This is a genomic window from Streptomyces sp. 3214.6, assembly GCF_900129855.1.
Taxonomy (GTDB): Bacteria; Actinomycetota; Actinomycetes; order Streptomycetales; family Streptomycetaceae; genus Streptomyces; species Streptomyces soliscabiei.
On record NZ_LT670819.1, the window covers coordinates 2,744,485 to 2,859,827 of the forward strand.

The 115,343-nt window shown below is 71.4% G+C and carries 101 protein-coding genes and 1 pseudogene (2 of these 102 only partly in view); 23 read left to right on the forward strand and 79 right to left on the reverse strand.

Annotated elements, in window-relative coordinates; translation table 11 throughout:
- The 11 genes from B5557_RS12185 to eccB form a co-directional block, all read right to left on the reverse strand.
- Positions 1-476, reverse strand: the beginning of a protein-coding gene (locus B5557_RS12185) for a WXG100 family type VII secretion target (protein WP_079659142.1). Its footprint begins 814 nt before the window's first position; the window shows 476 of its 1,290 coding nt (coding positions 1-476); its start codon is at positions 474-476; its stop codon lies off the left edge, out of view.
- A complete protein-coding gene (locus B5557_RS12190) occupies positions 476-778 on the reverse strand; it encodes a DUF6317 family protein (protein ID WP_079659143.1) in 303 nt (100 codons plus the stop codon). Before B5557_RS12190 ends, B5557_RS12185 begins: the two co-directional genes overlap by 1 nt.
- Positions 778-1,113, reverse strand: coding sequence for an SAV_915 family protein (locus tag B5557_RS12195; RefSeq protein ID WP_099935831.1), 336 nt, complete (start codon positions 1,111-1,113; stop codon positions 778-780). The genes B5557_RS12190 and B5557_RS12195 overlap by 1 nt, the downstream gene beginning before the upstream one ends.
- A 394-nt stretch (positions 1,114-1,507) precedes the next feature.
- Positions 1,508-2,203, reverse strand: a complete 696-nt coding sequence (locus B5557_RS12200) for a contact-dependent growth inhibition system immunity protein (protein ID WP_079659144.1) — start codon at positions 2,201-2,203, stop codon at positions 1,508-1,510.
- 23 nt (positions 2,204-2,226) lie between these two features.
- Positions 2,227-2,529 (reverse strand): RNase A-like domain-containing protein, encoded by a 303-nt coding sequence (locus B5557_RS12205; RefSeq protein WP_079659145.1) that lies wholly within the window; start codon positions 2,527-2,529, stop codon positions 2,227-2,229.
- Between the two features lie 58 nt (positions 2,530-2,587).
- The gene (locus B5557_RS12210) at positions 2,588-3,151 is read right to left on the reverse strand and encodes a hypothetical protein (RefSeq protein ID WP_143688171.1); all 564 of its coding nucleotides are present in this window, start codon (positions 3,149-3,151) and stop codon (positions 2,588-2,590) included.
- 17 nt (positions 3,152-3,168) lie between these two features.
- Positions 3,169-4,926 carry an RNase A-like domain-containing protein gene (locus B5557_RS12215; protein ID WP_143688172.1) on the reverse strand — a complete coding sequence of 586 codons (1,758 nt, stop codon included), beginning with the start codon at positions 4,924-4,926 and terminating at the stop codon, positions 3,169-3,171.
- On the reverse strand, positions 4,926-5,243 hold the full coding sequence (locus B5557_RS12220; protein ID WP_079659148.1) for a WXG100 family type VII secretion target: 318 nt from the start codon (positions 5,241-5,243) through the stop codon (positions 4,926-4,928). Before B5557_RS12220 ends, B5557_RS12215 begins: the two co-directional genes overlap by 1 nt.
- A gap of 54 nt (positions 5,244-5,297) precedes the next feature.
- Positions 5,298-5,666, reverse strand: a complete 369-nt coding sequence (locus tag B5557_RS12225; RefSeq protein WP_079659149.1) for a WXG100 family type VII secretion target — start codon at positions 5,664-5,666, stop codon at positions 5,298-5,300.
- Between the two features lie 174 nt (positions 5,667-5,840).
- Entirely contained in the window at positions 5,841-7,193 is a 1,353-nt protein-coding gene (gene mycP / locus B5557_RS12230) for a type VII secretion-associated serine protease mycosin (protein WP_173877671.1), read from the reverse strand.
- Positions 7,194-7,207: 14 nt separating this feature from the next.
- Positions 7,208-8,734 carry a type VII secretion protein EccB gene (gene eccB, locus B5557_RS12235; RefSeq protein ID WP_079659150.1) on the reverse strand — a complete coding sequence of 509 codons (1,527 nt, stop codon included), beginning with the start codon at positions 8,732-8,734 and terminating at the stop codon, positions 7,208-7,210.
- A gap of 208 nt (positions 8,735-8,942) precedes the next feature.
- Here eccB and eccE point away from each other — a divergent pair, with 208 nt between their 5' ends.
- The 3 genes from eccE (at position 8,943) to B5557_RS12250 (ending at position 14,722) form a co-directional block, all read left to right on the forward strand.
- Complete coding sequence (eccE, locus tag B5557_RS12240) at positions 8,943-10,283, forward strand: type VII secretion protein EccE (RefSeq protein ID WP_231976340.1); 1,341 nt, start codon at positions 8,943-8,945, stop codon at positions 10,281-10,283.
- Entirely contained in the window at positions 10,280-11,092 is an 813-nt protein-coding gene (locus B5557_RS12245) for a hypothetical protein (RefSeq protein ID WP_079659152.1), read from the forward strand. Before eccE ends, B5557_RS12245 begins: the two co-directional genes overlap by 4 nt.
- 363 nt (positions 11,093-11,455) lie before the next feature.
- Entirely contained in the window at positions 11,456-14,722 is a 3,267-nt protein-coding gene (locus B5557_RS12250) for an SCO5717 family growth-regulating ATPase (RefSeq protein ID WP_079659153.1), read from the forward strand.
- A gap of 67 nt (positions 14,723-14,789) precedes the next feature.
- Here B5557_RS12250 and B5557_RS12255 read toward each other — a convergent pair whose 3' ends face one another.
- The 9 genes from B5557_RS12255 to rimP form a co-directional block, all read right to left on the reverse strand.
- Complete coding sequence (locus B5557_RS12255) at positions 14,790-15,734, reverse strand: bifunctional riboflavin kinase/FAD synthetase (RefSeq protein WP_079659154.1); 945 nt, start codon at positions 15,732-15,734, stop codon at positions 14,790-14,792.
- A 198-nt stretch (positions 15,735-15,932) separates the two neighbouring features.
- Entirely contained in the window at positions 15,933-19,703 is a 3,771-nt protein-coding gene (locus B5557_RS42795) for a trypsin-like peptidase domain-containing protein (RefSeq protein ID WP_107472584.1), read from the reverse strand.
- Between the two features lie 261 nt (positions 19,704-19,964).
- Positions 19,965-20,870: a tRNA pseudouridine(55) synthase TruB gene (truB, locus tag B5557_RS12265; RefSeq protein ID WP_079659155.1), complete on the reverse strand. Its 906-nt coding sequence runs from the start codon at positions 20,868-20,870 to the stop codon at positions 19,965-19,967.
- Positions 20,870-21,319, reverse strand: a complete 450-nt coding sequence (gene rbfA, locus B5557_RS12270; RefSeq protein ID WP_079659156.1) for a 30S ribosome-binding factor RbfA — start codon at positions 21,317-21,319, stop codon at positions 20,870-20,872. Before rbfA ends, truB begins: the two co-directional genes overlap by 1 nt.
- Positions 21,320-21,363: 44 nt before the next feature.
- The gene (locus B5557_RS12275) at positions 21,364-21,657 is read right to left on the reverse strand and encodes a DUF503 domain-containing protein (protein ID WP_079659157.1); all 294 of its coding nucleotides are present in this window, start codon (positions 21,655-21,657) and stop codon (positions 21,364-21,366) included.
- A 191-nt stretch (positions 21,658-21,848) separates the two neighbouring features.
- The gene (infB, locus tag B5557_RS12280; protein ID WP_079659158.1) at positions 21,849-24,977 is read right to left on the reverse strand and encodes a translation initiation factor IF-2; all 3,129 of its coding nucleotides are present in this window, start codon (positions 24,975-24,977) and stop codon (positions 21,849-21,851) included.
- Positions 24,978-25,123: 146 nt separating this feature from the next.
- Entirely contained in the window at positions 25,124-25,420 is a 297-nt protein-coding gene (locus B5557_RS12285; protein WP_079659159.1) for a YlxR family protein, read from the reverse strand.
- 101 nt (positions 25,421-25,521) lie between these two features.
- Entirely contained in the window at positions 25,522-26,520 is a 999-nt protein-coding gene (nusA, locus tag B5557_RS12290; protein WP_079659160.1) for a transcription termination factor NusA, read from the reverse strand.
- Positions 26,521-26,522: 2 nt separating this feature from the next.
- Entirely contained in the window at positions 26,523-27,062 is a 540-nt protein-coding gene (gene rimP, locus B5557_RS12295) for a ribosome maturation factor RimP (protein WP_079659161.1), read from the reverse strand.
- Between the two features lie 227 nt (positions 27,063-27,289).
- On the opposite strand from rimP, the gene B5557_RS12305 reads away from it, so the two are divergent.
- From B5557_RS12305 to B5557_RS12315, 3 genes are read left to right on the forward strand one after another with little or no spacing between them, the layout of a single operon-like run.
- Positions 27,290-27,859 (forward strand): hypothetical protein, encoded by a 570-nt coding sequence (locus B5557_RS12305; RefSeq protein ID WP_079664744.1) that lies wholly within the window; start codon positions 27,290-27,292, stop codon positions 27,857-27,859.
- On the forward strand, positions 27,856-28,353 hold the full coding sequence (locus tag B5557_RS12310; protein WP_079659162.1) for a ferritin-like domain-containing protein: 498 nt from the start codon (positions 27,856-27,858) through the stop codon (positions 28,351-28,353). Before B5557_RS12305 ends, B5557_RS12310 begins: the two co-directional genes overlap by 4 nt.
- A 28-nt stretch (positions 28,354-28,381) precedes the next feature.
- Entirely contained in the window at positions 28,382-29,278 is an 897-nt protein-coding gene (locus B5557_RS12315) for an aminoglycoside phosphotransferase family protein (protein WP_079659163.1), read from the forward strand.
- A 59-nt stretch (positions 29,279-29,337) separates the two neighbouring features.
- On the opposite strand, the gene B5557_RS43660 is transcribed toward B5557_RS12315, so the two are convergent.
- From B5557_RS43660 to B5557_RS12360, 9 genes are all read right to left on the reverse strand, one after another.
- Positions 29,338-29,598 carry a hypothetical protein gene (locus B5557_RS43660; RefSeq protein ID WP_159424372.1) on the reverse strand — a complete coding sequence of 87 codons (261 nt, stop codon included), beginning with the start codon at positions 29,596-29,598 and terminating at the stop codon, positions 29,338-29,340.
- Positions 29,599-29,722: 124 nt separating this feature from the next.
- Positions 29,723-31,426: a proline--tRNA ligase gene (locus B5557_RS12325; RefSeq protein WP_079659164.1), complete on the reverse strand. Its 1,704-nt coding sequence runs from the start codon at positions 31,424-31,426 to the stop codon at positions 29,723-29,725.
- Positions 31,427-31,499: 73 nt separating this feature from the next.
- Positions 31,500-32,030, reverse strand: a complete 531-nt coding sequence (locus B5557_RS45920) for a GNAT family N-acetyltransferase (protein WP_079659165.1) — start codon at positions 32,028-32,030, stop codon at positions 31,500-31,502.
- Between the two features lie 21 nt (positions 32,031-32,051).
- Positions 32,052-32,900 carry a GNAT family N-acetyltransferase gene (locus B5557_RS12335; RefSeq protein WP_079659166.1) on the reverse strand — a complete coding sequence of 283 codons (849 nt, stop codon included), beginning with the start codon at positions 32,898-32,900 and terminating at the stop codon, positions 32,052-32,054.
- Between the two features lie 262 nt (positions 32,901-33,162).
- On the reverse strand, positions 33,163-34,320 hold the full coding sequence (gene ispG, locus B5557_RS12340; protein WP_079659167.1) for a flavodoxin-dependent (E)-4-hydroxy-3-methylbut-2-enyl-diphosphate synthase: 1,158 nt from the start codon (positions 34,318-34,320) through the stop codon (positions 33,163-33,165).
- A gap of 256 nt (positions 34,321-34,576) precedes the next feature.
- Positions 34,577-35,092 carry an RICIN domain-containing protein gene (locus tag B5557_RS12345; RefSeq protein WP_159424373.1) on the reverse strand — a complete coding sequence of 172 codons (516 nt, stop codon included), beginning with the start codon at positions 35,090-35,092 and terminating at the stop codon, positions 34,577-34,579.
- Between the two features lie 246 nt (positions 35,093-35,338).
- The gene (locus B5557_RS12350; RefSeq protein ID WP_079659169.1) at positions 35,339-36,643 is read right to left on the reverse strand and encodes a M50 family metallopeptidase; all 1,305 of its coding nucleotides are present in this window, start codon (positions 36,641-36,643) and stop codon (positions 35,339-35,341) included.
- Entirely contained in the window at positions 36,640-37,899 is a 1,260-nt protein-coding gene (gene dxr / locus B5557_RS12355; protein ID WP_079659170.1) for a 1-deoxy-D-xylulose-5-phosphate reductoisomerase, read from the reverse strand. Before dxr ends, B5557_RS12350 begins: the two co-directional genes overlap by 4 nt.
- A 109-nt stretch (positions 37,900-38,008) precedes the next feature.
- Positions 38,009-39,946 carry an acyl-CoA dehydrogenase family protein gene (locus B5557_RS12360; protein ID WP_079664747.1) on the reverse strand — a complete coding sequence of 646 codons (1,938 nt, stop codon included), beginning with the start codon at positions 39,944-39,946 and terminating at the stop codon, positions 38,009-38,011.
- A 436-nt stretch (positions 39,947-40,382) separates the two neighbouring features.
- Between B5557_RS12360 and B5557_RS12365 the strand changes: the two genes are divergently transcribed.
- Together B5557_RS12365 and B5557_RS12370 are read left to right on the forward strand one after the other, a co-directional pair.
- Positions 40,383-41,396 (forward strand): LacI family DNA-binding transcriptional regulator, encoded by a 1,014-nt coding sequence (locus tag B5557_RS12365; protein WP_079659171.1) that lies wholly within the window; start codon positions 40,383-40,385, stop codon positions 41,394-41,396.
- 102 nt (positions 41,397-41,498) lie between these two features.
- The gene (locus tag B5557_RS12370; protein WP_079659172.1) at positions 41,499-43,541 is read left to right on the forward strand and encodes a glycoside hydrolase family 31 protein; all 2,043 of its coding nucleotides are present in this window, start codon (positions 41,499-41,501) and stop codon (positions 43,539-43,541) included.
- Positions 43,542-43,610: 69 nt separating this feature from the next.
- On the opposite strand, the gene B5557_RS12375 is transcribed toward B5557_RS12370, so the two are convergent.
- From B5557_RS12375 to B5557_RS12405, 7 genes are all read right to left on the reverse strand, one after another.
- Complete coding sequence (locus tag B5557_RS12375; RefSeq protein WP_079659173.1) at positions 43,611-44,339, reverse strand: glycoside hydrolase family 12 protein; 729 nt, start codon at positions 44,337-44,339, stop codon at positions 43,611-43,613.
- A 27-nt stretch (positions 44,340-44,366) separates the two neighbouring features.
- Positions 44,367-46,634 carry a glycosyl hydrolase family 95 catalytic domain-containing protein gene (locus tag B5557_RS12380; RefSeq protein WP_079659174.1) on the reverse strand — a complete coding sequence of 756 codons (2,268 nt, stop codon included), beginning with the start codon at positions 46,632-46,634 and terminating at the stop codon, positions 44,367-44,369.
- Positions 46,631-48,613, reverse strand: a complete 1,983-nt coding sequence (locus B5557_RS12385; RefSeq protein ID WP_079659175.1) for a beta-galactosidase — start codon at positions 48,611-48,613, stop codon at positions 46,631-46,633. Before B5557_RS12385 ends, B5557_RS12380 begins: the two co-directional genes overlap by 4 nt.
- Positions 48,613-50,841, reverse strand: coding sequence for a WD40/YVTN/BNR-like repeat-containing protein (locus B5557_RS12390; RefSeq protein WP_079659176.1), 2,229 nt, complete (start codon positions 50,839-50,841; stop codon positions 48,613-48,615). The genes B5557_RS12385 and B5557_RS12390 overlap by 1 nt, the downstream gene beginning before the upstream one ends.
- A gap of 222 nt (positions 50,842-51,063) precedes the next feature.
- Positions 51,064-51,999 (reverse strand): carbohydrate ABC transporter permease, encoded by a 936-nt coding sequence (locus B5557_RS12395; RefSeq protein WP_079659177.1) that lies wholly within the window; start codon positions 51,997-51,999, stop codon positions 51,064-51,066.
- Positions 51,996-53,027 carry an ABC transporter permease gene (locus B5557_RS12400; protein WP_079659178.1) on the reverse strand — a complete coding sequence of 344 codons (1,032 nt, stop codon included), beginning with the start codon at positions 53,025-53,027 and terminating at the stop codon, positions 51,996-51,998. The genes B5557_RS12395 and B5557_RS12400 overlap by 4 nt, the downstream gene beginning before the upstream one ends.
- A gap of 27 nt (positions 53,028-53,054) precedes the next feature.
- Positions 53,055-54,746: an extracellular solute-binding protein gene (locus B5557_RS12405; protein WP_079659179.1), complete on the reverse strand. Its 1,692-nt coding sequence runs from the start codon at positions 54,744-54,746 to the stop codon at positions 53,055-53,057.
- 328 nt (positions 54,747-55,074) lie between these two features.
- Here B5557_RS12405 and B5557_RS12415 point away from each other — a divergent pair, with 328 nt between their 5' ends.
- Complete coding sequence (locus tag B5557_RS12415; RefSeq protein WP_079659180.1) at positions 55,075-57,924, forward strand: glycoside hydrolase family 3 C-terminal domain-containing protein; 2,850 nt, start codon at positions 55,075-55,077, stop codon at positions 57,922-57,924.
- A 149-nt stretch (positions 57,925-58,073) separates the two neighbouring features.
- Here B5557_RS12415 and B5557_RS12420 read toward each other — a convergent pair whose 3' ends face one another.
- From B5557_RS12420 to gabT, 3 genes are all read right to left on the reverse strand, one after another.
- Positions 58,074-59,519 (reverse strand): aldehyde dehydrogenase family protein, encoded by a 1,446-nt coding sequence (locus tag B5557_RS12420; RefSeq protein WP_107472585.1) that lies wholly within the window; start codon positions 59,517-59,519, stop codon positions 58,074-58,076.
- 40 nt (positions 59,520-59,559) lie between these two features.
- Positions 59,560-60,297 (reverse strand): phosphatase PAP2 family protein, encoded by a 738-nt coding sequence (locus B5557_RS12425; protein WP_079659182.1) that lies wholly within the window; start codon positions 60,295-60,297, stop codon positions 59,560-59,562.
- Between the two features lie 473 nt (positions 60,298-60,770).
- A complete protein-coding gene (gene gabT, locus B5557_RS12430; RefSeq protein ID WP_079659183.1) occupies positions 60,771-62,105 on the reverse strand; it encodes a 4-aminobutyrate--2-oxoglutarate transaminase in 1,335 nt (444 codons plus the stop codon).
- 280 nt (positions 62,106-62,385) lie between these two features.
- On the opposite strand from gabT, the gene B5557_RS12435 reads away from it, so the two are divergent.
- Both B5557_RS12435 and B5557_RS12440 read left to right on the forward strand, forming a co-directional pair.
- Complete coding sequence (locus B5557_RS12435) at positions 62,386-64,770, forward strand: ATP/GTP-binding protein (RefSeq protein WP_079659184.1); 2,385 nt, start codon at positions 62,386-62,388, stop codon at positions 64,768-64,770.
- A gap of 87 nt (positions 64,771-64,857) precedes the next feature.
- A complete protein-coding gene (locus B5557_RS12440) occupies positions 64,858-66,579 on the forward strand; it encodes a PucR family transcriptional regulator (RefSeq protein WP_079659185.1) in 1,722 nt (573 codons plus the stop codon).
- A 33-nt stretch (positions 66,580-66,612) separates the two neighbouring features.
- Here the strand turns inward: B5557_RS12440 and B5557_RS12445 are convergent.
- The 7 genes and pseudogenes from B5557_RS12445 to B5557_RS12475 form a co-directional block, all read right to left on the reverse strand.
- A pseudogene (locus B5557_RS12445) lies at positions 66,613-66,856 on the reverse strand (Dyp-type peroxidase); the annotation flags it as partial.
- A gap of 60 nt (positions 66,857-66,916) precedes the next feature.
- Positions 66,917-68,335: an NAD(P)/FAD-dependent oxidoreductase gene (locus tag B5557_RS12450; protein ID WP_079659186.1), complete on the reverse strand. Its 1,419-nt coding sequence runs from the start codon at positions 68,333-68,335 to the stop codon at positions 66,917-66,919.
- 22 nt (positions 68,336-68,357) lie between these two features.
- Positions 68,358-69,158 carry an ABC transporter permease gene (locus B5557_RS12455; protein WP_079659187.1) on the reverse strand — a complete coding sequence of 267 codons (801 nt, stop codon included), beginning with the start codon at positions 69,156-69,158 and terminating at the stop codon, positions 68,358-68,360.
- A complete protein-coding gene (locus B5557_RS12460) occupies positions 69,159-70,088 on the reverse strand; it encodes an ABC transporter permease (protein ID WP_079659188.1) in 930 nt (309 codons plus the stop codon).
- Between the two features lies 1 nt (position 70,089).
- Positions 70,090-71,250 (reverse strand): ABC transporter ATP-binding protein, encoded by a 1,161-nt coding sequence (locus B5557_RS12465; RefSeq protein ID WP_079659189.1) that lies wholly within the window; start codon positions 71,248-71,250, stop codon positions 70,090-70,092.
- Positions 71,247-72,494 carry an ABC transporter substrate-binding protein gene (locus tag B5557_RS12470; protein WP_079659190.1) on the reverse strand — a complete coding sequence of 416 codons (1,248 nt, stop codon included), beginning with the start codon at positions 72,492-72,494 and terminating at the stop codon, positions 71,247-71,249. The genes B5557_RS12465 and B5557_RS12470 overlap by 4 nt, the downstream gene beginning before the upstream one ends.
- Positions 72,495-72,563: 69 nt before the next feature.
- Positions 72,564-74,078, reverse strand: a complete 1,515-nt coding sequence (locus B5557_RS12475) for a gamma-aminobutyraldehyde dehydrogenase (RefSeq protein WP_079659191.1) — start codon at positions 74,076-74,078, stop codon at positions 72,564-72,566.
- A gap of 221 nt (positions 74,079-74,299) precedes the next feature.
- Between B5557_RS12475 and B5557_RS12480 the strand changes: the two genes are divergently transcribed.
- Positions 74,300-74,860 (forward strand): NADAR family protein, encoded by a 561-nt coding sequence (locus B5557_RS12480; RefSeq protein WP_079664748.1) that lies wholly within the window; start codon positions 74,300-74,302, stop codon positions 74,858-74,860.
- 194 nt (positions 74,861-75,054) lie between these two features.
- On the opposite strand, the gene B5557_RS12485 is transcribed toward B5557_RS12480, so the two are convergent.
- Together B5557_RS12485 and B5557_RS42805 are read right to left on the reverse strand one after the other, a co-directional pair.
- Complete coding sequence (locus B5557_RS12485) at positions 75,055-75,393, reverse strand: hypothetical protein (protein ID WP_079659192.1); 339 nt, start codon at positions 75,391-75,393, stop codon at positions 75,055-75,057.
- 185 nt (positions 75,394-75,578) lie between these two features.
- Positions 75,579-76,394 carry a DUF4190 domain-containing protein gene (locus tag B5557_RS42805; protein WP_107472587.1) on the reverse strand — a complete coding sequence of 272 codons (816 nt, stop codon included), beginning with the start codon at positions 76,392-76,394 and terminating at the stop codon, positions 75,579-75,581.
- Between the two features lie 224 nt (positions 76,395-76,618).
- Here B5557_RS42805 and B5557_RS12495 point away from each other — a divergent pair, with 224 nt between their 5' ends.
- Complete coding sequence (locus B5557_RS12495) at positions 76,619-77,746, forward strand: adenosine deaminase (RefSeq protein ID WP_231976341.1); 1,128 nt, start codon at positions 76,619-76,621, stop codon at positions 77,744-77,746.
- A gap of 15 nt (positions 77,747-77,761) precedes the next feature.
- Entirely contained in the window at positions 77,762-78,460 is a 699-nt protein-coding gene (locus B5557_RS12500) for a glycerophosphodiester phosphodiesterase (protein WP_079659193.1), read from the forward strand.
- A 16-nt stretch (positions 78,461-78,476) separates the two neighbouring features.
- Here the strand turns inward: B5557_RS12500 and B5557_RS12505 are convergent, their stop codons facing one another.
- Positions 78,477-80,180, reverse strand: coding sequence for an RNA polymerase sigma factor (locus tag B5557_RS12505; protein WP_079659194.1), 1,704 nt, complete (start codon positions 80,178-80,180; stop codon positions 78,477-78,479).
- Positions 80,181-80,404: 224 nt separating this feature from the next.
- On the opposite strand from B5557_RS12505, the gene B5557_RS43665 reads away from it, so the two are divergent.
- Positions 80,405-80,548: a hypothetical protein gene (locus tag B5557_RS43665; protein ID WP_159424374.1), complete on the forward strand. Its 144-nt coding sequence runs from the start codon at positions 80,405-80,407 to the stop codon at positions 80,546-80,548.
- A 39-nt stretch (positions 80,549-80,587) separates the two neighbouring features.
- Here B5557_RS43665 and B5557_RS12510 read toward each other — a convergent pair whose 3' ends face one another.
- The 6 genes from B5557_RS12510 to B5557_RS12535 all read right to left on the reverse strand — a co-directional run bounded on the left by B5557_RS12510 (position 80,588) and on the right by B5557_RS12535 (position 85,283).
- Positions 80,588-81,127: a hypothetical protein gene (locus tag B5557_RS12510; RefSeq protein ID WP_079659195.1), complete on the reverse strand. Its 540-nt coding sequence runs from the start codon at positions 81,125-81,127 to the stop codon at positions 80,588-80,590.
- Positions 81,111-81,608, reverse strand: coding sequence for an RNA polymerase sigma factor (locus B5557_RS12515; protein WP_079659196.1), 498 nt, complete (start codon positions 81,606-81,608; stop codon positions 81,111-81,113). Before B5557_RS12515 ends, B5557_RS12510 begins: the two co-directional genes overlap by 17 nt.
- Entirely contained in the window at positions 81,605-82,270 is a 666-nt protein-coding gene (locus tag B5557_RS12520; protein ID WP_079659197.1) for a class F sortase, read from the reverse strand. The genes B5557_RS12515 and B5557_RS12520 overlap by 4 nt, the downstream gene beginning before the upstream one ends.
- Positions 82,267-82,620, reverse strand: coding sequence for a hypothetical protein (locus tag B5557_RS12525; protein ID WP_079664751.1), 354 nt, complete (start codon positions 82,618-82,620; stop codon positions 82,267-82,269). The genes B5557_RS12520 and B5557_RS12525 overlap by 4 nt, the downstream gene beginning before the upstream one ends.
- A 171-nt stretch (positions 82,621-82,791) precedes the next feature.
- The gene (locus B5557_RS12530) at positions 82,792-83,607 is read right to left on the reverse strand and encodes a class I SAM-dependent methyltransferase (protein ID WP_079659198.1); all 816 of its coding nucleotides are present in this window, start codon (positions 83,605-83,607) and stop codon (positions 82,792-82,794) included.
- A 236-nt stretch (positions 83,608-83,843) separates the two neighbouring features.
- Positions 83,844-85,283 (reverse strand): gamma-aminobutyraldehyde dehydrogenase, encoded by a 1,440-nt coding sequence (locus B5557_RS12535; protein ID WP_079659199.1) that lies wholly within the window; start codon positions 85,281-85,283, stop codon positions 83,844-83,846.
- A gap of 179 nt (positions 85,284-85,462) precedes the next feature.
- On the opposite strand from B5557_RS12535, the gene B5557_RS12540 reads away from it, so the two are divergent.
- The 7 genes from B5557_RS12540 to B5557_RS12570 all read left to right on the forward strand — a co-directional run bounded on the left by B5557_RS12540 (position 85,463) and on the right by B5557_RS12570 (position 92,347).
- Entirely contained in the window at positions 85,463-85,981 is a 519-nt protein-coding gene (locus tag B5557_RS12540) for an Lrp/AsnC family transcriptional regulator (RefSeq protein WP_079659200.1), read from the forward strand.
- Positions 85,982-86,000: 19 nt separating this feature from the next.
- Complete coding sequence (locus B5557_RS12545; RefSeq protein ID WP_079659201.1) at positions 86,001-87,365, forward strand: aspartate aminotransferase family protein; 1,365 nt, start codon at positions 86,001-86,003, stop codon at positions 87,363-87,365.
- Between the two features lie 194 nt (positions 87,366-87,559).
- Complete coding sequence (locus tag B5557_RS12550; RefSeq protein ID WP_079659202.1) at positions 87,560-88,303, forward strand: ABC transporter ATP-binding protein; 744 nt, start codon at positions 87,560-87,562, stop codon at positions 88,301-88,303.
- Positions 88,285-89,700 (forward strand): hypothetical protein, encoded by a 1,416-nt coding sequence (locus B5557_RS12555; RefSeq protein ID WP_079659203.1) that lies wholly within the window; start codon positions 88,285-88,287, stop codon positions 89,698-89,700. The genes B5557_RS12550 and B5557_RS12555 overlap by 19 nt, the downstream gene beginning before the upstream one ends.
- Before the next feature lie 139 nt (positions 89,701-89,839).
- Entirely contained in the window at positions 89,840-90,259 is a 420-nt protein-coding gene (locus B5557_RS12560; protein WP_079659204.1) for a VOC family protein, read from the forward strand.
- 69 nt (positions 90,260-90,328) lie between these two features.
- Positions 90,329-91,456: an LOG family protein gene (locus tag B5557_RS12565; RefSeq protein WP_079659205.1), complete on the forward strand. Its 1,128-nt coding sequence runs from the start codon at positions 90,329-90,331 to the stop codon at positions 91,454-91,456.
- Positions 91,457-91,618: 162 nt separating this feature from the next.
- Complete coding sequence (locus B5557_RS12570; RefSeq protein WP_079659206.1) at positions 91,619-92,347, forward strand: LAETG motif-containing sortase-dependent surface protein; 729 nt, start codon at positions 91,619-91,621, stop codon at positions 92,345-92,347.
- Positions 92,348-92,441: 94 nt separating this feature from the next.
- On the opposite strand, the gene B5557_RS12575 is transcribed toward B5557_RS12570, so the two are convergent.
- From B5557_RS12575 to rpsB, 12 genes are all read right to left on the reverse strand, one after another.
- Positions 92,442-93,278, reverse strand: a complete 837-nt coding sequence (locus tag B5557_RS12575; RefSeq protein WP_079659207.1) for a maleylpyruvate isomerase family mycothiol-dependent enzyme — start codon at positions 93,276-93,278, stop codon at positions 92,442-92,444.
- 25 nt (positions 93,279-93,303) lie between these two features.
- On the reverse strand, positions 93,304-94,341 hold the full coding sequence (locus tag B5557_RS12580) for an ABC transporter ATP-binding protein (protein ID WP_079659208.1): 1,038 nt from the start codon (positions 94,339-94,341) through the stop codon (positions 93,304-93,306).
- Entirely contained in the window at positions 94,341-96,059 is a 1,719-nt protein-coding gene (locus B5557_RS12585) for an ABC transporter permease (protein ID WP_079659209.1), read from the reverse strand. The genes B5557_RS12580 and B5557_RS12585 overlap by 1 nt, the downstream gene beginning before the upstream one ends.
- Positions 96,035-97,111: a thiamine ABC transporter substrate-binding protein gene (locus tag B5557_RS12590; RefSeq protein ID WP_079659210.1), complete on the reverse strand. Its 1,077-nt coding sequence runs from the start codon at positions 97,109-97,111 to the stop codon at positions 96,035-96,037. The genes B5557_RS12585 and B5557_RS12590 overlap by 25 nt, the downstream gene beginning before the upstream one ends.
- Positions 97,112-97,327: 216 nt before the next feature.
- Positions 97,328-98,434 (reverse strand): 23S rRNA (adenine(2503)-C(2))-methyltransferase RlmN, encoded by a 1,107-nt coding sequence (gene rlmN, locus B5557_RS12595; RefSeq protein WP_079659211.1) that lies wholly within the window; start codon positions 98,432-98,434, stop codon positions 97,328-97,330.
- A 64-nt stretch (positions 98,435-98,498) separates the two neighbouring features.
- Positions 98,499-99,167, reverse strand: a complete 669-nt coding sequence (locus B5557_RS12600) for a hypothetical protein (RefSeq protein WP_143688173.1) — start codon at positions 99,165-99,167, stop codon at positions 98,499-98,501.
- Positions 99,168-99,232: 65 nt separating this feature from the next.
- The gene (locus tag B5557_RS12605) at positions 99,233-99,682 is read right to left on the reverse strand and encodes an SRPBCC family protein (RefSeq protein ID WP_079659213.1); all 450 of its coding nucleotides are present in this window, start codon (positions 99,680-99,682) and stop codon (positions 99,233-99,235) included.
- 172 nt (positions 99,683-99,854) lie between these two features.
- Positions 99,855-101,030 carry a phosphatidate cytidylyltransferase gene (locus B5557_RS12610; protein WP_079659214.1) on the reverse strand — a complete coding sequence of 392 codons (1,176 nt, stop codon included), beginning with the start codon at positions 101,028-101,030 and terminating at the stop codon, positions 99,855-99,857.
- Positions 101,030-101,587 carry a ribosome recycling factor gene (gene frr, locus B5557_RS12615; protein WP_053748032.1) on the reverse strand — a complete coding sequence of 186 codons (558 nt, stop codon included), beginning with the start codon at positions 101,585-101,587 and terminating at the stop codon, positions 101,030-101,032. Before frr ends, B5557_RS12610 begins: the two co-directional genes overlap by 1 nt.
- 206 nt (positions 101,588-101,793) lie before the next feature.
- Positions 101,794-102,552, reverse strand: coding sequence for a UMP kinase (gene pyrH / locus B5557_RS12620; RefSeq protein WP_079659215.1), 759 nt, complete (start codon positions 102,550-102,552; stop codon positions 101,794-101,796).
- Positions 102,553-102,741: 189 nt separating this feature from the next.
- Positions 102,742-103,578, reverse strand: a complete 837-nt coding sequence (gene tsf, locus B5557_RS12625; RefSeq protein ID WP_079659216.1) for a translation elongation factor Ts — start codon at positions 103,576-103,578, stop codon at positions 102,742-102,744.
- Positions 103,579-103,734: 156 nt separating this feature from the next.
- A complete protein-coding gene (rpsB, locus tag B5557_RS12630) occupies positions 103,735-104,688 on the reverse strand; it encodes a 30S ribosomal protein S2 (RefSeq protein ID WP_079659217.1) in 954 nt (317 codons plus the stop codon).
- A 280-nt stretch (positions 104,689-104,968) separates the two neighbouring features.
- On the opposite strand from rpsB, the gene B5557_RS12635 reads away from it, so the two are divergent.
- Complete coding sequence (locus tag B5557_RS12635; protein ID WP_231976342.1) at positions 104,969-105,547, forward strand: M23 family metallopeptidase; 579 nt, start codon at positions 104,969-104,971, stop codon at positions 105,545-105,547.
- Between the two features lies 1 nt (position 105,548).
- On the opposite strand, the gene B5557_RS12640 is transcribed toward B5557_RS12635, so the two are convergent.
- The 12 genes from B5557_RS12640 to rplS form a co-directional block, all read right to left on the reverse strand.
- On the reverse strand, positions 105,549-106,106 hold the full coding sequence (locus tag B5557_RS12640) for a TetR/AcrR family transcriptional regulator (protein ID WP_079659219.1): 558 nt from the start codon (positions 106,104-106,106) through the stop codon (positions 105,549-105,551).
- A gap of 74 nt (positions 106,107-106,180) precedes the next feature.
- Positions 106,181-107,023, reverse strand: a complete 843-nt coding sequence (gene whiG, locus B5557_RS12645) for an RNA polymerase sigma factor WhiG (RefSeq protein ID WP_079659220.1) — start codon at positions 107,021-107,023, stop codon at positions 106,181-106,183.
- A gap of 264 nt (positions 107,024-107,287) precedes the next feature.
- Positions 107,288-108,517 (reverse strand): DNA-processing protein DprA, encoded by a 1,230-nt coding sequence (dprA, locus tag B5557_RS12650; protein WP_443031348.1) that lies wholly within the window; start codon positions 108,515-108,517, stop codon positions 107,288-107,290.
- Positions 108,518-108,528: 11 nt separating this feature from the next.
- Positions 108,529-110,151, reverse strand: coding sequence for a YifB family Mg chelatase-like AAA ATPase (locus tag B5557_RS12655; protein ID WP_079659221.1), 1,623 nt, complete (start codon positions 110,149-110,151; stop codon positions 108,529-108,531).
- 1 nt (position 110,152) lies between these two features.
- Positions 110,153-110,530: a YraN family protein gene (locus tag B5557_RS12660; RefSeq protein ID WP_079659222.1), complete on the reverse strand. Its 378-nt coding sequence runs from the start codon at positions 110,528-110,530 to the stop codon at positions 110,153-110,155.
- Between the two features lie 117 nt (positions 110,531-110,647).
- Entirely contained in the window at positions 110,648-110,956 is a 309-nt protein-coding gene (locus tag B5557_RS12665; protein ID WP_008737534.1) for a DUF2469 domain-containing protein, read from the reverse strand.
- A 56-nt stretch (positions 110,957-111,012) separates the two neighbouring features.
- Positions 111,013-111,576, reverse strand: a complete 564-nt coding sequence (locus B5557_RS12670; protein ID WP_079659223.1) for an NUDIX hydrolase — start codon at positions 111,574-111,576, stop codon at positions 111,013-111,015.
- A complete protein-coding gene (gene lepB, locus B5557_RS12675; RefSeq protein ID WP_079659224.1) occupies positions 111,566-112,348 on the reverse strand; it encodes a signal peptidase I in 783 nt (260 codons plus the stop codon). The genes B5557_RS12670 and lepB (B5557_RS12675) overlap by 11 nt, the downstream gene beginning before the upstream one ends.
- A gap of 141 nt (positions 112,349-112,489) precedes the next feature.
- Positions 112,490-113,470: a signal peptidase I gene (gene lepB, locus B5557_RS12680; protein ID WP_079659225.1), complete on the reverse strand. Its 981-nt coding sequence runs from the start codon at positions 113,468-113,470 to the stop codon at positions 112,490-112,492.
- Positions 113,358-114,455 (reverse strand): signal peptidase I, encoded by a 1,098-nt coding sequence (gene lepB, locus B5557_RS12685; protein ID WP_079659226.1) that lies wholly within the window; start codon positions 114,453-114,455, stop codon positions 113,358-113,360. Before lepB (B5557_RS12685) ends, lepB (B5557_RS12680) begins: the two co-directional genes overlap by 113 nt.
- Positions 114,448-115,179, reverse strand: a complete 732-nt coding sequence (lepB, locus tag B5557_RS12690; protein ID WP_079659227.1) for a signal peptidase I — start codon at positions 115,177-115,179, stop codon at positions 114,448-114,450. Before lepB (B5557_RS12690) ends, lepB (B5557_RS12685) begins: the two co-directional genes overlap by 8 nt.
- A gap of 45 nt (positions 115,180-115,224) precedes the next feature.
- On the reverse strand, positions 115,225-115,343 hold the final stretch of the coding sequence (gene rplS / locus B5557_RS12695; protein ID WP_030943163.1) for a 50S ribosomal protein L19. It continues 232 nt past the right edge of the window; the window shows 119 of its 351 coding nt (coding positions 233-351); the start codon falls outside the window, past its right edge; it ends in the stop codon at positions 115,225-115,227.

A 115,343-nucleotide genomic window follows, 5' to 3' on the forward strand; every position in this document is an offset into this window, starting at 1 on the left:
AGCTTGTCCGCCGCGACCAGCCGGGCGTGCTGCGCTGTGTGCAGCACCTCCTGGCGCACCTTGTCGTACTCGCCCATCGCGGAGATCGTCTTCTGGTCCTCGGCGCTGGGCGGGTTCGCGGTGACGATCGCCTGGGGCGCTCCCATCGCGGCCATGGGGACGCCGTTGCGGGTCGCGACGTGTTCGGCGTTCTGCAGGGCGGTCTCACAGGTGGTGAGGGCGTCGGCGAGGTCGGAGAGGATGTCGCCCGCGTCGTGGACGAGGTTGGCGAAGGCGCCTGCCGTCAGCGCGTCCTCGCTCCAGGTGGAGCGGAAGGTCTCCGCCGCCTCGCCCTTCCAGGCCGCGTCGCCGACCAGCGCCTCGACGGCGCGGCTGATCGGGGTGATGACGTCGTCGAGTTTGTCCTTGGCGTTCTTGTACGTGTCGGCCATCGTGCGCAGTCCGCCGATGTCGCCGCCGACCCAGCTGTCGGCCATCAGCCGTCCCCTGCCATCAGGTCCTCGAACAGTCCGTGGACGTCGATGTCGTGCCGTTGGAAGGAGTCGCTGGCGTACGTCACCTTGTCGCCGTGGTCGTCGAGGCGGTCGGCGAAGCCGATGTGGAGGGCGACGATGAGGTCGGCGACCTCCTTGAGGGCGTGGTCGAGCCCGGCATCTCCGCCGCTGACGAGGGGCGGGGCTACGTCGGCGTGCAGCTTGCGGTAGTTGACGGCCTCGTCGTGGAAGGTCTTGGACATCGAGGTGAGGTCGCCGAGGACGGCCTTGAAGTCGGGCGGCATCAGCGCACCTCCCACGCGTAGGCGGCCAGGTCGTCCGGCTGCCAGTTGTGGTGGCCGGGGGCGACTCGCGGGTCGAGGAGCACCGTGACGTCGTGTTCGGCGACGGCCTCGGCGAGGGGGCCGATGGAGGTGGCGACCCAGGGCTGGGCCTCGCCGAGCGCGGCGACGAGCCGGTCGCGGGTGGTGAAGGCGAAGGCCACGGTCCCGGTCCCGGTTCCGGTTCCCGCTCCAGCCGCCTGGTGCTCAAAGAGTTCGTACGCGATGAAGGACACACGGGTCGGACGGCCGTGCGCGTCCGTGACGTCGGCGTACCGGGGATGGGCCGGGACGAACACGGGGGTGTGGTAGGCAGGGACGCCGGGTTGGGGGCCCGGGGGCCCGGGCTGGGCCGCTTCGGTCCCTGCGCACTCTGCGGCGTACTCGAGAAGGCGTGATCTGCGCGGCTCCGGCGTCGGCGGAGACGCCGGGACCGCCCCTGCGGACGGCTCAGCGGGCGGCTCTGCCTCGATGTAGTCGAGCAGGCGTGAACGGATTGGTGTGCCCACCGCCGTCTCCTGTTCCCCGTGGACCTGCGGATGATGTGGCGGGACTACCGTAGCCAGGGAAGTATCGGGCAAGTCCGGCTATTTCGGGGTGGCTGGGTGGGAGCATGCTGAACCCATACAGGTGTTTGGCCGTGGCCAGATCAGTACTTGACCGCGGGATGACCCGGGGATTCTCATCAGGCAGTCAGGGCGCGTCCGCTTGCGCGCCGGGGCCGTACTGGCCGCGCGGAGCACCCAGTCGGCCGGCGACGAGCGCCAGCCAGCCGCTGGGTGAGTACGGGGCCGGCGGGTCGACCTCCATGCCCAACTCGGCGACGGCCAAGGCGTAGTCGGACTCGTCCAGGTTCAGGGCGAGCAGTTCGTGCAGTTCGCCGACGAGGCGGGCCACGAGGTGCGGGTCGGTGGTGGTGCGGTAGTCGTCGACAGCCGCGTCGTGGTCGTCGAACTCGTCCGGCATGTCCTGGGAGAACCAGCCGCCCAGGAGCTGGGTCAGTTCCGGGAAGCGGGTCTGCCACTCCCAGTGCGTGTCGGGGGCGGCCATCGGCGGGACCTCGCCCTGTTCGATGCTGTGCTTGATGTGGTCGGCCAGGCAGTACAGCCACCGCTGGATCTCCGCCTCGGGCAGACCCACGTCCGGGATCGCGTAGAACTCGCCCAGCCGCAGGCGCAGTCGGCCCGGCGGGTTGTCGGCGTACTCGCGCAGTTGGCGCTCGGCGATGGCGAGCGCCCAGGGGCGGGTGTGCCAGGTCTGGCGGAGATAGGCGGTCAGGGCAGTGCTCGGCTTGTCGGGGGTGTCGTCCGCCGACCGGCCGGCGTAGGCACGGATCACCTGGTCCAACTCGCCGTAGCGGCGGTCGTGTTCGAGGGGTCTCAAGGGCACGGTGGGCAGCCTCTACAGGGTTTCTACAGGTAGACCGGGAAGGTGGCGTGGACGGTGAAGCCGTGCGCGGCGGACGGTTCTCGGCGCAGCACGACCCGGGCGGCGCGTACGTCGACGGCACCGCGGCCCGCCAGCATCATCGCCTGCAGCAGGACCCGTCCGACGGGCTCCTCCTCACGGGACGGCCACGACGCCTCGATCGTCAGCCGCTGCCGGGTGGACTGCGCCAGCCAGCGGTGGACGACCTGTTCGTTGCGGGTGACCACTTGCTGGGTCGCCCACTGGGCGGTCGCGCGGTCGGGGTAGGTGGCGGTACGGGTGCGCAAGGGGCTTCTCCATCGTGGGTGTACGGAGGATCGGGGCAGCACGGCGGATCGCATCACATCAGCGGAATGACCAGACCATCCCGACTTCCGCCTCCGAAACGAGCACCAAACCGAAGTCGAAGGTGCGCCCGGAAAAGGGGTACCAGCGAGAAATCCGCTGGTAGTAGTCGCGGGTATCGCTGCCGTGCCCGGTGTTCGCATAGAAGTGCGAGCCTTCAGGGAAGCGCGACAGGATGACGCGGGCCTTCGCTTCAAGGGCCTCCCTGCGTTCCTCGAAATCCGGTTCCTTTGTGACATCGATCCAGGGCGTGGAAAGGGCCACAAGGAACCGTTCTGCCTGAGAACGCCGGATCTCGTGAAGGTAGAGCTTCCAGGCGTCCGCCGTCGCGACGGCTTCCGGAGGCATGACGAAGGGATAGGACGGTTCGCCGAGCCTTTCGGGTTCGCCCTCCCATATATCCACCGTGCGCCAGCCGCGGGCGTCGCGGGTGGCGCCGCGCATCAGGGTGGACAGGTCGAGCACCCAGTTCTCGTGCTCCCTGCTCGTCGCCTTGGCGATGGTCGCCCGACGCTCGTACATGTCGATCGCGTCGGACCACGAACGCCCGTCGAGTTCGACCATCACCGTCTCCTCACTCATCATTGGGGCATGGACGTCAGGACCACGAACGGCGGGTCCAGGTTCGGTTCGTATTTGAGTACGGTCAGGACACCGTGAGCGTCCTGTGGCGGCGTCGCCTGATCGTTCACCACCGGTGCCGTACGCCCTGTCACCGCTGGTCTCCCCAGCGGCCCCGAGGGCACCGCATCCACGGAGAATTCCTGCTTTTCACCCGGCACCGGAGGCGGCGGGCCTGTAAGCCACTTGTCGATTTCCGTCGTATTGGTCCGGATATTGTGCTGAGTGTAATACTGCGCCGAGTCCAGGTCGGTGAAGGAGGAAGCCGCGGGAATATCGACCTTGCCCGCTCCGGTCGCCTCGTCCCGCAACCGCTGCATCAGCTGCGCATCCGTCAGCCCGACATGTTTGTCGATGCTGTGCCCGCCGTACAGTTCCTCCTCAGTGGCCAGATCGATGGAGTACTTGTAGGGAACCTGGCTCTCCGTGCGCTGCCAGATGTGTTCCTTCTTGAAGTCGTCCAGGGAGCGCGCGCCGTACGCCGCCGCGCGTGCCGCTTCCGCACGGAATGTGGGCACGCTGAGCAGCGCCTCGTCCAGTTCGATCTCCAACCTCTTCAGCTTGGTGGCGGCGTCGCTGAAAGCCTGGTGGTACTTTTCGACCGCCGCGTCGGCGGCCGCCTTGTCCATGTGCGAGCGGAACGTCAGCACGATCTCGCCGAACGCCAAGGTCGCCACGAGCCGGGTCAGCTCGAACAGGTCGAGGCCCGTGGTCAGGTCCTTGACCGTCGCCTTCGCGGCCTCCTTGCCGAGTCGGGTGGTCGTCTCCGCGGTGCTGATGCGGACCTCGGCCAACTCGTCGAGGGTCGCCTGCACGGTGGTCGCGGTCTGACGGAGGATCTCGATGATGGGCCGCTGCTTCGCAGGCACGACACTGCGGTTGGTCTTCCAACTGCGGCCCATGGAGGCACGGTTGCCCTGGGCGTCGTAGGTCCTGCCCCATTCGGTGGTGCCCCAGATGGTCTGGCAGAACGCCTTCATCGCACCCTGCCACTCGTCGTTGCCCTTGTTGTTGGTGATGAACTTGATGGCGCTGTTGAAGTTGTCCGACGCCGCCTTGGCGTCCTTCTCGACCGCGCGCCAGGCCGTGGCCATGCCCTTGAGGTCCCCGTCCCTGGCGCCCGGGGTGATCTCGTGCATCTTGCCGAGGTTGAGGCCGTGCTCGATCGCGGGCCGGATGACGTCGGCGAGGAAGTCGGGGACCTCGCCGAGGATTCCGGAGATGTCCCAGGAGTCCGCGTCCTCGCCGGTGCCGGACCACTTGATGTCGTTGACCGGGCCGTACTGGGGCGGCTTGTCGATGACAGCGGGCGGCGGTTTCTCGAAGGGCGGCGGACCATACATCTTGCGGGCGAACCAGTCGGCCTGGGTGTACTTGTTGGCCGTGTCCGTCAGGCCGACGGCGACGCCGCCCACGCTGACCACGCTCTTGGCCCAGAGCTCCAGGAACTTCTCGTTCACCGACTTGTACGCCGCCGCGAAGGAATCCGCGCCCCAGCCGGTTCCCGCCGACTGGCTGTACTCGTTCAGCGCGTCGACGAGCGCCGTGGCGCCCTTGTCATACTCGAACTGCCCGTCGCGCACCACGAGTGCGGTGTAGTGCACATGCTGCGGCTGCACGTCGAATCCGCCGTCGCTCCCGCTCTTCTTGGGTGACTGGGGTCGGGATGCCGATCGCTCCTGTGCGCGCTCCTCGTCCGTGGGCCGCCGCTCGGCCATCAGCCGGCCCCCCAACCCCGCAGCACCGCGAGATGCGCGGCCGCGTAGTTGGTACTGCCCGTGGTCACGTACTCGTGGAGCCACTTCTGGGCCGCTTGCAGGTCCTGGGCGGAGCGGTCCCACTCGTCGAGTTTGTCAACGAAGACCTCGCGGGTCTCGCCCTGCCACGACAGCACGACGGGCACGACCCGGTCGTAGAGGTCGTCCAGTTTGCCGTTGAGCCTCTTGAGGATGTCCTCCAGGTCGGCGGCCAGCTCGTGGAGGGTGGCGAAGGAAACGGATATGTGCTCGTCGTCGGGTGCGGCGCCGGTCGACATGACTCCCCCGTGTTCGTCTCGGCAACTGCGGTTGTGACGCGGTTCTGAAGGGTGCTAGAGGTCGTCGAGGCTGCTGCGCGGCGCCGACGCCGGTGCCTCGGTGTTCGGCGTCGACAGTCGGTTCACCTCGCTGGCGACGTCCACCTGGATCCGCCGCATCCGGGCGAGCACCTCGAGGTCGTCCCGGGAGAAGCCGTCGCGGCTCAGCCGTACCGCCTCCTCCAGCAGTTTCATCACTTCACGGATGCGTACGGCGTCCTCGGCCGCCGCCCGGTGGAAGTCGCGGTACGCCGATGCCGCCGGGCCGCGCCAGCCCGCCTCGATGCTGTCGACGATCGCGTCCATGCGCTGCACCTGCTTGTCCAGGTGGTCCTGCATGTCGTCGAGGTCGCCGGCGAGTTTGGTGAGGTCTTGCGCGGACACCCGCAGATCTGGGCGTCCACCCTGCCCCGGTCCCGTTCCGGGCGCACCCACGGTGTACCTCCGTCCCCCGTCGCATCGGCATCACAAGTCGCTTGCTCTTGCGATGATTCTACAAATCGATGGCAACCGCACGCTTCAACTCGTCGCGCTCCAGCGTGAGATGGCCGCCGTCTTCTACTCCGCCCCCGCCACCCTCCGCGCCCGCCGCCGCGCGTCCCGGATCGCGACCGCCGTGCCGCCGAGCCCCGCGACAAGGACGGCCGCCGCCACCGTCACGTACGTGGCGAGGCGGGCGTTGCGTTCGTCAGGGGTCTCGCCGATCTGAAACTTCGCGGGGGACGGGGCCTCGGCCTTGCTCAGGCCGTCCTTGGGGCTCGGGGACTCGAGGGGACGGTCGTCCTCGGTCACGGCGCGGACCGGGTCTACGACGCCCCAGCCGACCAGTCGGTCGTGGCCCGCGATGGTGCGTTCCGCGGTCTGTTCGATCTGGGCGACGATCTCGCGTGCGGTCCAGTCCGGGTGCCTCGCCTTGAGCAGCGCGGCCACGCCCGCGACGTACGGCGCCGAGAAACTCGTCCCGTTGTCGGAGCAGTGGCCGCCCTGGGGGACCGTGGAGATCATGTCGACGCCGGGGGCCGCCACGCCGACGAACTCGCCGGACTGGGAGAAGGAGGCGCGTTCGTTGTTGCGGTCGGAGGCGGCCACCGCGAGGACGCCGGCGTAGGAGGCGGGGTAGGTCTCCTTGACGTTGCCGCCGAGGCCGTCGTTGCCCGCCGACGCCACGACCACGATCTTCTTCGCCAGGGCCTCGTCGATCGCCCGCTCCAGGTCGGGGGACGGCTTCACCGCGTTCGACGTGTCCTGGGAGATGTTGATGACTCCGGCCCCGGCCCGGGCGGCGTAACGGATCGCCTCGGCCAGGGACTTGGTGTCGCCGTGGCCCTCGGCGTCGTTCTGCTGGATCGGGATGATCGTCGCCTCGGGGGCCAGGCCGACGAAGCCGGTGCCGTCGAGGGGGCGGGCCGCGATGATGCCGGCGACCTTGGTGCCGTGGCCGACGGTGTCCGTCGTGCCGTTCTCGTTGCCCCGCTCGACCGGGTCGCCGTTGTCGTCCTTGAGGTTCTTCGGAAGCAGGTTGCGGCCGGCCTTCGCGTCGACCGCTGCGGTGAGCTGTGGGTTCTTCACGTCCACGCCCGTGTCGATGACGGCCACCCGGACGCCCTTGCCCTTGGAGCGGCTCCACAGTTCGTCCAGGAGGACGCGCTGCAGCGACCAGGGGCGGCCCGGGTACTCGCCGTTGGGGAACGTGCACTGGTCCGAGTAGGGGAGTTTGCCCGTCGTCGGCGCGGCTTCCCCCGCGGCCTTCGCGGGGGGTGCGAGGAGCGTGGCGGTCGTGAGGAGGGTCGCGGCCGCCACCAGCGTCGTACGCAGTGCCGAGGTCGTACGCAGTGCCGGGGTCGTACGCAGTGCCAACGTCGTTCGCGGCGCCGGCGTCGTCCGCGGGGCCGCTGTCGTGGGCAGCGCCATCGCCGTCGTCCTCCTCACGAGCCCTGGGGCTGGCGGGCCGCCGCCGTCGACAGGCGGGGGCCCGTGGGCAGGAACTCCGACCAGGCGGCCGGGATGGGCGCCGGGTCGACGTCCTTGTAGCCCAGCAGGGTCTGGGCCTGCTTCGCCTCCTGCTGGAGCTGCTCGCGCTTCTCGGGGGTGGTGCCGATGCCCGCGTCGTCCGTCGCGCTGTCGCCGTTGGACTGCAGGACGTAGCGCAGGCCCGTGTCGGTGACCAGGAAGACCGGTCCGGCCTTGGTCTCCTCGCCCTGGAACTGGCGGTAGAGCTGGCCGGATCCCGGCGTGACGTAGGCGCTGGAGGAGCCGGTGGGCAGCGGGGCGGGGAACTCCGTGCCCGCCCAGGTGCTCAGGGTCGTAGCGCCCGAGGTGGCGTTCACGCCGCGCAGGACGCTGCAGATCGTGCTGCGGCTCCCGGCGGCCGGCGACGCCTCGTTGACCGGCTCGGGGTCACCGGTCGGCCAGCGGTGCTCGGTTCCGAAGGCCTGGCCCGGCACGATGGCGCCGGGGCTCATCTCCCGGGCGTGACCGGCCTGGCCGAGCGGGGCCAGCTCCTTGCTGAACAGCAGCAGTTGGGCGACGAACGCGGACACGGGAGCGACCCGGCCGTTCAACACCACGTAGTACTGCTCCTTGTTGTTGTCGAACGCCTTGAGCACCATGCCGACCTGGTCGGCGGACTCGTCCAGCTGGCCGGGCGCGCCGGCCGTGCTGCCCGGCTGCCCGGGGACCTCCGGGAAGGCGATCGGGTCACCTCGGTGCAGGGTCGCCAGCCACTCCGCGGACACCCGCTGGGGCTGCCGGCCGGAACCGACCACCGCGCGCAGCAGCAACTCGTCGCTCTTGTCGACGGGGTACGCCGTGCCGTCCGCGTCGACGACGTAGCGCTTGCCGTCCGGGTCCGCGACGTAGAGCAGTTGGCCGCCGTGGAGGCGCTCCGCGCCCTCGGTCGCCGACTTCTCCCGGGCGGCCAGGACCAGCGCGGCCTTCTGGACGGAGTCCCCGCCTCCCGCACTCGGCCGCTCGCAGACCGCCCAGCGCTTCGCGGTGCCCGCCTCGGAGGCCGAGGGCAGCCGGTCGGGAGCGTACGGGATGCCGACGGTGACACCGTGCGGGATCTTGCCGTTGTCGAGAACGGACTCCGAGACGGTCACCACGTCGCCCTGCCCCTCGTCGAGGAGCAGTTTCGCGGAGGCCATGTTGAGGACCGGGTGCAGCTGGACCTCTTTGCCGGTCTTCAGGACGACATAACGGGTGGTCGACTTGCTCGCGACGATCACCTTGGCGTTGGGCACGTCCCAGCCCTTGGGCGCGGTCGGCTTGAACATGCCCCAGGCACCGAAGACGGCCATGACGATCACTCCGACGACCACACCGGGCAGGATCGCGCGCAGCGGGCGCGGCGCCCCCTCCTCCGAGCCGTCGGGCGACGGCTGCAGAAAGGCCGCGAGCATCCGGCGCTTCGCGAAGGTGTAGGCGTTGAGCTGGTCCCGCCGAGATGCCATCTGTGCCCGTCACTCCCCGTTTTCCGGCCGATCCGCGTGCTCCGCGCCGCGGGTGGACCCGGTTCCCCGTCCGACGATGTCAGAGCGGCCACCTACTATGCCCGGTAACCGTGGGGACTTGGGGAGTGGGTAGGGTTCCTGGGCCGTCGAGTGCCCTGTGCGGTGCTGGAACACGGGCGAATCGTGAACGGAACGGGGGGATGGAGTGATGGCTTCGGGAACGGGCGTGCGCTCTGCCGGCCGGTCGCGGAACCGGGGCTCCTCGGCGGCCGGTCCGCAGCCGCCCGGGCGGTCCCGGTCCCGGCGGTCCGAGCAGCCGTCGGCGCCGGGTGCGCCCGCGCTCAGGGCACGCGCCGGGCAGGGCGGGGCATTCCGGTTGCAACGCCTTGTCCTGCTGGAGATCGCGGCGGCCGTGCTGCTGGTCGGCTGGGTGAGCGGGCCGATGGCGCTGGTGGCGACGGGCGTGGTCGCCGCCGTGCTGGTGGTCCTCGCCTTCGCACGTCGTCGCGGCCGCTCGCTGCCGGAATGGCTGGCCACGGCACGGGAGTTGAAGGCCCGCCGACGTCTGGCCGCCCGCCTGGAGATACCGCCCGGGACGGAACCGGGGTTCGGGCCGGCCGTGGAGTGCGATCCCGGGCTGCGGACGTACGCGTACGGCGGCCGTGACCGGCGGCCCGTCGGGCTTGTCGGGGACGGCACCTTCGTCACCGCCGTCCTTCAGGTGGAGGCGGACGCGACCGCGTTGCGCGCCGAGCGCGGCCGGCAGCCGCTGCCGCTCGCCCTGGTGCAGGGCGCCCTCGAGGTGGACGGCATCCGGCTGGAGTCCGCGCAGATCGTGCTGCACACACAGCCCGCGCCCGCCCTGCATCTGCCCCCGCAGTCCGTGGCCGTGGCCAACTACGCGCCGCTGCAGGAGCAGACGGGAGCGCCGGCGGTACGCATCACCTGGATCGCGTTGAAGCTGGACCCGGAGCTGTGTCCGGAGGCGGTGGCGGTCCGCGGAGGCGGGCTGATCGGGGCGCAGAAGTGCGTCGTGCGGGCGGCGGACCACCTCGCGAGCCGACTGACCGGCGCCGGGTTCCGGGCGACCGTCCTCGACGAGGAGGAGTTGACGGCCGCCATCGCCACGTCGGCCTGCGCCAACCCGCTGGTGACGGCGGAGGCCGGGCGGACCGGGACGACGGAGCGGCGGACCGAGGAGACCAGCCGGAGCTGGCGTTGCGACAACCGCCGCCACACCACGTACTGGCTGCGCCGGTGGCCCGCCCTGGGCGGGGGCGGGGCTCCGTCGCTGCCGCAGTTCGTCGCCCTGGTCACGGCCGTTCCGGCGCTGGCCACCACGTTCAGCGTCACCCTCGCGCGCGGTGACCGGCAGGAGGTGTCCCTGACCGGGCACATCCGGGTGACCGGCCGCAGCGACGACGAACTGGTGGCCGCCCGGCGCGCGCTGCAGGGCGCAGCCCGGCACACCGGCGCCGGGCTCGCCCGTCTCGACCGGGAGCAGGTGCCCGGCATGCTCGCGACACTGCCCCTCGGAGGTGCCCGGTGACGGCGACGACGTCAGGCGGAACCATCGCTTCGGGTGAACCGGAGCCGTCCACCGGCCCGTCCGGACAGGCCGGCCGGCCGGGGCGACTCGGGCGGGCCGGGCGCCGCTCGCCGCGCAGCGGTTTCGGCCTGCTCGGACCGCGGCACGGCCGGCACTCGGTGTCCGTGGACCAACTGGCGGGGCTCGCGCTGCCCATCGGGGACGACGGTGTCGTCATCGGGGTCGGCGGCGAGGGCCGGCCGGCCGTGTTGGGCATCAACCGGCCCACGCCGTACGACGTCGTCCTGATCGGCGGTCTGTGGACCGCGCAGGTCCTCGCGCTCCGGGCGGCGGCGACGGGGGCCCGGGTGGCCGTGGAGACGGGGCGGCCGCAGGCCTGGGTGCAGATGGTGCACGCGATGGGCGGCGGGCAGAACGGGCTGGCGGTGTACGAGGTCGGGCGGGTGCCCCCGCAGGGCGCCTCGGCCGGTACACCGGTGCTGGTGGTGCGGGACTGCGGTATGCGTCCGCCGCGCGGGAGGGTCGCTTCCGGGCCCTGGCAGTCCGTGTTGACGCTGCTGCCGTATCTCAGCCCGGTCGCCCCGCGACTGATCCGGCAGGCCCGACTCGTCGGCGTGCAGCGGATCTCGCCGGACGAGGCCGCGGAACTGGGCCGGACCCTGACTCTGCCCCGGCACGACGTGGAGGCCCTGCCCACTCTCGCCGACGGCTTCACCCTGTGGTGCGCCGACCGGGACAGGCAGTACGTGATGACACAGCCCACGGACGCGGAGATCGGGTTGCTCGGTACGCCGAGACGGATGGACTGAGGCCGCGACTGAGACCGCGACTGAGGCCGCTTCTCCCGTTGTTCATGCGGCACTTCAACTGCTATGGCCGTTTCGTCCGGCGGCTTGGCGTGCGCACGCGGCCCGTTCGGGGAGTGCGTGACGTGGTGGACTGGTGCTCAGGGGCGGGCGGGCCTGCCGGGGTGGGCCGTCCGATGATTAGGCTGGTACGGGGCGCGATGCCGGACACCAGCAGGTGGACGTCGGCGTCTCCGGGGGAGGGCCGCATCGGACGACGTCATCGGACGACGTCAGACGGCCTCGAACCACTTCGGACGACAAGCAGGACAAGCAAATGGTCGCTTCGGCACGGCATGAGGGTGCTCGACCACACCAGGAGGAATTGTGAGCAGCGATCGGGACGGGATCCGCGGGGGCTGGGCCACACCCGGCGATGATCAGCCCGACGCGGAGTCCTCCGTCGAGGCGACGGGCGAGTTCACCATCGACTACGCGCCGCCGGCTTGGTACACGCAGACCACGGGCGGCGCGGGCGGCGATGCGCAGGGGGCGGGAGCAGGCTCGGGGGGTGGCACCGGGGCCGGTGCCCCTGGCGCACCGGCCGCACCGCCTGCGCCCCCTGCACCGCCTGCGGTGCCTGCCGCACCGCCTGTGTCCACGGCACCGCCTGCGCCGCCCGCGCCGGGAGTTCCGGGGGTGCCGGTCACTCCGGCCGCGCCGCCCGTGCCGGATGCGGCGGGTGGGCAGGGCGAGCACTTCGCTCTGGCCGCGCCCCATGCGCCGGGTGAGCACTTCGCTCCGGCCGCACCGCCCGCTCCGGGTGTACCGGTCAGCCCTCCTGCTCCGACGCCTCCGGCGGCTTCGACTCCCTCGACTCCCCCGGCTGCTCAGGCTGCTCAGGCTGCTCCCGCGGTGCCGCCCGTGCCGCCCGCGGCGGTGCCCAACCTTCCGGCGGGCAGCGGATTCGAGCCGCAGCCACAGCCGCAGCAGTCCGAGGCGCAATGGGAGGCCACGGCCGCTTCCGCGGGTGCCGAGGAGAGCGGTTCCGGCAACGGGGATCTGGAGAGCGGCGCCACCATGCGCTTCTCCGCGGCCGCCCTCAAGCGGGAGATCGCTGAGCACGCCGCTGCCGCGCAGGCCGAGCCCGAGGCGCCCGTGGAGCCGCCCGCCGGGCCCGCCGAGGCCGTGGAACCCACGTCGGAGGCCCCCGTGCCGACCGAGGACCCGGCCGCATCGGACGGAGGCGAAGTCGTCGCGGAGGCCACGGACGTCATCGTCGACGACACGCTCGACGAAGGTGACGGTCCTGCCGAGCCCGAGCCCGAGCCCGAGCCCGAGGTAGGAGAGGCCGTCTCCGAGGTCGTAGCCAACGACGAGACGGCTGTTCAGGACGCTGAGGCCGAGGGGGCCTCTGACGCCGACGCCCCGGTCAGCGCGCCCCAGGACGCCGTTCCGGCCGCGCCGCCCGCTTGGACTCCCCTGCCGGCCCCGCAGGGCGAACTGCCTCCGCTGCCTCCTTCGTACCAGCCCGCGGCGCCCGCGCCGGCGGCCCAGTGGCCGGCACAGCCGCAGCCCGCCGAGGCCGCGGCGCCCGCCCCGCAGCCGCCTGTCCAGCCGCAGGCGTCTCCGCCCGGGGCGGACGGCTGGACCCCGCCCGCCCCTCCCGCACCGCAGCCCGGCTACGGCTTCCCGCAGCCCCCGGCCGCCGCCCCCGCCCCGGCAGCGCAGCAGCCGTCCGCCCCGCCGCCGGGCTACGGCTTCCCGCAGCAGAACGCCGGCCCGGCAACACCCCCTGCCGCCCCCAACCCCCAGCCCCCCGCCGACCCTCACGCACCAGGCGGCTACGGCTTCCCGCAGCAGAACGCCGGCCCGGGAGCGCCCCCGGCCGCACCCAACCCCCAGCCACACCAGGCGCCTTCGGCACCGCGGCCCCCCTCCGACGCCCAGGCCGCAGGCGGTTACGGCTTCCCTCAACCGCCCGCGCCCCACACTCCCGGCGGCTACGGCTTCCCCCAGCCCCCGGCACCGCAACACCAGCCCCAGGCTCAGCCGCACGCCCAGCCGCCCCAGGGCCAACAGGCTCCCCCGGCACCGCAAGCCCCGCAGGCCCCGCAGGCCCCGCAGGCCCCGCAAGCGCACCCCGGTTTCCCGCAGCCCGGGATTCCGCAGCAGGCGGACGGCCAGGCTCCCCCGGCCGCTCCTCAGGGTTTCCCGCCGGGAGCTCCTCAGGGTTTCCCCGGACCGTTCCCCCAGCCGGCCCCGCACGCCCCGCACACCCCGCAGGAACACGCCGCCGCGCCCGACGGGGCACACGTCCCGTCGGCACCGCAAGCGCCGCAGGTTCCGCAGCAGCCCGTTGATCCTCGGGCCGGGGCCGCCTGGCCGCAGCCGATTCAGCATGACCAGCGGCAGCCGGTCAACCCCGGTGCGGCGCCGTTGGGTTACACGGCCGCCGTGGAGCTGTCCTCCGACCGGCTCCTCAACAACAAGAAGCAGAAGGCGAAGAGCGGCCGACCGTCCGCCGGATCCTCGCGGTTCAAGCTCGGCGGGAAGAAGGAAGAGGCAGAGCGGCAGCGCAAGTTGGAGCTGATCCGTACGCCGGTGCTGTCCTGCTACCGGATCGCCGTCATCAGCCTGAAGGGCGGCGTGGGCAAGACCACGACCACCACCGCGCTCGGCTCCACCCTCGCCACCGAGCGTCAGGACAAGATCCTCGCGATCGACGCCAACCCGGACGCCGGTACGCTCGGTCGGCGGGTGCGCCGCGAGACCGGGGCGACGATCCGTGACCTCGTCCAGGCGATCCCGTACCTCAACTCGTACATGGACATCCGGCGGTTCACCTCCCAGGCGCCGTCCGGGCTGGAGATCATCGCCAACGACGTCGACCCGGCCGTGTCCACGACCTTCAACGACGAGGACTACCGGCGGGCCATCGACGTGCTGGGCAACCAGTACCCGATCATCCTCACGGACTCGGGCACCGGTCTGCTCTACAGCGCCATGCGCGGTGTGCTGGACCTCGCCGACCAGCTCATCATCATCTCCACGCCCTCCGTGGACGGTGCGAGCAGCGCCAGTACGACGCTGGACTGGCTGTCGGCGCACGGGTACGCCGAACTCGTCTCGCGGTCCATCACCGTCATCTCCGGGGTGCGCGAGACCGGCAAGATGATCAAGGTCGACGACATCGTGTCGCACTTCGAGACGCGCTGCCGCGGGGTCGTCGTCGTACCGTTCGACGAGCATCTGGCCGCCGGCGCCGAGGTCGACCTCGACATGATGCGGCCGAAGGTGCGCGAGGCGTACTTCAACCTCACGGCGATGGTCGCGGAGGACTTCATCCGTCACCAGCAGCGCCAGGGACTGTGGACCAGCGACGGCAACCCGCCCCCGGTGGCCGCCCCGCCGATGCCGGGCCAGCAGATGCCCGGTCAGCCGATGCCGGGGCAGCCGTACCCGCAGCAGCCGTACCCGCAGCAGCCCCAGGCGCCCCAGCCCGGCCAGCCGTACCCCCCGCAGGGACAGCAACCGCCGGCCCAGCCGTACCCGCCTCAGCAGCCGGGTCAGCCCTACCCGCAACAGCCCCAGCAGCCGCAACAGCCGCACCCCGGGTATCCCCCGGCCGGTTATGGCTACCCGCAGCAGTAGGAACCAGGCGTAAGAACGCCGAAGGGCGGCCGATGTCCTGGGACACCGGCCGCCCTTCGGTCGTTCGCTACTGCGCCGCCACCAGTTCCCGGCAGCGCTTCACATCCCGCGCCATCTGCTCCAGCAGCCCTTCCAGCGACTCGAACTTCGCCTGGCCGCGCACGAAGGCGAGGAAGTCGACGGCGACGTGCAGACCGTAGAGGTCGAGGCCGACGCGGTCGATGGCGTACGCCTCCACCGTGCGCTCGGTGCCGTCGAACTGCGGGTTCGTGCCGACGGAGATCGCGGCCGGCATCGCCTCGCCGTCGACATGCAGCCAGCCCGCGTAGACGCCGTCCGCCGGGATCGCGGTGTGCGGCAGCGTCTCGACATTGGCGGTCGGGAAGCCGAGTTCGCGTCCCCGCTGGGCCCCGCGCACCACGACCCCCTCCACCCGGTGCGGACGGCCGAGGATCTCCGCCGCGCCCTCGACGTCGCCCTCGGCGACCAGACGTCGCGTCAGCGTCGAGGAGAACGGCTGGCCGCCGCCCGCCTCGCCGCACAGCACCAGATCGACGACCTCGACCTCGAAGTCGTAGACCTTGCCCTGCTCGGCGAGGAACTCGACGTTGCCTGCCGCCTTGTGGCCGAAGCGGAAGTTGGGGCCCTCGACGACCGCCTTGGCGTGCAGCCGGTCGACCAGGACCTTGACCACGAAGTCCGCCGGGGACAGCTTCGAGAACTCCGTCGTGAAGGGGAGGATCAGCAGCGCGTCCACACCCAGCTCCGCCATCAGCTCGGCGCGGCGGTGGTGCGGAGCGAGCAGCGGCGGGTGGCTGCCGGGGCGGACGACCTCGCTGGGGTGCGGGTCGAAGGTGACGACGACCGAGGGAACGCCCAGTTCATGGGCGCGTTCCACGGCATGGCGGATGATCAGCTGGTGCCCGCGGTGGACCCCGTCGTAGGAACCGATGGTGACGACGCTGCGTCCCCAGTCCTCGGGGATGTCCTCCAAGCCACGCCAGCGCTGCACTGTGACCGCTCCTCGAACCCGTGTCCGTATCTAGCATTGCCTCTTACGCAGGTCTAAGGGTGCCATGCCGGGTGGCCCGTGCCCGCATCGGCATGGAGGCTGTGACCCGCCCCACGCGCGTCGGCCCATGCACGACGGCACACAGGGCATCACGCACGACCGCGCGCAGGGCGCCACGCAGAACCGCAGGCGCGTGTTTCAGGCGGGCACCCGCACCCCCGCCAGGTTCTCGATCATCCGGCGGGTGCTGGGGCCGACCACCGCGGCCCACTCCCCCGGCGCGTCGGTGAGCCAGTGCACCACCTGCGCGGCGAAGCCCGGCACGTGCCGTCCCAGGTCGACCAGAGCGCGGTCGAAGCAGGTCGCGCCGTCCGGGGTGCGGACGAGGAGGAGGCCGGTGCGGTGGACGAGGTCGCGCAGGTCCTCGCCGCTGCGCCCGGCGGCCCCGTGCAGCACGGCGTCCAGGACGGCGGGCGCGTGCTCGTGCGTGAGGAGACGCTCCAGGAGTTCGCGGCGGAGGGGACCGGAGTCCGAGGCGCCGGGCGCGGCCAGCACGCCGGCCAGCGCAGCCCGTACCTGCTCGGGACCGCTGTCCAGCAGGCCCGTGACCAGCGGGAGGAGGACGGCACGCGCGGCCGGGTCGTGGTCGAGCCGCCGGTCGACGTACGCGGCCACGTGCCCGGCGCTCTCCGGCCGCCGCTCCAGCACGTCCCGGACGAGGACGGCGACCCGGTGGGCCCGCTCGGGCGTGGTGACGTCGGCGAGCGCGGCCAGGGTGCTGCCCGCGTCCGCGGGGTCGGCGCCGCTCAGGCGGTTCCGGAAGGCGTCCAGGACCGGCTCGGGGTGGGTGCTCAGGGCGGCGAGCAGCGCGCCCGGCGGCAGCTGCGGATCGCCCGCCTCGAACCGCTCCAGTGCCTGCGGGAGGTGGGCGGACCGGGTCTCGGGATCCCGGACCAGGAGGGCGAGCGCGCCACCGTGCAGCGCGCGGTCGGCGGGGCGGGCCAGGAGGGCGAGGGCCGCGTAGCGCAGCAGCCGACGATCGGCGTCCGTCTTCGCGTGCGGGGCGGCGCGCAGTCCGTACGCCGCCGCCGCGACCCGGCGGGCCTGCCGCTCGTCGTGCGCCCACCGGTCGACGGCCCGGCACAGCGCGGACGGCTCGTCCTCGGCCAGCACGGCGAGCAGCTCGTCGGCGCGGTGGTGCGCGCAGTCGACGAGCACCTCCGTGAGGTCGTCCAGCGCCCGGCGCCGGTGGGTGTGCAGCAGCGCCTGCGCGGCCGTCGCCACGGTGGCGTGCGGGGTCGCGGGCAACGGCCGCTCGTCGTCGAACCAATGGGTGAGATACGGCTGGACGGCGGTGGGGTCGACGGCGAGGAGCCGGGCGACGACGTCGAGGTAGCGGGGCGCGTCCGCGTCGCGTGGGGCGCCGTCGGCGAGGACCAGACGGCGCAGCAGGTCGAGGCGCGCGTCGGGCGGCAGGGCGATCTCCGTCCAGAAGGAGGGACCGAAGTCCACGCCCCGGCCGCCCTCCGCCGCCCCGGCCCCCGCGCCGATCCGGTCCGCCAGGAGGCGCAGGACACCTGTGTACGGCGTCGCGTCGGGGACCTTGAGCAGGGTCTCGCAGAGCAGTCGGCCGGCCCACCACGAGTCCGGGTCGGCTTCCAGGGCGTGAACCAACTCCCCCAGTCGAGCGGCGAGTTGATGCGCACCCTGCTGGCGGGCGACGAGCAGCAGCGCCTGGACGACCGGGCCGATGCGGTGGTGCGGAACGGGCAGCGGGTGGCCGCCCTGCTCCGGGGCGCGGTGGTCGTGGACCAGGGCGCGCAGGGCCTCGTCCAGGTCGAGGTGGACGCCCTGGATCCAGTCGGCGAGTTCCTCGTGGGCGAAGCGGTAGCCGGTGCCCGCGGGCACGAGGAGGCCCTCGGCGAGGACGGCGGACGCCCAGCCGGTGACGCCGCCGAGGCGGGCGGGCGCGGGCCCCCAGGGGAACACCGCCTCGAACGACGCCCGGTCCAGCTCGCCCTGTCCCGGCCCGAGACTGCGCCGGGCGGCCTCGTGCACCTGACCGGCGACCTTCGCCGCGAGGCGTCGTACGGCCGTGCCGCGCAGCCCGTTCTCGGCGGCGAGGCGGACCGCGATGCGCAGACACATCAGGTCCAGGTGGGCGGCGAGGATGGCGTCCCGGTCGACGGGGCCGCCCTGATCCGGCGGCCCGGGGAGGGCGGCGCGGATCTCGGAGAGGAGGCGGAGGGTGAGGGGGTGCCGGGCGTCGGGAGCCGCGAGGACGGCCTCCGGCAGGCCGTAGCGGGCGCGGGCCTCGCGTGCCTCGTCGGGGGTGAGGTCGCCCAGGCGGACGCAGGGCGGGAGCGGGTCTCCGGCGGCCGCGACCCCGTACAGCATCCCCGGCGGGAACTCCGCGCCCGCCCGCTCCCAGTACTCCCCCCGGCACGCCACCACCAGCCGCGATCCCGTCTCCCGCAGCCAGTCCACGGTGCCCTCGGTCCACTCGGCGAGCCGGTGCGCGAGGACCGGGGGCATCTCCTCGGGACCGTCCAGGAGCAGGAGCAGGGGCCGCCCGACGGCCCGCGCGAGCCTGGCGATCCACTCGGGACTGACATCCCCGAGCCCCGAGGAACCGCAGGAGCCGGAAGGACCGCAGGAGCCGGAAGGACCGCAGGAGCCGGAAGGACCGCAGGAGCCGGAGGGACCGGAGCCGGCCGGTTCCGGCACCCACCGCCCGGACCCCGAAGCCGAAGCCGACGCCGACGCCGACGCCAAGTCCGAAGCCGTATCCGAGACCGCACCCACCCCCGCACCCACCCCCGCGCCCGCGACCGCACCCGGGGCCGTGTCCGCAGCCGCGACGATGCGGGCCGCCCGGATCAGGGTGCGGCGGGCCGCGTCGGCGAGTGAGTCGTCCTCGTCCCGCAGGTCGGCGCCGCGCAGCCACAGGGTGGGGGCCGGCTGTGCGCCCCGGTTGCGGCGGGCCGCGAGGGCCGCGAGCTCGGTGGTACGGCCGCTGCCCGGTGCGCCGACGAGGCCGAGGATGGCCGCCGGGCCCGTCGCGAACGCGGCGAACTCCCGTGCCGGGTGGGCGCGTTCGACCGGTTCCGATGCGGCGACGCGGGAGCCGGTCCCGGCGTGCCCCAGGGCGCCTGGCGGGCCGTCCGAGCCGACGGACGTGGCCGTCAGTTCCAGGATGCCCGCCAGGTTGAGGTCGGCCCCGTACGCGGGCACGGTCGCCGCGTTGCGGGCGAGCAACTCGGCGAGCGGACCGTCGGCCGGAGCCGGCACCGCCCACGGGGGCGGCTCCGACGCCGAGCCGTCGCCGTCCGGAATCCGGGTGCCCGGACGCAACGGCACCGCGAAGCCGACGTCGCGGTCCTCGGACCGCAGTGCGGTGCCGAGTACGGCGACGACCGCCCCGGTCCCGGCGTCGAGGACCGGGCCGCCGGCCGCGCCGCCGCCCAGCCGCAGCGCGTCCCGGCCCGCCGTGCCGATCGCCAGTTCCAGGGCCTCGTCCAGGACGTGCAGGCGGTCCATGGCGGTGTACGTCACCGGCGTCTCGGTCAGTACCCGCGCCTCGCGCCAGCAGCCGGCGGCCAGCCGGACGTACCGGCCGGGTTCCACTCCCTCTCGCACGGTCACCGGCAGCGGGTCCACGCCGAGTCCCTCAGTGCGGACGAGGGCCAGGTCGAGCTCCGGGAGGGGCGTCACCGCGTCGGCGGTCACCACGCAGCCGCGGTCGTCGGCGGCGTACAGGACGAGCCGGGGCAGACCGTCGACGGCCTCGTGGCTGGTGATCACCGTGCCGTGGTGGTCGGCGACGAAGCCGGTGCCGCGGGGGCGGCCGGCGAGGTCGCGGATGCGGACCAGGCCGGCGTCGGGAGAAGGAGCAGGGCCGGGAGCGACGCCCCTGGGTTCGGTGTGTGCGCGGTGGCCCTCGCCGGTCCGCGGGCCTCGTCCCGCCATCGTGATACCTCCCCGCCGTGCCCGCCTGCCCTCTGTTCGACGGTAGGGGCGGGATGATCAGCGGGACAGATCACGCAGCGAACGCGCCCCCCTGCACTCCCTCGGTTCACTCCGAGCGCCTGCCCGGACGGGTGACTGAACGGGGGACGTTGGATACACCCTAGGGGTGGGGGAACCGAGGGGGGACCGTGGAGCGGCGGCGCAGCACAACCCCGTGTTCGCCGCTCCACGGGCAACGACAGAAGGACTGTCCGGAGCCGGTCAGCCGAGCACGGCCAGGCTCTTCGCCTTCCCCTTCTGCTCCTCCACCAGGGCCAGGAAGCGGCCCTCGGGGTCGAAGACGGCCACGGCGCCCACGCACGCGTACTCGTCGGGCATCTCCAGGCGCACGCCGTTCAGGAGCAGCCGGGCCCGCTTGGCGTCCACGTTCCAGCGGGGGAACGCCGCGGCGGCCGCGTCGGCGATCGGCATCACGCTCAGCTCCTGCTGGAGCTGGTCGAGCGTCCTGGCCGCGTCCAGCTTGTAAGGGCCGACGCGGGTGCGGCGCAGGGCGGTGAGGTGGCCGCCGACGCCGAGGTCGGCGCCCAGGTCGCGGGCGAGGGCCCGGATGTAGGTGCCGGAGGAGCAGACGACGGACACGACCAGGTCCAGGACCGGGGTGCCGTCCTCGGCGACGGCGTCGCGGACGTCGTAGACCGAGAAGGAGGAGACGGTGACGGGGCGGGCCGGGATCTCGAAGTCCTCGCCGTCGCGGGCCCGCTTGTAGGAGCGGACGCCGTCGATCTTGATGGCGCTGACCTTGGACGGCACCTGCATGATGTCGCCGCTCAGCTTGGCGATGCCCGCGTCGATCGCGTCCCGGGTGACCTTCGAGGCGTCCGTGGACCCCGTGATCTCGCCCTCCGCGTCGTCCGTCAGCGTCGTCTGGCCGAGCCGGATCGTGCCCAGGTACTCCTTCTCGGTGAGCGCGAGGTGCCCCAGGAGCTTGGTCGCCTTCTCGATGCCGAGGACGAGGACGCCCGTCGCCATCGGGTCGAGCGTGCCGGCGTGGCCGACGCGGCGGGTCTTCGCGATCCCCCGCATCTTGGCCACGACGTCGTGCGAGGTGAAGCCCGACGGCTTGTCGACGATGACAAGGCCGTCGGGCGGGGTCGGCTTGCGGTTCATCAGGCGGAGTCGTCCGTCTCGTCCTCGTCACCGGGCTTCTTGTACGGGTCGGCCCCGCCCGCGTACCCGGCGCCCGCGGACGCCTCGCGGACCTTCTCGTCGGCGGCGCGCGCCTTGTCGAGGAGGTCGTCGATGGTGCGGGCGTTGTCCGGCAGGGCGTCGGCGACGAAGGCCAGCGTCGGCGTGAACTTCACGCCCGCCGCGCGGCCCACCTCGGAGCGCAGGATGCCCTTGGCGCTCTCCAGGCCGGCGGCCGCCGCCGCACGCTCCTCGTCGTCCCCGTACACGGTGTAGAAGACGGTCGCCTCCCTGAGGTCACCGGTGACCCGGGTGTCCGTGATGGTGACGTGGGAGCCGAGCCGCGGGTCCTTGATCCCGCGCTGCAGCTTCTGAGCCACCACCTGCTGGATGAGGTCCGCCAGCCTCTTGGCGCGCGCGTTGTCGGCCACTGGTCCGTCTCCCGTTCTTTCTTCTTCTTGCGTTTTTCGGTCGGTCAGTCGTCTTCGCCGTGGAAGCGGCGTCTGACCGAGAGCAGCTCCACCTCGGGGCGGCCGGCGACCAGCCGTTCACACCGGTCCAGCACATCGGTCAGGTGCTCCGCGTCACCGGAGACCACGGCGAGGCCGATCTTGGCCCGGCGATGGAGATCCTGGTTGTCCACCTCGGCCGCGCTCACCGCGTACTTGCGCTGGAGCTCGGCGACGATGGGACGGACGACGGAGCGCTTCTCCTTCAGCGAATGTACGTCGCCGAGGAGGAGGTCGAAGGACAGAGTCCCCACGTACATGTGTAACCGGTTCACCCGCCGGTACGGGATCGATGGCCCTGCCGTCCATGCGGCAGGGACATCGAGAACGGTACAACGATCCGTGCGACGGCTCGACGGGGTTTTACCCCCTGGGGCCGGGGGCCGCAGCCCCCGGGACGGCGCGCCGGCCGACGGGACCATGTCCCGCCGGCCGGCAGCGACCATCGGCCTTACACGCGGGGCTTCTCCCGCATCTCGTACGTCGCGATGACGTCGTCGATCTTGATGTCGTTGAAGTTGCCGAGGTTGATACCGCCCTCGAACCCTTCGCGGATCTCGGTGACGTCGTCCTTGAAGCGACGCAGGCCCTCGATGTTGAGGCTCTCTGCGATGACCTTGCCGTCGCGGATGAGTCGGGCCTTGGTGTTGCGCTTGACCTCGCCCGAGCGGATGAGGACACCGGCGATGTTGCCCAGCTTGGACGACTTGAAGATCTCGCGGATCTCCGCCGTGCCGAGCTCGACCTCCTCGTACTCCGGCTTCAGCATGCCCTTCAGGGCCGCCTCGATCTCCTCGATCGCCTGGTAGATGACCGAGTAGTACCGGACGTCCACACCCTCGCGTTCGGCCATCTGCGCGGCACGACCGGCCGCACGGACGTTGAAGCCGATCACGATGGCGTCCGAGCCCATCGCCAGGTCGATGTCGGACTCCGTGACCGCACCGACACCGCGGTGCAGGACGCGGATGTCGACCTCTTCGCCGACGTCCAGCTGGAGCAGGGAGGACTCGAGGGCCTCCACCGAACCGGAAGCGTCACCCTTGATGATCAGGTTCAGCTGCTGGACCTCGCCGGCCTTCAGGGCGGCGTCCAGGTTCTCCAGGGAGAACCTGCGCGTGCGCTTGGCGAAGGCGGCGTTGCGCTCGCGGGCCGCACGCTTCTCGGCGATCTGGCGGGCGGTGCGGTCCTCGTCGACGACGAGGAAGTTGTCGCCCGCACCCGGGACGTTGGTCAGGCCCAGGACCTGGACCGGCGTCGACGGGCCGGCCTCGGCGACGTTGTTGCCGTTGTCGTCGAGCATGGCGCGCACACGACCGTAGGCGTCGCCCACGACCATCGTGTCGCCGACCCGCAGCGTGCCTCGCTGGACGAGGACCGTCGCCACGGCGCCACGGCCGCGGTCGAGACGGGACTCGATCGAGATGCCCTGCGCGTCCTGGCTGGGGTTGGCCCGCAGGTCGAGCGAGGCGTCGGCCGTGAGGATCACGGCCTCCAGCAGCGAGTCGATGTTCAGACCCTGCTTGGCGGAGATGTCGACGAACATGGTGTCGCCGCCGTACTCCTCGGCCACCAGACCGAACTCGGTGAGCTGACCGCGCACCTTGGTCGGGTCGGCGCCCTCGACGTCGATCTTGTTGACCGCGACGACGATCGGGACGTCGGCCGCCTTGGCGTGGTTGAGCGCCTCGACCGTCTGCGGCATGACGCCGTCGTTGGCCGCGACGACCAGGATCGCGATGTCGGTCGACTTCGCACCACGGGCACGCATGGCGGTGAACGCCTCGTGACCCGGGGTGTCGATGAAGGTGATCTTGCGCTCTTCTTCGTTGACCTCGGTCGCGACCTGGTAGGCACCGATGTGCTGGGTGATGCCGCCGGCCTCGCCCGCGATGACGTTCGTCTTGCGGATGGCGTCGAGCAGTCGGGTCTTGCCGTGGTCGACGTGACCCATGACGGTGACGACCGGCGGACGGACCACCAGGTCCTCGTCGTCGCCCTCGTCCTCGCCGAACTCGATGTCGAAGGACTCGAGCAGCTCGCGGTCCTCCTCCTCGGGGCTGACGATCTGAACCTCGTAGTTCATCTCGCCCGCGAGGAGCTGCAGCGTCTCGTCGGAGACGGACTGCGTGGCCGTGACCATCTCGCCGAGGTTCATCATGACCGCGACGAGCGACGCCGGGTTGGCGTTGATCTTCTCGGCGAAGTCGGTGAGGGACGCACCGCGCGACAGGCGAATGGTCTCGCCGTTGCCGCGAGGCAGCATCACGCCGCCGACCGACGGGGCCTGCATGGCCTCGTACTCCTGGCGCCTCTGCCGCTTCGACTTGCGACCGCGACGCGCGGGACCGCCGGGACGACCGAAGGCGCCCTGCGTGCCACCACGGCCACCCGGACCGCCGGGACGACCGCCGAAGCCGGGACGGCCACCGCCGCCGCCGAAGCCGCCGCCACCGCCGCCGGGGCCACCGCCACCGGGACGACCGGCGAAGCCGCCGCCGCCACCGGGACGGGCGCCGCCGCCGGGACCGGCCGGACGACCGGCGAAGCCGCCGCCGCCACCGGGACGACCGCCGCCGGGACGACCGGCACCGCCGCCGCCCGGACCGCGGCCGCCGGGGCCGCCGCCGGGACGCGGGCCGGCAGCGGGACGCTGCGGCATCATGCCGGGGTTGGGACGCGGGCCGCCCGGACGCGGACCGCCGGGGCCCGCACCCTGCGGGCGAGGCATGCCGCCCGGGCTCGGACGGGCGCCGCCCGGAGCCTGCGGACGAGGACCGCCGCCCTGGCCACCGGGGCCCTGCGGACGGGGACCGGCGCCGGGAGCGCCACCGGGGCCGCCGGGACGCGGTGCGCCCTGCGGACGGGGCGCCTGCGGGCGCGCCATACCGGCGTTGCCGCCGGAGGTGAAGGGGTTGTTGCCCGGACGCGGACCCGAGGGACGGGCACCGCCCGGACGCGGGGCGCCGGCGCCACCGGGGCGCGGACCCTGCGCTGCGGCCGGACGCTGACCACGGTCACCGCGGTCGCCGCGGTCACCACGGTCCTGCTGACCGGGCGCGGGACGGCCACCGGGACGGGGCGCGCCGGGGCGCGGTCCCTGGGAGGCCGGGCGCGGACCGGACTGCGCCGGACCGGACTGCGCGGGAGCGGCCGGGGCGGCCGGCGGAGCGGTGAACTCCGGGGCGGCCGGGGCCGGACGCGGCGCGGGCTTGGGACCCGGCACCGGACGCGGGCCGGGAGCAGCCGGCGCGGGGGCCGACGAGGCGGCCGGAGCCGCCGGGGCAGCCGGAGCCGCGGGCGTCTGGGCCGCGGGAGGCTTGGGGGCGGCCGGCCGCGGAGCGGCCGGACCCGGACGGGCCGCCTGCGCCGGGGAAGGCGCCGCGGGCCTGGGGGCCGCCTTGCGCGGGGCGGGCTTGCCGCCGCCCTGGAAGGCGTCTGTCAGCTTGCGTACAACGGGCGCTTCGATGGTCGAAGACGCCGAACGGACGAATTCACCGAGTTCCTGGAGCTTGGCCATGACGACCTTGCTCTCCACCCCGAACTCCTTGGCGAGTTCGTATACCCGGACCTTAGCCACTTCGCTCCTTTTAGGTCCGGGTGTGTCCGGACCGTCGCTACTTCATGGGCGTACTCATCGCGTGCTCATCGAGTGCTCATCGCAATCTCGACCTACTTCCAACTCGCGGGGTACCAGAGCCGCACGGGGGTTCCGCGCGACGCTTCTTACGGTGTTGCCTGCTCGGCAACGGTCGTCTGCTCGACGTACTGGCGCAACACCTTTGTGTCGAGCGCTCCCGGGGCTCGCAACGCCCTCGTGAACGCCCTGCGGCGTACCGCCTGGTCGAGACAGACCGGGGCAGGGTGCAGATACGCACCCCGGCCGGGCAGCGTACCGCGAGGATCGGGGACGCATGCGTCCTTGATCGCCACGATGCGCAGCAGCTCCGTCTTGGCCGCTCGCTTCCGGCACCCCACACAGGTGCGTTCAGGGCATGCTCCGGCGTGCGTCCGGCCAGACACTGTTAAGTCTACCTCCCCGCGGCGACCTCACCCCTTTGGGCCAGGATTCGAACAGTTGCCGCGTTACATCTGTCGTGATCTGAGCCTCCACAGGCCGAGATCTATTCCCCGGGCTGCTCGGCGGGCTGTTCGGTGTCCGGACGGATGTCGATCCGCCAGCCGGTCAGCCGGGCGGCGAGCCGGGCGTTCTGCCCTTCCTTGCCGATCGCAAGCGACAGCTGGTAGTCCGGCACCGTCACGCGCGCGGAACGGGCCGCGAGGTCGACGACCTCGACCTTGGAGACCCGGGCCGGGGACAGCGCGTTCGCCACCATCTCGGCCGGATCGTCCGACCAGTCGACGATGTCGATCTTCTCGCCGTTCAGCTCGCCCATGACGTTGCGCACCCGGCCGCCCATGGGGCCGATGCAGGCGCCCTTGGCGTTCAGACCCGAACGGGTGGACCTGACGGCGATCTTCGTACGGTGACCGGCCTCGCGTGCGATCGCGGCGATCTCGACGGAACCGTCGGCGATCTCCGGCACCTCCAGCGCGAAGAGCTTCTTCACCAGATTGGGGTGCGTCCGCGAGAGCGTCACGGACGGGCCGCGCACGCCCTTCGCCACCCGGACGACGTACGACCGCAGGCGCAGGCCGTGCGCGTACGTCTCGCCGGGGACCTGTTCCTGCACCGGCAGGATGGCCTCCAGCTTGCCGATGTCCACCAGGACGTTCTTCGGGTCGCGGCCCTGCTGGACCACGCCCGTGACGATGTCGCCCTCACGGCCGGCGTACTCGCCGAGCGTCGCGTCGTCCTCGGCGTCGCGCAGGCGCTGCAGGATCACCTGCTTGGCCGTGGTGGCGGCGATACGGCCGAAGTCGGACGGAGTGTCGTCGAACGTGCGGGGCTCCTGCCCCTCCTCGAGGTCCTCGGGGTCCTCTTTCGCCCACACGGTCACATGCCCGGTCTCCCGGTTGAGCTCCACGCGCGCGTGACGGCGGCTTCCCTCGGTGCGGTGGTAGGCGATGAGGAGGGCCGACTCGATCGCCTCGACCAGCAGGTCGAAGGAGATCTCCTTCTCCCGAACCAAGCCCCGCAGGGCACTCATGTCGATGTCCACGGCTACGCCTCCTCTTCCTTCTCGTTCTCGTCGTTGTCGTCGTTGTCGTCGTGCTCGTCGTGCTTGTCCTTGCGGTTGAACTCGACCTGCACGCGCGCCTTGTCGATGTCACCGAAGGCGAGTCTGCGGGCGGTGGCCTTGCGGCCCTTCACGCCCAGCACCTCGACGTCGAGCCCCTCGTCGTCGACCTTCAGGATCCGGGCGACCAGCTCGCCGCCCTCGGTCAGCTGGAACCGCACCAGCCGGTCCGTGGCGCGCACATAGTGCCGGTGCTCGGTGAGGGCGCGTTCCGCGCCCGGGGTGCCGACCTCGAGGGTGTACTCGCCCTCGCCCATCGCGTCCGTCTCGTCGAGCTTCGCCGAGAGCGCGCGGCTCACATCGGCGATTCTGTCCAGGTCCGCTCCGGTGTCGGAGTCGACGACGACGCTCAGCACCCGCTTGCGTCCGACGGAGTCCACGGTGATCTCTTCGAGATCCAGTCCCTGGGAGGCGACGAGCGGTTCCAGGAGCTCTCGCAGCCTCTCGCTCTGGGTGGTGCTCATCCGGGTGACTCCTCGGCCGCGTGTGCTGTTGTGGGATGGGGCGCGTGTCTGGTCAAAGGGTATCCGGTCGCAGGGTGTGTTGCCGTCCACCCGTGCACGGAGGGTGGCCGGACATGCGGCGAAACGGTGCCGCTGAGTGATGGCGGACGGGTGCGCGGGTACGGTGATCACGGGCCTGCCGCCCTTCTTGGTGTTTCTTTCGTACGAGTTCCCCGAGGACGTCTGCCGTGCCGTTCCCCCCTCCCTCGCGCGCCCTGTCGGGGCCGCGCAGAAGATCCCTGCTCGCGTCGGCCGCGGGGGCCGCGCTGCTCGTGGGCTGCTCGTCCGGCGCCGGGGAGAGCGAGGGGGGCGAGGGGAGCGCGAGCGGCGGCCCGTCGGTCACCGAGCGGGCACGCGCGCGTGCGGCCCAGCAGAGCAACGGGCTGGTGGCGCGCTACGACGCCGTCCTCGCCGTCCATCCGACGCTGGCGGCACGGCTGGCGCCGCTACGGGCGGAGGTCGTACGGCATGTGGAGGCCTTCGGGGGCGCGCGGAAGGCGCCCGCGTCCCCCTCGCCCTCGTCGACCCCCTCGCCCTCCTCCCCCGTCTCCTCGGCTCCGGCGGCCTCGGCGGTGCCGTCCGCCGCGCCGGTGACCGAGCAGGACGCCCTCGCCGGGCTGGCCGCCGCCGAGCGGGCACTCGCCGACCGCCGGGCCACTGAACTGCTGGACGTCCCCGGCGAATTGGCCCGGCTGCTGGCCTCGGTGGCGGCGGCCGGCGCGGCGCACGCCTATCTGTTGACGGAGGGGGCCCGATGAGCGAGGAGACGAGCGCGGAGCTGACGGCGCTCCAGGCGGCGCTGGCCGCCGAACACGCCGCGGTGTACGGGTACGGCGTCGTCGGCGGGCGCATCGGAGCGGAGCGGCGCACGGAAGCGCGGGCGGCGTACGACGCGCACCGGGCGCGTCGGGACGCGCTGGTGCGCGTCGTGCGCGGCGTGGGCGCCGAGCCGGTCGCCGCGAGCGCCGGGTACGCGCTGCCGTTCGCGGTCGCGGACGCCGTCGCGGCGGTCCGGCTCGCCGCCGAGCTGGAGGACCGCGTGGCCGGGGTGTACTCCGACCTGGTGCGCGCGGCCACCGGGGCGCGGCGCCGGGACGCGGCGGCGGCGCTGCGGGAGGCGGCGGTCCGCGCCGTGCGCTGGCGCGGTGGGAGCGTAGCCTTCCCTGGTCTCGCGGAACGGTCCGGTACGACCGGTACGAATCCGGCCGCGGCAGGAGCCGGGGCAGGGGCTTCGGGGACACCGACCGCTTGACCGGGAGACGGAAGGGAACGACTCGCGCATGGCTTTCGAACCGCCGCAGCGTCTGGTGAGGGCGCTCGGTGAGACGGCACCGGACGGTGACGACTGGTTGGAGAAGCTGCCGGAGGCGGCCCGACAGGCCGTGGATCTACGCGAGTTGACCGTGGACCGGGTGCAGGTGCCGGGCGGCCGGAGCAGCCTGGTCGTGCTCGTGCGGCGTGCGGACGGGACCCCGGCCGTGCTGAAGCTGGCCCCGCCCCGGTTCCGGCCCGAGGCCGAGCGGGCCGCGCTGGCGCACTGGGACGGCCTGGGCGCCGTCCAGTTGCTGGAGGGCCCGGAGACGGCTGGGGTGCTGCTGCTCGAACGGCTGCATCCCGATGTGTCGGTGCGCTCGCTCGCGGAGGCGAAGGCGCTGCTGGAGGCGGCGGGGACGCTGCGGCGGCTGTGGGTGGAGCCGCCGGCCGGGCAGGTCTTCGAGACCGTGGCCGAGCGGACCGGCCGGCAGGCCGAGGCGATGCGGGGGACCGCCGTCGGCTCCGACGTGGGTGTGCTGGTGGACGCGGCGCTCTCCGCCCGTGAGGAGCTGGTGGGGACGGCGCCCGAGGTGCGGTTGCTGCACGGGACGTTTCGGCAGAGCAAGGTGCTGGCGGGCGAGCGGACGCCGTGGCTGGCGGTGGGGCCGGATCCGGTGGTCGGTGAGTGCGCGTTCGATCTGGCGCGGCTGGTGCGGGACCGGGTGGAGGATCTGATCGCCTCGCCGTCGGGGGCGTCGATCACGCGACGGCGGGTGCGGAAGCTGGCGGAGTCGTTGGAGCTGGATCCTGAGCGGGTGCGGGGGTGGACGCTTTTCCGGGCGGTGGAGTCGGGGGTTCGTGCCCTTCGGGTGGGCCGGGCTCGGGATGCCGAACTGCTGCTGGAGTTCGCCGGGTGGCTTTAGCGGTCGCGGTTCGGGGCCGGGTGCGTGGTGGCGAGCAGGGGGCATGACAGGAGCGCTCATTACGACGCTCCCGAGGTGGAGCCGCCGGAGGCGGCGGTGAGACCGCTGCCGGAGCTGCTGGACTTGGTGGAGCCGGTGGAGCTGCCCGAGGAGGACAGGGTGTTGCTCGCCGTTGTGCTCGCGTCCGCCTGCATCGTGCCGACCAGGGCGAACACCCCGGCTGCCGCGGCCGGCGTGACGGCCGCCGCGAGGGCCGCCGTCCGCCGTGCCCCTCTGCGGACGGCCGACGCGGCCCTCCGTTCCGCTTCCCTTGTCGCCATGGCCGTTCCCCTCCGTAGTGACGCTCTGTCACGCCCTACGGTCGGGGAACGGCCTGAGAGAAGTCTGTGAGGCGGCCGTACGCCGCCCCAGAACTCTCTGAAACGTACCTTTAGTTCACGTACTTCACGCGGTCAGACGGGCGATTGCCTCGTCCACCGTGAGCTCCTCGCGCTCGCCGGTCCTGCGGTCCTTCAGCTCCAGGACGCCCTCGGCGGAACGGCGGCCCGCCACCAGGATCTTCGGCACGCCCATCAGCTCGGAGTCGGTGAACTTCACGCCCGGGGAGACGCCGGCCCGGTCGTCGACCAGGACGCGCAGACCGGCCGCGTGCAGCTTCTCGGAGACGTCCAGCGCCAGCTCCGTCTGCAGGGCCTTGCCCGCGGCGACGACGTGGACGTCGGCCGGGGCGACCTCGGCGGGCCAGACCAGACCCTTGTCGTCGGCGGTCTGCTCGGCGAGGGCGGCGACCGCGCGGGTGACGCCGATGCCGTAGGAGCCCATGGTCACGCGGACCGGCTTGCCGTTCTGGCCGAGGACGTCGAGCTTGAGGGCGTCGGCGTACTTGCGGCCCAGCTGGAAGATGTGGCCGATCTCGATGGCGCGGTCCAGCTTCAGGCCGGTGCCGCAGTTCGGGCAGGGGTCGCCCTCCTGGACGACGACGACGTCGACGTACTCGGCGGCCTCGAAGTCACGGCCCGCGACGACGTTCTTCGCGTGCAGGCCCTCGTTGTTGGCGCCGGTGATCCAGGCCGTGCCGGGGGCCACACGCGGGTCCGCGATGTAGGTGACCTTCTCGCCCAGGCCCTGCGGGCCGACGTAGCCGCGGACCAGGTCCGGGCGGCCCACGAAGTCCTCGGCGGTGACCAGTTCGACGGTGGCCGGGGCGAAGTGCGCCTCGACCTTGCCCATGTCGACCTCACGGTCGCCGGGGACGCCCACGGCCACGATCTCGCCGTCCACCTTCACCAGAAGGTTCTTGAGCGTGGCCGAGGCGGGTACACCGAGGTGGGCGGCGAGGGTCTCGATGGTGGGGGTGTCGGGGGTCGGGATCTCCTCGAGCGCGGCGACGCCCTCGGCGTCCACCGGCTTCAACCCGTAGGTGATCGCCTCGGTGTTCGCCGCGAAGTCGCAGTTCGGGCAGTCCGCGAAGGTGTCCTCGCCCGCGCCGGCCGGGGCCAGGAACTCCTCCGACTTGGAGCCGCCCATCGCGCCCGCGGTCGCGGCGCAGATGCGGTAGTCGAGGCCGAGGCGCTCGAAGATCCGCTGGTAGGCCTGGCGGTGCAGGGCGTAGGAGTGGGCGAGGCCCTCGTCCTCGGTGTCGAAGGAGTAGGAGTCCTTCATCAGGAACTCGCGGCCGCGCAGGATGCCGGCCCGCGGGCGGGCCTCGTCACGGTACTTGTTCTGGATCTGGTAGAGGATGACCGGCAGGTCCTTGTAGGAGGACGCCTGGTCCTTCACGAGCAGCGTGAAGATCTCCTCGTGGGTGGGGCCGAGGAGGTAGTCGCCGCCCTTGCGGTCCTGGAGGCGGAACAGCTCCGGGCCGTACTCGTCCCAGCGGCCGGTGGCCTCGTAGGGCTCGCGCGGCAGCAGGGCGGGGAGCAGCACCTCCTGCGCGCCGATCGCGTCCATCTCCTCACGGACGATCCGCTCCACGTTGCGCAGGACCTTCATGCCGAGCGGCAGCCAGCTCCAGATGCCCGCCGCGGTACGGCGGACGTAGCCGGCGCGGACGAGGAGCTTGTGGCTCAGGACCTCGGCGTCGGCCGGGTCGTCGCGCAGCGTCTTCGCCATCAACTGGGACATGCGCTGGACCGGTGCGTTCGCCATGGTTCTCGTACTCCTGCCGGGTAAGGGTGATGGCTAGGAGGTTAGCCGGGAGCGTGGCGGGGCCGGAAATCCGTTACCGGCGCAGGAGGGGGAGCGGGGCGCCCATCACCGCGTACGGGCGGGGGGCGCTGGGGAAGAGGACGCTGCGGGCCAGGTCCCGGTAGCCCAGCGAGCGGTAGAGGGCGCGGGCGGGGCTCTCGGTGTCGATGGCGGAGAGGATCGAGCGGGGTTCGGCCGCGGTGTCGGTGATCGTGGTGATCAGGGCTCGGCCCGCGCCGCGGTTCTGGTGGGCGGGGTGGACATGGAGCTCCGTGATCACGAAGGAGTCGTCCAGCCAGTGCTCGTTGCCCTGGGCGCGGAGGTAGGGCTGGACGACCGTGGACCACCAGTGCGTACGGTCGTTGGGCATGCCGTAGACGAAGCCGACGAGTCTGTCCCCGACGGTCGCGCCGAAGGCTCTCGCGCCGGGGTTCGTCATGTGGCGCAGGACGATCTGACGGCGGACGGCGACCTCGTCCGGGCCCAGTCCGAAGGCGACCGCTTGGACGGCCAGTGCCTCGTCCACATGGGCGGGAAGGTCCAAGGGGCCGATGACGAGGTCCATGGCGGGGAGCCTACAGGGGCGTCAAAAAAGCACGCTCGTGAATGCGCCGACCTCCTGGAAGCCGACCCTGAAGTAGGTGCGCCTCGCCGGGGTGTTGAAGTCGTTGACGTAGAGGCTGACGACCGGGGCGACATCGGCCAGGGCGTAGCGCAGGATCGCTGCCATGCCGGGGGCCGCGAGGCCCTGGCCCCGGTATTCGGGGGCCACCCACACGCCCTGGATCTGGCAGGCCTGGGACGTCGCGGCGCCGATCTCCGCTTTGAAGGCGACCCGGCCGTTGTCGTCGAGACGGGCGAACGAGCGGCCGGAGCCCACGAGTTCGGCGACTCGGGCCTGGTAGAGCAGGCCGCCGTCGCCGGCCATCGGGGAGACGCCGACCTCCTCGGTGAACATCGCCACGCACGCCGGCATGATCGTGTCCATCTCGTCCTTGCGGATGCGGCGGACGTAGGGATCGGGGGCGATGTCGGCGGGCATGCGGTCGGTGACCATGAGGGGCTGGCGGGCACGGACCTCTCGGGCCGGGCCCCAGTGGGGTTCGAGGAGGCGCCAGAGCTGGGTGGTCGGCTCGGTGGGGCCGACGATCGAGGAGCAGCGGCGGCCTGCCCGGCGGGCGCGGTCGGCGAAGGCGCGGACCGCGCGCGGGGTGGCGCAGATCGGGACCAGGTTGGCGCCCGCGTAGCACAGGGACGTCAGCATGCCGTCCTCGTACCAGCCCCACATCTCGCCGCCGAGCCGCCACGGGTCGAGGCCCGCGACCTGTACCCGGGAGGTGACGAAGGCATTGGCGACCGGCTCGCGGTCGAGGACGGCGAGCGCGGCGTCCAGGTCGCTCGGTTCGAGGACCCTGGAGGTGGTCTGGGTCAACACGCGCGGGGCCTCACACTCAGGTCTGGCTGATCCCCGCACTGTACCTGCGGAAGCTTTGCGGTGCCGCCCCGTGGTTGGTGCCGCTTGATTGCCTGTGGCCGTGGGCTGTCGGGCCGTCCCCTGGGGGCTGCCGCCCCCAGACCCCCGCTTCGGCCCTGAAAGGGCCTCGTCCTCAAACGCCGGACGGGCTGAAAGGAACGACACTGCTCGGCCTTGAGCGCCGGAGGAGCCGGATTGCCCCGCCGGCGCTGCCGAAGGTGCGTCAGCCTGCGACCGATACCGACGGTTCGCCGGAGGGGGTGCCGGCTGCTTCCATCTGTTCGGCCAGCTTCATGGCCTCTTCGATGAGGGTCTCGACGATCTTTGACTCGGGGACGGTCTTGATGACCTCGCCCTTGACGAAGATCTGGCCCTTGCCGTTGCCGGAGGCGACGCCGAGGTCGGCCTCGCGGGCCTCGCCGGGGCCGTTGACCACGCAGCCCATGACGGCGACGCGCAGCGGGACCTCCATGCCCGTGAGGCCCGCGGTGACCTCTTCGGCCAGCTTGTACACGTCGACCTGGGCGCGGCCGCAGGACGGGCAGGAGACGATCTCCAGGCCGCGCTGCCTGAGGTTCAGCGACTCCAGGATCTGGTTGCCGACCTTGACCTCCTCGACCGGGGGGGCCGAGAGGGAGACGCGGATCGTGTCGCCGATGCCCTGGGAGAGGAGGGCGCCGAAGGCGACCGCCGACTTGATCGTGCCCTGGAAGGCGGGGCCCGCCTCGGTGACGCCGAGGTGGAGGGGGTAGTCGCACTGGGCGGCGAGCTGACGGTAGGCCTCGACCATGATCACCGGGTCGTTGTGCTTGACCGAGATCTTGATGTCGCGGAAGTCGTGCTCCTCGAAGAGGGACGCCTCCCAGAGCGCCGACTCGGCCAGCGCCTCCGGGGTGGCCTTGCCGTACTTCTGGAGCAGGCGGCGGTCCAGCGAGCCGGCGTTGACGCCGATGCGGATCGGGGTGCCGTGGTCCTTGGCGGCCTTGGCGATCTCCTTGACCTTGTCGTCGAACTGCTTGATGTTGCCGGGGTTCACGCGGACCGCCGCGCAGCCCGCCTCGATCGCGGCGAAGACGTACTTCGGCTGGAAGTGGATGTCGGCGATCACCGGGATCTGCGACTTGCGGGCGATCGTCGACAGGGCGTCGGCGTCGTCCTGCGTGGGGCAGGCGACGCGGACGATCTGGCAGCCGGAGGCGGTGAGCTCGGCGATCTGCTGGAGGGTGGCGCCGATGTCGGACGTGCGGGTCGTGGTCATCGACTGGACCGACACCGGCGCGTCTCCGCCCACCGCCACGGAGCCGACCTGGATCTGCCGGCTCTTGCGGCGCTCGGCGAGCTTGGTCGGAACGGACGGCATGCCGAGAGAAATCGCAGTCATCTGCTGTGCAACCCCAAGTCGTGGATCAAGGCCCAGGTCCCGCTCTTCAGGCGGGTTCCAGGCTTCGAGATTACGCCACGGACGCGAACGGGGAGGACACAGCGCCCGGCGGTCCGCCCGATCGTGCCCCCTGACGGCGAGCCGGGCATGACGACCGATCCGGCGGACATGATCTCCGCCTCGTCGCCGCGCCCGGCCCGCTCCGACCCGGGCCGGTCGGGTCCGACCCGGTCGGGTCCGACCAGCGCGGTCCGGTTCAGAGACCCAGTTTCCAGTGCTGGTAGTTGCCGCCGTTGCAACCCTGCACGTAGGCGCTGCCGCCGCGGTTGCTGTCCAGGCACCACCACGCTCTCTTGAGCTGGACGTTGTCCCAGCCCGAGCCGTCCGCCCCCCACAGCTGACCCGCGCCGGGCGTCTGTCCCGCCGGGACGCCCTCACAGGGGACGGTGGCGAGCACCAGGGCCGGGTTGTCGTTCGAGTACAGGCATCGCTGGGTCGCCTTGTTCACGATCTGGACCTCGTCAAAGGCGCTGTGGCCCTTGTAGACCACGGTCCAGGTCTGGTAGTCGTTGCCCTGGTCGCAGGGGTTTGTGTAGACCTGTCCCTCCCAGTTGCTGTCCAGGCAGCGCCCGGTCTCCCAGTTGCGCAGGATGTTCGTCTTTATGTAGATGGAGCCTGCGGCGGACGCGGGGTTCGCGTTCATGAACGCGAACCCCAGCGACAGGACCAGAGCGAGTGCCCCTGCCCACCAGCGGCGCGATGGTCTCTTCATGTGCGGCATGTTCGATGTCCCTGCTTTCTCTCGACGTCTACATGCCAGACCGCCATCCTGATCCGTCGGTTCCACTTGTCGGCCGCTTGCTGCCCCCAACGCTTTCCGACAACGCCCTTCCCAGCCGCGGAAGTTGGCCCCGTCCCGCCGTCCGTGCCGCTCAAACGATCCGCGCCCCTCGCTCACGTGGGTCACGCGGGCAAGGGGCGCGGTGTCATAGCCGCCCTCACGGAAAGCGGCCGATTTCTAACTGATCTTGACTGGATTGACTACGTCTGCGATCAGCACCAGGACCGTGAAGCAGATGAAGATGCCCGCCACCACATAGGCCACCGGCATCAGCTTCGCCACGTCGAACGGGCCCGGGTCGGGGCGGCGCAGCACCTTGGCCAGATTGCGGCGCAGCGACTCCCACAGGGCGCCCGCGATGTGCCCGCCGTCCAGGGGCAGCAGCGGGAGCATGTTGAAGAGGAACAGGGAGAGGTTGAAGCCCGCGACCAGCATCACGGCCATGGCGAGCTGCTGCGAGGCCGGGATGTCCAGGGTGAAGATCTCGCCGCCGACGCGGGCCGCGCCGACCACGCCCATGGGTGAGTCGGGCTCGCGGGGCGCGCCGTCGAAGGCGGCGTTCCACAGGGCCGGGATCTTGCCGGGCAGGGCGGCGATGGAGTCGACGGCCTCGCCGACCCGGTCGCCCATCCAGGACACGGAGTCGCCGAAGTCCTGCTTGACGACGCCGGTGGCCGCGCTGAAGCCGAGGAAGCCGGCCTTGATGTACTCGCCCTGGACGTAGCTGCCGTCGGAGTTCTTCTTGGCGACCTGGTTGGTGGCGATGGTCGTGTGCAGGGTCAGGTCCTGGCCGCCCCGGTCGACGACGATGTCGACCTTCTTGCCGGCGCTGACGCGGATCAGATCGGAGAGGGTGTTCCAGTCGTCCGTCTGCTTCCCGGCGAAGGAGACGATCTTGTCGCCGGGCTTCATGCCGGCGGCGGCCGCCGGGGAGGCCGGGTCGGTCGACTTGCACGTGTCGCGGTTCTGGCTCTGCGCGATGACGCAGGGGGAGACCGAGCTGACCGTGGTGGTCTGCTGCGAGATGCCGAAGCCCATGAGGACGGTGAGGAACAGCCCGATGGCGAGCACCAGGTTCATGAAGGGGCCCGCGAACATCACGATGACCCGTTTCCACGGCTTGCGCGTGTAGAACATGCGCGTCTCGTCGCCGGGCTGGAGCTCCTCGTAGGCGGCCGAGCGGGCGTCCTCGATCATGCCGCGCCAGGGCGAGGTGGAGCGGGCGGTGATCCGGCCGTCCTCGCCGGGCGGGAACATGCCGATCATGCGGATGTAGCCGCCGAGCGGGACGGCCTTGATGCCGTACTCGGTGTCGCCCTTCTTGCGTGAGAAGACGGTCGGGCCGAAGCCGACCATGTACTGCGGCACCCGGATGCCGAAGAGCTTGGCCGTGGACAGGTGTCCCAGCTCGTGCCAGGCGATCGAGAACAGCAGGCCGACCACGAAGACGACTATGCCGAGGATCATCATCAGGGCTGTCATGCACGCGCCTCCGCGGTAGCCGTCAGTTCCTGGACCCGGGCCCGTGCCCAGGTCTCCGCTTCGAGGACGTCCGACACGGTGAGTGAAGTTCCCGTCACCGGCGTGTCGTGTTCCTCCACGACCCGGGTGATGGTCTCCATGATCCCGTTGAACGGGAGCGCGCCCTTGCGGAACGCCTCCACGCACTCCTCGTTGGCGGCATTGAACACCGCCGGGGCCGTGCCCGCGAGCTCGCCCACGTGCCGGGCGAGGTTCACCGAGGGGAAGGCCTCGTTGTCGAGGGGGAAGAACTCCCACGTCGACGCCGTGCTCCAGTCGAAGGCGGGCGCCGCGTCGGGGACGCGCCCGGGCCAGCCGAGGCCGATGGCGATCGGCCCACGCATGTCGGGGGGCGTCGCCTGGGCCAGTGTCGATCCGTCCGTGAACTCAACCATCGAGTGGACATACGACTGGGGGTGTACGACCACCTCAATGCGCGCGAAGGGAATGTCGTAGAGGAGGTGCGCCTCGATGACCTCCAGGCCCTTGTTGACCAGGGTCGCGGAGTTGATCGTGATGACCGGGCCCATGGACCAGGTGGGGTGGGCGAGGGCGTCCTCGACGGTGACGTTCGCCAGTTCCGCCTTGGTGCGGCCGCGGAAGGGGCCGCCGGAGGCGGTGACGACCAGCTTGCGGACGTCGGCGCGGGTGCCGGCGGCCAGCGCCTGGAAGAGGGCGGCGTGCTCGGAGTCCACCGGGATTATCTGCCCGGGCTCGGCGAGCGCCTTGACCAGCGGGCCGCCGACGATGAGCGACTCCTTGTTGGCGAGCGCGAGGGTGCGGCCCGCCTCCAGGGCGGCGAGGGTGGGGGCGAGGCCGATGGAGCCCGTGATGCCGTTGAGCACGGTGTGGCAGTCGGAGGCGGCGAGCCGGGTGGCCGCGTCCGGGCCGGCGAGGATCTCGGGGAGGGGCTCGGCGGCCCCGTACTCGGCGGTGAGCGCCTCGCGCAGGGCGGGGACGACGTCCTCGCGGGCGACCGCCACGGTCCGCACCCGCAGCCGACGGGCCTGCTCGGCGAGCAGGGCGACCCGGCCGCCGTTGGCGGACAGGCCGGTGACGCGGAAGCGGTCCGGGTTGCGCAGCACGAGGTCGATGGCCTGGGTGCCGATCGAACCGGTGGAGCCGAGTATCACCACGTCCTTCGGGCCGTCGCCCGCGACCGGGTCGTAGACGAGGTGCGGATCGGCGAGGGCGCGGGGGGCTGGACTGTCGGTCATCCCCCCATTGTTGCCGAGGCGGGTGGGCGGCAGGGCAGGGTGCCCCCTCCTCGTCCCCCTCACGAGAGGCTCGGGACAGGGGGCACCCTTCGGACGGGCGTGCGGCGCCTCACCTGATCGGGCGGTGCATGTTCTCCTTCTCACTCGGTCCCGGTGTGGCGTCGGCAATCCAGGGGCCCTCCCCGGACGGGTCGACGATGCCCTGTTCCAGCCACTCGTAGGCGCCCGCCATGACGCCCTTGACGACCTTGCGGTCCAGGTCGTCGGTGTTGGTCCACAGACGGGCGAAGAGCTCGTCGACGCGGATGCGGGACTGGCGGCAGAACGCGTCGGCGAGCTGGTAGGCCTCGCGGCCGTTCTCGCCGCGCGAGCGCAGCAGCTCGGCGCGGACGCAGGCGGCGCTCATCGCGAAGAGTTCCGCGCCGATGTCCACGATCCGGCCGAGGAAGCCCTGCTTGGACTCCATCCGGCCCTGCCAGCGGGACATGGCGTAGAAGGTGGAGCGGGCGAGCTTGCGGGCGTGCCGCTCGACGTGCCGCAGATGCGGGGAGAGGTCCACGCCGGCGTGCTTGAACTCTCCGTACGAAGACGGAAGTTGGCCCGGTCCGGCGACGAGCTTCGGCAGCCACTTGGCGTAGAAGACGCCCGCACCCGCGCCCGCTTTCGCCTTGTCCTGGAGGGACTTGTCGGGGTCGATGAGGTCGCCGGCGACCGTGAGGTGGGTGTCGACGGCCTCGCGGGCGATGAGGAGGTGCATGATCTCCGTCGAGCCCTCGAAGATGCGGTTGATCCGCAGGTCGCGCAGGACCTGTTCGGCGGGGACCGCCTTCTCGCCCCGGGCGGCGAGCGACTCCGCCGTCTCGAAGCCGCGGCCGCCGCGGATCTGGACCAGCTCGTCGGCCATGCGCCAGCCCATCTCGGAGGCGATGAGCTTGGCGAGCGCGCCCTCGATGCGGATGTCGTTGCGGTCCTCGTCGGCCATCTGGCTCGACAGGTCCAGCACCGCCTCCAGGGCGAAGGTCGTCGCCGCGATGAAGCTGATCTTCGCGCCGACGGCCTCGTGGTGGGCGATCGGCTTGCCCCACTGCTCACGGGCCGCCGACCACTCGCGGGCGATCTTCAGACACCACTTGCCGGCGGCGACGCAGGACGCGGGCAGCGAGAGCCGGCCGGTGTTGAGCGTGGTCAGGGCGATCTTCAGGCCCGCACCCTCGGGGCCGACGCGGTTGGCGGCCGGGACCCGGACCTGGTGGAAGCGGGTGACGCCGTTCTCGATGCCGCGCAGGCCCATGAAGGCGTTGCGGTTCTCGACGGTGATGCCGGGCGAGTCCGTCTCCACGACGAAGGCGGTGATGCCGCCCTTGTGCCCCTCGCTCCTCGGGACCCGCGCCATGACCACCAGCAGGTCGGCGACCACTCCGTTGGTCGTCCACAGCTTCACTCCGTCGAGGACGTAGTCGTCGCCGTCCGGGACCGCGCTGGTGGCGAGGCGGGCCGGGTCGGAGCCGACGTCCGGCTCGGTGAGGAGGAAGGCGCTGATGGCGGTGGTCGCGCAGCGCGGCAGGAACCGCTGCTTCTGCTCGTCGGTGCCGAACAGCTTCAGCGGCTGCGGTACGCCGATCGACTGGTGCGCCGACAGCAGCACGCCGATCGCGGGGCTGGCCGAGCCCGCCAGGGCCAGCGCCTTGTTGTAGTACACCTGTGTGAGGCCGAGACCGCCGTACTTGGGGTCGATCTTCATGCCGAGGGCGCCGAGTTCCTTGAGCCCGCCCACGACCTCGTCGGGGATGCGGGCCTCGCGTTCGATGCGGGCCGCGTCCACCTTCGTCTCGCAGAAGTCGCGGAGTTTGGCCAGGAACTGCTCGCCGCGCCGGACGGCCTCGTCGGAGGGGAGCGGGTGGGGGTGGATGAGGTCGAGCCGGAAGCGGCCCAGGAACAGTTCCTTGGCGAAGCTCGGCTTGCGCCAGTCCTGCTCCCGGGCGGCCTCGGCGACCTGGCGGGCCTCACGCTCGGTGACGGTGGGTTTCTTGAGGGGTGGTGCGGACATGAGGCTCACCTCGCCGCGAATCGGGATCTCGGACCACATTGGTTACCGATGGGTGCTACCCGATCGTTGGTACCCGATCCGGGACGAGCCCGCCACCCCTCGCGGGGGGGTTCGGGCGTCCAGGACGGCCCGCTCCCCGGCCCGCTCCCCGGCCCGTCCCCCGGCCGGCGCCGGGGCCGGACCCGTTGCCGGGGGCGCGCTCCTCGCCACTCGGCGCCCTGCGCCGAACGAGTGCCCGAGCGAGTGTCCGGGCGGGGGTGAGGGTCTCGGCCGAGGGTTGCCGTACTCTTCTCCACCAATCCCCCACAACTCGCTGTCGAAGCGCTTCGACAACCTATGGACACCCACCCCCGCTAGAGCTACTGTCGAACCACCCTCACCCGCCCCTATTCGCAATGCGCACTGTCGAAGCGCTTCACAAAACTTGGAGAGCTGGATGGTCACCCTCGCCGAGGTCGCCCAGCACGCCGGAGTCTCGGCGAGCACGGTGAGCTATGTCCTCAGTGGCAAGCGGTCCATCTCCACGACCACCCGGCAGCGGGTCGAGCAGAGCATCCGGGAGCTCGGCTACCACCCGAACGCGGGCGCCCGCGCACTGGCCAGCAGCAAGTCGAACATCATCGCCCTGATGATCCCGCTGCGCACCGACATGTACGTGCCGGTGATGATGGAGATCGCCATCGCGGTGGCCACCACGGCACGCACGTACGGGTACGACGTCCTGCTGCTCACCGGCGAGGAGGGCCCCGACGCCGTGCGCCGTGTCACCGGGAGCGGGCTCGCCGACGCGATGATCCTGATGGACGTCGAGCTGGACGACGAGCGGCTGCCACTGCTGCGCTCCACCGATCAGCCGTCGGTGCTGATCGGGCTGCCCGCCGACACCTCCGGACTGACCTGCGTCGACCTGGACTTCGCGGCGACCGGCGCGCTGTGCGTGGAGCATCTGGCGACGCTGGGTCACCGGGACATCGCTGTCATCGGCGAGGCGCCCGCGGTCTACGAACGGCACACCGGATTCGCCGAGCGCACGCTCGACGGACTCCGGTACCGGGCCAGGGACCTGGGCCTCAGGCTGCTGCACCGCCCGTGCGAGGGCGGCTACGACGCGATGGCCGTGACCCTGGCCCGGGTCCTCGACGAGCGTCCGGGCACCACCGGCTTCGTCGTGCAGAACGAGTCGGCGGTCGAGCCGCTGCTCGCACTGCTGCGCCAGCAGGGCCGGGCGGTGCCGGAGGACGTGTCGGTGGTGGCGATCTGCCCCGACCAGGTCGCCGTGCAGGCCTCGGTCCGGCTGACGTCCGTCGCCATACCCGCCCAGGAGATGGGCCGCCACGCGGTGGAACGCCTCGTGGCCAAGCTGGAGGGGCGCGGCAGCGACGAAGTCGTGCTGATCTCCCCCGAGTTGACGGTCAGGGCGAGCACGGGACCGGCACCCGCCGCCTCCTGACCCACCCCCTCGCCGCCTGCCCCACCCCCGCTCCGCCCGCTGTCGTGCCCTGCCGGGGCACCGCCATGTCTGCACTCCTTACTCCTTCAAGGAGCACCCCACATGAACCAGCATGCCGAAAACCAGCCTCAGGTCTCACTCGCGCAGTCCTCGCCCACGGTCGGCACGTTCCGCGAACGCGGCGGCGCGCTGGAGTGGAGCGGCCGTCAGGAGACCCTGCGGATCGAGCCCTGGGGTCCGGACGCCGTCCGGGTGCGGGCCCGGCTCGGCGGGCCGATTCTCGAAGGGCTGCCGGGTGCGCTGCTCGACGAGCCGCCGGCCACCGAGAGCAGCGTCAAGGTCGGCGACGACGAAGGCCAGTTGACGGTCGGCGCGCTGACCGTCGAGGTGTCCGCCGAGGGCCTGATCCGCTTTCTGCGCACGGAGAGCCGTACGGAGATCCTGGCCGAGGAGCGCGCCCACTTCTGGTGGCCCGGCTCCCGGCTCTACACGGCCGTCGGCAACGGACACCACCGTCTGGAGCAGCGCTTCGCCGCGTACGACGACGAGAAGCTGTACGGGCTCGGGCAGCACCAGCACGGCCGGCTGGACCAGAAGGGGCTGGTCCTGGACCTGGTCCAGCGCAACGCCGAGGTGGGCATCCCGGTGCTCACCTCCAGCCGCGGCTACACGCTGCTGTGGAACAACCCGGCGATCGGCCGGGTGGAGCTGGCCGGGAACGGCACACGCTGGGTGGCGGACTCGGCCCGGCAGATCGACTACTGGATCAGTGCGGGCACGCCGGCCGAGGGCCAGCGCCGCTACAGCGCGGTGACGGGCCGCACCCCGATGCTGCCGGAGTGGGCGGCGGGCTTCTGGCAGTGCAAGCTGCGCTATCGCACGCAGGACGAACTCCTCGCCGTGGCACGGGAGTACAAGCGCCGGGGGCTGCCCCTGGACGCCATCGTCTGCGACTTCTTCCACTGGACGCACCTCGGCGAGTGGAAGTTCGACCTCGCGGAGTGGCCCGACCCGGCGGCGATGGTCCGTGAACTGGACGAGCTGGGCGTGAAGCTGGTGGTCAGCGTCTGGCCGTCGGTGTCGCCGCTGAGCGAGAACCACCCGGTGATGGAGCAGCGCGGCTACTTCATCGGCACCCAGTACGGCCCGCTGGCGCACGCCGACTGGCCGGACAAGGGGGTCGCCTCGACGGTCCAGGTGGCGTTCTACGACGCGACGAACCCCGACGCCCGTGAGTTCGTGTGGTCGAGGATCCGGGACAACTACCTTGCCCCGTACGGCATCACGGCGTTCTGGCTGGACGCCTGCGAGCCCGAGCTGAAGCCGGGCTTCCAGGAGAACCTGCGGTACTGGGCGGGTCCGGGTCTGGAGGTCGGCAACATCTACCCGGCGGACAACGCCCGCACCTTCTACGAGGGGCTGCGCGCGTCGGGCGAGGAAGAGATCATCAGCCTCAACCGGTCGGCGTGGGCGGGCAGTCAGCGCTACGGCGCCGCCCTGTGGTCCGGTGACATCGGCACCGACTTCGCGACCCTGCGCCGCCAGATCGCGGCAGGCCTCAACACGGCGCTGTCCGGCATCCCGTGGTGGAACACGGACATCGGCGGCTTCCACGGCGGCGATCCGGGCGACCCGGCGTACCAGGAGGTGATGGTCCGCTGGTTCCAGTTCGGCGCGCTGTCCCCGCTGATGCGGCTGCACGGCTTCCGCGACCCGGGCATGCCGCTGGGCCCGGACATGACCGGCGGCCCCAACGAGGTGTGGTCATACGGCGAGCAGGCCGGGGCGGTCATGGAGAAGTACCTGCGGCTGCGCGAGCGCATCAAGCCGTATGTCCTGAAGGTCATGCGGGAGGCACACGAGGAGGGGCTGCCGCCGATGCGGCCGCTGTTCCTGGAGTTCCCCGACGATGCCGCGACCTGGTCCGTCGACGACTCCTACCTCTTCGGCCGGGATGTGCTGGTCGCGCCGGTGCTGACGGCGGGCGCCACGGACCGCACGGTGTATCTCCCGGCGGGCGCGACCTGGACGGACGCGTGGACGGGTGAGATGTACGAGGGCGGTACGCCCGTGACGGTCGACGCCCCGCTGGACCGGCTCCCGCTGTTCCTGCGGGACGGGGCGCGGCTGCCGGTGGCCGAGTAGCCGGGTCGGGACGGCGACAGGCCGGCCGAGCCGGTCCCGCGCGCTGCGGGACCGGCCCGGCCGGACGGGTCAGCTGCTGCTGACGGTGATGTTGTTGGCCTGGAAGTCCAGGCCGCCGGAGGACGAGGTGATCTCGAAGCCGAACTGCACGTCGGTGATGGTCACGTTGCCCATCCACTGCTTCGTGTCCTTGATCCACTTCAGGATCGGCAGGATCTGCACGGTGCCGGAGGTCGAGTCCGACGTGCGCAGGAACGAGTAGACCTGCCAGGTCGAGCCGTCTGAGCGGGTGGCCGTGCCCTTGTAGACGTTCCAGCTGTGGCCGCCGAGCGTCGCGCTGCCCTGGAGGCTGCCGAGCGCCCCGACGCTGCCGTTGTAGTTGACCCACAGCATGATCTCGTGGTTGTTGCCGGTGTCCCAGACGTCGTACGAGGTGTTGTACGAGCCCGAGGACGGGACGGTGACGTTGTAGCTGCTGTTGAGCGACCCGAGGGAGGTGATCGACTTGTTGATCACCTTCTTGGAGTTGGGGTAGGACTTGATGCCGCCGGTGTTGGGGTGGTTGGCCCAGACACCCCAGTTGGTGCCGGAGTTGGCCCAGATGCACTGGCTGCCGGCGCCGGAGCCCCAGATGTTGTTGTAGAGGGTGTAGCCGTTCAGGCTGGTGTTGCCCCACTGGTCGCAGGAGTTCCAGACGGCGGCCGAGGCGGGCGCGGAGGCGAGGCCGATCGTGGCGCCGAGCGCGAGCGCGGGGGCGAGCAGGGCTTTGGCGACCCTGCCGAGGGTGCGTGTTGCCATGGGTGTCCCTTCCATGGGTGGGGGGAGTTACCACGCCCCTAGGGTGAGGACGTGGTCTACTCCGGCGACGAGGTCGAGCGGCTGTGCTTTGTCGTCGCCGTCGCCGTCGCCGGAGGAAGTCCGGAGTTCGATGCGGTGGCTGCGGTGCGGTTTCAGGACGGCCCGCGCGCCGTCGGGGCCCCATGTGAGGTCGAGTTCGGCGCCGAACCGGGTGCGTACTCCGCGGAGTTCGCCGGACGGGAGGGCCGGGTCGGGGGCGGGCAGCAGGACCAGCCGGTCGGGGGTCGACTGGACGAGCGTCTCGATCAGCACGGCGGGCAGGGTGTGCGCGGCGTCCGCGTTGTAGACGTCGCGGCGGGGGTAGTGGGCGCTCATCAGCGAGGCGTGGAAGAAGTCGCCGTCGAGGACCTGGGCGAGGGCGTGGGCGACACGCCGACCGTCCCTGAGCCGGGCGGCGATCAGCGCGTGGTGGAGGTGGCCGTGCGCGGAGTCGTTCTCGGCGCCGCGCAGTGCGAGGGCGCGGTGGGCGGCGGCCGCGAGGCGCGGGGTGTCGTAGGGGTTGATCTCGTCGAGGGGCCAGACGCCGTAGAGGTGGCTGAGGTGGCGGTGGTCGTAGGTGTCGCCGAGGCCGGGCCGGGCCCATTCGGCGAGGGCGCCGTCCGCGTTGATCCGGTGGGGCGGGAGGCGGTCGGCGAGGGCGCGCCAGCGGCCGGCGTCCGGGGTGCCGGGGTGGTAGTCGGCGGCCGTGAGCAGCGCGTGCCGGGCCGCCGAGAGGTCCATGGCCGCGTTGAGGGCGCCCCAGCTCGCGCCCGCGGGGCGGTTCTCGGGCGAGTAGGAGGGGACGACGACGAGGTGGCCGTCGGGGTCGTCCGGGTCGGTGCGGGTCAGGAAGTCCTCGTAGAACCGGGCGACTTCGGCGAGGGCGGCGGCGGTGCGCGGGTCGCGTGCGCCGCGTGTCTCGTCGTGGTCGACGAGCGGTTTGAGCAGCCAGTCGGCGCCGGCGGTCCACAGGTGGAGCGGGTACTCGCGGCTGAAGTGGTACGTCAGTCCGGACTCGCCGTCGGTGTGGGCGGGCGCGACCGCGCCCCGGGCGCCGAAGACCGCTCGGGCGTTCTCCCGCCAGTCGTCGAACTGACGGTGGATCAAAGATGCCAGTGCGTCGGTGACTTCGGGGAGTGCGGCGGGGGCGGCGGAGGCGGTCTGGAGGTTGACGTTGGCGTCGTTGGTGAAGGCCCCGGACCAGGCGGTGTCCCAGTCGCCGGTCCACAGGCCGGGCAGGCGGGGCGGGTTGAGGCCGGAGGAGGAGAGCAGGTGGTAGCGGCCCGCGGCGAAGAGCCGCTCCAGGAGAGCCGTGCTGCGGGGGCGTTCCAGCAGTTCGGAGCCGGGGAGGCCGCGCTCGGCGGGGTCGGCGTGGAGGTCGAGGGTGACGCGGTCGTAGGCGGTGCGGTGCAGCGGGAGGTGGCGGGCGAGCAGGTCGTCGTAGGAGTGCGGCAGCTCGTTCAGGGCGCGCTGCTGCGCGGTGACGTCGAGCTCGCCGGCGTGCCGGTGCACGCGGGTGAGCAGCAGCACGGACTGGGCGCCGGTGACCCGTACGCCGGGATGGATGAGCCGGGTGCGGCCGCCGGTGGCGACGACGAGGGTCACGCCCGTGTAGGCGCGGTCGCTGTCGGGGTAGCGGGCGCGCAGGGTGAGCAGGGCGCCGTCCGGGGTGAGGACGCAGCCCTGGCCGACGGCGAGGTCGGCGGGCGCGCCGGGCAGCCGGTGGTCGAGGGAGATGTCCAGGTCGAGGCCGGTGATCCGGTGGACGATCACGTCGTCGGCGCGGGAGACGAAGACCCGGCCGGCGCCGCCCACGCACGCGGCGTCGGTCTCGCCGGTGGTGAAGTCGACGAGGCGGAGATAGCGGTGGTACCGGCGCGGTTCGTCCGAGGGCGCTCTGCGCAGCCGTATCTGGAAGGCGGGGTGGAAGGGCTGGACCCACTGCAGGGGCCGGTGGTCGGTGAAGCCTTCGGCGGCCTCCCACACTCCGGCCAGCAACTTGTCCTGGAGGGCGGGGAGTTCGGCGGCCAGCTCGGGCGGGCGGGCGTGTTCGGCACCGTTGGGGCGGACCAGGGAGTGGTGAGTGACGATGACCCGGTCGTCGTAGGGATCGCCGAACACGAGGGCGCCGTGCCGGCCGTTGCCGCTGAGGAAGGCATCCTCCCAGCGGACGGCGGGCTGGTATTCGAAGGTCGCGTGCACGGGGCTGTCGGTGCTCGGGCGGGCAGGGTACGCGCGGGGCGGGACGTGGGTCATGAGCGCAACACCATCACGCCGTAGCGGCCCAGCGCGACCTCGTTGGTGAGGGTCGCCCCGGTCAGCAGGTCGTGGTGGGTGCCCGGGAGGTCGACGGTGACCGGCTCGCGGCCGTGGTGGAGCAGGAACAGCAGGTCGCCTCGGCGTACGGCCTCGACGCCCGGCGGGAGGCCGTCGAGGACGGGCCGGGCGCCCGCGTCGGCGGCGATCCGGGCGAGCAGCGTGCGGAGGGCGTCGGGCTCGGGGAGCGTGGAGACGTACCAGGCACGGTCGCCTCGCAGGACGGCGGGCAGTCCGTCGAGCTCGCCGCCCTGGTAGACGGCTTCCACCGCGCCCGGGTCGGCCGCTTCCAGCTCCTCCGACCACAGGGTGCCGCGGAAGGCGTCGGTCTCGACGCGCTCCCCCGCCTCCAGCGGCCACCACTCGTGCAGGGTGCGGATGCCGAACAGCTCGCGCAGCCGGGCGTCCATGCCGCCGGGGCGGACCCGGTCGTCCTCGTCGGCGACACCGGTCAGGAAACCGGTCACGAGGGTGCCGCCGCCGTGGACGTGGGCGAGGAGGTTGTCGATCGCCGCGTCGGTCATCGCGTACAGCTGTGGGACGACGACCAGTTTGTAGCCGGTGAGGTCGTGCTCGGGGTGGGCGAAGTCGGTGGTGAGGTGGGCCTCCCACAGGGCGCGGTGCCAGGCGTGCAGGACGTCCGCGTGGTCGACCCGGGTGGAGGGGCGGCCGTCCTGGGCGCCGGCCCACCAGGCGTGCCAGTCGTGCAGGATCACGACGTCCGCGGAGATATGACTGTCCGTCACCTCACCGCCGATGCGGGCGAGTTCGGTGCCGAGCTGCTTGACCTCCTGGAAGGTGCGGCCGTGTTCGCCCGCGTGGCTGACCATCCCGGAGTGGAACTTCTCGGCGCCCTGCCGGGACTGGCGCCACTGGAAGTAGCAGACGGCGTCCGCGCCACGGGCCACGGCCTGCAGGGACCAGAGCCGGTTGAGGCCGCGCGGTTTGGGGTGGTTGACCCCGCGCCAGTTGACCGGGCCGGCCGCCTGCTCCATCAGCATCCAGGGGCCGCGGGCCTGGGACCGGGTCAGGTCCTGGACGAGAGCGCCGTGCTGGGCGCCGAGGGGGTCGCGCGGGTCGGGGTAGAGGTCGACGGAGACGACGTCCTCCTCCTCGGCCCAGCGCCAGGCGTCCTGGCCGATGAAGAGCGGCATGAAGTTGGTGGTGACCGGGATGTGCGGAGTGTGCCGGGCGACGATGTCACGTTCGGCGAGAAAACACTCCAGGAGCGCGTCGGAGGTGAAGCGCCGGAAGTCCAGCACCTGGGCCGGGTTCTTCAGGTAGTGGGTGCGGCGGGCGGGCAGGATGCCGTCCCAGCTGTCGTAGCCCTGGCTCCAGAACGCCGTGCCCCAGGCGGTGTTGAGGGCGCCGAGGGTGCCGTACTTCTCGCGCAGCCAGCGGCGGAACGCGGCGGCCGCCTCGTCGCCGTGGTCGGCGGTGCAATACTCGTTGTTGATGTGCCACATGGTGAGGGCGGGGTGGCCGCCGTAGCGGGCGGCCAGGTCCTCGGTGATGGCGGCGGCGTAGCGGCGGTAGGTGGCGCTGGAGTGCGAGAAGTGCTGCCGGCCGCCCCACCGCTCGACGTCGCCGTTCTCGTCACGGGGCAGTGTGTCCGGGTGCAGGCGGCCCAGCCACGGGGGCGGGGCGGCGGTGGGGGTGGCCAGGACGACGCCGACGCCGTGCTCGTGCATCAGGTCCATCAGCCGGTCCAGCCAGCCGAACTCCCGGGCGCCCGGCTCGGGTTCGAGCTTCGCCCAGGAGAAGACGCCGAGGGTGACGGAGTTGACGCCGGCATCCTTCATGAGGCGCACATCCTCGTGCCAGGTCTCCTCGGGCCACTGCTCGGGGTTGTAGTCGCCGCCGAAGAGGATGCGGCCCCGGGTGGCGTCGGCGAGGGTGGGACGGTGGACGGCCGGCATCAGACGGGCTCCCCGTACTGGATGCCCCGGCCGTTGGTGGCGATATAGACACGGCCGTGGATCCGAGGGTCGGCGGCGATGGTCGCGCCGATCCAGCCCCACTGGTGCTGGTCGTCGTTGACCCGCGTCCAGCTCTTCGCGCCGTCGTCGGAGCGGTACACGGCGGTGATCGTCCCGGTGGAGCCGACCTGGTAGATCGCCGGGTAGTCGGCGCCGTCGGCGGCCTTGCCGAAGGCGAGGGTGTACGAGGCCCAGCAGCTGGTCAGCTTGGTGAAGGCGGCGCCGCCGTCGGTGGACCGGTACAGGCCGTTCGCCTTGGTGCTGAGCCACAGGTCGCCGGAGCGTCCCGGAGCCGCGGCCAGCTGGAACTGGCTGTCACCGGAGGGCAGTCCGCCGGCCCGCCCGGTGAAGGTGAGGCCGCCGTCCGTGCTGGCGAAGAGGGTTCCCGTGTCGGTGTCGTAGGCGTAGAAACGCCTCGGATCGGCCGGGTCGGCGAGCGGGGTGGCGCCCTTGGGGAAGGAGGAGACCTCGGTCCAGGTGGCGCCGTTGTCCGTGGAGCGGTGGGCGGGGTACTTGGTGCCGTCCCAGTGCACGAAGGTCCACAGCAGCACGCTGCCGTCGGCGCTCGCGGCGATCGGCCCGGGCGCGTCCTTGGCGAGGGCCGGCTGGGTCGCGAAGGGCGCCCAGGTCCTGCCGCCGTCGCTGGAGTAGGCGCCGTTGCCGTGATCGCCGAAGCCCGTGCGGACGACGTAGGACGGCTTGGCGGCGGCCTGGGCGAGTCCCGTCGCCGACCCGAACACGGGGTTCGTCGCCATGCCCCGCGACGGCGAGGCCGTGAGCCGCTCGTGGTACATCACGCCGACGTCGCCGAGCCCGCTGATCAGGTGCGCCTGCCCGGCCGGGGGCGAGATCAACAGTCGTACGGAGGTCTCCTCCAGGCCGCGGATCTGCGGGGCCCAGTGCTTCAGGTCGCGGGTTCCGTAGAGGGTGGCGCCGGTGCCGTAGACGATGTGCCGGGAGTCGTACGGGTCGACGGCGAGGGCCTGGATCCACCAGCCGAACTTCGGCTGGTCGGCGCCGAAGGTGAGGAACGGCGTCTCGGACACGTCGAGGACCGCCGAGTCCTTCAGGGAGGTCCAGGTGCGGCCGCCGTTCGTGGTCCGGTACAGGGTGTCGACGGCGGACCACCGGTTGTTGGTGGAGACGACGACGGTGCCGGGGCGGCGGGCGTCGACGGCGACGCCGCCGTAGCCGAAGCTGTCGACGCTCCCGTCGCTCGTCGTGCCGCCCGGCTTCGCGGGCGTGACGTCGGTCCACTTGCCGGTGGCGGTGGCCAGCTTGTGCACGCTGCCGTCGGACTGCCCGTTGGGTCCTGGCGCGTTGGCGTACGTCACGTACAGCTCGCGGGTGTGGCAGTCGTAGGCGGCGCGGACAGGGACCTTGGCGGCGGCGCCGGCGGGCAGGCCGGGGACGGCTTCCCAGGTGGCGCCGTCGGCGGTGCGGAACAGGTTGGCGGTGGCCCCGTCGGAGTCGCCCCAGCCGGCGTAGAGGGTGCGGCCGGCGGCGACGAGGAGGGTGACGCCCTGGCCGCTCGCGCTCGGGGCGCCGGGGAAGGCGGTGGCGGCGGCCCAGGTGGCTCCTCTGTCCTTCGACTTGAGCAGCCCGTCGTGTCGCGTCCCGAGCCACAGGGTGTCGCTGTCGCGCGGGTCGACCAGCAGCCGCTCCCCCGTGCCCCGGCCGTCCTCGTTCCCGCCGAGCTTGACGGTGAGGTCGCTGCGGGTCCAGGTGGCGCCGCGGTCCTCGGAACGCAGGACGGCTCCGTTGCCGGCCCAGGACTGGGCGTAGGTGCCGAGCGCGAGGTAGACGCGGTCGGGGTGGGCGGGGTCGACGGCGAGCGCCTCGACCCCGAGGAGGTTCCAGTCGTCCCAGCCGAGGTGGTCGGTGAGGGGGGTCCAGCGGGCGGCTCTGTCGTCCCAGCGGTAGGCGCCGCCGATGTCGGTACGGGCGTAGGCGAGAGAGCGGACGGTGGGGTGGAAGAGGACGCCGGTGACGAATCCGGTGCCGCCGATGACGACGTTGCGCCATCGGTAGCCTCCGGCGGTCGAGCCGGCTCGGGTGGATGCGGCTCGGGTGGATGCGGCTCGGGCCGGGTTCTGGGTGAGCGGGAGTGCGGTGAGCGTGGCGGCGGCTGCGGTGCCGGTGAGGAGGGTGCGGCGGGTGGGGAGCATGGTGGGGTACCTCGGTGGGTGAAGGTTTACGGGCCAGGGCCATGTCGTTCGGCTGCGGGTGGTGGGGGCTGGTCGCGCAGTTCTTCCGCGCCCCTGCGCAGGGGCCGGTCAGACCCGGCCCACGAGGCGCGGGGCTGTGTCGCTGTGCGGTTGCGCGACGTGGGCACGGCTGCCACGACGAACCCGCGGCCGCCGTGCCTGCCGCGCCCCCGACGCCGGGCGTCAGCCCTTGACCGCGCCCGTCAGCATGCCCTTCTTGAAGTGCTTCTGGACGAACGGGGAGAGCACGGCGACCGGCAGCAACGCCATCACCATCACAGCCATCTGGACGGCCAGCCCCGAGAGCTGACCAGTCTTGATGGCCTGGCTCAGGCCGACCGGCGCCTCCTGCTTCTGCACGAGCTGGATCATGACGTTCTGCAACGGCATCATGTCCTGGTCGTTCAAGTAGAGCGACGCGTTGAACCAGGCGCTCCAGTACCCGACGGCGTAGAACAGCGTGATCACCGCGAGCACCGCCCGGGAGAGCGGCATGACGATCTGCCACAGGATGCGGAAGTCGCCGGCGCCGTCGATGCGGGCGCTGTCGATGAGTTCCTGCGAGATGCCCATGAAGAAGCCGCGCAGCACCAGGATGTTGAAGACGCTGATCGCGCTCGGCAGGATCAGCGCGAGATAGCTGTCCGTCAGGCCGAGGGTCTGCACCAGCAGATAGGTCGGGATGAGGCCGGCGCTGAAGAACATGGTCGCCAGCAGCAGCATCAGGATCCAGCGGTGTCCCAGCGAGCCGATGCGGGAGAGGCCGTAGGCGCAGAGCACGGACACGGTCATCGAGAAGGCCGTGCCGACCAGCGTGATGAGGATGCTGATGACCGCGGCGCGGGTGACCTGTCCGCCGCTGAGCAGTTCCTGGTAGGCGACGAAGGTGATGTCCTTGGGCACCATCACCAGACCGCCGGCCTCGTCGATGGTCTTCCTCGACGACAGGCTGGTGACGATCACGATCCAGAGCGGGAAGATGACCGCCAGGCAGGCGAGGGTGAGGACGACGCCCTTGCCCGCCAGGCCCGCCTTGGTGGGCTCCTCCTCCCACACCGGCCGCGGCGGGGCGGCCCATGGGCTCGGCCTGCGCACAGGTTTGTCGATGACCGCGGTCATTTCTTGTACACCCCCTGCTCGCCCATCAGATGGGCCACCTTGTTCGCGGCGAGGACCAGGCCGAGGCTGACGACGCCCTTGACGAGACCGGCGGCGGCCGCGTAGCCGAAGTCCTGGTTGCGGACGCCGTTCCACCACACGAAGGTGTCCAGGACCTCCGCCGCGCCCGGCCCGACGGCGTCGCGTTGCAGCAGGATCTGCTCGAAGCCGACGGTGAGGGCGTCGCCGACGCGCAGCACCAGCAGCAGGGCGATCACCGGGCGCAGCGCGGGCAGCGTGACGTGCCACATGCGGCGCCAGCGGTTGGCCCCGTCCATCGCGGCGGCCTCGTAGAGATCCGGGCTGACCGACGCCAGCGCGGCGAGGAAGACGATGATCCCCCAGCCGGCGTCCTTCCACACGCTCTGCGCTGTGATCAGGAACTTGAACGTGCTGGGGTCGGTCATGAAGTCGAGGCCGTCGTAGCCGTGCTGCCGCAGGACCTGCGAGAGGAACCCGGCGCCGCCGAAGAGCTGCTGGAAGACGGCGATGACCAGCACCCAGGAGAAGAAGTGCGGCAGGTAGAGGACCGCCTGCGCGAACGCCCGCACCCGGGGCCTGATCACGCTGTTGATGAGCAGCGCGAGCAGGATCGGGATCGGGAAGAACAGCACGAGCTGGAGGACGAACAGCACCAGCGTGTTCTGCAGGGCGCTCCAGAAGGCCGAGTCCGCGAAGACGCGCTGGAAGTTCTCCAACGCCACCCAGGGGCTGTGCAGCATGGCGACGGCGCCGTTGTCGCTGATGTAGGGGTCGTAGTCCTGGAAGCCGACCACGTTGCCGAGGATCGGCACGTAGTTGAAGAGCAGGATCAGGACGACGGCCGGCAGGGTCATCAGGAGCAGAGCCCGGTCGCGTCTGAACCTGAGCCGCAGGCTCACCTTCTTCGGGCGCCGTTCCTTCCCGGATCCGGCGGCGCCGGATGCCGCCGAGGACTTCCCCGCTGTCTTGGCCTCGGTCCTGCTCCGAGGCACCGTGGTGTGCGACACGGCCGTTCTCCTTGCCTCGATGCCTGGTCAGTTGGCCGCGCTGCCGTTCTCGTCGAGGATCTTCTTGTACCAGTCGCGCAGTCCGTCGCCGCCCTTGCTCTTCCAGTCGGAGACGGCCTGCTGCATGTCGCTGATCTTCTTGCGGCCGCGGACGACGTCGTCCTCCAACTGCTCGAAGTCGTTGGAGAGGTTGGTGTAGCGGTTCGGCTCGGTGATCTGCATGCCCCAGAAGGAGGACTTCTTGGCGAAGGCGCCCATCCGCTGCTCCCACTCGACCTGGCCCTTGGCGACCTCGGGGAAGTCGGGGTGCGCGATGGTCGCGGCAGGGCTCGCGACCATGACGAACGCGTTCGCCACGTCGATGTTGCCCTGGTCGGTCTTGGTGGGGACGCCGTCCTTGACGGTGTAGTGGGTGCCCTCCACGCCGTAGTTGGTCATCATGTACTCCTTGGTGCCGTACGGCGCCGCGGTGACGTTGGCGACGGCGAGCACGTCGCGGATGACCGACTCGGAGGCCTTCTTGTTGACGAAGGCGAAGATTCCAGCGGGCTGATCGGCCCACAGGGTGGGGTTGCCGCCGTCGTGGCCCCAGACGTCCATGCCCCAGATCTTGAAGTCCGGGTTCTGGGTGGCCTGTTCGGCGGTGCGGCCCCACCACTGCGAGATGTTGTTGGGGTAGATCAGGAACTCGCCCTTGGCGAACTTGGGGCCCGGGTCGGGGGCGTTCTTGCCCATCTTGGAGTCGGGGTGGACGACCCCCGCCGCGAACAGCTTGCGGGACCACTCCAGCGCTTCGAGGTACTCGTCGGTCTCGATGCGGTAGATCAGCTTGCCGTCGACCAGGTTCCAGCCGAGCGGCTTCTCGCTGCCGGAGAGCACACCGAAGGCCTGGAAGGCGGTCCATTTCATGTCCAGGCACGCCCAGCGCTTGGCCCTGGGCTTGGTGATCTCCTTGGCCAGCGCCATGAACTCGTCGCAGGACTTGGGGAGTTCGTAGCCTTCCTTCTCGAAGATGTCCTGGCGGTACAGGGGCACCATGCTGGGGGCCGAGGGGGCCGGCATCGGCAGGCCGCGCAGCTTGCCGCCGAAGATGGAGCGCCGCCAGGCGTCCGTCGGGATCGCCGCGAGGTTCGGGAAGTCCTTGACCGCCTCGCCGGAGAGGTAGGGGCCGAGGTCGGCGAACTTGCTGATGATGGCCGTGGGTATCTTGCCGCCCATGTTCCAGCCGGGGACGACCACGACGTCCGGGATGTCGCTGGAGGCGAGGATGGCGCCGAGCTTCTGGTCGTAGGTGTTGCCGTCCTGGTTCTGCCACACGACGTCGACACCAATGAGGGAGTTCATACCCTTGTAGTAGGCGTTGTCGCTCTTGGGCGGGGAGCCCCAGAACGGCGACATGATGGTGACCTTGCCGCCCTTGCCGAGCTTCTTGGGGACCGACGTCTTCAGAGTGGCCAGGTCCAGCTTGCCGGTGAAGCCGATCGCGGAGCCGTTCTTGGCCGGGATGTCCGGCTTCACCACGTTGCTGGCCACGTACGCCGGCAGGATCTTCGCTGCGCCCTTGCCCGACGTGGTGCCCTCACGCGAACCGTTGTCCGTGCCTCCGCACGCGGCCAGCAACGGCATTCCTCCCGCCACCGCTGCGGTGACGACCGCCGTGGAGGCGAGGAAGCTTCTCCGGCTGGGCCCGGAGGAGGCGGAAGCGGCGTTCGGCGTCATTGCGTCAACCCTTCATGGCGCACCAGGACACCCGGCGGTGGCCGTCGGCTGCGGTGTCTCGAGTGGAACTGGCTGAGCTGAAGCGGATACTCCGACTCACTGTCACGGCGAATTTCAGTCGAAGCGCTTCGATGTTGCTGCGAGGTTAAGTGAACACCCGGGGGTGCACAAGGGTCGCTTCAAACATTCCTCCGAGCCATCACAGGTGACCTGTTCTCATGCGCCGCTTGAAATAGCGGCGCGATGCCCTTGACACCCGCCCGTACGTCGAATGAGCATCGAAGCGCTTCGAAAGAGCCTTCCCGCTCCTCCGCAAAGGGATCACCAAGTGACCGCACACCCGACGCCCACGCCGCCTTTCCGCGATCCTCAGCTGCCTTTCGCGAAGCGCATCGACGATCTGCTGTCGCGACTGACCCTGGACGAGAAGGTCTCCTTCCTCCACCAGTTCGCCCCCGCCGTCGACCGTCTCGGCATCGCCGAGTTCCGCACCGGCCAGGAGGCGCTGCACGGCGTCGCCTGGATGGGTCCGGCGACGGTGTTCCCGCAGGCCGTGGGGCTGGGCGCGACCTGGAACACCGAGCTGGTGCGCCGGGTCGGCGAGGCGGTGTCCAAGGAGGTCAGGGCGATGCGCGCCCGCGACGAGCGCGTCGGCCTCAACGTCTGGTCGCCCACGGTCAACCTGCTGCGCCACCCGCTGTGGGGCCGTAACGAGGAGGGCTACTCCGAGGACCCGAAGCTCACCTCGGCCATCGCCACCGCCTACACCCACGGTCTGCGCGGTGACCATCCGACGTACTGGCGCACCGCCCCGGTGCTCAAGCACTGGCTGGCCCACAACAACGAGACCGACCGGTCCGTCACGTCGTCCTCGGTCCGCCCGCGCGTCCTGCACGAGTACGATCTGCGCGCCTTCAAGGAGACCGTCGAGGCGGGTGCGGTGGCCGGGGTGATGCCCGCGTACAACCTGGTCAACGGCCGCCCCAACCATGTCTCGCCGTATCTGCGCGAGCAGCTGCGGGCCTGGACGGACGAGGAGCTGCTGGTCTGCTCGGACGCGGGCGCGCCCTCCAACCTGGTCGACTCCGAGCACTACTTCGACACCCACGAGGAGGCGACGGCGGCCTCGCTGGTCGCCGGCGTGGACAGCTTCACCGACCACGGCACGGACGGCTCGACGATCGTCGCCCGGGTCCGGGGCGCGCTGGAGCAGGGCCTGCTGACCGAGGCCGACGTCGACACGGCGGTGCGCCGCCAGCTCTCGGTCCGCTTCCGGCTGGGCGAGTTCGACCCGCACTACGACCCGCACGCCGACACCGGCGAGTTCGACACACCGGCGCACCGCGCCCTCGCCGAGGAGGCCGCCGAGCAGGCGATCGTGCTGCTGCGCAACGACGGCGTGCTGCCGCTGGCCGCCGACACCCGGATCGCGGTGGTCGGTCTGCTCGCCGACGAGTGCAAGCTCGACTGGTACAGCGGCACACTGATCCACCGCTCCACACCCCTGGAGGGGTTGTACGAGCGTTTCGGCGCCGAGCGGGTGGAGTTCGCGGAGGGCGTGGACCGGGTCCTGCTGAAGACCTCCGCGGGAACGTTTCTGAAGGTCCCGGCCGCCCCCGGGGCGGCCGACGAGGCGCGCGGCGCGGAGGGCGCCCTGGACCCGGCGCTGCTCGCCGGCCGCACGGACCTGCCCCCGCTCACCACGGACGGCGTGGCCGGCACGGAGTTCGCGCTCGTCGACTGGGGCGATGACGTGCTGACGCTCCGCGCCCCCGACGGCCGCTATGTCTCCGTCGCCGAGGACGGCTTCCTGCGTGCCTCCGCCGACCAGCCGGGCGGCTGGATCGTCCAGGAGACGTTCCGCCTCGAACCCCATGAGGACGGTCACCTCCTGCGGCACTTGGGTACGGGTCGCCACGTCAGTGTCGCCGCCGACGGCGTCCGGGTTGCCGAGGACGATCCCGAGGTTGTCGAGGTCATCGTCGTCGAAAGTGGCGAGGACGCAGTGACCCGCGTCACGGCCGAGGCCGATGTGGTCGTGGTCGTGGCGGGCAACGACCCACATCTCAACGGGCGGGAGACCGAGGACCGCACCACCCTGCGGCTCCCCGCCCATCAGGAGCGGCTGCTGGCGGCGGCCCGGGCGGCGAACCCGCGCACGGTGCTGGCGCTGGTGTCGGCGTACCCGTACGCGTTCCAGCCGGGTCCGCTGTCCGCGGTGCTGTGGACCGCGCACGGCGGCCAGGCGGCGGGCACCGCTCTGGCGCGCGTCCTGGCCGGTGACGTCTCCCCCGCCGGCCGGCTCCCCCAGACCTGGTACGCCGACGACGCCGACCTGCCCGATCTGCTCGACTACGACGTGATCGGCGCCCGTCAGACGTACCTCTACTTCGAGGGCGCCCCGCTGTTCCCGTTCGGGCACGGCCTGTCGTACGCGTCGTTCTCCTACGCCGACCTGGCGGTGCGTGTCGAGGACGGCGCGGTGCACGTGGCCTTCACGGTCACCAACACGGGGGACATGACGGCCGACGAGGTCGCTCAGCTGTACACCCGTGCCGTGGACCCGTCGGTCACGCGGCCGCGCCGCGAATTGCTCGGCCACCGGCGGGTGCGGCTCGCCCCCGGCGCGAAGGCGGAGCTGTCCTTCGCGGTCCCGCTGTCCGCGTTCGCGTTCTGGGACGTGGCGCACGGCCGGTGGCGGCTGGAGTCCGGCCCCTACGACCTCCTGGCCGGCGCGTCGAGCGTGGACGTCCGTCTGCGCGGGTCCGTCACGCTGGAGGGCGAGCCGTCCGCCCCGCGGCCGGTCCGCCGGCTCGGTCTGGAGGCGGCCGACTTCGACGAGCAGAGCGGCACGGAGATCGTCGACCGCACGAAGGTGTCGGGCGACGCGGTGACGCCGGCCCCGGGGATGGCGGACGGAACGGGCGAACTGGTCTACCGCGCCTGCGACTTCGGCGCGGGCGCCACGCGCGCGACGGTGACGGTGGCGGGTTCGGGCACGGTCGAGCTGTCCCTCGGCGGCGGCCCGGCCCTGGCGACGGTGACGGTCGCCACGCCGACGCCGGGACGGTACGACTATCTCGACGTCGAAGCGCCCTTCACCGCCGAGGGTGTCCACGACCTGCGCCTCAGGCTGCGCGGCCCACTGCGGCTCGCGCACGTCGGCTTCTCCGGTTGAGGGGCCGGAGTCGTCGACACGATGAAGGGGCCCGGCACCGGAAGGCATCGGTGCCGGGCCCCTTCGGGGACGGCGTTTGAGCGCCACCCGAAGACTATCTGAAAATGGTTCCCATTAGCTAGAGGGTCCGGACCCGCCGGCTCCTCGGGTCAGAGGGCGAGCCCGGTCAGGACCAGGACGCGCTCGTAGGTGTAGTCCTCCATCGCGAAGCGCACGCCCTCGCGTCCCACGCCGGACTGCTTGGCGCCGCCGTACGGCATCTGGTCGGCGCGGTAGGAGGGCACGTCGCCGACGACGACACCGCCGACCTCCAGCGCGCGGTGGGCGCGGAAGGCGGCCTGGACGTCGTGCGTGAACACGCCCGCCTGAAGGCCGTACTTGGAGGAGTTGACGGCCGCGAAGGCCTCACTCTCGCCGTGCACCTTCTGCACGGTGAGGACCGGCCCGAAGACCTCCTCGCAGGCGATCTTGGTGTCCGCCGGTACGTCGGTGAGGACGGTCGGCGCGTAGGAGGCGCCGTCGCGCTTGCCGCCCGCAAGGAGCGAGGCGCCGGCCGCGACGGCCTCGTCCACCCATGTCTCGACACGCTTGGCCGCGTCCTCGCTGACCAGCGGCCCGACGTCGGTCGTGGCGTCGGACGGGTCGCCGGTGACCTGGGCCTCGACGGCGGCGACGATGCGCGGCAGCAGCCGGTCGTGGACGGAGGCGTCCACGATGACCCGCTGCACGGAGATGCAGGACTGGCCGCCCTGGTAGTTGGAGAAGGTCGCGATGCGGGTCGCCGCCCAGTCGAGGTCGGCGTCGCTCGCGTAGTCGCCGAGGACGACGGCCGCGCCGTTGCCGCCCAGCTCCAGAGTGCAGTGCTTGCGCGGCACCGAGTCCATGATCGCGTAGCCGACCTTCTCGGAGCCGGTGAAGGAGATGACCGGCAGCCGCTCGTCCTGGACGAGGGCGGGCATGCGGTCGTTGGCGACCGGCAGGATGCTCCAGGAACCGGCGGGCAGCGCGCTCTCGGCGAGCAGCTCGCCGATGACCAGACCGGACAGCGGGGTCGCCGGGGCGGGCTTCAGGATGATCGGCACGCCGGCCGCGATCGCCGGGGCGATCTTGTGGGCGCACAGGTTCAGCGGGAAGTTGAACGGCGCTATGCCGAGCACCACGCCCTTGGGGAAGCGCCGGGTGAGGGCGAGCCGGCCCTGACCGCCGAGGTCGGTGTCGAGGCGCTGGGCCTCGCCGCCGTTGAACCGCCGGGCCTCCTCGGCGGCGAACCGGAACACGGAGACCGCGCGCCCGACCTCGCCGCGCGCCCACTTGACCGGCTTGCCGTTCTCCGCGGAGATGAGCTGCGCGATCTCCTCGGTGCGCTCGACGAGGCGACGGCTCACCCGGTCGAGGGCGGCGGCGCGGACGTGGGCGGGGGTGGCGGCGAACTCGTCCCGTACGGCGTACGCGGCGGCCACGGCCTCCTCGACCTGCGCGTCGGTCGGCACGCTCACCTTGCCGACGAGGCGGCCGTCCCACGGGGAGGTGACGTCGAAGGTGTCCTCGCCGGTGACCTGGCGGCCGGCGAGCCAGAAGGCGTGGGTGCCCCCCACGTTCTTTTCCTGGGGCATATGCGAGTCCCGGCCCTTCCGCTTAGGGGGTGTCCTGTGGTTTCCGTGCTCCACGGTAGGGGCGGGGAGCACGGGGGTCGCTTGTCCGAGTCGTACGGGTGGACGGCGGCGGTGCGCCGGTTTGGCACGGTGGGTCCTGCTCCCGTGCCGGGCGCCGGGCCAGGAAGAGCCGGAGCGCACCGAGCAGCACCGTGCACAGGCACCAGCTCGCCACGACGTCCAGCGGCCAGTGGTATCCCCGCCGGACCAGCCCGAACGAGACGGCCAGGACGAGCAGAGCGCCCATGGCGACGGCCGCCCGGCGGGCGAGTGCCGTGCGCAGCCACGGCAGCAGGATCATCACCGCCGAGCCGTAGGCGATCGCCGCCGTCGCCGTGTGCCCGGAGGGGTAGTAGCCGGTGGCCGGCGGCACGGCGGGCGTGCCGGGCCGGTCGGTCCATTCCTTCAGCGGGACGATGATCAGCGGCACCAGCGCGATCAGTGCGACGGCGGCGGCGGGCGGCATCCACCAGCGTGCGTCGCCGGCCGCTCTCCCCCGCCAGGCCGCATACGTCGCGGCCAGCAGCAGGACGGGCACCGCGACCTGCACGCTGCCCAGGTCGGACAGCAGCTCGGAGGCCCGGTCGGGGTGCACGAGGGCACGGCTGAGGCGCTCGTCCAGGCGCAGGAGGGGCCCGCCGGCGGCGACCTGCCAGGTGATCAGCACGAAGAGCAGGGTGGGCAGGCCCAGCAGAGTCTGCGGGCGGACGCGGAACGACATGGGCCCCAGCTTGTCAGGAGCCGTCGCCTTCGTGGACGTGTCGCAGACTGCACGAAAAAAGACCCCGGAACGAATCCGGGGCCTGCTTTCGTGCGCTGCGTGAGAGTCCGTGGTCGGTGCGAGAGAAGGAGGTCGGCCACCCCGGAACAGGGGGGGTGGTTCCGGGGTGGCCGTCCGGACCGGAAACGCCGGCCGCCCCGGGGGGTTTGGGGCGGGCGACCGTCCGATCGGTGTGGAGATCCGAAGCCGGAAGCTCCGGTTGTGTGCGCGAGGGCACGACCAGGTCGAAGCTGGGGAGGCCCCGGCCTGGGTTCCGCCCACAGTCCCCTGTGGGCGGGGTGTATCTCTCATCTCGGTAGAACCTACGGCAGGGGCAGGCGGTACGACAGGCCCCATTCCGTCCCGCCATCCTCCCCGCACACCTTCTTCACACCCTCTGCGGCCGGTGGGAATCAGCTGTGCGACGTCCGGGCTCAGATGCGCGCGAAAGCCTGCTCGATGATGTCGAGGCCCTCGGCGAGGAGATCCTCGCCGATGACCAGCGGGGGCAGGAAGCGCAGCACGTTGCCGTAGGTGCCACAGGTCAGGACCAGCAGGCCCTCCTGGTGGCAGGCCTTGGCGAGCGCGGCCGTGGCCTCGGCGTTCGGCTCCTTCGTCGTACGGTCCTTGACCAGCTCGATGGCGATCATCGCGCCGCGGCCCCGGATGTCGCCGATGATGTCGAACTTCTCGGCCATGGCGGTGAGGCGGGACTTCATCGTCGCCTCGATTCGCTTCGCCCGGGCGTTGAGGTCGAGTTCCTTCATCGTCTCGATGGAGCCCAGCGCACCGGCGCAGGCGACCGGGTTGCCGCCGTAGGTGCCGCCGAGACCGCCCGCGTGCGCGGCGTCCATGATCTCGGCGCGGCCGGTGACGGCGGCGAGCGGCAGCCCGCCCGCGATGCCCTTGGCCGTGGTGATCAGGTCCGGGACGATGCCCTCGTCCTCACAGGCGAACCACTGGCCGGTGCGGCAGAAGCCCGACTGGATCTCGTCGGCGACGAAGACGATGCCGTTGTCGGACGCGAACTTGCTGAGGGCCGGCAGGAAGCCCTTGGCGGGCTCGATGAAGCCGCCCTCGCCGAGCACCGGCTCGATGATGATCGCGGCCACGTTGTCCGGACCGACCTGCTTGGTGATCTGGTCGATGGCCTGCGCGGCGGCCTCGGGGCCCGCGTTCTCGGCACCGGTGGGCCAGCGGTAGCCGTAGGCGACCGGGACCCGGTAGACCTCGGGGGCGAACGGGCCGAAGCCGTGCTTGTACGGCATGTTCTTCGCGGTCAGGGCCATGGTGAGGTTGGTCCGGCCGTGGTAGCCGTGGTCGAAGACGACGACCGCCTGGCGCTTGGTGTAGGCGCGGGCGATCTTGACGGCGTTCTCGACGGCCTCGGCGCCGGAGTTGAACAGCGCAGACTTCTTGGCGTGGTCGCCCGGGGTGAGCTCGGCGAGGGCCTCGGCGACCGCCACATAGCCCTCGTAGGGGGTGACCATGAAACAGGTGTGGGTGAAGTCGGCGAGCTGGGCGGCGGCCCGGCGCACAACGGCCTCGGCGGAGGCGCCGACGGAGGTCACGGCGATGCCGGAGCCGAAGTCGATCAGGCGGTTGCCGTCGACGTCCTCGATGATGCCGCCGCCCGCGCGCGCGGTGAAGACAGGGAGCACCGAACCCACCCCGGCCGCGACTGCGGCGGTACGGCGGGCCTGCAGTTCCTGCGACTTCGGGCCGGGGATGGCGGTGACGACGCGGCGCTCCTGCGGAAGGGCGGTCATGAGGGGCTCCTGTGGTTCTGCGAACGGGGGGAACGGGGGGAACGGGGCGTTGCGGACGCTTGCCTTCTTTTCTCGCAGGCTAGGGCGGGGAACGGAGGGTGGGCATGCTCCATGTGGGCGGTGTCGGCGAGGCCGCTTGTCCGCCGTGGACAGTGCCGGCGACGGCGCCCTGGACGGTGATCGTCGCGGGCCCGGCCGTGTAAGCGGTGAACTCCCCTTGCGGGCGCGTTAGATTGACTCGCTGATGGTGGACGGAACGGCTGGTCAGGGGGCAGGGGCGATGGACAGCGACGGGACGCAGGACGCGCGGGGCACGCATGCGAATCCCGTGCCGCGCCCGGCGGGGCCGCCGCGGGCGCCCTCGACGCCGCCGCGGCCGGCCCGGGCGCCGGGTGTCCCACCTGCGCCGGAACATGCGCCGCCGGCCTCGTCCGCCGTCGCCGAGTGGCTCGACGAGGAGCGGCCCGCCGCGAAGCCCGGCATCTGGCGCTTCGGGTACCGGCTGCCGAAGGCGGCGCGGGCGACGGTGGAGCGGCTCGCGCCCGTCACTGTCGTCGGCATGCTGGTTCCGCTGGTGGTGGCGCTGGTCGCGTGGTCGCTGTGGCGGCGGGGCAGCATGCCGTACCAGTTCACTTTGCTGCGGTTGTTCACCCCGGACGGCTGGTGGTGGGGCGGCACGATCGCCTCCCCGAAGACGATGGAGGGCGCCGAGGCGCGGGTCGTCTACGACGGGGTGTTCTTCGCCGTCCTCGTCTACGCCATGGGCCGGCTGGGCAGCTGGCCGCACGCCGTACGCCACTTCGTGGGCCGCCGCCCGCAGCCCGCCCGGGCCCTGCTCGCCCTGCTCGGCGCGCTCACCACGCTGAGCTTCGTCTTCCCCGACGCCTTCGGGGTCGGCTGGGACGCGCTGCCGGTCGTCGACCCGCTGTTCTCGCTCATCGTGCTGATCTCCGGCAGCTACGAGCTGTTCGCCTCCCCCCTGTTCACGAACGCGCTGTACGCGGTCATCACGCTGCTCGTGGTGTGGCCGTTCGCCCGGTTCGGCGGCTGGTTGCCGTATCTGAAGGAACGGCGCACCTCCCGTGAGCGCCCGGCGGCCGCCCCTGCCGCGGAGCGGCCCCGCGCCCAGTGGCCCGAACTGCGGGACGCCGGGCAGTATGAGGCGGCCGACCTGCTGACCGGTGAGGTGGCCGCCGGGCGGATGAACGACGTCGACTGCACGCGGGTGCGGCGAGCCTGGACGGCGGGGGTGCCCGACTTCCGGGAGACCGTGCTGCGCCACGGCGGGGCGGCCTGGACGCACCCCTCCGGCGCCCGCGACCTGCCCCGGCGCACCGCCCGCCACGATCTGCTCGCCGGACAGGTGCGCATCGGCCGCTGGGTGGCCGCCGAGCGCACGCCGACGACGTACCACGACGCGGGCGCCGCGCTCGGCCCGGACGTGCTGGGCACCTCGCTGCTGGCGGTCGGGCCGTCCGGCTCGGGCAAGACGCGCACGCTGATCGAGCCGCTGACCGAGGCGCTGGCCCTGCAGGCACTCACCGGGTCGTGCGCCGTCGTCGCGGTGTCCTCGCCCGGCGGCGGGCCGCTCGGCGCCGACTCCGCGTTCGACGTGATCGTCCGGATCGGCGATCCGTCGTCCGTGCACGACCTCGACCCCTACGCCGAGTCCGACGACCCGGACGAGGCCGCCGCGATCCTCGCCGAGGCGCTGGTCGGCGATCTCGACACGGTGAGCGGCCAGGGCGCGGCCACCGCGCTCGCCCAGCTGCTCGGCCCGTACCGGAGCGTGCACGGCTGCTTCCCCACCCTCCCCGAGCTGCGCGAACTGCTGGAGGGCGAGCCGGGCGCGCTGGCCGCGCTGCGGACGGCGGTGGCCGGGGACGAGATGATGCGCCGTGAGCTGGAGGCGCGCATCCGGCAGACGGGCACGCCGGGCGACGCCGGCCGGGCCCTCGCCGACCGGCTGGCGCTGCTGAACCGGCCGGTGTTCGCGGAGTTCTTCGGCGCGGGCGGCAACGCGCACCGGGCGTTCTCGCTGCGCGCCGTCGCCCATCACCCGCTGCGGGTCCGCGTCGACCTGCCCGAGCGGGGTCACGAGGAGGCCGCCCGGCTGATCACCCGGCTGGTCCTCGCCCAGTTCCACACCGTCGTACGGGAGCGGCGCGACCACTTCGCCTGTCTGGTCCTGGACGACGCGACGGGGGCGGTCACCGACGGCTCGGTGCGCCGGCTGCAGCGGCTGCGCTCGCAGAACGCGGGCGTGGTGCTGGCCCTGCGTACGATCGGCGACGTCCCCGAGGCGCTGCACGGGCCGCTGTACGGGGCCGTCGGCTGCCGGATGGCGTTCTGCGGCATCACCACCTGGGACGGCAGCAGGTTCGCGCAGACCTGGGGCACCGAGTGGGTGGAGACCACGGAGGTCGCCAAGCACACCGTCTTCGCCGACCAGCCGATGACCCGCGCCATCCACGCCCTGCGCAAGCTGGTGACCGGCAAGGCGGTGACCACGGACGCGGTGACCGTGCGCCAGGTCGAGCGGGAGCGGTGGTCGGCGTCGCGGCTGGCGCACGAGGTGCCGCCCGGGCACGCGGTGCTGTCCCTGACGAGCGTGGCGGGCGAGCACGCGCCGCCGCTGCTGGTGGACCTGCGGTCCGTACAGTGAGGCAGAATCGGGGGAGGCCGTTCATACGCGGCGGACAAAAGATCACCTCACCCCTCGCTGTCGTTCGCTCTCCGACCTGAAGGCCCCATGCCTCCCACGCTCGCCTCGCTCGTCCACCACTCCGCGCTGAAGCTGACCGTGCGGGCGGGCGAGGACCGTCTGGATGTGCCGGTGCGCTGGGCGCACGTCAGCGAACTCGCGGACCCCGTGCCGTACATGGAGGGCGGGGAGCTGCTGCTGATCACCGCGCTCAAGTTGGACGCGGAGGACCCGCAGGCCATGCGGCGCTATGTGAAGCGGCTTGCCAAGGCCGGGGTGGTCGGGCTGGGCTTCGCCGTCGGCGTCGCCTACGAGGAGATCCCGAAGGCGCTGGTGGACGCGGCCGAGGAGGAGGGCCTGCCGCTGCTGGAGGTACCACGCCGCACTCCGTTCCTCGCGATCAGCAAGGCGGTGTCGGCGGCGATCGCGGCCGACCAGTACCGGGCGGTGACGGACGGGTTCGCGGCCCAGCGCGAGCTGACGAAGCAGGCGCTGACGGACGGCCCGCAGGGGCTGCTCGGGGCGCTCGCCGCCCAGGTGGACGGGTGGGCGGCGCTGTACGACGCCTCGGGCGCCGTCGTGGCGGCCGCGCCGGAGTGGGCGGGCCGGCGGGCCGCGCGGCTCACGACGGAGGTGGAGCGGCTGCGGGAGCGGCCGGCGCCGGCCTCGGCGGTCGTCGGGGGCGCCGGCGGCCCGGAGCGCTCCGGGTCCGACGAGCGCTACGACGACCGGGTCGAACTGCACTCCCTGGGCACCGGTCGGCGCCCGCGCGCCGCGCTCGCCGTCGGCACGGCGTCGGCTCTCGGCACGGCCGAACGGTACGCCGTCCACTCGGCGATCGCGCTGCTCACCCTCGCCACGGAACGCTCCCGCCCGTTGCAGGAGGCGCAGCAGCGGATCGGCGCTGCGGTGCTGCGCATGCTGCTGGCGGGCGAACCGGACCATGCGCGCGCCGTCGCCGGGGACCTGTACGGCGACCTGCTCGACGCCCCGTTCCGGGTGATCGTCGCCGAGCCGGCACCGGCCGCCCGGGCGCACGCCGAGCGTCAGGGGCGCGGGCCCGCGACGACGGCGGCGGACGGGCCGGCCGAGGGGCGTGGGCAGGCGCGCGGTTCGGTCGACGCCCGGCCGGCGGTCGGCGCCGAGACGGCCCAGGATCCTTTCGGCGGTCTCACCGAAGTCGTCGAGTCGGCGGCCGCGCGGGCCGGGGAGGCCGTGCTCGTGGTGCCCCAGGGCGAGCAGCTGGTGGCGCTGGCCACGGACGGGGGCGCGGCCGTGGCGGCGTGCGCGCGGTACGCGGCGTCGCTGGAGGCGAGGCGCGGGACCGGCGAGGGCGTGGACGAGGACGAGCTGGTCGTCGGCCTGTCGGCGCCGGCCGGCCCGATCGCGGCGGCAGCGGCGTACAAGCAGGCCCAGCAGGCGCTGTCGGTGGCGCGGCGCCGCGGCCGGGTCTTCGTGGAGCATGAGCAGCTCGCCGCGGGCTCCGTGCTGCCCCTCCTCGCGGACGACGCGGTGAAGGCGTTCGCGGACGGCCTGCTGCGCGCCCTGCACGAGCACGACGCGACCGGCCGCGGCGATCTGGTGGCCTCCCTGCGGGCCTGGCTCTCCCGCCACGGCCAGTGGGACGCGGCGGCGGCCGACCTGGGCGTCCACCGGCACACCCTGCGCTACCGGATGCGGCGGGTGGAGGAGATCCTCGGGCGTTCGCTGGACGACCCGGACGTCCGGATGGAGCTGTGGCTGGCGCTGAAGGCCACGACATCGGAGTAGGACGGTCGCGGTCCGTCCTCGAGTTGATCGTGATCAGCCGAACAGCTGGGAACCGAGCGGGTGTTGCCGGTCGAAGCCGGGGAGGATCATGAATGTCGCGCCGGCGGTTGTGGTGGTGAAGGGCAGCAGCGCGTCGGAGGTGTCCATGTGGGTGAGGGTGGCGGTGAAGGTCCGCAGCTCGTTCTGGAAGCTGATGAAGAGCAGGCCGGGGGGGCTCGTCGGTGCCGTAGGAGCAGCGGAGCATGAGGCCGACCCCGACCACGGTGGAGTGCGCTCTTCATTACGCGGGTTCCGGCGCCCCGTAGGAGTGAACCGGCTCGCACCCCGTCAGCAGGGGTCAGCTGTCGAAGCCCAGACCCAGTCGGTCCATCGTCCTCAGCCACAGGTTGCGGCGGCCGGCGTGTGCGTCGGCGCGGGCCAGGGACCATTTGGTGAGGGCGATGCCCGTCCAGGCGAACGGCTCGGGCGGGAAGGGCAGCGGCTTCTTGCGGACCATCGCCAGGGACGTCCGCTCGGTGGCCTCCCCCGCCAGCAGGTCCAGCATCACCTCGGCGCCGAACCGGGTGGCCCCCACGCCCAGGCCGGTGTAGCCGGCTGCGTACGCCACCTTGCCCTGGTGGGCCGTGCCGAAGAACGCCGAGAAGCGCGAGCAGGTGTCGATCGCGCCGCCCCACGCGTGCGTGAAGCGGACGCCCTCCAACTGCGGGAAGCAGCCGAAGAAATGACCGGCGAGCTTGGCGTAGGTCTCCGGCCGGTCGTCGTACTCGGCGCGCACCCGGCCACCGTACGGGTAGATCGCGTCGTAGCCGCCCCAGAGGATGCGGTTGTCCGCGGACAGGCGGAAGTAGTGGAACTGGTTGGCGCTGTCCCCGAGGCCCTGACGGTTCTTCCAGCCGACCGAGTCGAGCTGTTCGGCGGTCAGCGGTTCGGTCATCAGCGCGTAGTCGTAGACAGGGACGGTGTACGCCCGCACCCGCCTGACCAGGTTCGGGAAGATGTTCGTGCCGAGGGCGACCTGCCGGGCGCGGACCGACCCGTAGGGGGTGCGTACGGCCATTCCCGCGCCGTACGGCTTCAGGTCCAGGGCGGGGGTGTGCTCGTAGACGCGGACGCCGAGGCGGGCGCAGGCCTGTTTCAGGCCCCAGGCCAGTTTGGCGGGGTGGAGCATGGCCACGCCCCGACGGTCGTACAGGCCCGCCTCGAAGGTGGGCGAGGCGACCTGCTCGCGGACCGCGTCCGCGTCGAGGAACTCCAGGCCCTCGGCGAGGCCCTTGCGGTCGAGTTCCTCGTACCAGTCGCGCAGCTCCCACGCCTGGTACGTCTGCGTCGCGACATCGATCTCACCGGTGCGCTCGAAGTCGCAGTCGATGCCGTGCCGGGCGATCGCCGACTCGATCTCGTCGAGGTTGCGCCCGCCCAGCTCCTGCAGCCGGTGGATCTCGTCGGGCCAGCGGGCCAGCCCGTTGGGCAGCCCGTGGGTGAGGGAGGCCGCGCAGAAGCCTCCGTTGCGGCCCGAGGCGGCCCAGCCCACCTCGCGGCCCTCCAGCAGCACCACGTCCCGCCGCGGCTCGCGCTCCTTGGCGACGAGCGCGGTCCACAGTCCGCTGTAGCCGCCGCCGACGACCAGCAGGTCGCAGGTCTCGGCGTCGGTGAGCGCGGGCTCGGGGTGGGGCTTGCCGGGGTCTTCCAGCCAGTACGGGACCGGCTGGGCGTCGGAAAGAGAAGTGATCCACCGGTTCATGGCGCTTGGGGCCATGATTTCAACTCCCTACAGAGCTTTATGCCTTTTGTTTGCGGCGGCGGTTTCCGATGACCATCGACATCAGGACGAACAGTACGGCGACGAGGAACATGGCCGTGCCGATGACGTTGATCTGAACGGGCGTTCCACGCTGGGCCGAACCCCAGACGAACATGGGGAAGGTGACGGTCGAGCCCGCGTTGAAATTGGTGATGATGAAATCGTCGAAGGAGAGCGCGAAGGCGAGCAGCGCACCCGCGGCGATTCCGGGGGCCGCGATGGGCAGGGTGACGCGCAGGAAGGTCTGCGCCGGTCCGGCGTAGAGGTCCTGGGCGGCCTGTTCCAGGCGCGGGTCCATCGACATGACGCGCGCCTTGACGGCCGTCACGACGAAGCTGAGGCAGAACATGATGTGCGCGATGAGGATCGTCCAGAATCCCAACTGTGCACCCAGGTTGAGGAACAGGGTGAGCAGCGAGGCCGCCATGACGACTTCGGGCATCGCCATGGGCAGGAAGATCAGCGAGTTGACGGCGCCCCGCGCGCGGAAGCGGTAGCGCACCAGCGCGAAGGCGATCATCGTGCCGAGGACCGTGGCGCCGATGGTCGCCCAGATCGCGATCCGGAGGCTGAGCGAGAGCGAGCCGCACAGCCCGGCGACCCCGCACGGGTCCTTCCATGCGTCCGTGGAGAACTGCTGCCACTGGTAGTTGAAGCGGCCCTTCGGTTTGTTGAAGGAGAACACCGTGACCACGATGTTCGGCAGCAGGAGATAGCCGAGCGTGAGAAGTCCCGCGATGACCACGAAATGGCGCTTGAGCCAGTTGACGAAGGGCATTTAGACCAGATCCTCCGTCCCGGACCTGCGAATGTAGAAGGTGACCATGAGCAGGATCGCGGCCATGAGAATGAAGGAGAGGGCAGCGGCCGTCGGATAGTCCAGCACGCGCAGGAACTGCGTCTGGATGACGTTTCCGATCATGCGGGTGTCGGTCGAGCCGAGGAGTTCGGCATTGACGTAGTCGCCGGCGGCCGGGATGAAGGTGAGCAGCGTGCCGGAGACCACGCCCGGCATCGACAGCGGGAAGGTGACCTTGCGGAAGGTGGTGACCGGCCTGGCGTACAGGTCGCCCGCGGCCTCGTGGAGACGCCCGTCGATGCGCTCCAGCGAGGTGTAGAGCGGCAGGATCATGAACGGCAGGAAGTTGTACGTCAGACCGCAGACCACCGCGAGCGGTGTGGCGAGGACGCGGTCCCCCGCGGTCCAGCCGAGCCAGCTGGTGACGTCCAGGACGTGCAGCGTGTTGAGGGCGCCGACGACCGGGCCGCCGTCCGCGAGGATCGTCTTCCAGGCGAGGGTGCGGATCAGGAAGCTGGTGAAGAACGGCGCGATCACCAGGATCATGATCAGGTTCCGCCAGCGGCCCGCGCGGAAGGCGATCAGATAGGCCAGCGGGTAGCCCAGCACCAGACACAGGATCGTGGCCGCGCCCGCGTAGAGGACGGAGCGCAGGAACTGCGGCCAGTACTCGCTCAGCGCGTCCCAGTAGGTGGCGAAGTGCCAGGTGACCTTGTAGCCGTTCTCCAGGGAGCCCGTCTGCACGGACGTGGAGGCCTGGTAGATCATCGGCAGCGCGAAGAACACGAAGAGCCAGAGCAGCCCGGGCAGCAGCAGCCAGTACGGCGTGAGGCGCCCGCGCCTGCGGGGCGGCTTCTGCTCGGGAGCCGTGGGGGTGAGAGGCGGGGGCGCCTCGGCGAGTGTCGCCATGTCAGACCGCCGCCTCTTCCTGGATGCCCGCGTCGATGTCCTGGGACGCGTCCAGGCCGAAGGTGTGGGCCGGACTCCAGTGCAGGACGACGTCGGCGCCGGGGATCAGCCGGGCGTCGCGGTCGATGTTCTGGGCGTAGACCTCGAACTCGGGGCAGACCGCGCTGTCGATGACGTACTGGGTGGAGACGCCGATGAACGAGGAGTTGGCGATCTTCCCGGTGATGCGGTTGCGGCCCTCGGGGATCTCGCCCGCGTCGTCGGCGTGGGTGAGGGAGATCTTCTCCGGACGGACGCCGACCAGCACCCTGCCGCCGGTCGACGTGGGCGCGGCGCAGCGCGCCACGGGCAGCACCAGCTTGCCGCCGCCCGCCTTCAGGACGATGTCGTCGCCGCTCTTGGCGTCGACCTCCGCCTCGATCAGGTTCGACGTGCCGAGGAAGTTGGCGACGAAGGTGGTGTTCGGGTTCTCGTAGAGGTCGGTCGGCGAGCCGAGCTGTTCGACGCGGCCCGCGTTCATCACGGCGACCGTGTCGGCCATCGTCATGGCCTCCTCCTGGTCGTGCGTGACGTGCACGAAGGTGATGCCGACCTCGGTCTGGATGCGCTTGAGCTCCAACTGCATCTGGCGGCGCAGCTTGAGGTCGAGGGCGCCGAGGGGCTCGTCGAGGAGGAGCACCTTGGGGTGGTTGATGAGAGCGCGGGCCACGGCCACGCGCTGCTGCTGACCGCCGGAGAGCTGGTGCGGCTTCTTGCGGGCCTGCTCGCCGAGCTGGACGAGCTCCAGCATGTCCTCGACCTGCTTCTTCACGCTCTTGATGCCGCGTCGGCGCAGGCCGAAGGCGACGTTCTCGAAGATGTCGAGATGCGGGAAGAGGGCGTAGGACTGGAAGACGGTGTTCACCGGGCGCTTGTACGGCGGGAGGGCCGTGACGTCCTGGTCGCCGAGGTGGACCGTCCCGGAGGAAGGTTCCTCCAGGCCGGCGATCATGCGCAGGGTGGTGGTCTTGCCGCAGCCGGAGGCGCCGAGCAGGGCGAAGAAGGAGCCCTGGGGGACGGTCAGGTCGAGCGGGTGGACGGCGGTGAAGGAGCCGTAGGTCTTGCCGATGCCGGCCAGGCGGACGTCGCCGCTGCCGTTGTCCGTTGTCTTCATCGTCGTCACGCCCCAGTGAGCTTCGCGAACTTTGCTTCGTAGGCGGTCTCTTCCTTCGAGCTCAGGGAGCGGAAGGAGTGGGATCTCGCCTGCATGGCCTTGTCGGGGATGATCAGCGGGTTGTTCGCCGCATCCGCGTCGATCTTCGCAAGGGCGTCCTTCACTCCGTCGACGGGACAGACGTAGTTGATGTAGGCGGCGAGTTCGGCGGCCGGCTCCGGCTCGTAGTAGTAGTCCATGAGCCGCTCGGCGTTCGTCTTGTGGCGCGCCTTGTTGGGGATCAGCATGTTGTCGCTGGACGTCAGATAGCCGGTGTCGGGGATGACGAAGTCGACGTCGGGGCTGTCCGCCTTGAGCTGGACGACGTCACCGGCCCACGCGAGGCAGGCCGCGAAGTCGCCGCTGGTGATGTCGGACGTGTAGTCGTTGCCGGTGAAGCGGCGGATCTGGCCGCTGTCGACGGCCTTCTGCAGGCGGGCGATGGCCGCGTCGTAGTCGTCGTCGGTGAACTTCGCCGGGTCCTTGCCCATGTCCAGCAGCGTCATGCCCATGCTGTCGCGCATCTCGGTGAGGAAGCCGACGCGGCCCTTCAGCTTGGGATTGTCGAGCAGGTCGGAGACCGACTTCACCTCGACGCCGTCCAGCGCCTTCTTGTTGTAGGCGATGACGGTGGAAATGCCCTGCCAGGGATAGGAGTAGGCCCGGCCCGGGTCCCAGTCGGGGCTGCGGAACTGCTGCGACAGGTTGGCGTAGGCGTGCGGGAGGTGGGAGGCGTCCAGTTTCTGGACCCACCCGAGGCGGATGAGGCGGGCGGCCAGCCAGTCGGTGAGGACGATGAGGTCGCGGCCGGTGTCCTGGCCCGCGGCGAGCTGCGGCTTGATCTTGCCGAAGAACTCGTTGTTGTCGTTGATGTCCTCGGTGTACTTGACCTTGATGCCGGTGCGTTTGGTGAAGGCGTCGAGCGTGGGGTGGTGCTTGCCGCTGTCGTCGACGTCCATGTACTCGGTCCAGTTGGAGAAGTTCACGGTCTTCTCCTGCGCCGAGTGGTCCTCGGCGGACGTGCCGCCCCCGGACTTGCCGGCCGCGGGAATCCCGCAGGCGCTCAGTGCGCCGAGGCCGCCGAGGGTGAGCACGCCTCCGGCGGAGGCGCGCAGCAGCGACCGGCGGGTCATGGCCGCCCTGCCGTTGCGGAAACTGCGCCGTATGGCGGCCACCTGGGCCGGGCTCAGGCGGTCGGGCTCGTACTGCTCCATGCGCGTGGTGCCCTTTCGGGAGGTCCGGCCGTGGTCGGCGGCCGTTCGTCGTCGCTTGTCAGTCGTCGCTTACGCGTCCCCGAAGACGGTGCGGTGCCAGGGCTTCCGAACCACCGCCGTGTTATCGAACATAACGTGCTTGATCTGGGTGTACTCCTCGAACGAGTACGCCGACATGTCCTTGCCGAAGCCGGACGCCTGGTAGCCGCCGTGCGGCATCTCGCTGATGATCGGAATGTGGTCGTTGATCCACACGCACCCGGCCTTGATCTCGCGTGTCGCCCGGTTCGCCCGGTAGACGTCCCGGCTCCACGCGGAGGCCGCGAGCCCGTACGGGGTGTCGTTGGCGAGCGCGATGCCCTCGTCGTCGCTGTCGAACGGCAGGACGACCAGGACCGGCCCGAAGATCTCGGACTGGACGATCTCGCTGTCCTGGGCCGCGTCCGCGATCAGCGTGGGCAGATAGTAGGCGCCGTTCTTGAGCTCGCCCTGCGGGGCCTCGCCGCCGGTCACCACGCGCGCGTAGGCACGCGCCCGGTCGACGAAGGCCGCGACCCGGTCACGCTGGGCGTGCGAGACCAGCGGGCCGAGGTCGGTGCCGGGGGCGAAGGGGTCGCCGAGCCGGACGGTCTCCATCAGGGCGGCCGTCCGCTCGACGAACGCCTCGTAGAGGGGCCGCTGCACGTACGCGCGCGTGGCGGCCGTGCAGTCCTGTCCGGTGTTGATGAGCGCGCCCGCGACCGCGCCGTTGGCGGCGGCCTCCAGGTCGGCGTCGTCGAAGACGACGAAGGGTGCCTTGCCGCCCAGCTCCAGGTGGAGTCGCTTGACGGTCGCGGTGGCGAGCTCGGCGACGCGCTTGCCGACGGCGGTGGAGCCGGTGAAGGAGGTCATGGCGACATCGGGGTGTCCGACGAGGTGTTCGCCCGCCTCCTTCCCGGTCCCGTTGACGATGTTGACGACACCGTCGGGCAGGCCGGCCTCCGTCGCCGCCCAGGCGAAGAGGAGCGAGGTGAGCGGGGTGAGCTCGGCGGGCTTGAGCACGATGGTGTTGCCCGCGGCGATCGCCGGGAGGATCTTCCAGGCGGCCATCTGGAGGGGGTAGTTCCAGGGGGCGATGGAGCCGACGACGCCGATGGGCTCTCGGCGGACGTAGGAGGTGTGGTCACCGGAGTACTCGCCCGCGGACTGGCCCGCGAGATGGCGGGCGGCGCCGCCGAAGAAGGCGGTGTTGTCGATCGTCCCCGGGACGTCGAACTGACGGGTCAGCTTCAGCGGTTTGCCGCATTGGAGGGACTCGGCGCGGGCGAATTCCTCCGCTCGGTCGGCGAGGACGGCGGCCAGGCGGTGCAGGGCGTCCGAACGCTCGCCCGGCGTGGCGCCGGACCAGCCCGGGAAGGCGGCGCGGGCGGCGGCGACGGCCGCGTCCACGTCGTCGGCACTCGCCAGCGTGTAGGTGAAGACCTCCTCGCCGGTCGCGGGGTCGATCACGGCGTGGGTCCGGCCGGACGTGCCGTGGGTGAGACGGCCTCCGATGTACTGAGCGCCGTCCGCGAAACGTTCCTGTGCGGGGAACCGGTCCTGCATGTCGCTCTCCTCCGCCTTCGCCCCGCTCTGCGCGAGAGCGGGTGGCGTAGCTCCGGCCTGATTTGATTGCCGATCCTGACAGAGCAAGGGCACCCCAACAAGTGATTCCGTTGTTGCCTTTTGGTTACGCGACGGAATCTGTCGACCGGGGGCGACCAGGTGCCGAGTCGAGACGGAAAATGCGGGACACGGTGTCGGTGGCCCCTGCGATGCTGGCGTGCATGGAGACGATCGACGGCCGGGACGCCCTGGTCAGGGCGGCCCGAGCGGGGGCGAGGATCAAGTACCTGCACTTCTGGGGACACCGGCCGAGGCCGGACGGCCAGGTGGGGCCGAGCTGTCTGAGCCAGTGGTGGCCGTCACCGTTCGTGGTCGACGGGGTCACGTATGCGACGGCCGAGCACTGGATGATGGCCGGGAAGGCGCGACTTTTCGAAGACGCGGAGGCGGAGCGACGGGCGCTGGCCGCCAGGTCTCCCGCCCAGGCGAAGAAGGAGGGGCGGCTGGTGCGCGGCTTCGACGAGGCGGTCTGGGAGCGGGAGCGGTTCCCGATCGTGGTCGAGGGCAGCGTCCACAAGTTCGCCTCGGACACAGGACTGCGGGCGTTCCTGCTGGGCACCGGCGAGCGGGTGCTGGTGGAGGCGAGCCCCATGGACCGCGTGTGGGGCATCGGCCTGACGGCGGACGACGAGGCCGCGATGAACCCGGAGCGCTGGCGAGGCCTGAACCTCCTTGGCTTCGCCCTGATGCAGGCGAGAGAGCGGCTGAGAGCACAAGCCTGACCCACCCCCCCCCCCCCCCGGCACCTGCCCGCCCCACCCGACTCCCCGCCCGATCCGCCCAGGACCAGCCGACACCTCCCCGGACCTCCCGGGCGCCTGGCCGTCCTGCCGGGGCCTGCGCCCGGTCCAGCCGAGGCCTGGCCGGTCCAGCCGGACCTGCGCCGGGCCTGCCGGGTCCTGTGTCTAGTTGACGCTCAAGCGACTCCCTGGCCCCCGCCGGGGGCGGGCACACGGGCCGGGCCGTCGGCTTGCAGAAGGTGGTCGGGCAGTACCGACAGCAGGTGCGGCCACCAAGTGGGATGTGCTCGCAGCAGGTGGCGCAGGACCGGGCTGTTCTCAACGGTTTGGCGGCAGTAGTCCGTCCACGGGCCGGCGCTGCCGCTCTCAGGGACGCGCTCGTGTACATGCACACCGCTGCTCATCACATCGTCGTTCGCCGACACGGCCGCCACGACATTGCTCACCTTGGCCTGCTCAACGGCCACGCGCGTCTGCTCCCCGGCCGCCTTCGTCTGTCTGGCCAGGTAGAGCATCGACCACCCGTTCACGCAGAATGCCAGTGCCGCAACTAACGCGCCTATAGCTTCTGCCGACATGCCACCCCCGTCTCGCAATGCGTGCAAAAACAGTATCGCGAGGTCTCGACGGGCTCCACGGTCTCCAACTCCAAGGCCACATCGGCCGCCTGACGGGTTTGATGGCGAGGTCGTCTCCCGCCTCAGGGGGCCACGATCACCAGGACGCCCAGGCCGATGGCCAGGACGATGCCTGCGGCTCCGCAGATGATGCCGGCCAGTGCCTGGCCGGGGTTGGAGGCCTCGCCGCGTTTGGCCTTGCCGCGGCCGACCGCGCCGAAGACGACGCCCAGGATGCCGAGGACGATCGCCACCGGCCACAGGCAGAAGACGACGGCCGAGATGATCCCGAGCACGAGCCCGGCGACGCCCATGCCGTTGCTCTCCCCGGCCCCGTGCCCGGCCCAGCCGTAGGGACCGGGAGCGCCACCCCCGTAGTGGGGGTGGGAGGGGTAGCCGTAGCCGCCGGGATAGCCGTACGGGATCTGTCCTGGCCCGTCGGGTGCGATCGGCGGCGGGGGGACCGCACCGCCCTGCGCGGGAGGCGCGAAGGGGTTGGGCGGCGGACCGCCGGCGGCGGTGGCCGGGTCGGGCGGCGGGAACGACCCGAGCGGACCGTTCGCCTGCGGACGGCCGAAGGCGCCGTCCGAGGGCAGCGAGCTGGCCGTCCCCCGGTCGTGGACGAACGGCGGGAAGGGGGTGGAAGCCAGGGGTTCGTTCGCGGCGACGGTGTGGCCTGGGCCGCTCTGCGCGCCGTCGCCCGGGGCGGCCCAGGGGTTCGGCGCGACCGGAGAGCCACCGGCAGCACCGGCAGCGCTGTCCGTGGAGCCCGAGTCCGTCGTGTCCCTGTGCGTCGGGCCCGAGTCCGTCGCGTTCTTGCCCAACGACACCCTGGGAACCGCGTCCTGCGGACCGGCTGCCTCGGCGTCACCGGCCGGAGTCGGCGCGTCGTCGGACATGCGTGGATCCCCCTCTTGTCACCCTCTGCCAAGCGTGCGCGTTCCGTCATCCGAACACCGTTCCGTCCCGCGTACGCTCCGTCATGCTACGGCCCACAGCTCGGGGATGTGGGCGACGGGCACGGGAGAGCGCCGCCTACGATGATCCCGACTCATCGATCAGCCGATCACCCGCGTCCCGTCAGGCCCGCTCGGCCCGGGGCGCCGTCCCTGGGGAGGACCCCATGACCGACCGTTTCGACGCCGCCGCGACCCCCGGCTCCCCCGGCTCCCCCGTCTCCGGTGTGCCCGCCGGTCCCACCGCGCCCGCCGTGGCCGGCGCCCGCGACCTGCACGCCTTCATCGCCGGGCTGCCCAAGGCCGAACTGCACGTCCACCACGTCGGCTCCGCCTCCCCTCGCATCGTCTCCGAGCTGGCCGCCCGGCACCCCGACTCCAAGGTGCCCACCGACCCCGAGGCCCTGGTCGACTACTTCACGTTCACGGACTTCGCCCACTTCATCGAGGTGTACCTGTCGGTCGTCGACCTCATCCGCACCCCGGAGGACGTCCGGCTGCTGACGTACGAGGTCGCCCGGGACCTGGCCCGCCAGCAGGTGCGGTACGCCGAGCTGACCATCACCCCGTTCTCCTCTACCCGGCGCGGCATCGACGAACGGGCCTTCATGGACGCGATCGAGGACGCCCGCAAGGCGGCCGAGGCGGAGTTCGGGACCGTGCTGCGCTGGTGCTTCGACATCCCCGGCGAGGCCGGCCTGGAAGCCGCCGAGGAGACGACGCGACTCGCCACCGACGACCGGATCCGCCCGGAGGGGCTGGTCTCCTTCGGGCTGGGCGGCCCCGAGGTCGGCGTGCCGCGCCCGCAGTTCAAGCCGTACTTCGACCGGGCGATCGCCGCCGGCCTGCGCTCGGTGCCGCACGCCGGCGAGACCACCGGCCCCGAGACGGTGTGGGACGCGCTGACCCACCTGCGCGCCGAACGCATCGGCCACGGCACCAGTTCCGCGCAGGACGGAAAGCTGCTCGCGCATCTCGCCGAGCACCGCATCGCCCTGGAGGTGTGCCCCACCTCGAACATCGCCACCCGCGCGGTCCGCACCCTCGACGAGCACCCGATCAAGGAGTTCGTGAAGGCCGGCGTCCTCGTCACGATCAACTCCGACGACCCCCCGATGTTCGGCACCGACCTGAACAACGAGTACGCGGTCGCGGCCCGACTCCTCGACCTCGACGAGCGCGCGCTCGCCGACCTCGCCGCCAACGCCGTCGAGGCGTCCTTCCTGGACGAGGCCGGGAAGGGACGGCTCAGGGACGAGATCGACGCCTACACGGCGGAGTGGCTCGCTCCCTGACGTCACAATGGGCCCATGCAGACGCTCACTGCCGTGGCCCATCGCGGCGACCCGTACCGCTTCCGTGAGAACACGCTCGACTCGCTGCGTTCCGCGCTCGACCAGGGCGCGGACGCCGTCGAGTTCGACGTCCGCCTCACCCGGGACGGCGTGCCCGTGCTGCTGCACGACGAGACGCTGAAGCGGCTGTGGGAGCTGGACCGGCCGTTGCGGTCGCTGTCGGCGGCCGAGGTGCGCGGGCTGACGGCGGGCGCGGTGCCGACGCTCGCGGAGGCGCTCGCGGCGACCGACGGCAGCCGCGTGATGCTGGATCTGCCGGGCACCCGGGAGGTGCGGACCGCCCGCCGGATCGTGGACGCCGTACGGGAGGCGGGGGCGGCCGACCGCGCGTACTACTGCGCCGACGGCACCGCCATGCTCGCCGTGCGCGCTGCAGACCCGTCCGCCGAGATCGCCCTGACCCACACCAGCCTGGCGCCCCCGCGCCCGGCCCTGCTCACCGCGGTCAAGCCGCGCTGGCTCAACTACCGCTTCTCCCTGGTCGACCGGGAGCTGGCCGCGCGCGTCCACCACGACGGCTACCTGCTCTCCGTCTGGACCCCCGACACCCGTCGTTCGCTGCGCCGGCTCATCGACCTGGGCGTCGACTCGATCACCACCAACCGCATCGACGTCCTGACCGCCCTCCGCGAGCAGGGTGACCCGGACTGCTAGAACGGGTCCTGGCTAGCTAGACGCGTGAGCGCTGCGCCACGGTCGCCAAGTCGGCCGGGGTCTCGCGGGTGACGTACTGCGGGACAGGTGTGTCGTCCTTGCCTGTGTCGCGGACCAGGCCGTAGCGCCGGGCGCCCTGGGCGGGGCCGGTCGTGACGTCCTTCTCCACGGCGTCCCACGTCGTCGGGAAGACGTTGAGGTTGTAGTCGGCGCCCCGCTCGTTCACGGTGAGGGTGACGCTGCCGGTGAGGTAGAAGTACTCGTTCTGCCACATCTGCTGAGCGCCGCCCGGCAGCACGGTGTACCCGGTGGTCTTGTTGCCCATGCCGGTGTCCGTGCGGTCCGTGTCGCTGACGGGGTCGTCCATGCGGCGGCCGCCGCCCGAGGCCACATGGAAGAGCTTGCCCCGGAGGCCGGTCCAAGTCGGCATGACCAGGTTGCCGGGGCGGTACTGGGGAAATATCTGCCAGCGCACGAGGACATAGCCCTGCCCGCTGAGCGTCACGCCGTCCCCGCGGTGGTTCATGGTCGCGTGCGCCCCGCCGCTGCTGGTGAGGCCGGACGCGGGCCGCTGCGGCAGGGCGGCGGGCGGGGTGTCGGGGGCGGGCGCGCCGTCGACGGCATCGACGACACTGCCGTACAGCGCGGTCTTCTTCTGTGTCACCGAGGGCGAGGGGGACGGCGACGGCGACGGCGAGGCGGACGGGGAAGGGGTGGGGGAGGCGGCGGGCGGCGCGGGGGCGGGGGTGCTCGCCGCCGTGGGGACGACCGCCGCGCGCCGGGGCGGGTCGTCGGGGCTCTGTACGACGACGTAGGCGCCGCCCGCGGCGAGGGTCGCGCCGGCCGTGACTGCGACGGCCGGCTTGGTCATCGCGGTCAGCACCTTCGCGGACCAGCCGACGGAGGCCGTGCCGGTGGCCGCCGCGGCCGTCTTGCCGCCGAGGGCCAGGGAGAGCGTGAAGCCGACCGGGATCGGCACCAGTGCGATCCCGACGAGCAGCCGTTCCGCCGGGACGACGGACTCGCTGGTGTCGCCGCAGTAGCCGCAGCCGCGAATGTGCCGGGCCAGCCGCTTGCGCCATACGGAGTCCGGGCGGCCGTTCCAGCGGGCGGTCACCTCGCGCAGGTCGGGGCAGGCGCCTTCGAGGGCGCGCACGATGCCCCGCGAGACCTCCAGGCGCTCCTTCACCCGCTGCACGCGCACCGCGGCGTGCTGGCGGCTGATGCCGACGGCGGCGGCCAGCTCGCGGCGGGTGAGTTCGCCGGCGACCTCGAGCCACCACAGGGACAGCAGTTGCCGGTCCTCGTCGTCCAGCCAGCGCACCGCCTCCGCGACCTCGCGCCGCTGGCCCTCCAACTGGAGCCGGAGAACGGTGAGTTCGGCGAAGTCGGCGGCCCCGTCCTGCGGCACGCTCTCGTCGAGGCGCTGCGTCGTCCTGCGGCGCGCGCGGTCCCGGATCTGCCGCATGGCGATCGCGACCAGCCAGGAGCGGAAACTGTCGGGGTCGCGCAGCGAGCCAAGGTTGCCGACGGCGCGGAGCATGGTCTCCTGGACGACGTCGTCGACGTCGGCATGGCCGTTCAGGGCGCGGCCGACGATGTTGTAGACCAGCGGCAGCCAGCCCGCGACCAGTTCGTCCAGCGCCTGCCGATCTCCGGCCTGCGCGTTTGCGATGGTGGCACGCCAGTGCGCGGCCTCGGCGTCGGCGTACGTCCTCATGCCCGCACCCTCTCAGCCGGGCCCCCGCTGTTGGCAATGTCGGAGATCACACCCGTGGGGACGAGCGGAACGGGCCCGGGATAACACTTTTTCGGCACCCGTAGGAGAAGCCCCGCACAACTCCCCCATCCTGCACGGGACTTGCTCGGGGTTCTGTCAGGGACCGGCACCCTCCCCGCCGACGATCCGGAACGACCCCGCCCCGTCGGACGACCTTCGAGGAGGTGTACGCGCACCGCTTCGACACGCTGCCCCCGCGGCAGGTCGCCGCTTCGGCGGGAGTCGTCTACTCGGTCGACTCCACGGACGCCAAGGGCGAGGACATGAACCCGGTGGCCAAGCGCATCGCCCTGGCGGCACTCACATAGCCGACGCCACGACCGCCACCGCCACCGCCGGAGCCCCTTTCACGGCGAGAGTGACGGTGTGCTCGGGTCGGACGGGGTCGTCTGCCGCCCGGAGGGGCTCGGCTCGCCCACGGGGGTGCGGGCGGTGTCCGGGACAGCGGTGCCGTCGGGGGCAGTCGAGGGCAGGCGGTCCGGGGCGGGGGTGGCGGCCCCCTGCGTAGGGCGCTCGGTGCCGGGCACGACGGACGGCGAGGGCGTGGGCGGCGAGGGCATGGACGACGACGGCACGGAGGGTGAAGGCGTGGGCGCCGTCGGGGAACTGCTCATCGGGGGCGGGGCGAGCGGGACCGCCGGGCGGGCGGGCGTGTCGGACGCAGTCAGGCGCAGCGGGAGCAGGACGGCGAGCGCGGCGACGGCGCAGGTCGCGCCGACGCCTGCCGCGGCGCGCAGCACCCGGCGGCGGGCCGCGCCGCGACGGATCTGCTCGTACCGGCCGGGCGGCGGGCCGAGGTGGCCGGGGGTGGGGCGCAGGATGACGGTGAGCGGGTCGTCGGGGTCGAGGTCCGGGCCGTCGTCGAAGTCGTCAGCGGGTGTGATCAAGGCTTCTCCTCAGATGGGCGCGGAGCAGTTCGCGGGCCGCGTGCAGGTCTGCCTTGACGGTTCCTTCCTTGCGCCCGGTCAGCACGGACACCTCCCTGATCGGCATGTCAGCGTAGTAGTGCAGCAGGATCGGGACGCGCAGCCGGTCGGGCAGCGACTGCACGAGCAGCCGCACAGAGGGGTCGGCCGGTTCGGCGGGCGGGGCGACGGCGGCCTCGACGGTGGCCCTGCGCACGGCCCTGCGCTCCCGCTCGAGCTTGCGCCAGTGGTCGCGGACCAGGTTGGCGGCGGTGACGAAGAGGAAGCCCTGGGGCTCCGCCACGCTCGTCCAGCGGGCCCAGAGCCGGGTGAACGCCTCCGAGGCGATCTCGTGCGCCGTCTCGTCGTCGTCGACGAGACGGCGGCACCAGCCGGCGAGGCGTGGGTAGAGGGCGGCGAACAGCTCGGACGCCGCCCTCTCGCGCGTGCGTGACCGTTTCAACGTTCTCCCGCGGAACTCGACGCGGCACCGGAACCGGTGCTCAGCGCGGCGAAGACGATCACGTTGTCGCGGTACCCGTCGCCGGTACGGGGCCCGCCGCACGTGATGAGACGCAGTTCGGGCCGGTCCACGTTCCCGTAGACCTCCTCGGTAGGGAACCGCGCCTTGTCGACGGTCCGTACATCGGTGACGGCGAACGCGGCCGTCGTGCCGTTCTCCAGGCGCGCCTCGATCCGGTCGCCCCGGTGCAGCCGGTCGAGGTGGCGGAAGACGCCGTCGCCGTACCGGCCGACCGTGACATGGGCGAGGATCACCGACGGACCGGTCTCCCCCGGTGTCGGCGAGTGCTCGTACCACCCCGCCCGGTCGTGCTTCTCGACGGGAGGCACCTGCACGCTGCCGTCGCCGGCCAGCCCCAGCCGCATGACCCGGGTGTCGACCCCGATGGCCGGAATCCGCAGCCCGACCGGCGCCGAGCGGGCAAGGGGACGCGCCGCCCGGCCGGAGGGGGTCGAGGACGCGCCCGGGGTCCGTGCGGCGGTCGTGGCGACCGGGTCGGCGGAGGCGGCCGGGGCGTCGTCGGCCGCGTGGCCGGCGCAGCCCGTGAGCAGCAGCACCGCCAGGGCCGTCAGGGCCGGGGCGCGCCTGGAGAGCGCCCTCATGCGCCGGTCGCCCTCCGGCGCCGTACGACGTAGAAGGCCGCGCCGGCCGCCGCGAGCGCCGCGGCCGCGCTGCCGCCGATCACTCCGGTGTGGCTCTCGGAGGGCTCCGCGACGCCGGTGTCGGCCGCTCCCCTGGGCACGACGCTCACCTGGCTCGGCATGGTGCTCGGGGCCGTGCTGGCCGCGGGCGCGGCGCTCGGGGCGGTGGAGGGGTCGGCCGGAGCCTCGCTCGCCGCCGGGGTGGCGGCGCTGGGGACGGGGGTCGGCGTGCCGTCGGCGAGCGCGGGGGCCGCGCCCGCCAGCAGGGCGGCGCCGGCAACTGCCAGGGCGGCGAAGCCCGTTCGGGGCATGAGTCGCATGAATCGCTCTCTTTCATCGGTCCGTTGACGGATCGAGCGGAGAGACGAGGCAGCCCGGGAACAGGTTGTAAAGAGATGGCAAAGCCCTTTTCGGGGGTCCCGGCCGGGAAATTCGGGGGTCCCAGCCGGGAAAGGGGCGCAGGCGGATCGGCGCCAGGCGGCCTACTCGGGCTTCCTTCCCCAGGCGGTGAGCATGCCGGCCGACAGCGCGGCGCATTCGTCGGAGTCCAGGTACCGGATCGCCTCCTCAACGGCCGGCTCGTCGACCAGGCCGGTGGCGAGGATCGCCGCTCTGCTCCGCTCCCAGGTGTCCGCCCAGAAGCGGCTGATGGGACTGCCCGGCAGCAGCGGCGGCACATGAATCTCGGCGGCGACGGACGCGAGCCCCGCCCCGCGCAGCAGGTGCGGGTACGACGGCACCCAGGAGACATCGGTGCCGATGGCGGCCCCCAGCCCCTGCCACATCGCCCGCATCACCGCGGTGTACGGCGTGCCGGGCGTCCGGTCGCTCGTCAGGTCGACCGCGTCACTGAGCACCAGCACACCGCCGGGCGCGACGAGTTCGGCGAGATGCGTGATCAGACGGTCGTGCTCGGGCAGATGCATCAGCACGAAGCGCGCGTGAACGAGCCGGAACCGGCCGGGGGCGAAGTGCGGGGCGGTGATGTCGGCCTTCAGCACGTCGAGCCCGGGCACGGCCCGCTCGGTGAGGAAACGTACGTCGCGGTCCACGGCGAGGACGCTCGCCACCCCGGCCTCGTCCAGCAGCCGGCGGGAGACCGTGCCCGTACCGGCGCCCACGTCGAGGCACCGCCATCCCGGGCCGGCCCCGAGGGCCCGCAGCCGCGTCATGGTGAAGTCGTCGTAGGCGAGGGCGCCGAAGTCGATGCGCTCGCCCTCGCCCGCACGTTCGGGACCGAAGACGGTTTCGCCGTAGCGGCCGTCGCCCGGCGCGCCCCCGTGTGGAGGGGCGCTCACGTCGCAGTCGGCTCGACGCCGAGGGTGTCGTCGTCGAACGGTTTCATGGCCGGGCCTCTCGCGCGGTGGGACGGTGCCGGGGGACGGCGGTCCCGAGACCGCCTGCGCACCGATCGTCCACCGGCGGCCGCCCTCGCGGCCGAGGCGCGCCGCGCCTGAGCCGATCGGCTCAGAGGGGAGCGTCGAAAGGCGAGGGGCGTGCGCACGGCACGCCCCTCGCTGCGGTGGCCCGCCTCCTACACGTCCAGGGACGTCATCACGTGCTTGATGCGCGTGTAGTCGTCGAAGCCGTAGGCCGACAGGTCCTTGCCGTAGCCGGACTTCTTGAAGCCGCCGTGGGGCATCTCGGCGACCAGCGGGATGTGGGTGTTGATCCACACGCAGCCGAAGTCCAGCTTCTTGGACATGCGCATCGCCCGCCCGTGGTCCTTGGTCCACACGGAGGAGGCGAGGGCGTACTCGACGCCGTTGGCCCACTCCACCGCCTGGTCCTCGTCGGTGAAGGACTGAACGGTGATGACCGGTCCGAAGACCTCGTTCTGGATGATCTCGTCGTCCTGCTTCAGCCCGGACACGACGGTCGCGGCGTAGAAGTAGCCCTTCTCGCCGACCCGCTGGCCGCCCGCCTCGACCTTGGCGTGGGCGGGCAGCCGCTCGATGAAGCCGGTGACCTGCTTGAGCTGGTTGGGGTTGTTCAGCGGGCCGTAGAGCACGTCCTCGTCGTCCGGCTGGCCGGTCTTCGTCTCGGCCGCGGCCTTGGCGAGCGCGGCGACGAACTCGTCGTGGATCGACTCCTGGACGAGGACGCGGGTGGCCGCCGTACAGTCCTGGCCTGCGTTGAAGTAGCCGGCCACGGAGATGTCCTCGACGGCCTTGGCGATGTCGGTGTCCTCGAAGACGACGACCGGCGCCTTGCCGCCCAGCTCCAGGTGGACGCGCTTGACGTCCTTGGCCGCGGACTCGGCGACAGACATGCCGGCGCGGACCGAGCCGGTGATGGAGGCCATCGCCGGGGTCGGGTGCTCGACCATCAGCCGGCCGGTGTCACGGTCGCCGGTGACGACGTTGAAGACGCCCTTGGGCAGGATCGAGCCGACGATGTCGGCGATCAGGACGGTGGAGGCGGGCGTCGTGTCCGACGGCTTGAGCACCACCGTGTTGCCCGCGGCGATCGCCGGGGCGAACTTCCACACGGCCATCATCATCGGGTAGTTCCACGGCGCGACCTGCGCGCAGACGCCGACCGGCTCACGGCGGACGATCGACGTCATCCCGTCCATGTACTCGCCGGCCGAGCGCCCCTCCAGCATCCGGGCGGCCCCCGCGAAGAAGCGGATCTGGTCGACCATCGGCGGGATCTCCTCGGACCGCGTGAGCCCGATCGGCTTGCCCGTGTTCTCCACCTCGGCCGCGATGAGTTCCTCGGCGCGCTCCTCGAACGCGTCCGCGATCTTCAGCAGGGCCTTCTGACGCTCGGACGGGGTGGTGTCGCGCCAGCCCGGGAAGGCCTTGGCCGCGGCCGCCATCGCGGCGTCGACGTCCGCCTGGCCGGACAGCGGCGCGGTCGCGTACGCCTCGCCCGTCGCGGGGTTGACCACGTCGGTGGTCCGTCCGTCGACGGCGTCCCGGAACTCACCGTCGATGTAGTTGCGCAGACGACGCAGCTCGGTGCTCACTGCCGGCCTCCTGTCGGTTTCTGACTGTTGGGGGGTGTCCATGGACTGAGACACCCACCCTAATCCGCCCGCCCACGTTTTCAACACCCCCATCCCCGCATCGACTGCGGAATCCGCAGATCTCACTCACGTAAACAACGAATTTCATCGCATCGACCTTGCGGAACTGTCGAGACGTCGTGCACAGTGAGGCCGTGGCCAGTCGAAGCGCAGAGCACAGGGACTCCCGCGAGTCCAGGAACGGCAGCACCCCTCACCTCGATGCCGTCAGCCTCGCCATCATCGAGCAGCTCCAGGAGGACGGCCGCCGGCCGTACGCGGCGATCGGCAAGGCCGTCGGCCTCTCCGAGGCGGCGGTGCGTCAGCGCGTCCAGAAGCTGCTCGACCAGGGCGTGATGCAGATCGTCGCCGTCACGGACCCGCTCACCGTGGGCTTCCGCCGGCAGGCGATGGTCGGGATCAACATCGAGGGCGACGTCGAGTCCATCGCGGACGCGCTGACCGACATGCCGGAAGTCGAGTACGTGGTGATGACGGCGGGCTCGTTCGACATCCTCGCCGAGATCGTCTGCGAGGACGACGACCATCTGCTGGACGTCATCAACAAACGCATCCGTGCCCTGCCGGGCGTGCGCTCCACCGAGAGCTTCGTCTATCTGAAGCTGAAGAAGCAGACCTACATGTGGGGAACCCGATAACCGTGAGGACCCGATAACCGTGAGCACCAAGGACCTCAGCCGCACCGCGTACGACCACCTGTGGATGCACTTCACCCGCATGTCCTCGTACGAGAACTCCCCGGTCCCGACGATCGTCCGGGGCGAGGGCACCTACATCTACGACGACAGGGGCCGGCGCTACCTCGACGGTCTCGCGGGTCTGTTCGTGGTCCAGGCCGGTCACGGCCGCACCGAGCTGGCCGAGACCGCCTTCAAGCAGGCGCAGGAACTCGCGTTCTTCCCGGTGTGGTCCTACGCCCACCCCAAGGCCGTGGAGCTGGCGGAGCGTCTCGCCCACCACGCGCCCGGCGACCTCAACAAGGTCTTCTTCACCACCGGCGGCGGCGAGGCCGTCGAGACCGCCTGGAAGCTCGCCAAGCAGTACTTCAAGCTGCAGGGCAAGCCGACCAAGTACAAGGTCATCTCCCGCGCGGTGGCGTACCACGGCACCCCGCAGGGCGCCCTGTCCATCACCGGCCTGCCGGCCCTGAAGGCCCCCTTCGAGCCGCTCGTCCCGGGCGCGCACAAGGTCCCGAACACCAACATCTACCGCGCCCCGATCTTCGGCGACGACCCGGAGGCCTTCGGCCGCTGGGCCGCCGACCAGATCGAGCAGCAGATCCTCTTCGAGGGCCCGGACACGGTCGCGGCGGTCTTCCTCGAGCCCGTCCAGAACGCGGGCGGCTGCTTCCCGCCCCCGCCCGGCTACTTCCAGCGGGTCCGCGAGATCTGCGACCAGTACGACGTGCTGCTCGTGTCGGACGAGGTCATCTGCGCCTTCGGCCGCCTCGGCACGATGTTCGCCTGCGACAAGTTCGGCTACGTCCCGGACATGATCACCTGCGCCAAGGGCATGACCTCCGGCTACTCCCCCATCGGCGCCTGCATCGTCAGCGACAAGCTGGCCGAGCCGTTCTACAAGGGCGACAACACCTTCCTGCACGGCTACACCTTCGGCGGCCACCCGGTCTCCGCGGCGGTCGGCCTCGCCAACCTCGACCTGTTCGAGCGCGAGGGCCTGAACCAGCATGTGCTGGACAACGAGGGCGCGTTCCGCGCGACGCTGGAGAAGCTGCACGACCTGCCGATCGTCGGCGACGTCCGCGGCAACGGCTTCTTCTACGGCATCGAGCTGGTCAAGGACAAGACGACGAAGGAGTCCTTCAACGAGGAGGAGACCGAGCGCGTCCTGTACGGCTTCCTGTCCAAGGCCCTCTTCGACAACGGCCTGTACTGCCGTGCCGACGACCGCGGCGACCCGGTCGTCCAGCTCGCCCCGCCGCTGATCTCCAACCAGGAGACGTTCGACGAGATCGAGCAGATCCTGCGCGCCACCCTGACGGAGGCGTGGACGAAGCTGTGACGTCAGCCTGATCAGCTGATCAACACCGGCCCCGACGTCGACCGTTCGAGTGAGAAACGGCGGCCCGGGGCCGCGTGCTGTCCGGATGCCCGCTCTCGCCTCCTTAGCGTGCCAGTGACCGATCGGCCCTGCCTTCGTTCCCCCGCACGGGGGATTGGCACGGGAACCACAGATCTGAAGCGAGGTGTACGCCCATGGAGGCCCCGCCGGACAACGACGTGCTCTGGGCACGCTCCCTGCACTTCACGCACCGCGACGGCTCACCCGGCCTCGGCGGGGTCTCGCTGGAGGTACGGGAGGGCGAGATCCTCGCCGTCAGCGGCCCGCGCGGCAGCGGCAAGACGACCCTGCTGCGCTGTCTGTCCGGCCTGGTGCCCGCCCAGCGTGGCGAGGTCTGGTTCAACAGCGTCCCCGTGCACACGATGGGCCCGATGGCCCGCGAACGGCTGCGCCGCGACCGCTTCGGCTGGATCGACCCGGTGCCGGTCCTCGTCCCCGAACTCAACGTCTGGGAGAACGCGGCCCTCCCCCTGATGCTGCGCGGCACCAGCCGCCGCCGGGCCAAGGTCGCGGCCCTGGAGTGGCTGGAGCGCCTCGACATCGGCGACAAGTCCCACAGCCGCCCGTTGGAACTCACCCAGGCCGAGCGCCAGCGCGTCTGCATCACCCGCGCCCTGGCCCCCGCCCCCTCCGTCCTCTTCGCGGACGAGCCGACGGCCCCCCTGCACCGCGCGGACCGGGCCCATGTCCTGCGCACCCTGACGACGGCGGCCCGCTCCCACGGCATCACCGTGGTGCTGGCCACCCACGACCCGGAGACCGCGGCCCTCGCCGACCGCACGGTGCCGCTGCTGGACGGGCGCCGGGTGAAGACGGTCCATCTGCCGCCGGTCACGGAGCAGGAAGGCCGGGGGGCCGCGTGCTCGCTCTCCGTCTGACCCGCAGCGCCCACCCCGCGGTGCAACTGCGCCGCCTCCTGGTGGCGACGGCCTCCGCGGGCACCGGTTTCCTCCTGCTCAGCACCCTGGGCCAAGCCCTCACCCACCCCGAGCCTTCGACCACTTCCCTGCTCCGCCTCGCCTGGTGCGCGGTTCCCCTGACGGCGACGGTCTACTTCGCCCTCGCCGTCGCCCGCACCGACCCCGGCACCCGTCCCCGCCCCGGCCTGGCGGCGATCGGCCTCGGCCCGACGCGGCTGATGGCCGTCTCGGCGACGACGACAGCCCTCTCCACCCTCCTCGGCTCGATGCTGGCCCTGCTGCTCTTCCTCCACCTCCGCGGCGACCTCACAGGCATGCCGTTCGACGGAGCCGCACGGGACTTCCTGGCCGCGAACCAGCCCCTCCCCCTCCCGGCGACCCTGACCCTGCTCTCCCTCGTACCGGTCACCTCGTCCCTCGCCGTGGCATGGACACTGCGCCCGAGAGACACCCAGGTGGCAGCCCGGGCAACCCCAAGGATGCTGGGCCGCTTCGGGGCGAACGGGAGAAGGGACACAGGGGAGAGATTCGGCGAGTACGGCAGGTTCGGCGCACGCCTCCAGCCGCAGCCCGCGGGCAGTCGTACCGCCTCGGGCGGCTCCCGGCCCACGGACGACAGCACCCCGCAAACGCCGGACGGCATGACCAACCCCCCGGCACCGGCACCGGCACCAGCAGCGACCGGCGACGCTCAGGAGGCGTCGGACCACCTCCCCGACCTCACCGCACCCCCCGCCCTCGCCGCACCCCCCAACCCCACCGCCCTCCCCTGGGGCGCAGCCGTCCTCGCCGCCGGCCTGGCCGTGGAGGCGTACGCGAACCGCTCGGCGAACCCGAGCACCTTCCCCCTCCCCGGCGGCCTCCCCACCGGCCCCGCCGCGGTACTCCTCGGCTGGACCCTGACCGCCGTGGGCCTCGCCCTGGCCGGCCCCGGCCTCACCCTCCTCTGCGGCCGTCTGCTCCAGTCGGCCCGCCCCGGCGCACTTCGCCTCCTCGCCGGCCGCGGCCTGATGCAGGAGGCGTCCCGCATCGGCCGTCCGCTGGGCGTGGTCTGCGCGGTGGCCTCCGGTGCGTACACGATGGCCGCGCTGTACGACCCGGCCGACGCGTCCTTCGGCCCGCTCAGCACCCTGGGCGCGCTGGTCGTGGCGGGCTGCACCGTCGCCACGCTGCTGACGGCGGCCGTGGAGGCGAGGCAGGCACGCGCCGACACCACCGCCGCCCTCCTCCGCCTGGGCGCCCCGGCCAAGACGCTGCGCAGCGCCGCCGCCCTGCGCACCGGCGCCCTCCTGGCCCTCTTCGTCCCGCTCACCCTGATCGTGGCCGAACTCGCGTCGCTCCCCCTGACCGACTGAGCCCCGCCGGACCCTTGCCCGACCCTCGCCGGACCCTCGCCGGACCCTCGCCGAAAAAAGATCCCGGCCCACCGATGAGTTCCGCGCGACCCCCCGGTCTACCCCGCCGTACAGCACACCACCCGATGGGAGAGACCCGATGACCGCCCCGGCCTACCAGCAGATGATCTTCGTGAACCTGCCCGTGAGCGACCTCGACGCCTCGAAGAAGTTCTTCACGGAGCTCGGCTACACGATCAACCCGCAGTTCAGCGACGACAACGCGGCCTCGGTGGTGATCAGCGACACGATCATCGCGATGCTCCTCACCAAGCCGTTCTACTCGACCTTCACGGACAAGGAGATCGCGGACTCCACGAAGAGCAGCGAGGTCCTGATCGCCCTGAGCGCCCAGAGCCGCGAGAAGGTCGACGAACTGGTCGACAGGGCGCTCGCCCTCGGCGGCTCGCCCAGCGGTCGGACGCAGGACATGGGCTTCATGTACGGCCGCTCCTTCGACGACCTCGACGGCCACACCTGGGAGGTCATCTGGATGGACCCGTCGGCCGTCCAGGGCTGACCGAAGCCGGTACCGGCGCCGATGCCGGAACCGGCCGGTCCGCCGCACGGCCGTGCCTAGCATGGGCGGGTGCATCCGACGACACCCGCCCAGCCGTTCGACGGTTCCCACGACCGTGAGATCGAGTCCCTCGCCGAGTTCGACGAGGTCACCCGGACTCACGGCACGCTCTCCCATTTCCGCGTCCAGGCCGTCGATCTGACGGACCGTACGGACACCCTGCTCGCCCTGGACACCTCGGGCGCCGTCTTCCTCGGCTGCCCCATGGCCCCGGAGGCGGCCGCGAAGTCCCGCGCCTCCGGGGCCCTGGTCTTCCCGCCCGTACCGGGCCTGCCCTTCGACCCGTACCGCGGCTTCGTCTACACGCCGGACGAGTTGTTCGAGTCCCTCGACGAGGGCTACGAGGCGACCCCGGACGCCCGTACGTACGCCTGGTTCCAGCAGACCAAGGCGGACGGCGACATATTCGGCTCGATGCTCCGCTCGATCCACGACGACGCCGTCTCGGACGCGCTCGACGAACTCCTCGTCGGCGCCCGGGTGGTGGGAGTCATGGGTGGTCACGCCATGGCGCGCGGCACAGAGGAGTACGCCGGCGCCGCCCGCCTCGGCCGTGAACTCGCCCGCACCGGGCTCACGGTGGCGACCGGCGGCGGCCCCGGCGCGATGGAGGCCGCGAACCTCGGCGCGTACGCCGCCCCCTTCGACGGCGAGATGCTGACCGACGCGCTGCGACTCCTCGCCAAGGCGCCGAGGTTCACGCCCTCGATCACCGAATGGGCGCGGGCCGCCTTCGAGGTGCGCGCCAACTGGCCCGGCGGCGGCCCCTCGGTGGGCATCCCCACCTGGTTCTACGGCCACGAGCCGCCCAACCCCTTCGCCTCGCACCTCGCCAAGTACTTCTCCAACGCCACTCGCGAGGACGGCCTGCTGGCCCGCTGCAACGCCGGAGTGGTGTTCCTGCCGGGCGCCGCCGGGACCGTCCAGGAGATCTTCGACAACGCGACGCCCAACTACTACGGGTCGCGGGGCGAGCCGACGCCGATGGTGCTCGTGAACCGGGAGCACTGGACCGAACGCCTGCCCGCCTGGCCGCTCTTGCGGTCACTCGCCCGGGAGCGGTCGATGGAGTCCCGTATCGCCCTCGTTGACCGGATCGAGGAGGCGCCGGAGGCGTTGAAACGTCTCGATGCTTAATAAGCGGGCAAAGTCGGCCGCTCAGAGGCGTCCCCGCATTGACACTTCTTATGAAACGCTTATAGACCTGTGAGCCTGCTGGGGATGGTGACGCACTCGGCTCACCGGGGGCGCCATCTCCCCCTCCACCCCCCGCAGTTGCGCATCCCGTAAAGGACAAACGTGTCCCTTTCCCGCCGTACCGCCGCCCGTTCGGTGCGCATGCTCGGTGTCACCACCGCCGCCGCCGCCCTCGCGTTCAGCGCAGCGGGCAACGCAATGGCCTGCAAGATCGGCGACTTCTCCGCTGCCGCCGGCTGTGACGGCGCCAAGGGCGTCATCACCGTGACCGACAAGGACGCCACGGGCGTCGAGGCCCAGGTCACCGTCTTCCTCGAGAACAACAACGCCGACGTCCGGCAGGTCGGCACCGCCCAGACCGTGGCCGGCTCCGCCAAGGGCACGGACATCACCTTCGCCGAGGACTGGCAGCCGGGTGCGGTCTACCGCGTCCACATCGAGGCCACCGCCAAGAACGGCAAGAAGGTCAACGCCGACATCACGCCGAACCTGTCCGTCCCGGCCAAGGCCTGCAAGGCCGACGACACCTCCACGCCGTCGACCACCCCGTCCGGAACCCCCTCCGGCACTCCGTCCTCGACCCCGTCGGACACCGCTTCGCCGCCGGCCGACACCGCCGCCCCGAGCCCGTCCGACTCGGCGAGCGACAGCGCCGCGCCCGCGCCCTCCGCGAGCAACGCCCCGTCGGCCGCCGTCCAGGAGTCCAACCTCGCCGAGACCGGCGCCAACTCCAACACCGGTCTGATCGTCGGCATAGCGGCCGCGCTGGTCGCCGTCGGCGGTGGCGCGGTGTTCTTCGGCATGCGTCGCCGTGGGTCCAGCAACCGCTGACCCGCACGACGAACAGCACGCGTGTGTGGCCCGTCCCTTCGCCGGGGCGGGCCACCCGCATGGTCGGCCGCCGGCCCGCCCGCGCCCGGCTTCCTCAGCCGAACTTCGTCTTCTCCAGCCAGAGCTCCAGCAGCTCGCGCTCGCCGAGCACCTCCAACCCCGGGCTGTCCAGGGGTAGTCGGCGGTAGAAGGCGAGCAGCACGGAGGTGAGCGGGCCGCGCAGGGCGACCGTCGCCTTCTCGTGACCGCGACGCCAGACGATCCCGCGCTCGGTGAGCTCGATCAGCCTCCCCCACCCTTCGGTCGGGGGGACCCCCATCTCGCTTCGCTCGGCGTTCAGGTCAGCCGTCGTGTCGGTGGCGTGCAGGTGGATGCTGCGGCCCGGGACGAGCAGTTCGTCGTCCACCGCCTGCGGCATGTTCCGCTGCACCCACTCCACGAGTTGCAGCCACTCGTCCAGCGCGTCGGCTGCCACGTCGGGCGCGACCTCGTAGGGCAGTCCGGCGGCGACGGCGGCGTCCGCGCGGTGCACGGTGATCTCGTGGGTCATCCGGCGCGCCCAGAAGCCGGAGTCGAGCGTCCCGGCCCAGCCCCACACCTTCGCGTCGGGACCGGCCTCCCGTAGCGCGCCGACGACCAGCTCGCCGGTCTCGGCGAGCCAGGCGTCCAGCGCGGCCGGGTCGCCCTCGCCGTCCGGGCCGCCGTACAGCGGCACCGACTCCGCCGGGATCTCCTCCTGGGCCCGGGTCCGCACCAGCGCGTCCACCCAGCGCAGGGCGCCGCCCATATGCCGCACGAGTTGCTCCAGCGACCAGTCGGGGCAGGTCGGCACGGTGGCCGACAGGTCCGCCCCGGAGGTCACCACGGCCCTCAACAGGCCGACCTGGTGGGCGATTTCGTCGCAGTAGCGGTCATGTGCGAGAAGGGTCATACGTAACACCGTAGGGGTCGGCCGGTCAGTCCAGCACGACGATTTCGGCCGAGTCGAAGGACACCCCCACAGCGCCCCCGACCTCCGGCGCCTCCCGCAGCGCGCACGCCGCCTCCAGCCTCGGTGCGCCCTCCGGCTGGAGGTGCACGGCGACATGGGTGCCCCGGAAGGTGCGGGCGGCGACCCTGCAGCGCAGGCCCTCCTCCGCGCCCACCAGGCGCACCCCGGCGGGCCGGACGAGCAGCGTGCGCGCCCCCTGCCCGGACCCGGCCGGCACCGGCACCTTGCCCCACGGCGTGACCGCGACCTCCCCGGCGACGGTCGCCTCCACCACGTTGTCGAAGCCGAGGAAGCGGGCCACGAACGCGTCCGCCGGACGCTGCCACACCTCAAGAGGCGTACCGGACTGGGCGATTCGCCCGTCCCGCATCACCACGACCCGGTCGGCGAGCGCGAACGCCTCGCCCTGGTCGTGCGTCACCGCGAGGACCGTGGTCCCCAACCGGCCGAAGAGTTCCCTCAGTTCGACGACCAGCCGCTCCCGCAGCGACCGGTCGAGCTGACCGAGCGGCTCGTCCAGCATCAGCAGCCGGGGCCGAGGCGCGAGCGCCCGGGCCAGCGCGACCCGCTGCTGCTCCCCGCCGGACAGCGCGGCGACGGCCCGCCGGGCGGCGCCGGGAAGCCCCACGAGGTTCAGCAACTCCTGTACGCGGTCGGCCTGTTCCTGCCGGGAGGCCGCCCGCATCCGCAGCCCGAAGGCCACATTGCCACCCACGTCCCGCTGCGGGAACAGCTGATGGTCCTGGAACATCAGCCCGAGCTCCCGCCGGTGCGCGGGCACGCCCGCCTGGTCGCGTCCGTCGAGCAGCACCCGCCCGGAGTCCAGGGGTTGCAGTCCGGCCACCGCCCGCAGCAACGTCGACTTGCCGCTGCCGCTGGGCCCGAGCACACACACCACCTCATGCGTGGCGACGGCGAGATCGACGGCGTCCAGCACCGCCCGTCCGCCGAACCGCACGGTGGCACACTCCAGTTCGAGCAGCGGCACAGAAGCAGGTGGCATCAGAACTCCCCCGTCCGGTCGGTCCGCAGCCGCTCCAGCACCAGCAGGGCCACCGCGCACACGATCATCAGAATCGTCGAAAGGGCCATCGCCTGGCCGTAGTTGAGCTCACCGGCCCGCCCGAGCAGTCGTGCCACGGCGACCGGCAGCGTCGGGTTGTCGGGCCGCGCGATGAACACGGTCGCCCCGAACTCCCCCAGCGACACAGCGAAGGCGAACCCGGCGGCGACCAGCAGCGCCCGCCGCACCATCGGCAGGTCCACCTCCCGCCACACCCGCCACGGCGACGCCCCGAGCACGGCCGCCGCCTCACGCAGCCGCTGATCCACCGCCCGCAGCACCGGCAGCATGGTCCGTACGACGAAGGGCACGCCGACCAGCGCCTGCGCCAGCGGCACCAGGATCCACGTACCGCGCAGATCCAGCGGAGGCTCGTCCAGCGCGATCAGGAACCCGAAGCCGACGGTCACGGCGGAGACGCCGAGCGGCAGCATCAGCAGCGCGTCGAAGCCACGGACCAGCCGCCCGGCGTCCCGGCGGGTGAGGGCCGCGGCAGCCAGCCCGCCGATCAGCACCGCGATGGCGGTCGCGGCGACGGCGTACTGAAGCGAGTTGCCGATCGCCTCGATCGGCGGAACCAGGAAGACATTGCCGTCGTCGCTGGTCAGCGCCCGGTAGTAGGCGAAGCCGGGCGCGTCCAGCGAGCGCTGCACCAGCACCGCGAGCGGCAGCACCAGCAGCACGGCGATCGTGGCGAGCACCCCGGCGAGCAGCGTCCACTGCCCGGTCCCACGCGGCCGGCGCGCCGTCACGGAGGCGTCCACGAGCCGCAGCGCGGTCTCGCGCCGTCGTACGGCGGCGGCGTGCACGGCGAGGATCGCGCCGACGGCCACGAACTGGACGATCGTGAGGACGGCGGCCGTCGACAGGTCGAAGATCTCGGAGGTCTGCCGGTAGATCTCCACTTCGAGGGTGGAGAAGGTGGGGCCGCCGAGGATCTGCACCACACCGAAGGAGGTGAAGGTGAAGAGGAAGACCATCAGCGCGGCGGCGGCGACGGCGGGCCCGAGGGCCGGCAGCGTGACCGTGCGCCAGGCCCGCAGCCGGGACGCGCCCAGCATCCGCGCCGCCTCCTCCTGCCGCGGGTCGAGCTGCGCCCACAGCCCGCCCACAGTCCGTACGACGACCGCGTAGTTGAAGAAGACATGCGCGAGCAGGATCGCCCACACGGTGGTGTCCAGCCGTACGCCCCACAGCTCGTCGAGCAGCCCGCCGCGCCCGACGAGCGCGAGGAACGCCGTGCCGACGACGACCGTCGGCAGCACGAACGGAACGGTGACGACGGCCCGCAGCACCTGCTTGCCCGGAAAGTCCAGCCGCGCGAACACATACGCACCCGGCAGCGCGACCAGCAGCGTGAGCGCGGTGGACGCGAGCGCCTGCCAGGTGGTGAACCACAGGACGTGCCGGATGTCGGACTGCGCCAGCACGTCCCACAACCGCCCGAACTGCCAGCCGCCGTCCGTCTTCAGGCCGCGCGCGACGATCGCGGCGACCGGGTAGGCGAAGAAGACGGCGAAGAACGCGACGGGCACGGTCATCAGAGCGAGCCGCGCCGCCGCGCTCCCCTTGGCGCCCTTCCCGGGGGCGTCCTTCACGGGTGCGCGCTTCCCCGGGGGCCCCTTCTCCAGGGCTACTTCAGTACGAGCGAGGTCCATGACTTGACCCACTGGTCGCGGCGGGCGGCGATCTTCGCCGGGTCCATGGTCTCGGGGTCCTTGGCGGCAGGACCGTACCGGGTGAACTCGGCGGGCACGGCCGCGCCCTTCACCACCGGGTACACGAACATGTTGAGCGGCATGTCCTCCTGGAACTTCTTGCTGATCAGGAAGTCGATCAGCGCCTTGCCGCCCTTGCCGTTGGCCGCGTTGTCCAGCAGCCCCGCGAACTCGACCTGGCGGAAGCAGGTGCCGGTCGCGACGCCCGTCGGAGCGGTGGTCGGCTTCGGATCGCCGAAGATCACCTCGGCGGGCGGCGAGGAGGCGTACGACACGACGAGCGGCCGGTCCGCTCCCGCCTTCCTGCCCCCGGCCGAACCGGAGAACTCCCCGTTGTAGGCCTGCTCCCAGCCGTCGACGACCTTCACCCCGTTCGCCTTGAGCTTCTTCCAGTAGCCCTCCCAGCTGTCGCCGCCGTACTTCGCGGCCGAGCCGAGCAGGAAGCCGAGGCCCGGCGAGGAGGTGGCGGCGTTCTCGGTGACGAGGAGGTTCTTGTAGGCGGGCTTCACCAGGTCGTCGAAGGAGGCGGGCGGGGTCAGCTTGTGCTCGGCGAAGTACTTCTTGTCGTAGTTGACGCAGATGTCGCCGTAGTCGATGGGCGTGACCCGGTGTTTGTCGGCGTCCAGCTGGAAGCGGGCGTCGACCTGCGCGAGCCCCTTCGCCTCGTACGGCTGGAACAGCCCGTTGTCGAGGGCGCGGGACAGGAGGGTGTTGTCGACTCCGAAGAAGACGTCGCCCTGCGGGTTGTCCTTGGTGAGGATGGCCTTGTTGACGGCCTGCCCGGCGTCGCCGTCCTTGAGGACCTTCACCTTGTAGCCGGACTGCTTCTCGAAGTCGGCGAGCACGCTCTTGGAGACGGCCCACGAGTCGTGGCTGACGAGGGTCACGGTCTTGGACTCCGTCGCTCCCCCGCCGCCGTCAGTCGACCCGCACGCGGACAGCGTGAGCAGGCCGAGCCCCACGGCCACGGCCACGATGGTCTTGTTCTGCACTGGATTTCCTCCTGGGGGTGACCAGGAAGAGACGCGGCCCTGCCCGGGTCCGCACGGGACGGACGCCGGGCAGGGCGCAACAGCTCGAGTGATGACCGAACTTCCTACCCAGAATGACCTGGGCGAGGTTCAGAGGGTCTGCGGGCCTGGATGCCGCACTCTCAGCGCTGTGGCGCTCCCCTGTCGGAATATGAAGATATGTGTACGGCCTAAAGACTACCGCTCGGTGGCCGCGAGCTGACCGCACGCCCCGTCGATCTCCTGACCACGGGTGTCCCGGACGGTCACGGGGACGCCGTGCGCGGCGATCGCCTCGACGAACGCCTTCTCGTCCTCCGGCCGGGAGGCCGTCCACTTCGAGCCCGGGGTCGGGTTGAGTGGGATGAGGTTGACGTGCACGGGCTTGCCGCGCAGCAGCCGCCCAAGCCGGTCACCGCGCCAGGCCTGGTCGTTGATGTCGCGGATCAGCGCGTACTCGATGGACAGCCGGCGCCCGGAGCGCTCGGTGTACTCGAACCCGGCGTCCAGCACCTCCCGCACCTTCCACCGCGTGTTCACGGGGACGAGGGTGTCGCGCAGCTCGTCGTCGGGCGCGTGCAGGGAGATCGCGAGCCGGCACTTGAAGCCCTCGTCGGCGAACCGGTGGATGGCGGGCACCAGCCCGACCGTCGACACGGTGATGCCCCGCTGCGAGAGCCCGAGCCCGTCCGGCGCCGGGTCGGTGAGCGCGCGGATGGCGCCGACGACCCGCTTGTAGTTGGCGAGCGGCTCGCCCATCCCCATGAAGACGATGTTGGACAGCCGGGCCGGCCCCCCGGGCACGTCCCCGTCCCGCAGCGCCCGCATCCCGTCGACGATCTGGTGCACGATCTCGGCGGTGGACAGATTCCGGTCGAGCCCCGCCTGCCCGGTGGCGCAGAACGGGCAGTTCATCCCACACCCCGCCTGCGAGCTGATGCACATGGTCACCCGGTCCGGGTAGCGCATCAGCACCGACTCCACGAGTGTGCCGTCGAACAGCCGCCACAGGGTCTTGCGCGTGGTCCCCTGGTCCGTCGACAGATGCCGGACGACCGACATCAGGTCCGGCAGCAGCGCCTCACGCAGCTTCTCGCGCGCACCGGCGGGAATGTCCGTCCACTCCGCCGGGTCGTGCGCGTAGCGCGCGAAGTAGTGCTGCGACAGCTGCTTGGCACGGAACGGCTTCTCACCGATCTCCGCCACAACCTCCTTCCGCTCGGCGGGCGAGAGGTCGGCGAGGTGCCGCGGCGGCTTCTTGGCTCCGCGGGGGGCGACGAAAGTGAGTTCTCCGGGCTTAGGCATGGCCATACCAGTGTCGCAGATCGAATCGGGTGGCCCGGGCCGCCCGGATCCGGGTGCGGGACGGTTACCAGTTCCGTTCGGCGGTGGTCTTCGCCGGGCCGAGGACCTCCACATGGCCGTGATCGCCGTACAGGGCACGCCGCCAGTCGCCGAACACCTTCGCGGTGCGGTCCGCGCTGTCCTGCTCTCCCACACCGAAGTCGACCCGGACCACGGCCACGCTGCGGGCGCTGTCCGCGGGCACCCGGATGTGGACGCTCGTCACGTGGGAGGCGAGGGCCGCATCCGCTTTCGGAGCGTCCTTCGTGAGGTAGGCACGGAATTCGCGGAGCATCGGGAACCATCGGTGCGGACCGCTCGCAGGGTCGTCGGTGCCCTGGTCGTCGCTGGTCTCGTCGGGAAGATTGCTCTGGCCGTCGTCGGTGGTCTCGTCCGGAAGGCTGCCCTGGTCGTCGCTGGTGGTGTCGGGCAGGCTGCCCTGGTCGTCGCTGGTGGTGTCGGGAAGGCTGCCCTGGTCGTCGCTCGTCTCGTCCGGGAGATTGCTCTGGCCGTCGTCCGTGGTCTCGTCCGGAAGGCTGCCCTGGTCGTCGCTCGTCTCGTCCGTCGCGGACGATCCCGGTCCGGACGTGGCAGCCGTTCGCTCCCCGGCCTGCTGCGTACCGCAGGCGGTCAGCGGCAGGCAGCAGAAGGCAAGCACCACGGCAACGGGTGCGTACCGAGTCATCAACTTCATGTGTGTCCCCCTTCACACAGTGAGAGGGGGACACACAGCCGGGAGTTCCATCGATCGCGGCGGGGCTACGCCATCCCGTGCTCCAGCCGGTCCTTCAGCAGCCGTTCGTTGTGCGGGAGCTCCTTGCGGACCTGGGGGCGGACGACGAGCGGGAGGAGGACCTTGCCCATGCCCTTGCCCTCGAAGTCGAGCTCCATGGTGACGCGGGAGCGGCGGCCGTCGTCGAGCGGAGTGATCTCGCCGTGGACATGGCCGCGGATGGGCCCGTCGACGCCCTGCAGACCCCAGGCGCGCGGTGGGTCGTACTCGGTGTACTCCATGGTCATCGGCACGTCCCTGCGGCCTACGTGCCGGGTGATCCGCAGCCGGGAGCCCACACCCACCGGACCGGGGTCGAGTGGCTCCGCCGAGACGGCGCTCTGCTGCCACTCCGGCAGATGGGACGGGTCGATGACATACGCCCAGACGTCCTCGGGGCTGCGGTCGACGTCGATCGAATCACGGAAGCCGGACATGAAGCCCGCCCCCTTCCAGGGAGATCCCCCCTGAGGGCCCTCACCAGAAATCGTCCCACTCGGCCGCCCCGACGGCCACGGCAGCGGGCCCCCGCCCTGAGGTCAGGACGGGGGCCCGCACAAGCCGAAGAACGCGCTCGGATCGGCCGGAATCAGCCTGGATCAGTCTGAATCAGCCGGAACCCACGAACAGCACGAGCAGCAGCCATACGACCGGAGCCGTGGGCAGCAGCGAGTCCAGCCGGTCCATGATGCCGCCGTGGCCCGGGAGCAGCGTGCCCATGTCCTTGATGCCCAGGTCCCGCTTGATCATGGACTCGCCGAGGTCGCCGAGCGTGGCGCTGGCCGCGACGGCGAAGCCGAGCAGCAGACCCTGCCACCAGGTCCCGTCGTCGATCACGAACTGCATGAGCAGCGCGCCGGCGACCATCGCGAACGACACCGCGCCGAGCAGACCCTCGCGGGTCTTGCCGGGGCTGATGCGCGGGGCGAGCTTGGTCCTGCCGAAGCGCCAGCCGACGGCGTACGCGCCCGTGTCGCTGACGACCGTCAGCAGCAGGAACGTCATGACGCGGAACGCCCCGTCGTCGGCGGTGAGCATCAGGGCTACGAAGGTGGCCAGGAACGGGACGTAGAACGCGGCGAAGACGCCGGCCGTGACGTCCTTGAGGTAGCCCTCGGGCGGTTCCGTCATCCGCCAGACCAGCACCGCGAGCGCGGTGAGGGCCATGGCGACCCAGGCGCCCTCGGGCCCCCGGACGTAGCCGGCGACGACCATCGCCGCGCCGCCGACCGCGAGCGGCACGAGCGGCGCCTTGATGCCCTTGCGCTCCTGCAGCCTGCTGGTCAGCTCCCACAGACCCACGACGACGGCGACCGCTATCACCCCGACGAACACGGCCTTGACGACGAACAGCGACGCGACGATCACCACACCGAGCCCGACCCCGACCCCTATGGCCGCGCCCAGGTCTCGGCCCGCACTCTTCTTCGGTGCGGGCGCCGGGTGAGGGGCGTCGGGCATGGGCTCCGGATTCTGCGGCACTGCCGCAGGGGGCTGTGCCGACGGGGTGTCGTCACCACGGGCGGCGCCGGCGTGGGCGCCGCCATAGGTCTCGTCTCGGAACAAGGGGCCGCCCAACCGAGCGGCCCCCCGGTCGTCATCCTGGTGACCGCCGTATGCGGATACGTCGGGGACGACGGGCATGGGGCGAGTCTGCTGCGCCTCAGGCGCATCGTACGCGGAACCCGCCGGGACAGCGCCCTGGACAGGCCCCTGGTCGACGGGCCCCCAGTACCCGGCCCGCGACCCGGTGTGTGGCGGTGAGCCCCAGGAAGAGTCGTTCATCAGACCTCGAGCAGCTCCGCTTCCTTGTGCTTCAGGAGCTCGTCCACCTGAGCGACGTACTTCGCGGTGGTGTCGTCGAGCTCCTTCTCCGCACGACGGCCCTCGTCCTCGCCGACCTCGCCGTCCTTGATGAGCTTGTCGATCGCGTCCTTGGCCTTGCGGCGGACCGCGCGGATGGACACCTTGGCGTCCTCGCCCTTGCCCTTGGCGACCTTGATGTAGTCGCGGCGGCGCTCCTCGGTGAGCTCGGGGAACACCACCCGGATGATGTTGCCGTCGTTGCTCGGGTTGACGCCCAGGTCGGAGTCGCGGATCGCCTGTTCGATGTTGCGCAGCGCGCTCTTGTCGAACGGGGTCACGACCGCCATGCGCGGCTCCGGCACGGAGAACGAAGCCAGCTGGTTGATCGGCGTCGGCGCGCCGTAGTAGTCGGCCACGATCTTGTTGAACATCGCCGGGTGCGCACGGCCGGTGCGGATCGCGGCGAAGTCCTCCTTGGCGACCACGACGGCCTTCTCCATCTTCTCCTCGGCCTCGAGGAGGGTCTCTTCGATCACCACTTGCTCCTGCGTGTCTTGAGTAGGCCCGGCTGCGGTTCCCTGTCGGTGGCGGCGGCCGGCTGCGTCGCGTCTTCTTCCTGCACGGTTCCCGACCGGCAGAACATTGTCCATCCCCCGACCCGGGTCCGTCCCCGGTCAGGTGTTGTCGTGCGGACCGGAGAGGGACCGAAGAGTCCTACCGGTCGTGGACCGGGGGTTTTCGGTCAGGCCCGGCTGCCCTGCTCACCCACCAGCGTGCCGATCTTCTCACCCTTGACGGCGCGAGCGATATTGCCCTCGGCCAGAAGCTCGAAGACGAGGATCGGGAGCTTGTTGTCGCGGCACAGCGTGACGGCGGTGGCGTCGGCGACCTTCAGGTCGCGGGTGATGACGTCCCCGTAGCCGAGGGCGTCGAACTTGACGGCCGCCGGGTTGGTCTTCGGGTCGGAGTCGTAGACGCCGTCCACGCCGTTCTTGCCCATCAGCAGCGCCTCGGCGTCGATCTCCAGGGCGCGCTGGGCGGCGGTGGTGTCGGTGGAGAAGTACGGCATGCCCATACCGGCGCCGAAGATGACCACGCGGCCCTTCTCCAGATGGCGCACGGCGCGCAGCGGGATGTACGGCTCGGCGACCTGGCCCATGGTGATGGCGGTCTGCACCCGGCTGTCGATGCCCTCCTTCTCCAGGAAGTCCTGGAGGGCGAGGCAGTTCATGACCGTGCCGAGCATGCCCATGTAGTCGGAGCGGGCCCGGTCCATGCCGCGTACCTGCAGTTCGGCGCCGCGGAAGAAGTTGCCGCCGCCGATGACGACCGCGATCTCCGCGCCGTCCCGGACGACGGCTGCGATCTCGCGGGCGATCTTGTGCACCACGTCGGGGTCCACACCCAGGCCGCCGCCACCGGCGAAGGCCTCTCCGGACAGCTTCAGCAGAAACCGGCCGCTCACTTTGCCGTCGTCGCTCTTCTGGGCCTTGGTGGTCATGACGTTCTCGCTTCTTTGACGGGTCGCACATACGAGGAGGCCATTGCCGCGGCGGGGTGTCGTTCGCATCCCATGCGCGGCAATGGCCTCCTCGTCAGATCTGCTGTCGTCCGTCACGCGCCCGCGTGACGGCGTACCGGACGACTGCACCCGACCCTATCGGGCCGACGCGCCGATCGCGGCACGGACTCAGATGCCGACCTTGATGCGCGTGAAGCGCTTCAGGGTGACACCGGCCTCGTCCAGGACCTTCTGGACGGACTTCTTGTTGTCGAGCGCGTACGGCTGGCCGAGCAGCGTGGCGTCCTTGAAGAAGCCGTTGAGGCGACCCTCGACGATCTTCGGCAGGGCGGCCTCGGGCTTGCCCTCGGCGCGGGTGGTCTCCTCGGCGACGCGGCGCTCGGACTCGACGACCTCGGCCGGCACGTCCTCCTTGGAGAGGTACTTCGGCGCGAAGGCGGCGATGTGCTGGGCGATGCCCTTGGCGACGTCGGCGTTCGGCTTGTCCAGCTCGACGAGGACACCGATCTGCGGGGGCAGGTCGGGCATCGTGCGGTGCATGTAGGCGGACACGAAGCCGTCGGTGAACTGCGCGAAGCGGTCCAGGACGATCTTCTCGCCGAGGTTGGCGTTGGCCTCGTCCACGAACGCCTGGACGGTCTTGCCGGCCTCGATCTCGGAGCCGAGCAGGGCGTCGAGGTCGGCCGGGGAGGTCGCGGCGACGTGCTGCGCGATCTGGTTGGCGACGGCCTGGAACTTCTCGCCCTTGGCGACGAAGTCCGTCTCGCACTTCAGCTCGACGAGGACACCGGAGGAGTTGTCGTCGGCGATGACGGAGACCACGGCGCCGTTCTCGGCGGAGCGGCCCTCGCGCTTGGCGACGCCCTTCTGGCCCTTGATACGGAGCGCCTCGACGGCCTTCTCGACGTTGCCCTCGGCCTCGTCCAGCGCCTTCTTGCAGTCCATCATGCCGGCGCCGGTGAGCTCACGGAGCTTCTTGACGTCGGCGGCGGTGTAGTTCGCCATGATCTGTGAATCTCTCTCGGAGTTCGAAGTCTCGAAGATCTACGAAGATCTGGGGGCTGTGGGTGAACGGCGGGCGGCGTACTGGACGCCCCCCGCCGTCACTTCGTCCCTACGACCGTACGGGCGCGACGGCGACCGCACGGCCTACGGCCTGAATCAGGCCTGCTCGCCCTCGGCGGCCGGAGCCTCGGCGGGGGCGGCCTCGGCAGCGGGGGCCTCGGCAGCGGGGGCCTCGGCAGCGGGGGCCTCGGCAGCGGGGGCCTCGGCCTCAGCGGCCGGAGCCTCGGCAGCGGCCTCGGCCGGCTTCTCCGCGGCCTCGGTGTCGGCGTCGGCCTTCTTCTCGCCCTCGAGCAGGTCGCGCTCCCACTCGGCCAGCGGCTCGCCCGCGGCCTTCTCGCCCTTGTCACCGGTGGCGACACGGGAGCGGGAGATGAGGCCCTCGGCGACCGCGTCGGCGATCACGCGGGTGAGCAGGGTGACGGAGCGGATCGCGTCGTCGTTGCCCGGGATCTTGTAGTCGACCTCGTCGGGGTCGCAGTTGGTGTCGAGGATGGCGACGACCGGGATGTTGAGCTTCCGGGCCTCGCCGACCGCGATGTGCTCCTTCTTGGTGTCCACGATCCAGACGGCGCTGGGCACCTTGGACATCTCGCGGATACCACCGAGGGTCTTCTCGAGCTTGGCCTTCTCACGCGAGAGGACCAGGAGCTCCTTCTTGGTCAGACCCGAAGCGGCGACGTCCTCGAAGTCGATCTGCTCGAGCTCCTTGAGGCGCTGCAGACGCTTGTAGACGGTGGAGAAGTTGGTGAGCATGCCGCCCAGCCAGCGCTGGTTGACGTAGGGCATGCCGACGCGGGTGGCCTGCTCGGCGATGGCCTCCTGCGCCTGCTTCTTCGTGCCGACGAACATGACCGTGCCGCCGTGGGCGACGGTCTCCTTGACGAACTCGTAGGCGCGGTCGATGTACGACAGCGACTGGAGCAGGTCGATGATGTAGATGCCGTTGCGCTCGGTGAAGATGAAGCGCTTCATCTTCGGGTTCCAGCGACGGGTCTGGTGACCGAAGTGGACGCCGCTCTCCAGCAGCTCCCGCATCGTGACGACGGCCATGGCCGTTCTCCTTGTTTTTCTCGGTTGTGCCGCGGATGCCGGACGGCTCCCGCGCCTGACGCCCGCGGTGCGCCGAGCCACGAAGGACCGAGGGGCGCGGATACCGGGAGACCGACCGTGGCCGGCGCCCGATACCGGGGCGTGCGAAGTCGACCCGGTGACCCGGATCGCCAGAAGAAGTGTACGGGACCCGGGAGGCACCGGGTGACGCCACTGTCCACAACCGGCGAGTAGTCCACAGGTCCGCGCCGTGGCCCGGGGGATGCGGAACGGTTCTCCCATGTACGCGAAGCGATGCCTCGGCGGCCTGGTGCTGCTCCTGTTGATCACGATGCTGGCGTCCGTGGCGTGGGCGGACCCGCAGGCCCCGCCGCGAGCCCCCGCGCTCCCGTCGGCTCCGGTCCCGGCGATCGGCCGGTCCTGGCCGGTCGGCACGCGCCCGGCGGTGGTACGCGGCTGGGAGCCCCCGGCCACGCCGTACGCGCGCGGTCACCGGGGCGTTGACCTGGCGGCCCCGCCGGGCGCCCCGGTCCGGACGGTGGCTCCGGGCCGTGTGTCCTTCGCGGGGCGGGTGGCGGGCCGCGGGGTCGTCGCAGTGGAGCTGACCGGCACGGGTGAGCCGCCGCTGCGGACGACCTATGAGCCGGTACGGGCGTCGGTGCACAAGGGTGACGAGGTGGCACCGGGTCAGGTGATCGGCATGGTGGAACCGGCGGGGCCGCACTGCGCGGTGACGTGTGTGCACTGGGGGCTGCTGCGGGGCGAGGCGTACCTGGACCCGCTGTCGCTGCTGCCGCCGTGGCTGCTGCGCCGGGGCCCGTCGCGACTGCTGCCGGTGGTCGGCGTCCCCCTGCCGTAGCTCAGCCCAGCACGCCCCGCAGGACCATGGAGACCGCCGCGTCCGTGATCGCCGAGGGATCCTCGGCGGCTCCCAGTTCGATCCGCCGTACCGCCGCGTCCACGACGCCCTGCAACAGCATGGCCGCGAGGCGGGGCTCCGTGTGCCCCAGCTCCGCCAGGGCCTCCCCGATCATCGATACGAGCCCGCCGTGCGCCGCGCGGATCTTCTCCCGGGCCCCGGCGTCCAGTTCGCTCGCCGAGATCGCCACGACGGCCCGGTGCCGGCGGTCCCCCACCAGCGCGAGCTGCTGCCGCACATACGCCTCGACCTTGGCCTCCGCCCCATCGGCCGCGGCCATGGCCGTCTCGACCTCCGCCGCCCACACGGGGAAGTCGACCTCGCACAGCTCCTCGACCACGGCGGCCCGCGACCGGAAGTACTCGTACACGGACGAGCGCGCGAGGCCGGTGCGCTCGGCGAGGGCCGGGAAGGTCAGCGCCTCCGTCCCGCCTTCGGACAACAGGGAGCGTGCCGCGTCCAGCAAAGCGGCACGCTGCATCGACCGGTGCTCGGCCACGGAGGCCGCTCGAATCCTTGGCACGTCAACCACTCTACGGACGCGCCACCCCCGACGGGAGTGACTCGGGCCGGTCAGCGACCGAAGCCCGCCAGTTTCGCACGCAGCTGGAGCACGGACTTGGTGTGGATCTGGCTGACCCTGCTCTCAGTCACGCCCAGCACGTTCCCGATCTCGGCGAGCGTCAGCCCCTCGTAGTAGTACAGGGTGACGACCGTCTTCTCCCGATCGGGCAGCGTGTTGATCGCCCGCGCCAGGAACCGCCTGAGCTCCCGGTCCTCGGCCACCTCCACGGGGTTGTCGGCGGCGGTGTCCTCGAGGGTGTCCATCAGGCTCAGCCGGTCACCGCCCTCACCCCCGGCGTGCAGCAACTCCTCCAGCGCCACCACGTTGGCCAGCGACAGCTGACTGAACACGGCGTGCAGCTCGTCCACCGCGATGCCCAGCTCGGCGGCCACCTCACACTCCGACGGAGTCCGCCGCAGCCGCGCCTCCAGCGTGGCGTAGGCCCGCTCGACGTTGCGCGCCTTCTGCCGCACCGACCGCGGGATCCAGTCCAGGGCCCGCAGCTCGTCGATCATCGCGCCCCGGATCCGGGTGATCGCGTACGTCTCGAACTTGATCTCCCGGTCGATGTCGAACTTCTCGATCGCGTCGATCAGCCCGAAGACCCCGGAGGACACGAAGTCGGCCTGCTCCACGTTGGGCGGCAGACCGACGCTCACCCGTCCCGCCACGTACTTCACCAGCGGCGAGTAGTGCAGGATCAGCTGCTCCCGCAGCCGCTCGTCCCCCGTGTCCTTGTACGACCGCCACAGCTCGTCGAGCGTCGAGGGAGCGGGCGGCCGCACGCTGCCACCGTCGCGGGCGGCTGGGGGGATCGCCGCCCGGTCGGGCCCGGAGGTGTGCTGGGGCATTCGTCGCCTTGTGCCGTTCTGCCGTGAAGTGCGTGAGGTGGGTACCGCGTGGTGCAGAGGTGCCGGTCTGTGCCGGAATCCACGTGAGCGTAGCGTGACTGGAGTGTCGCGGTGCGCGAAGGGCGTGGTCGGACCGGTACGCAGATACGTTCCGCTGGGCGCACCCCAGCGTTGCCGCGCTCGCTGTGGGTGATCACCGGGATGGGTCAACTGCCGCAATTCCCAAGGCTTTCGAGGTTCCCCCGGACGGCCGAACCTCCCGGGTCAACACGAGCGTCGACCTACTCGAACGGAGACCATCGCCTGGCGTGTCAACTTCCAGCCGTCGCCGTGTCGTTCGACGTAACCGAGTGCTCTGAGTTCGTACAGTCTCGCGAGCGCGTCGTCGGGTGTGGTGCGGGCCTCGCGGGCGACCTCGTCGACCCCGGCGGTTCTGCGGGCGGGGAGCGCGGCCAGGACACGCCGGGCGCCCGGCTCCAGCAGGTCGAGCGGCAGCACCGGGCCGCGCCGGTCCGGGGCCAGCTCACCCATGTCACCGACCAGCTCGACGACCTCGGCGGCGTCGGTGACCAGCACGGCCTCCCCGCGCAGCAGCTCGTGCACACCGGCCGAGAGACTGCTCGTGGCCGGCCCCGGCACCCCCATCGTGTGCCGGCCCAGCCGCTGCGCCGCCCGCGCGGTGACCAGCGAGCCGCTGCGGTACGCGGCCTCGACGACGACCGTGCCCCGGGTGAGGGCGGCGATCACCCGGTTGCGCAGGATGAATCTGTTCGGCGTGGGATGGTCGCCGGGGGGCAGCTCGCCGACCACCAGCCCCTGTTCGCCGATCCGGTTGATCAGCTCGGTGTGCCCGCGCGGGTAGGGCCGGTCGACCCCGCAGGCGAGTACGGCGACGGTGGCGCCGCCCGCGCCGAGGGCACCCCGGTGGGCGGCCCCGTCGATGCCGTAGGCCCCGCCGGACACGACCACCCACCCTCGTTCGGCGAGCCCGCAGGCCAGGCCGGCGGCCATGTGGGCGCCGTACTCGGTGCAGGCGCGGGCGCCCACGACGGCGACCGACCGCAGCGCCCACATGCGCAGGCTGGGCCGCCCGCGCACCCAGAGCCCCAGCGGCCTGGCATCCCCGAGTTCGTCCAGGGTGCCGGGCCACTCGGCGTCCCCCGGGCACACGAACCGCACCCCGGCCTCCCGCGCCACGGCCAGGTCCCGCTCCGGCTCGGCCCGCCCGGCCCGCGCCAGCAACCCGGCCCAGCGTTTCGCAGTCACCCCGGGCAACGGCTCCCCGTCGCCCCGCAACCGGCGTACCACCTCCCGTACGCCCCGCTCCCGCACCCACTGCCCGCCAACCTCGTCGCCGGGCTCGACGACCCGCCCGAGGAAGACGCGGGCGAGCCGCTCGTCGCCCGGGTCGCCACCGCCGTTGACGCCAGGGCCGTTGACGTCGGGGCCATCAGGGCGGTTCATGCCGGGGCCGGTCATGCCAGTGCCGGTCATGTCAGGGCCCGTCATGTCAGCGCCCCGAGGGCCATCGGCACCCCGCGCGGCACCCCCGTGCGCAGTTGCAGGGCGAGAGCCACGTCCATGGCGTCGGGCCGGTCGTGGCCGACCAGGTCGGCGACGGTCCAGGCGACGCGCAGCACCCGATCGAGCCCGCGTGCGGTCAGCACCCCGCGCTCCAGGTTCCGTTCCGCCTCGTCCATGGCGCCGATCGCGGCATGCCAGCGGTTGCGCAGCTCACGGCCGGGGATCTCGCTGTTGGTCCGCCACCCGGTGCCCGCCAGCCGGACCGCCGCACGTTCCCGGGCGGCCCGGACCCGGTCGGCGACGGTGGCCGTGGACTCGCCTCCGGGACCGCGGTGCGCCAGCTCGGCCCGGCCGACCGGGTCGACCTCGACGCGCAGGTCGACCCGGTCGAGCAGGGGCCCCGAGAGCCGCGCCTGATAACGGCGGATCACCGAGGGCGGACACTCGCACACGGTGTCGCGTTGCGAGAACCGGCCGCACGGGCACGGGTTGGCCGCCAGCACCATCAGGAACCGGGCCGGGAAGCGCAACACTCCCGCACTGCGCGCGATCACCACATGCCCCGCCTCCAGCGGCTGCCGCAGGGCGTCGAGTACCTGGCTGCCGAACTCGGGGGTCTCGTCGAGGAAGAGCACCCCTCGATGGGCCAGCGAGACGGCCCCGGGGCGGGCGAACCCCGCCCCGCCCCCGACCAGCGACTGCATCGTGGCCGAGTGGTGCGGGGCGCAGTACGGGGGCACGTCGATGAGGGGCTTGCCCGGTGGCAGCAGTCCGGCCACCGAGTGCACCGCCGTGACCTCCAGCGACTCCTCCCTGCTCAGCCGGGGCAGCACGGCGGGCAGGCGCTCCGCGAGCATGGTCTTGCCCGCGCCGGGCGGTCCCTCGAGGAACAGGTGGTGTCCGCCCGCCGCGGCCACCTCGACCGCGGTCCGCGCCGAGCGCTGCCCGACCACGTCCGCGAGGTCGTGCCCGTGGTCCTGCTGGGCGGTGCCCATGCTGTGCATCCCGGTGGCCGCGCCGGCGCCGGGCATCCTGAGCCCGGCCAGGAGCGGGTCCGGGCGGCCCGCCTCGTCCGGTTCCTCGGGCACCGGCTCGTCCGCGAGGACGGCGATCAGCTGCCGCAGACTGCGGACCCCGAGCACGGAGACGCCCGGGACCAGCGACGCCTCGGCGGCGGCGCACTCCGGCACGACCACCTGTTCGTATCCGGCGTCGGCCGCGGCCAGCACCGCGGGGAGGATGCCCCGGACCGGGCGCACCCGCCCGTCCAGGCCGAGCTCCCCGATCATCACGATGTCGGCGAGCACCCGTGGGTCGATCCGTTCGGCCGCGCCGAGCACGGCGCTGGCGATGGCGAGATCGAAGCCGCTGCCGCCTTTGGGCACCGAGGCAGGGCTGAGTCCTACGGTGAGTTTCTTCTGCGGCCACTCGCCGCCCGAGTTCACCACGGCGGCCCGGACCCGGTCCCGGCTCTCGCTCAGGCTCTTGTCCGGCAGCCCCACCAGCGTGAAGGCCGCCACTCCCGGTTCGAGGTCGGCCTGGACCTCGACGACGACGCCCTCGACGCCCACCAGCGCCACCGAGCACGTACGCGCGAACCCCATCTCAGGCCACCCCCCGCGCGTGCTCGACGACGGCCGCTCCGCGGCGGGGCAGGACGACGCCGATCAGGTCGATGCGGACGCCGCCGGGCGGGGCTCCCCCGTGCGTCTGGATCCACCTCTCGGCGAGCCCGCGCAGCCGCTCGGCCTTCTCCGGGGTGACCGCCGCCATCGGGTGCTGGAAAGCGCCGCCCCTGCGGGTCTTCACCTCGCAGACGACCAGGACGTCGCCGTCCCTGGCGACGATGTCGATCTCACCGGTCCTGCCGCAGCGCCAGTTGCGCTCCAAGACCGTCATCCCGGCCTCGGTCAGCCGCCGGGCGGCCAGTTCCTCGCCGTACCTGCCGAGTGCGCCTCGGGCCAGATCCGTGTTCGTGCTCATGTGGGCACCACCTCCGGCACCCACGTTCACGCATCCGCCGCCACAAAAAGGATCTTGGTGGAGAACTCGGCGACTGTGGATAACCCGGTCACCCACACGGGCGTCCGCCCGCGGGCCTCAGCTTCCCGGAAGCTCCAGATCGGTCTTGTTCAGCTCCTCGATGTTCACGTCCTTGAACGTAAGCACCCGTACCTGCTTCACGAACCGGGCCGGCCGGTACATGTCCCACACCCAGGCGTCCGCCATCGACACCTCGAAGAACACCTCGCCCTGGACCGAGTGCACCTGCATCTCGTAGTCGTTGGTGAGGTAGAAGCGCCGCTCGGTCTCGATCACGTATTTGAACAGACCGACGACATCGCGGTACTCCCGGTAGAGCTTCAGCTCCATCTCGGTCTCGTACTTCTCGAGGTCCTCGGCGCTCATGGCATGTTCCCCTTCAGCCGTGCGATCTCCCCATTGTGCGCCAGTCCCGTGCGCATCTAGACGATTTCCGTGTCCAGGGTTACGGGTCCGGCCGGGGGACCGTCGTCGAGCAGCGTGCGCAGCAGCTCGGCGAGTCTGGTCGGATACACCGTCTCATGTGCCCGGGTCAGTTCCTGACACGTCCACCAACGCGCTCCGGCGACGCTGCGCCGCTCCAACTCGGTCAGGGCCGTGGGCCGGGGCGCCGAGCTGTGCGTATCGGCCGTCCGGGCCAGGTAGTACCACTCGTCCTGGTCCCAGCGGCGGCCCGCGAACGGGAACGAACACTTCCGTCGCCACAGCACCGGGCCGAGCTCGACCTCGGTGATGCCGGTCTCCTCGGCGAGTTCCCGCAGAGCAGCCTGTTCACGGGTCTCGTCGCCCTCCACGCCCCCGCCGGGCGTGAACCACCAGTCGTCGGCCGGGTCGTCCGGTTCGTGGCCGTGCAGCAGCAGGATGCGGTCCTGCGGGTCGAGCAGGACGACCCGGGCGACCTTGCGCAGTCCGCCCTCGTAGGAGTCGACGCCCGCGCCTGCCGAGCCGTCGGTGCCGTTGGTGCCGTCGGTCGTCTCAGCGGGCACCGGCCGGCTCCGGCTGGGGGCGGGCGCGGCGGCCCGAGGTCCGCTTGGCGATCGGGCCGTACGCGCCGCCGCCGAGGACCAGCACGGCGCCGGCGAGGATCAGCCAGGTGATCGTCCGCAGCGGGCCCGGCTGGGAGAGGGCGCCGAGCGTCTCGAAGCCCGTGGGGCGCTTCAGCATGCCGTTCATGGGCCAGACGACGGAGTCGACGCGGGCCTTGACGGCACTGCGCGCGACCGTGCCCTGGGCGGCGTCCGTGAGGTGGGCGGTGGAGTCCAGGGAGCCCTGCCGCTCGTCGCCGAGCAGGAAGAGCCTGCCGTCGGGGACCTTCACGGTCGGGAAGTTCTTGATCTCGGCCAGGCTGCCTGGGGGCAGATACGGTTCTTCGATCTGCTTGCCGTTGACAGTGAGCTTGCCGTCGGTGCAGCAGGCGACCGTGTCGCCGCCGACGGCGACCACCCGCTTGACGACGAGCGCGTTGGTCACCCACGTCTTGTCGCTGAAGACGACGACGTCCCCGCGACGCACCTCGCCGCCGTCGACCCGCTCGGCCAGCACGCGGTCGCCGGCGGCGATCGTCGGACTCATGGAACTGGTGGGCACGGTGTACGGCCGGTAGATCAGCGCTCCCCAGCCGAATCCGCCGAGGAACAGCGCGAGGCCCAGTGCGACGGCCAGTCCGGACAGTCGCTGTCCGGTCCGGCTGCCCACCGGGCCACTGCTGGTGCCACCGCCACTGTGCGGGGCCGTACGCGTCATGCTCTCGCCACCCATGGGTCCGCACCCTACCCGGCGGTACCGAATCGGGTCAGCCCTTCTTTCCCGCTCTTCCCCGGTCTCCGCCCGTCTTCCCCTGTCTTCCCCGGCCGTGGTCACAAGCTTGGGAAAGGGTTTGCCGAACGGAAGCCGGAAGATTCAGCGGGTCGCGGACTCCTGCGTGCGCCGACGGCGCCACAGGACCACCGGCGCGGCCCCGACGAGGGCGAGGCCCTGCGGGGCGACCGTCAGCGCCGTGGACGCCGCGGACTGCTCGCTCAGACCGGTCTGGTCGAAGGTGTCCGGCACGGGCAGCGTGCCCCAGCGGCTGAGCGGCCAGGCCTTGACGATGGCGCGCCCGACGACCTGGTCGACGGGCACCATGCCGTGGTTCACGTCCGACTGGTTGTAGCGCGAGTCGCGCGAGTTCTGGCGGTGGTCGCCCATGACCCATACGAAGCCCTTGGGGACCTTCACCGAGAACTGGCCGCCCTGGTCGTCCTGGCTGCACGGGGTGTTGCCGGGGTACACGTACGGCTCGTTCAGCGCCTTGCCGTTGACCGTGAGCGGGCCCGTGCCCTTGCAGGAGACGGTGTCGCCGCCGACGCCGATGACCCGCTTGATCAGGTCCTTCTCCTCCGCGGACGGCATCAGGCCGATCCAGCTGAGGAAGGTCTGGAAGGCGTTCGGATTGGCGGTGTTCTCGCCCGCCAGCCAGTCGTCGGGGTCGTGGAAGACGATGACCTCGCCGCGCTCCGGCTCGGAGCCGAACCAGGGGGTCAGTTTGTCGACGAGGACCCGGTCACCGATCTTGAGGGTGTTCTCCATCGAGGCCGACGGAATGGAGAACGCCTGCACCAGGAACGTCTTGATCAGCAGGGCTAGGACGAGCGCGATGCCGATCAGGATCGGCAGCTCCTTCCAGAAGGAGCGCGGCTTCTTCGCCTTCGGAGCAGAGTCGCCCGACCCCTCGCCACCGGTCCGGGGCGGCTCGTCCGCCGGCGGGCCCTCACCGCCCGCCACGGGGTCATTCTCTGCGTTCACGGCGCTGTCCGAGGCCGGGTCGGCGGCTTCCACGGACCGTCCGCGGTGATCCTCGCCGTCGTGCCCGGACCGTGCGCCAACCGCCACATCCCCCACGCCAACTCCTCACTCTGTGCCGCTGCCTGCCCCACATACGACGCAGGCCCACTACTCCCATAACGAGCGGGAGTTCCGCAGGGCTCGGGAGTTGTCGAATCGATCCGTTCGGATCGCCGGAAGCAACCCTATGCGACAGCTGGGCGGCGGCGGTCGCCGTGGCGGCCGAGCCGGTCACGGATGAGAAAGTTTGCGGTTCTTTGAGACGGACCCAGTGGCCCAGGGGCCAGGCGATGACCATGGCCCGGCCCACCACCTCGTCCTCCGAGACGGTGCCGCCGTAGTCGGTGTTCTGGTGGGAGCGGGAGTCCGCGGAGTTGGCCCGGTGGTCGCCCATCACCCACAGCCGCCCCTGCGGGACAGTGATGTCGAACGGCATGCTGGAGGGCTCGTTGCCCGGATACAGATAGGCCCCCTCCTCCAGGGGAACCCCGTTGACGGTCACCCGCTTCTGCGCGTCACAGCACACGACGCGGTCGCCGCCCACTCCGACGACACGCTTGATGAGGTCCTTCTCGTTGTCGGACGGCAGCAGACCGATGAAGGTGAGCCCCTCCTTGATCTGCTTGACGACGACGGGGTCCTTCTTCCTGGTCGTCGTCTGCTCGTCGTTGAGCCAGCCGCCGGGGTCCTTGAACACGACGACGTCCCCGCGCTCGGGCTTGGAGCCGAACCACGGGGTGAACTTGTCGACCAGGACGCGGTCGCCGATCCGGATCGTCTGCTCCATGGACCCGGACGGAATCACGAAGGCCTGCACCAGGAACGTCTTCAGAACCAGCGCTATCAGGACGGCGACCCCGACCAGCAGCGGTATCTCACGGACGGCGGAGCGCCTGCGCTTGCGCTTGACCTTGCGCTGCAGCTTGCGTCGCTCCGCGCGCGTGCGGCCGCCGGCCGGGCTGGAGGCGCGCCGGACGCCGGTGGGCAGGAGCTGGTCCCCGGCGGAGGCGGGGACGCCGCGCGGTCTGCCGCGGTTACCCATGGGCGCCCTCCCCACCGGGCACGCGCGCGTAGCCGCTCGGGCGGGGCAGTCGGGTCAGGTGCGCATACGGCCAGACGATCCAGTCGGCGCGGCCGATCACAACGTCGACGGGGATCATGCCGCCGCCCGGTGAGCCCAGATGGTCCCGGGAGTCGCTGGAGTGGCTGCGGTGGTCACCGAGGACGAACAGGGTGTTCTTGGGCACGGCCACGTCGAAGTCCACTGTGGACGGGCTGTCGCCGGGGTACAGGAACGTCGACTCGTCGACCGACCGGCCGTTCACCTGGATTCTCCCCTCCTTGTCGCAGCAGACCACCTGGTCTCCCCCTACACCCACGACGCGCTTGATGTAGTCGGAGTTCCCGAAGTACCCGGTGCCGTCGAACACGATGACGTCGCCGCGCTGCGGCTCGGCACCGAAACGGTACGCCAACTTATTTACGAGAACCCGGTCGCCGATCCTCAATCCGTTTTCCATGGATCCGCTGGGAATCTGGAATGGCTGCGCCACGAAAGCGTTGAGGAGCAGCAAAAACACCAGGCCGATCAACAGGGACAGACTGATCCGGCCGCCCGGCAGCCACTGGATGACGCGTGCCGCCAACATGAAACGCGACCGTCCCTCCACTCCCTCGGTGTCCGGGACGTCCTGGGAGGCGTCCGCGGAAACGGAAGGGCTGGAGGAGCGGTCGCGCTCCGTCGTCGGCTGAGCTTCGGTGTCCATCGGGGCCAGATGTTATCCGGCCCCGCTTTGAACCCCTCGGTGCGCTCAGTTGTCGCGCTTCTCCTTGATCTTCGCGGCCTTGCCGCGCAGCTCACGGAGGTAGTACAGCTTGGCGCGACGCACGTCACCGCGGGTGACGAGCTCGATCTTCTCGACGATCGGGG

Excerpts from the sequence above, each read along its gene's own strand:
- B5557_RS12190 (WP_079659143.1), bottom strand. The coding sequence starts at position 778 with ATGCCGCCCGACTTCAAGGCCGTCCTCGGCGACCTCACCTCGATGTCC.
- B5557_RS12210 (WP_143688171.1), bottom strand. The coding sequence starts at position 3,151 with ATGGTCGAACTCGACGGGCGTTCGTGGTCCGACGCGATCGACATGTAC.
- B5557_RS12215 (WP_143688172.1), bottom strand. The coding sequence starts at position 4,926 with ATGGCCGAGCGGCGGCCCACGGACGAGGAGCGCGCACAGGAGCGATCG.
- B5557_RS12220 (WP_079659148.1), bottom strand. The coding sequence starts at position 5,243 with ATGTCGACCGGCGCCGCACCCGACGACGAGCACATATCCGTTTCCTTC.
- mycP (WP_173877671.1), bottom strand. The coding sequence starts at position 7,193 with ATGGCGCTGCCCACGACAGCGGCCCCGCGGACGACGCCGGCGCCGCGA.
- eccB (WP_079659150.1), bottom strand. The coding sequence starts at position 8,734 with ATGGCATCTCGGCGGGACCAGCTCAACGCCTACACCTTCGCGAAGCGC.
- eccE (WP_231976340.1), top strand. The coding sequence starts at position 8,943 with ATGGCTTCGGGAACGGGCGTGCGCTCTGCCGGCCGGTCGCGGAACCGG.
- B5557_RS42795 (WP_107472584.1), bottom strand. The coding sequence starts at position 19,703 with ATGGCGGGACGAGGCCCGCGGACCGGCGAGGGCCACCGCGCACACACC.
- truB (WP_079659155.1), bottom strand. The coding sequence starts at position 20,870 with ATGAACCGCAAGCCGACCCCGCCCGACGGCCTTGTCATCGTCGACAAG.
- B5557_RS12275 (WP_079659157.1), bottom strand. The coding sequence starts at position 21,657 with ATGTACGTGGGGACTCTGTCCTTCGACCTCCTCCTCGGCGACGTACAT.
- rimP (WP_079659161.1), bottom strand. The coding sequence starts at position 27,062 with ATGAGCACCACCCAGAGCGAGAGGCTGCGAGAGCTCCTGGAACCGCTC.
- B5557_RS12310 (WP_079659162.1), top strand. The coding sequence starts at position 27,856 with ATGAGCGAGGAGACGAGCGCGGAGCTGACGGCGCTCCAGGCGGCGCTG.
- B5557_RS12315 (WP_079659163.1), top strand. The coding sequence starts at position 28,382 with ATGGCTTTCGAACCGCCGCAGCGTCTGGTGAGGGCGCTCGGTGAGACG.
- B5557_RS43660 (WP_159424372.1), bottom strand. The coding sequence starts at position 29,598 with ATGGCGACAAGGGAAGCGGAACGGAGGGCCGCGTCGGCCGTCCGCAGA.
- B5557_RS12325 (WP_079659164.1), bottom strand. The coding sequence starts at position 31,426 with ATGGCGAACGCACCGGTCCAGCGCATGTCCCAGTTGATGGCGAAGACG.
- B5557_RS45920 (WP_079659165.1), bottom strand. The coding sequence starts at position 32,030 with ATGGACCTCGTCATCGGCCCCTTGGACCTTCCCGCCCATGTGGACGAG.
- ispG (WP_079659167.1), bottom strand. The coding sequence starts at position 34,320 with ATGACTGCGATTTCTCTCGGCATGCCGTCCGTTCCGACCAAGCTCGCC.
- B5557_RS12345 (WP_159424373.1), bottom strand. The coding sequence starts at position 35,092 with ATGAAGAGACCATCGCGCCGCTGGTGGGCAGGGGCACTCGCTCTGGTC.
- B5557_RS12350 (WP_079659169.1), bottom strand. The coding sequence starts at position 36,643 with ATGACAGCCCTGATGATGATCCTCGGCATAGTCGTCTTCGTGGTCGGC.
- dxr (WP_079659170.1), bottom strand. The coding sequence starts at position 37,899 with ATGACCGACAGTCCAGCCCCCCGCGCCCTCGCCGATCCGCACCTCGTC.
- B5557_RS12360 (WP_079664747.1), bottom strand. The coding sequence starts at position 39,946 with ATGTCCGCACCACCCCTCAAGAAACCCACCGTCACCGAGCGTGAGGCC.
- B5557_RS12365 (WP_079659171.1), top strand. The coding sequence starts at position 40,383 with ATGGTCACCCTCGCCGAGGTCGCCCAGCACGCCGGAGTCTCGGCGAGC.
- B5557_RS12370 (WP_079659172.1), top strand. The coding sequence starts at position 41,499 with ATGAACCAGCATGCCGAAAACCAGCCTCAGGTCTCACTCGCGCAGTCC.
- B5557_RS12375 (WP_079659173.1), bottom strand. The coding sequence starts at position 44,339 with ATGGCAACACGCACCCTCGGCAGGGTCGCCAAAGCCCTGCTCGCCCCC.
- B5557_RS12380 (WP_079659174.1), bottom strand. The coding sequence starts at position 46,634 with ATGACCCACGTCCCGCCCCGCGCGTACCCTGCCCGCCCGAGCACCGAC.
- B5557_RS12385 (WP_079659175.1), bottom strand. The coding sequence starts at position 48,613 with ATGCCGGCCGTCCACCGTCCCACCCTCGCCGACGCCACCCGGGGCCGC.
- B5557_RS12390 (WP_079659176.1), bottom strand. The coding sequence starts at position 50,841 with ATGCTCCCCACCCGCCGCACCCTCCTCACCGGCACCGCAGCCGCCGCC.
- B5557_RS12395 (WP_079659177.1), bottom strand. The coding sequence starts at position 51,999 with ATGACCGCGGTCATCGACAAACCTGTGCGCAGGCCGAGCCCATGGGCC.
- B5557_RS12405 (WP_079659179.1), bottom strand. The coding sequence starts at position 54,746 with ATGACGCCGAACGCCGCTTCCGCCTCCTCCGGGCCCAGCCGGAGAAGC.
- B5557_RS12425 (WP_079659182.1), bottom strand. The coding sequence starts at position 60,297 with ATGTCGTTCCGCGTCCGCCCGCAGACTCTGCTGGGCCTGCCCACCCTG.
- gabT (WP_079659183.1), bottom strand. The coding sequence starts at position 62,105 with ATGACCGCCCTTCCGCAGGAGCGCCGCGTCGTCACCGCCATCCCCGGC.
- B5557_RS12435 (WP_079659184.1), top strand. The coding sequence starts at position 62,386 with ATGGACAGCGACGGGACGCAGGACGCGCGGGGCACGCATGCGAATCCC.
- B5557_RS12440 (WP_079659185.1), top strand. The coding sequence starts at position 64,858 with ATGCCTCCCACGCTCGCCTCGCTCGTCCACCACTCCGCGCTGAAGCTG.
- B5557_RS12450 (WP_079659186.1), bottom strand. The coding sequence starts at position 68,335 with ATGGCCCCAAGCGCCATGAACCGGTGGATCACTTCTCTTTCCGACGCC.
- B5557_RS12455 (WP_079659187.1), bottom strand. The coding sequence starts at position 69,158 with ATGCCCTTCGTCAACTGGCTCAAGCGCCATTTCGTGGTCATCGCGGGA.
- B5557_RS12460 (WP_079659188.1), bottom strand. The coding sequence starts at position 70,088 with ATGGCGACACTCGCCGAGGCGCCCCCGCCTCTCACCCCCACGGCTCCC.
- B5557_RS12470 (WP_079659190.1), bottom strand. The coding sequence starts at position 72,494 with ATGGAGCAGTACGAGCCCGACCGCCTGAGCCCGGCCCAGGTGGCCGCC.
- B5557_RS12475 (WP_079659191.1), bottom strand. The coding sequence starts at position 74,078 with ATGCAGGACCGGTTCCCCGCACAGGAACGTTTCGCGGACGGCGCTCAG.
- B5557_RS12480 (WP_079664748.1), top strand. The coding sequence starts at position 74,300 with ATGGAGACGATCGACGGCCGGGACGCCCTGGTCAGGGCGGCCCGAGCG.
- B5557_RS12485 (WP_079659192.1), bottom strand. The coding sequence starts at position 75,393 with ATGCTCTACCTGGCCAGACAGACGAAGGCGGCCGGGGAGCAGACGCGC.
- B5557_RS42805 (WP_107472587.1), bottom strand. The coding sequence starts at position 76,394 with ATGTCCGACGACGCGCCGACTCCGGCCGGTGACGCCGAGGCAGCCGGT.
- B5557_RS12495 (WP_231976341.1), top strand. The coding sequence starts at position 76,619 with ATGACCGACCGTTTCGACGCCGCCGCGACCCCCGGCTCCCCCGGCTCC.
- B5557_RS12500 (WP_079659193.1), top strand. The coding sequence starts at position 77,762 with ATGCAGACGCTCACTGCCGTGGCCCATCGCGGCGACCCGTACCGCTTC.
- B5557_RS12505 (WP_079659194.1), bottom strand. The coding sequence starts at position 80,180 with ATGAGGACGTACGCCGACGCCGAGGCCGCGCACTGGCGTGCCACCATC.
- B5557_RS12520 (WP_079659197.1), bottom strand. The coding sequence starts at position 82,270 with ATGAGGGCGCTCTCCAGGCGCGCCCCGGCCCTGACGGCCCTGGCGGTG.
- B5557_RS12525 (WP_079664751.1), bottom strand. The coding sequence starts at position 82,620 with ATGCCCCGAACGGGCTTCGCCGCCCTGGCAGTTGCCGGCGCCGCCCTG.
- B5557_RS12550 (WP_079659202.1), top strand. The coding sequence starts at position 87,560 with ATGGAGGCCCCGCCGGACAACGACGTGCTCTGGGCACGCTCCCTGCAC.
- B5557_RS12560 (WP_079659204.1), top strand. The coding sequence starts at position 89,840 with ATGACCGCCCCGGCCTACCAGCAGATGATCTTCGTGAACCTGCCCGTG.
- B5557_RS12575 (WP_079659207.1), bottom strand. The coding sequence starts at position 93,278 with ATGACCCTTCTCGCACATGACCGCTACTGCGACGAAATCGCCCACCAG.
- B5557_RS12580 (WP_079659208.1), bottom strand. The coding sequence starts at position 94,341 with ATGCCACCTGCTTCTGTGCCGCTGCTCGAACTGGAGTGTGCCACCGTG.
- B5557_RS12585 (WP_079659209.1), bottom strand. The coding sequence starts at position 96,059 with ATGGACCTCGCTCGTACTGAAGTAGCCCTGGAGAAGGGGCCCCCGGGG.
- rlmN (WP_079659211.1), bottom strand. The coding sequence starts at position 98,434 with ATGCCTAAGCCCGGAGAACTCACTTTCGTCGCCCCCCGCGGAGCCAAG.
- B5557_RS12600 (WP_143688173.1), bottom strand. The coding sequence starts at position 99,167 with ATGAAGTTGATGACTCGGTACGCACCCGTTGCCGTGGTGCTTGCCTTC.
- B5557_RS12605 (WP_079659213.1), bottom strand. The coding sequence starts at position 99,682 with ATGTCCGGCTTCCGTGATTCGATCGACGTCGACCGCAGCCCCGAGGAC.
- B5557_RS12610 (WP_079659214.1), bottom strand. The coding sequence starts at position 101,030 with ATGAACGACTCTTCCTGGGGCTCACCGCCACACACCGGGTCGCGGGCC.
- pyrH (WP_079659215.1), bottom strand. The coding sequence starts at position 102,552 with ATGACCACCAAGGCCCAGAAGAGCGACGACGGCAAAGTGAGCGGCCGG.
- tsf (WP_079659216.1), bottom strand. The coding sequence starts at position 103,578 with ATGGCGAACTACACCGCCGCCGACGTCAAGAAGCTCCGTGAGCTCACC.
- rpsB (WP_079659217.1), bottom strand. The coding sequence starts at position 104,688 with ATGGCCGTCGTCACGATGCGGGAGCTGCTGGAGAGCGGCGTCCACTTC.
- B5557_RS12635 (WP_231976342.1), top strand. The coding sequence starts at position 104,969 with ATGTACGCGAAGCGATGCCTCGGCGGCCTGGTGCTGCTCCTGTTGATC.
- whiG (WP_079659220.1), bottom strand. The coding sequence starts at position 107,023 with ATGCCCCAGCACACCTCCGGGCCCGACCGGGCGGCGATCCCCCCAGCC.
- dprA (WP_443031348.1), bottom strand. The coding sequence starts at position 108,517 with ATGACCGGCACTGGCATGACCGGCCCCGGCATGAACCGCCCTGATGGC.
- B5557_RS12655 (WP_079659221.1), bottom strand. The coding sequence starts at position 110,151 with ATGGGGTTCGCGCGTACGTGCTCGGTGGCGCTGGTGGGCGTCGAGGGC.
- B5557_RS12660 (WP_079659222.1), bottom strand. The coding sequence starts at position 110,530 with ATGAGCACGAACACGGATCTGGCCCGAGGCGCACTCGGCAGGTACGGC.
- B5557_RS12665 (WP_008737534.1), bottom strand. The coding sequence starts at position 110,956 with ATGAGCGCCGAGGACCTCGAGAAGTACGAGACCGAGATGGAGCTGAAG.
- lepB (WP_079659224.1), bottom strand. The coding sequence starts at position 112,348 with ATGGGTGGCGAGAGCATGACGCGTACGGCCCCGCACAGTGGCGGTGGC.
- lepB (WP_079659226.1), bottom strand. The coding sequence starts at position 114,455 with ATGGGTAACCGCGGCAGACCGCGCGGCGTCCCCGCCTCCGCCGGGGAC.
- lepB (WP_079659227.1), bottom strand. The coding sequence starts at position 115,179 with ATGGACACCGAAGCTCAGCCGACGACGGAGCGCGACCGCTCCTCCAGC.